This window comes from Brevibacillus sp. HB2.2, from assembly GCF_013284275.1.
In the GTDB taxonomy this organism is placed as follows: Bacteria; Bacillota; Bacilli; order Brevibacillales; family Brevibacillaceae; genus Brevibacillus; species Brevibacillus brevis_D.
Genome location: NZ_JABSUV010000005.1, coordinates 1 through 115,080, shown reverse-complemented (window position 1 = coordinate 115,080; position 115,080 = coordinate 1). Strand labels below are relative to the sequence as shown.

Here is a 115,080-nt window from a genome sequence, read left to right as displayed (position 1 = left end):
CTAAGCCGTACAGTTTATCGATGGAAGTCTCGAATTCTTTTTCTTTTTCCTGCCATAGATCTACCCATTCGTTGTACTGCTTTTCAAGCAAATGCAGGAACAACTGCTCCTTGTTTTTGAAGTGGTAATAGAGGCTGCCCTTACTCGCTCCAGTTGCTTGGCAAATGTCCTCAATGGAAGTGGCTGAATAGCCTTTCTGAGAAAATAACTCGGTGGCTTTCTCTACGATATGTTGTTTGGTTTTCTCCCCATCGAGACGGCGCTTTGACATGATTGAAATGCTCCTTAATCTAGACTGAACGTTCGGTTTAGTTTTAGTTTATTCGATCTGACAGGGAAGTGCAAGTGCTCGATTGAGAAAAAGGACAGAGGGAAAAATGAGAAGAAGCGAGTGAGAGGAGGGATTATTTTGCAAGTCGGTTGTCATGTCAGTATTCGTCATGGGTACGGGGAGGCGGCGAGAACGGCATACAAAGAAGGCGCGTCATCCTTTCAATTTTTCCCGAAAAACCCACGTAGCTTAGGCGTCAAGCCATTCGATGCCCGGGATGCAGAGCGGTGTCGTGCTTTTTGTCAGCAAAACGGCATGCTGTCGATTGCTCATACGCCATACCCAGTGAATCTTTGTGTCGAGGAGCAAGAACTATTCGCCGTCACAGTGGGCTCCGTGCGAAATGACCTTGAAATTGCCGAAGCTTGTGGAGCGTTGGGCGTGGTCGTTCACTTTGGCCAGTATAAAGGCACTGATGTCCTTGCCGGTTACAAAATCATGATCCAGATGGTCAATCAAATATTGGATGGCTGGAATGGAAAAGCCCAGCTGTTAATCGAAAACAATGCCGGACAAGGCAACCGCATGGGCACGACACTCGAAGAGCTTACGCAGGTTCGACAATTGTTTGCTGAGCCACAGAAAGTTGGATTTTGTTTGGATACGTGTCATGCATTTGCCAGCGGATTGTGGAAAGGGAATGATTGGGAAGAAGTAGCCGATCGGATGCGAGAGCTTGATTATTTTACGAGCCTGCGGGCCGTTCATCTAAACGATTCTGTTTATCCGAGTGGTTCCTTTCGAGATCGGCATGCCTCTATCGGAAAAGGGATGATCGGTGATGCAGCCATTGCCACTTTTTTGCAAACACCCGAATTGCAAGGACTTCCCATCGTTTTGGAAACGGCGAGAGGCTCAGAAGGGGGCCATGGTGAAGAAATCAAACATGTTCGTCTACTCATAGACAATTGGCAGGGCTGACCATGTTATGGTAGAGTGTGAAATGATGTGTTCAACACGGGAGGGGTACCAATGAAAAAGCGTATTAAGGTGACGATTGCGGATTTTACTCATCTGACAGAAAACTTGAATAACCCAGAGGAGCTCGCTCTGTACGAAACGGCGAACGGAAATACATACGATGCTGAAATCGAGCATGATGGATATGCGATTGTGGATGTGACAGAGGAGGATTACATCGAGCTGGCTCCAGGGGAATATCAGCTGATGATCGAGGAGTGGACAAACGCCGGACAAATCGGTGAATGGACACTGCAAACCATGTCTGACCCAGCAGATGACAAAGCTTTGCTGTACCGCACAGTGGACAAGGCTGGATCAGAAATACAAGCACCACAATCTTTGCCGAAGCAAGTAGTTGAGCTGGTAGCAAATACATGGTTTGGCAAAAAAGCAAAGAAGATTGAAGAGTAATAGAAGAAAAAAGGAGCGCTGCGAGGTAGTAGCGCTCCTTTTTATGTCAAAAATGTCCGGAACTGTTCTCTCTCTTAAATAGGTATCGATGAACAAACAAAGCTGGTGAGAAGAAAAAGCGCAGGACTCGCAGACCTTGACAACGCCTACCCAGTTGGAACTGCAAAAGGGGGACCCGGTTGTCGAACACTTCTTCCCAGAGAAGCATCCGCCCGTAGGGTGGCTTTGGCTCGACGGTCCCCTTTTTGCAGTGGAGACGGCCAGTGAATCCCCCATGCGGGCGTGTCAGAGTCGAAGAGAACTGCGCTTTTTCTTCTCCTCCACTATGTTGACTCACTCATCCTCAGAATCCAGCTGAATCCCATACTTTCTAATCCGTCGCATAAGTAGCGACTGGGTTATACCAAGGCCCGCTGCTGTTTTGCGAGTCGTTTTGTGTGTACGCAATGCTTGCAGAATAAATTCCATCTCAATTTTCTCCATCCGCTCTGTAAGAGAAAGAGAACCGAGTGAAAGAATCCCTTCCTCCAGCTCACGAATACTCCGCAGTTCTTCCGGCAAATCACTGACTTGGATTTCATCCAGCTTGGACGTAATAACGATCCGCTCTACCAAATTTTCCAGCTCCCGCACATTTCCAGGCCACTCGTATTGATGCAAGACATCCAGCACTTCCGGGGAAAAACGACGTTTCTGGTTATGCTTGCTATTGAATCGCTGTAAGTTGTGATGGAGTAACGGGAAAATATCGTCCTTTCTCTCCCGTAATGGCGGAACATTGATTGGCAAAATATTAAGACGATAGTACAGATCGTGTCTGAATTTGCCCAACCGCACAAGCTCCTGAAGGTTGGCATTGGTTGCTGTTATGATGCGGATGTCAGCCGTGTATGTTTTCGTACCGCCGATCGGCATAAATGTTTTGTTTTGCAAAAGCAGCAATAATTTCGATTGCAAGTGGTAGGGAAGCTCACTGATTTCATCCAAGAAAAGCGTCCCTTTGTCCGCCATTTTCACTAATCCGATTTTCCCCGAGTGACTCGCCCCCGTAAAGGCCCCTTTGTGGTAGCCGAACAGCTCTGATTCGATCAAGGTTTCGGGAATAGCGCTACAGTTGACGTGGACAAACGGCCCGCTGCTTCGCTCACTCAACTGATGGATCTGCTCCGCAAGATAGCTTTTTCCTACACCTGTTTCTCCTGTAATAAACACGGTCGTGTCGACAGGGGCTGCTTTTTTCATTAATTCCAGCAGAGCGAGGTAGGAACGGCTGTTTCCTATCAAGGTTTGGGAGGAGCTCTGGCTTGCTTCCCACTTCATGTGCTGAATCTCTTCGCTGTATCGCTTAAGCAAAGCGACCGTCTCTTCCAGCTGTGAACTGGCACGGGCTGCCTCAGTGATATCGCGTGAGTGGGAAACGATCAGCTCTGGTCTCCCCTCCTCATCCGGGATGATGTGTCCAGTTACTAGGAATTTCCCCTTATTATTGACGAGCTGAATGGTTGTGGTCGGTTTTCCCGTTTCCAAAACCAAGCGGGTGACAGAAGGGCTGAAAATCCCCATTTCTTCGAGGTCGGATACGTTTTGCCCGATGAGTTCGGCTTTCGGTAGACCACACAGGTTTTCACTCGCGTTGTTTAACCATAAAGTAGTTCCCTGTGCATCAGCGATGAATATGCCATCTGCCAGTGTGTTCAGGATGTCAATTAAACGATCAACAGAAGACAGTGCTAGTATCTCCGCAGCTTTTTCCATGTTGAGTAGCTCCCCGGTTTTTCAACTGATTGTACAAGATGATATTGATCGTGTATAGTGAGTCGAATTTAAAATTAGTTGAGTCGAAATCGATTCGAGCGAAAAATTAGACTTTTCCTGCCTTTTCGATTCAAAAGTGAGTCTATTTCGACTCGGAAATCGGAATGGCTTTTTGCTTGAGCGCGTTTTCTTGCCGTTTTGAGGCTTGGCACAAGAGTTGCTATTACATAGTGGGACGTAAGCGATTTATCCAAGAATAAGAGATAAGGAAATGCATGCGATGTTATCAAAACTGGTGACGCACGAACAGGCAGTGGAGCATGTTCAGGATGGCACCCGGCTGATGTATGGCGGATTCGGCACGATAGGCTCCCCGGCACACATGATTGATGCGATCTTGCACAAAGGCGTGCAAAGCTTGACACTCATTGGAATTGATGCGGGGTATCCGGAAATCGGAATTGGAAAGCTGATCAGTCATGGACGGGTGAGGCGGCTAATAACCACACATATTGGCTCCAATCCCGAGGCAGGTCAACAAATGATGGACGGGATGCTGGAAGTGACATTTTGTCCACAAGGAATTTTCGCAGAAAAGATTCGGGCAGGAGGTGTTGGCATTCCGGGAATCGTTGTGGATGCGCATGTGAGAGGAGAGCGAATGGAAGGAGCAGAGCCGTTTGCTTTTGCGGGAAGAACTTGTCAGATTGAAGCCGCCCTGACCGCGGAAGTAGGAATCGTCTATGCGAAACAGGCAGATACTTACGGAAATCTTATTTATGACAAGGCGGCAAGAAATCTGAATCCGCTAGTAGCGATGGCCGCAGATATTACGATCGCTGAGGTAGAGGAGATCGTCCCGGCAGGAGAGCTGGACCCGGATAAAATCGTGACGCCTGGCATTTTTGTGGATTATATCGTGGTTCATGGTGGAGGGAACAGCTAATGGGGTTGGAAATGGATCAGCGAAATATGGTTGCGTGGCGCGCGGCCAAAGAGGTCGCTCCCGGAATGGCTGTTAACTTGGGGATCGGGATACCTGAGCTCGTCGCTGATTTTATCCCGAATGAATGGCAAGTCATGTTTCACTCGGTGAATGGAATCTTGGGTGTCGGACCTACGCCGTTAAAGGGAGAAGAGGACCAGCACATTTCCAACGCTGGTGGAGCACCTGTTACCGTTGTCCCGGGGGCATCGTATTTCGACAGTACCATCGCGTATGGCATGATCCGAAGAAGAAAGCTGGATGCCGCGTTTATCGGGGCTTTGCAGGTGAATCGTCGAGGAGATTTGGCAAACTGGATTGTTCCGGGCTCACGTGTTCATGGCATTGGTGGAGGAGCGGAGCTGGCCTATTACGCCAAGAAAGTGATCGTGCTCATGAGCCATGTGAATCAGGCAGGAGAGCCTAAAATTCGCAGGGAGTGCACATTGCCGCTGACGGCGAAGGGCTGCGTCGATCTTATTATCACGGAGCGGGCGGTAATCGAGATCACGCAAAGAGGCTTGCTTTTGACAGAGGTAATGTACCCGTTCACCTTGGAAAATGTCATCACGAATACTGGAGCACCTTTAATGATTTCAGAAAATTTACAAATGGTAGAGTAATGAAAAATGTAATCGTGAACAGAAAGAATTGGGGGATGAAACAGATGAAAAAAACATGGAAAACAATCGCAGGGGTCGTATTTTCGTTGTCACTACTCGTAAGCGGATGTAGCCAAGGAGCATCCACTAACAGTGCGGGAGGTCAAGCGGGTGGGGCTACTGCTGGAAATGCATCATCGATGACAAAAGAGGCAGGCGTATTTGTATACGCGGCTTCCGGTGAATATCAGCCATTCAGCTACTTCAAGGATGATCAATTGACCGGATTTGATGTCGAGATCGGCAATGAGATCGCCAAGCGTTTGGGTCTTGAGCCAAAGCCAGTCACGTCGCCTTTTTCCGGTATTATTGCAGGGGTAAAGGAAGGGCGCTACGATGCAGCGATTGCCAGCCATGCGATTACAGAAGAGCGGAAGCAGCAGGTTGATTTCGTAGACCCGTACTACTTGTCCGGTGGTCAGCTGTTCGTTCGCCCGGATGGGACGATTAGCACGCTGGAAGGCTTAAAAGGCAAAGAAGTGGCAGTCGCACTCGGCACTACACACGAAAAGATGGCGAGGGAGTATACGGATAACATCAAAACATATGACAGCGATGTAACAGCTCTGCGTGCCTTGGAGCAAGGAAAACACGATGTCGTGATTACAGATAGCGTCGTAGGGGAAATTGCCATTGCCCAAGGCTTGAAGCTCAAGAAAAGTGGGTCGCCACTCTCGGAGGTCAAGCATGGAATCGCAGTGCGCAAAGGAAATACGGAATTGCTGAACAAGATCAACGAAGTGCTCAAGCAAATGATGGAGGATGGAACCTACGTCAAATTGAGCGAAAAGTACTTTAACCGCGACATCAGTAAAGCAGAATAGTGATCTGATATAAAAAGTAAATTCCATTACGAGTGAGGGGTGGCATCTAGTGCCCAGTTTTGCCCATCTGACAGAAGAGTTTTTCCGGACATTGCCGTTTTTTTGGAAGCCGTTGCTGCTGACCTTTCAGCTGACGATCGCTTCTGTTATCGTAGGCTCGATTATCGGATTGTTTGTCGCCTTGTTAAAGGTATCCAAGCTTCCAGTTGCACGTTTCATAGCCAATGCGTACATCATGATCATTCGCGGTACACCGTTGGTCGTGCAAATTTTTGTCTTGTATTTCGGCTTTTACAAAGTCATTGACCTCGGTCAATTTTGGTCGGCAGCGCTCGCTTTGGCGATTCACAGCGGAGCCTATATCGCAGAGATTTTCCGGGGTTCTATTCAGTCGATTGATAAAGGACAAATGGAGGCAGGGCTGTCTTTGGGCATGTCCGCTCGTCAGACCATGCGTCGGATCATTTTGCCGCAAGCGTTGAAACGATCGATCCCACCGCTTGGCAACCAGTTTATTTTGTCTTTGAAGGAATCGTCTCTGGCCGCTTTCATTGCCATGGATGAGTTGTTCTCGCTGGCCCGCCGCTTGTCTGCGGAAACCTTTGATGAAATGACGTACTTTTTGATTGTGGCGCTCTATTACCTGGTTATTGTCATGGCGTTTACGTTTGTGGTCCACATCATGGAGAAGCGTTTGGCAAAAGGAGAGGCGTAAAGCGGAGGGGAAAAACGATGGAAAAGCAAAGAGAAATGATTCGCGTGCAAAATTTGAAGAAAAGCTTCGGAAAAGTGGAAGTTCTCAAAGATGTTACCTTGCAAGTCGGAAAGGGCGAGGTCGTCGTCTTGATCGGTGCCAGTGGATCGGGGAAAAGCACATTGATTCGATGCATTAATTTTCTGGAGATCAAGGACGGCGGAGAGATTTATATCGAAGGAAAAAGCATCGACCCGAAGAAGGATGACTTGACCAAAGTACGGCAAAAAGTAGGCATGGTGTTCCAGCACTTCAATCTGTTCCCGCATAAAACGGTTCTGGAAAACATCATGGAGGCACCGCTGATTGCAAAGAAAGCGGACAAGGAAGAAACGAAGCAGGAAGCGCTCCGACTGCTGCAAAAGGTAGGTCTTTCTGAAAAAGCGGATGCCTACCCATCCAGCCTCTCCGGTGGACAAAAGCAACGCGTGGCCATTGCTCGTTCGCTGGCGATGAAGCCTGAGATCATGCTCTTCGACGAGCCAACCTCAGCGCTTGACCCAGAGCTGGTAGGGGAAGTGCTAGAGACCATGAAGCAGCTCGCACAAGAAGGAATGACGATGATTATTGTGACGCACGAAATGGGGTTTGCCAAGGAAGTGGCCGATTGGGTGGCGTTTATGAATCAAGGCAAGATCATAGAGATGGCTAGACCCCAAGAAATTTTCAACAACCCGAAAGAAGAGCGTACGAGAGAATTTTTGAACCGTGTACTGTAATGGCGTAAAAACGAAAGGGAGCTGGGGCATGAGAGACGTGGTCATTGTCGCAGGTGTGCGGAGTGCTGTGGGAGCATTCGGAAAAAGCCTGCGTGACGTACCAGCAACAGAGCTGGGGCGGCAAGTATTGGAAGGCTTGATGAATAAGGTTGATTTGCCGAAGGAACAAGTCAATGAAGTGATTTTTGGCAATGGGTACGTACATGGGGGAGGACTCAATGCTGCACGTATCAGTTCGCAGCTGGCGGGATTTCCCCGCAATGTCTATGGTCACATCGTGATCAAAGCCTGTGGTTCAGGATTGAAAGCAATTGGCAACGGTGCGCTAGCCATTGCAGCAGGTCAAGAGGATGTGGTGATTGCGGGCGGAGTGGAGTCCATGAGTAGTGTTCCCTACCTCGTGAAGAACCGCTGGGGCAGCAAATTCGGCAATTTGTCCATGGAGGACGCTCTTTTGTCCGATGGTTTAATCTGCTCGCTGACCGGTGAGCATATGGGCATGACCGCGGAACGGCTGGCTGTCCAGTACGGTATTTCCCGTGAAGAGCAGGATCGTTTTGCCTACGAGAGCCACGTAAGAGCAGCGGCAGCAATCGAGGCGGGCACGTTCGCGAGTGAGATCGTACCGATTGAAATCAAGGATCGCAAAGGCACACGTGTTTTTGCGCAGGATGAGTCCGTACGCCATGATATCAAGCTAGAAGAACTCGCCAAGCTGAAAAGTGTTTTTCAAAAGGAGGGAACGATCACTGCCGGAAATGCGTGTCCGATGAATGACGGCGCAGCCGCTGTATTGATGATGTCCCGTGAAAAGGCGGAGGAAGCGGGTTTGACTCCACTCGTGAAAATAAAGGCTTTTGCCAGCGCAGGAGTCGAACCTGACGTGATGGGGATCGGGCCAGTCCCTGCTACGAAAAAGGTACTGGAGAAAGCGGGATTGAACCTCGAAGACATTGGGCTGATCGAATTGAATGAGGCATTTGCCGCCCAGGCTTTGTCTGTGATCAAATGCTTGGAGCTGGACTCGAGTAAGGTGAATGTCAATGGAGGCGCGATTGCCTTGGGTCACCCTGTGGGAGCAACTGGAGCCAAACTGACAGTGACGTTGATGAACGAAATGATGCGCAGACGCGAGAAGTATGGAATGGTGACGCTGTGCATGGCAGGTGGCATGGGAATGTCGATGATCTATGAAAATTTGACCATGTAAACTTCACATGTGCAAATGAAAAAGCCCTGAACGTTGAAATGTCGGGGCTTTTTGCCATGGAGCTTGAGCGCTATTAGGGGGCCTTTTGTTCGCGTAAGTATTTTCGCAAGGTAGCCGCTACTTCTGTTGGGTTTTCCAGCTGTACAATGACGTGCTGATATTTGACATGACCCTCTACTTCTAGGATCAACAACGAATCCGTCTGGGCAAAAGAAAGGAAGTACCATTCATTTCGATGCTTAAAGCTTCCTTCATAAATGTTTAAAGGTCCAAAAGACGTCCCTGGCATGCGTAACATCCATGTTGGTGGAACAAAAGAACCAACCTCGACATGCTTGATCGATTGATAAGGGATCGTGATCGTGTTCTTCAAGGCTAAGAGTGTATGCAAGCCAGTGAGACGCAAGGTAAAATCCGTCTTGCCGAAATGTACACTTCTTCCCATCGTTGCTCACCTCTTTCATCTACCATCGTTCCATTATCTCACAGAAGAATGATGATGACACGGGACAATCAAAAAAGCCGGCGCACCCCCACAAGAGGAAGCAACCGGCTTTTCGTATGCTTTCTTACATTTCTTCTGGAGCAGCCAGACCGAGCAGACGCAGACCTTCCTTCAACACAGCAACGACTGCTGCTACGAGCTGGAGACGGGATGCTGTCACATCTTCTTCCTCAGCCAGGATGCGTACATTCGCATAAAATTTGTTGAATGTTTGCGCCAGGTCGATCACATACTTGCCGATTTGCGACGGATCGAAGTTATCGGCAGCACGTTCGATTACCTCTGGGAATGCGTTCAAGAGGGTAATCACCGCCCATGCCTCTTTGCTGTCGAGTGCACCGGAAGCCAGGTTCACCTTCGTTGCTGGCTGGTAGCCACCTCTGCGCAGCAGCGAGCATGCACGCGCGTGTGCGTATTGCACGTATGGTCCTGTTTCCCCTTCGAAGGTCAGCATCTCTTCCCAGGAGAAGTTGACATCATTCAGGCGGAAGTTTTTCAAGTCATGGAAAATAACTGCGCCTACCCCGACTTGACGAGCCACTTCTTCTTTAGTGGACAGCGTAGGGTTTTTCTCTTCGATGACTTTTTGGACATCAGAAATGGCTTGTGCCAATACTTCTTCCAACAGTACAACTTTCCCTTTACGCGTGGACATTTTCTTGCCGTCCTTGAGCATCATGCCGAATGGGATGTGGTGCATATTTGCGGACCACGCATAGCCCATTTTTTCCAACACTTTATAGAGCTGCTGGAAGTGGAGGCGTTGCTCGTTTCCTACGACATAAAGTGCTTTAGCAAAATCGTACGATTCGTGGCGGAAGAGGGCTGCAGCCAAATCACGCGTTGCGTACAGGGTAGCGCCATCAGATTTTTTGATCAGGCATGGCGGCATGTTGTATTCGTCGAGGTTCACGACCATTGCACCATCGGATTCAGTCAAGAGACCTTTTTCTTCGAGCAAGGTAACAACGCGTTCCATTTTGTCGTTGTAGAATGCTTCACCGTGTGTGGAGTCGAAGGCTACGTTCATCAGGTCGTAAATCTTCATGAATTCCTTGAGGGACTCATCACGGAACCATTTCCACAGATGCTGAGCTTCTTCGTCGCCATCCTCGAGCTTTTTGAACCATTCACGCCCTTGATCTTCTAGGGTAGGATCGTTCTCGACTTCTTCGTGGAAACGAACGTAGAGGCTGAGCAGCTCCTTGATCGGTTCTGCTTTTACCTTTGCTTCGTCACCCCAGAGGCGGTACGCAACGATCAGTTTACCGAACTGTGTACCCCAGTCACCCAAGTGATTGATGCGAACGGGCTCATAGCCTTGCTTTTCCATGATGTTGGCAATCGCGTTTCCGATTACAGTAGAGCGCAGGTGCCCCATGGAAAACGGCTTCGCAATATTCGGGGAGGAGAGGTCAATTGGTACTTTGCGTCCTTCACCGACATGGCTGCTTCCGTATGTGCTGCCTTGGGTAAGGATGGTTCCGATAACTTGCTCGGCCACATTTTCTTGATCCAGGAACAGGTTCACGTATGGACCAACTGCGTGCGATTCGCGCAATGGTGCACCGGAGAGCTGTCCAGCCAGCTCTGCTGCGATCATCGGTGGAGCTTTGCGCAATGCTTTTGCCAATTGGAAGCAAGGGAAGGCCACATCGCCCATTGCAGGGTTTGGTGGTGTTTCCAGCATGCCGTATACGGCTTCTTTGGTCAGTGTGTCTACGCCCATCGAGGAGAGCGCAGCGGCAATCTTTTCAGCGACTTGGTGTTTGTAGCTCATTTGATAAATCCCCTTTCGTAAATACGAAAAACACTATCGAGGCCTCCCCAGGAGGAGCGACCGCGTTATAGCGGAATTTTTTCCGCTATATCAGGAAGCCATGTCAGTGCAGTTTTTACTTTCTGATATAGTAAAAAAACCTCTACGTCTCCTGTGAAAAAGAGACGAGAGGTTATACTCCCGCGGTGCCACTCTTGTTGTTTTTCCCTTCCATCACATAGGAAGGCAAAAACCGCTTGATCTGCTGTAACGGGCAGTCCCGGCAAAGCCCTACACGATCCGTTGCCCATAATGGCTGGCGTAGGATGTTCAGGCGGCATCTCCGAGGGGCGATTCCTCACATGGTTTGGCATCGGGCTCACACCGTCCCCGACTCGCTTTCGTCCTCACACAAGGAGTACTATCCTCTTCAACGATTCGTTTGTTTCTCTAGAATTATAGCTGTTTATACCATTAGGATGCAAGGTGCCTCGATCAAGGTTTTTTTAAAATCTTATCTAATTCCGCGAAATATTGCTTGGTCAGCTTTTCCCTTTCTTCGGGGCTGAGGTTATCTGCGTTCATCATTTGCTCTTTGTACTGCTCCAGCTTTTCGAGCATGGCCAGCTCGGCAGCCGCCGCATCGTCCAGATCGTAATTTTCCGATGGATCGAACGGGATCAATCGATTGTCATTTCCACTGCGCAAATAAGCCGAGCGCCAGTTCTCCGGAAACTGATAAGGCTGTTCGCCAAACATAATCGCTAAAATATCGTCGGATTCAATCGGCAGGAAGTGATCGTAATCGTCTCTTCTGCCTCCCTCGGACAAGTTAATGTGGGACAAAAAATAGTGGAGATAATGTTCCCCGGTTTCGGTATTCTTAACGATGGAGTAGGTTTCAAATTCGGATTTGGATAGTTCTTTTATGGTCTCCAAACAGGACAGAAATTTGTCTTTTTCACGTGCTTGCATGTCATCCATGTCATCTCGTTCCTTTCGCTCTACAATAAGCCTCATGATAGCAAAAGCAATGTGCGCTGACAATGAAAGCTACGCAGCGGAGTGCAGCAGTGGAAGAAGGGAAAAGGATTATAAATAAAATAGTTGGATAATCTTGTCACAAAAATAAGCCAGCTGGATCAAATACATATCAACACGAAACAAGGAGGTGAACAGTACGTGAATGCAAGTGCCAAAAGTAGCGAAGCGGACTGGACGCTGCAATTGACCAACGAGGAGAAGCTGACGAGACTCATGAGCGAGTACGGAGACAACATCGTGCAGCTCGCCTACTTGATCGTAAAGGATCGGGGAATCGCGGAAGACATCACCCAGGAGGTGTTCCTGAAGGCGTATCGGGGTCTAGATCAGTTCCGCCATCAGAGTAGCGTGAAAACGTGGCTTTACCGAATCGCAATCAACGAGTCCCGCAAATATTTGCGTTCGTGGTCCTTTCGCCAGATTTTTTCTACATACCTCTCCAAAGAGGAAGCACCCCCGGAAGAGGTCGACACCGCAAGCGTTGAATCGGCAGTCATCGGACGAATGAGCAAGGTACAAGTAGCGGAGCAGGTGATGAAGCTCTCGCCGCTGTACCGAAAAGTCATGGTACTTCATTACTATGAAGATTTGTCGATAAGAGAGATGGCGCAAGTGCTGGATATTTCAGAAGATGCCGTACGAACCCAATTGTCACGGGCCCGAAAACATTTTAAGGCATTGTGTGAAAAGGAGGGATTGGAATGGACGTAGATAAGCAAATGCGTGAAGCAGTACGAAGCGCAAGTGAGGAATCAGTGGAGGAAGTGAGGTTTACAAAAGAGATGGAATTACGAATAAAAGGTGCGATTGCAAAAAATAAACACAAGAATCGAAACAGAATTTTCGTGGCTGGTTCGCTGGCAGCTTGCTTGGCGGTTACTGCTGTGGGAATGCACCAGCAAGGCTGGTTTCCACAGATGCCAAGTGGCAAGAATGTAACGAATGCGATTGCAACGACTGCTACGAAAACAAATAATAAAGAGGCAAATCAGAACAGTGTAATGGTGTCGGCGGAAGATGCCGTCTTACCATTGAAAAAAGTGATTCCAGCCTTGAGCAAGATGACAATAAGAGTGGATCGTACAAGCTATGGATTCAGTGCACTAACTTTACTGGAAGGGGATACTGCGCGTGCCAATGTTGTCTATGATACACAGACAGGACAAATTGAGAGCTTTACAATTGATGGTGATCGAGGAGAACAGAAGGAAGAGAAATTGCCATCAGCCAAGACTGCGGAGAACGCAGCAAGCGCATTTCTTCAAGCTTTTTTAGGGGAGGAAAGTAAGACCTATCAGCTCGTCGAGACTCAGATCTACACCGACGAGCATATGGTAAAAGGCCCATGGATGAGCGTGAATTATCAACGGATCGAAAACGGCCAGCCCGTTCCGTTCGACGTATTGTCGGTTGGAATTGACGAACGTGAGCAAGTCGCGTTTTTCGGGCGATTGAACAAGAGCGAACAAGCCTTTTTCACCAAGCTGACAGATGCCATGCCCGATTTGAGCCCATCCCTTCTTCTTTTGGATAAAGAAAAGAACCACGATGGCATGTCATTCATTTTGGGGAAAACGAACAAAGAGGGTCATGAAGTTTCTCTTGTGATCACTGGCAATGGTCAAGCATTGGAACATTATAGGCTTCTGTTTAAGGATGAAAAGGAAGCAAAGAGTCAGAAAAGAGCAGAAGGAGCAAAAGCATTGGAGCAAGAGCGACAGTTCCTGAACAAGCTGCTCGGGGCTGATAGCGAGAACTATCAGTTGTTGGACGCCAACCATCCGGGATTGTACCTGAGATACTATAACGGGATGCCGGTGTTGTCTGATGAAATAAGCATCGAAACAACCGACTCTGGCCACCTCGAATATTTCAATAAGGGGCTCGAATCATTTGAGCCGTCGCAGTACCCGGATGTATCGACTGCTGTGTCAGAAGAGGTAGCCATCAAAGAGCTGAGCGAGCATATGAAGCTTCGGTACGTGCAGAATCCGAGAATACAGCCACAATCAAATCAAGGGGATATGTGGCAGCCCATTCTGGAGTACACACCAGCTGTTTCCTTCATGCAAAGAGGACGTGAAGATGGTCAGGAGTGGTATATCGATGCGACCAATGGCAAGATGGTGTATGGAACGGGAGATAACGGGCTTGCTTTTGATCAGTTGAATACGAAGGAAGCACATCCGATCGAATCTCCAAAGGAATACGTCAAGGTTCGCTCCAAGGATGAGGCAAAAGTGTTGCTGCAAGCGGAATTCGGCATACAAGTGGATGACTCGACCTATAGAGAGAGTAACCGTGACGGACGCAAGGAATACGTCTGGAATGATAAAAATGACAAGTATATCGGCGTAGAAGTTCTCGCAGAAACAGGCAGTGTCGTCGGGCTGGGGTCACCGCGATCCGATACAGCAGTGACAGTCAAACGCGAGCAAGCGGAAGAGGCTGCACTTGCCTTTCTGCCTAAATACGTTGATCCAGGCATAAAAGAAGTGCAATTGGCGCAAGTCATACAGCCAGACGAAACGAATCCTGTGTCTTCGGGCGAATGGGAATTCAGATATCTCATGAGCAAGGATGGCATTCCAGTACAGGATCGCTGGCCGAAAGCGGCTTATTCAGTAACAGTCGATCCGTCTTCTGGCAAAGTGACAAAGTTCGAAAACTACAGAGAGACGCACGAGTTGGTGGAGCTTCCAGGATCCGACGAGATCGTCTCGAAAGACAAGGCTGTTGAGGCGTATTTACGAGTCATGCCTTTAAAGCTGGTCTATTTGAGGAGAGATGTGGATGGGCAAAAATTAGCTCAACCAAAGCTGGCGTATGTGCCGTGGAGTGACGAAAAGCTGGCGTTCAAATACATTACCCTGGATGCCGTGACAGGCAAGATCATCACCAAATAACAAGAAAAAAAGGCTATCCCGCAGCCATTCCTGATGGCTTTTGGGATAGCCTTTTTTACACGTATCTAACAGTCGTCACAGGAGCACCCGATAATAACCAACAGGATAAACAGCACGAGCACGATTGCGAAGCAGTCACCGAAGAATCCGTTACCGCAGAAAGATGTACTCATCTTTGTTTCCCCTCCTTTCCGTTATACTCCAGTCTATACACGAATGCCGATATTGGACTGGGCGGATGCCCAGCTTAGGCAAAAATGGGCGCGTAAGAGGGGAGGCTCCGTAAAAAATAGACAATTCACAATTGACGGGGAGACAAAGGGGGTGTTAAGATACTTGCAAACATTCAAGACATTTCGCAAACTAACTAAATGACAAGTGTACGACTCTTATCCAGAGAGGCAGAGGGACTGGCCTGATGAAGCCTCGGCAACCGGTAAAAATCCGGTGCCAATTCCAGCAAAGCTACGTGCTTTGAAAGATAAGAGGATGTCTCAGGCGTTTTCGTATCTGCTGACAAATCCTCTTCTTTCAAAGAAGAGGATTTTTTTATTTTATTTACCCAATTATGGAGAATAAGCCGATGCAAGGGAGAAAAGGGGCACGTCAATGAAACCAACTTTTCGCGAACAGCTTTCCCGGAAAATTCTGATTCTGGACGGTGCAATGGGCACCATGCTTCAACAGGCGAACCTGACCGCTGATGATTTCGGCGGTGAAGCCTATGATGGCTGTAATGAACTCCTGAACCTGACCAGACCAGATGTGATCCGTTCGATTCATGAGAAATATTTAGAGGCGGGCGCAGACATTGTCGAGACAAATACATTTGGTGCTGCTTCCGTTGTTTTGGCTGAGTACGATGTGGCAGAGAAGGACCTTGAGATCAATATAGCGGCAGCGCGCTTGGCCAGAGAAGCGGTGGATGCCTATTCCACGGAGGAGTGGCCACGTTTTGTAGCAGGTGCAATGGGACCTACGACCAAAACCCTTTCATTGACAGGCGGTGTCACTTTCGAAGAGCTGGTCGAGGCGTATTATCGTCAGGCAAAAGGTCTGATTCTCGGTGGCTCCGATGTTCTTCTTCTGGAAACCTCGCAAGATACGTTGAACGTCAAGGCTGGCGGAATCGGGATTCGCAAAGCTTTTGAAGAGCTTGGACAGGAGCTTCCGGTGATGCTGTCAGGTACGATTGAGCCGATGGGCACGACGCTGGCGGGCCAAAACATCGAGGCGTTTTACATCTCCTTGGAGCATATAAAGCCTGTCTCTATCGGTCTGAACTGTGCCACAGGCCCCGAGTTCATGCGCGATCATCTGCGGACTCTGTCAGGAATTGCCCAATGTGCGGTCAGCTGTTATCCGAATGCAGGCTTGCCAGACGAGAACGGCCATTACCATGAAACGCCACAGGGACTTGCTTCGAAAATGCGAGCATTCGCTGAACAGGGCTGGATAAACGTCGCTGGCGGCTGCTGTGGAACAACGCCTGACCATATTCAAGCGATGGCAGAAGCCTTGAAAGACTGCAAGCCACGCAGTACAGCTGTAGAACCGCTGAGCGCGGTCTCCGGGATCGAGGTCGTTTACGTCGAAGATGACAATCGTCCCTTGCTAGTTGGGGAGAGGACCAACGTCATCGGTTCCAAAAAATTTCGTGAAATGATTGCAGCCGGTCACTATGAAGAAGCATCTGATATTGCCCGGGCTCAAGTAAAACGCGGCGCACACGTCATCGATATATGCTTGGCTGACCCCGACCGTGATGAATATGAAGATATGGAAAAATTCCTACAGTTCATCGTGAAAAAAGTAAAAGCGCCCCTCATGATCGACTCGACAGATGCCAAGGTCATGGAGCTGGGACTTCGTTATTCGCAAGGAAAGGCTATTCTCAACTCAATCAACTTGGAAGACGGGTTGGAGCGATTTGAGGAAGTCGTTCCACTTATTCACAAGTTCGGTGCCTCTGTTGTCGTTGGAACGATTGAGGAAGCGGGTATGGCGATCACTCGCGAAAAGAAGCTGGAGGTCGCGCAACGCTCGTACGACATTCTTGTCAACCAGTATGGAATAAAGCCACAGGATATTATTTTCGATCCACTCGTCTTCCCAGTAGGGACAGGGGATGAACAATACATCGGCTCTGCAAAGGAAACCGTAGAAGGCATTCGTTTGATCAAACAAGCAATGCCGGCTTGCAAGACGATCCTGGGTGTCAGTAACGTTTCCTTCGGCTTGCCTCCTGCGGGGCGGGAAGTGCTGAATGCGGTCTTCTTATACCATACCACTCTCGCAGGGCTTGATTACGCCATCGTCAACACGGAAAAGCTGGAGCGATACGCTTCGATTCCAGAAAACGAGAGAAAGCTGGCAGAAGCTCTTCTATTCGAGACAAATGATGAGACATTGGCGGCCTTCACCGAATTTTATCGCCAAAAGAAAAAGGAAGTCAGTGTGGAGGTCTCCTCGTTAACGCTCGAAGAACGCTTGGCCCGTTATGTAGTCGAAGGCTCCAAGGATGGTCTGGTGGAAGACCTGAAGCTGGCTCTGGATAAATACGCACCGCTCGAGATCATCAACGGTCCGTTGATGACGGGGATGGAAGAGGTCGGTCGCCTGTTCAACGGCAACCAGCTGATCGTGGCAGAAGTATTGCAGAGCGCGGAAGTCATGAAGGCATCCGTATCGTTTTTAGAGCCATTCATGGAAAAAAGCGATGCTGCTGCCAAGGGGAAAATCTTGTTGGCGACAGTCAAGGGCGATGTACACGACATCGGGAAAAACCTCGTGGAAATTATTTTGTCAAACAACGGCTACAATGTCGTGAACCTGGGGATCAAGGTACCGCCAGAGCAACTAATTGCCGCATGCAGAGAAGAAAAGCCGGATGCCATCGGTCTGTCTGGACTCTTGGTAAAATCCGCGCAGCAAATGGTCATTACTGCACAAGACCTGCGTGATGCAGGCATTGATATCCCGATGATGGTTGGCGGTGCGGCGTTGACGCGCAAGTTCACATCGAATCGGATCGCACCGGAATACCGTGGAATTGTTTTATACGCAAAAGACGCCATGGATGGTCTGGACCTCGTGAATCGTCTACAAAATCCGGAAGAACGTGATCGCTTGGTAGAGGAACAGCAGCATCTGCTGGAAGCTGTCGCAACGGCTCAGCCTGTTGTCGAGGAGAAAAAAGCACCTTTGCCAGCTCGTTCAGCCATTAGCAGAACCGTTCCAATCCATCTGCCGCCCGATTGTGAACGACATGTTCTGCGACAATACCCGCTGAGCCATCTGCAACCGTATTTAAACCTGCGGATGCTCCTCGGAAAACACCTCGGTGTACGCGGAAATGTAGATAGATTGATAGAGGAAGGCGACGAGAAGGTACTGGAACTGTACGGCATTGTGGAAGAGCTATTAAATGAAGCGAAGCAAAAAGGAACCATTACGACACACGGTGTGTATCAGTTCTTCCCGGCTCAGTCAGATGGCAACGATATTTTGGTCTATGATCCAAAAGACCACAGCAAGCTGCTGGAGCGCTTTTCGTTCCCACGTCAGCTGGAAGAACCTCATCTCTGCCTGTCCGACTTCTTGCGACCGGTGGAGAGCAAGGAAATGGATTATGTCGGATTCCTGACCGTAACGGCTGGGGGCGGGATTCGCGAAAAATCAACAGAGCTCAAGGAGCGTGGTGACTACTTGCGCTCTCATGTCCTCCAAGCCTTGGCATTGGAGCTGGCAGAGGCATTTGCTGAGAGAATTCACCACGTCATGCGCGACGTGTGGGGCATACCGGATCCGGTTGAGATGACAATGCTAGAACGTTTCGGAGCTAGATATCAAGGCATTCGAGTCTCCTTCGGTTACCCTGCGTGCCCGAACCTGGAAGATCAGGCGCAGTTATTCCGTCTATTGCGTCCAGAGGATATCGGCGTTCAGCTGACAGAGGGCTTCATGATGGAGCCAGAGGCTTCCGTATCGGCGATGGTATTTGCTCACCCAGAAGCGCGTTATTTCAACGCAGGTCCATCTATTTTTGAAGTGTAAAAATAAATGAAAATGGGAGAGAAGGGATTGAGTTGACGACGAGAAAGAGAGATTTACGAGCCTACTTGAAAGACCATCTCCTAGTAGGTGATGGTGCAATGGCGACCCAGCTGCACGGGCTGGGCGTCCCGGTTGGCGTCAGCTTTGAGGAGCTGTGTTTGTCCAACCCTCGTTTGGTGCATGAAGTTCATACGTCTTATTACCAGGCCGGTGCGCGTTTCCTAGAGACAAATACGTATTCTGCCAACCGAGATGCATTAAGCCGTTACGGTCTGGAGCATAAGGTAGCGCGGATTAACCGGCTTGCAGTCGCCATTGCTAGGGAAGCCGCACAGGATGATGCTTATGTAGCTGGGAGCATTGGATCGATTTTGGCTGGACGGGTGAAGAAAAAGGTTTTGGATGAATACCGTGACCAGTATGAGGAACAGGCCATTGCCCTGTTACATGCAGGGGTAGACGGACTGATTCTGGAGACGTTCTTGGACTTGGAGGAGCTGCTTCTGGCGATCGAGGTAATTCGCCCGCTCACAGATGTCCCTGTAATCGCGCAGTTAGCCACTTTGGAAGTAGGGCGCACACGTGATGGTTACGCTTTGACAGATGCCTTTTCCGAGCTGAAAGCAGCGGGCGCTGACGTGGTCGGACTAAACTGTCGACTTGGTCCCGCTGAACTCTTGCGCTCGTTTGAAAATACAGTGATTCCAGAAGATGCACTCTTATCCGTATTCCCGAATGCGGGGCGTCTGGGGATGACTGACGGAGAATACGCTTTTAAATCATCACCTGAATACTTTGGACAAAGTGCGCTTCGCTTGCGTGAGCAGGGGGTTCGGTTGATTGGTGGATGCTGCGGAACCACACCTGCACATGTGAAGGCGATTGCGGATGCACTTGAGTCTCTTGAGCCGCAAGCGCGTGTGAACCCGACCATCGTTGCTGGAGATCGTCCTACGATTTCTGTGCAGAACACGAGGGAGAGGGAGAAACCAAGCATTGTCGAGCGCGTAAAAACAGCAACGACGATCATTGTCGAGTTTGATCCGCCACGTGATCTGGATGCAGACCAATTCCTCCACGGATGCTGTGAGCTGCACAAAGCAGGAGCAGACGCGATCACGTTGGCAGATAACTCGTTGGCGACAGTGCGCATGAGCAACATGGCTCTCGGGGCCCTCATGAAGAGCAGACATGGAATCGATCCGCTCTTGCACCTTGCTTGCCGGGATCGCAATCTGATTGGACAGCAATCGCACTTAATGGGCCTACACGCTTTGGGGATTGACCAAATATTGGTGATTACTGGCGATCCATCACGCTTTGGTGACTTGCCAGGGGCCAGCTCGGTATTTGATGTGACCTCGTTTGATCTGATTCGCATGGTGAAGCAGTTGAACGAAGGTGTTTCGTTCTCAGGACGTCCGTTAAAGCAAAAAGCCCAGTTTATCGTGGGCGCAGCCTTTAATCCGAATGTCCGAAATATGGATGCTGCCGTTGCCCGCTTGGAAAAGAAGGTCGAGGCAGGCGCGGATTACATTATGACGCAGCCTGTGTACGATGCGGAGTCGATTCGGAATGTATACGAGGCGACGAAGCATATCGGCATTCCTGTCTTTATCGGGATCATGCCGCTGACCAGCTCGCGCAATGCGGAGTTCCTGCATAATGAAGTGCCGGGAATCAAGCTATCGACAGAAGCTCTAGAACGGATGAAAAAGGTACAGGGAGAAGCCGCCAGACAGGAAGGAATCGCAATCGCGAAGGAATTGGTCGATACGGCCGTTCGTTACTTCAATGGCATCTATTTGATTACACCTTTTAATTATTACGAGATGGCGGCAGAGCTCATTCAATATACCCGCCAACAAAGCTCTTTGGTGAGGATGGCTCAAACGTAACGGTTTGCGCCAGTTAAATAGGGAAGGCCTATGTGTATAGACAGGCTATAGCCTTGCGTCTAATACACATGGGCCTTCATTTCGTCTAGCATAAACGCGGTTTTGAGAGCTTCTCGATTGCAAAACTGTTGAATCTCAGCAAGGTTCATCTGGTCATACTGCTTTTTGCGTAAAAAACGTTCAATGATATGCGGGAAAGCGAGATCGACAAAGAGTAAATGCAGTTGCCTAATCGAGAGGGGATTTTCTCGGAGATAGCCACGCAATAAATGAGAGAACAATTCCTCGTTCCACTGGTCATTTTTTCTCATAGCAAGGGAGAGAACACGCGTAATGTCTTTGGACGGAAAATCGTAGCGAACGTCCTCCCAGTCAATGATCGCAATTCTTTGATTACTGACGAGCAAATTCCCATTGTTAAAATCTCCGTGACAGAGGAAGTGCTTGGTCAATGGCTCCCTTTTCCATGTCGAGAAGTATGGAGAGGATAGTAAATGTTCCTTGGCTGTCACCCCTGCTTGTTTAAAAAAAGGAAGGTATTCCGCGACAGTAGTGTATTTTCGATCATTTTTCCCAGTGTGTTGAAGCTCCCACTTCTCAAGGGCAGCTAAATCTGTTTTGTACTCCACAGACCATTTCTCTGCACCATTGTAAAGTTTGCCGTACTTGGAGGAAAAACCGAGCGATTTCGCATGAAATTTGCCTAATACCGTGCCGATGCGTTCCATTCGAAGAGGGGAAGTATACGCAATATTTGGCCAGGAGAGCCTTTGGTGGAGAACGAAAAGACTTTCTTTATGCGTGATGTAGCGCTTATTATTTTTGGTGCGTTGAATGTCGGGGATGTGTACGCCGTTTTTACGCAAATGCGCTTCTGCATTCAGGATGAAATGTAAACGTTCCTTTTCCAGAGGCAAAGCTTTTGCGATGAATTTGCCATTGGTTGTTTCCAAGTAAATGACGAGTGACTTGGGTGTATCTCGAATGGTTTTGTGTTGCAAAACAGTCAGGTCGTATTTGTTCTGGATTTTTTTGATGAGGTCGTCCACTGCTGATGCCCCTCCCTGCGTACAGAGCTACAAGTATTGTACGGAAGAAGAGATGTGGTTGACACGAAGGGCTCTACTTAGCAGGCGAGGGTAGAGGGTGCCAATTCATCTCGCGTAAAAAATGACTCAGCTCTGTAAACTTGGCGATGCGTTCCTCACGTGTAAAAGATGCGTTAGCCCCACTGGTAGAAGGGACGACAAACACATAGCTGCCAGACCAATCTTCTGTTCCAAAGTACCTGATTGGTTGCAGCCCCAGTGAAATTGCCTCTTTCTTTTGGCCAGTCGCGTGACGAAAAGCAGTAATACCGTTAAAACAAATGACACGAGGTCGGTAAGTCTGGATCATTTGGACGAACAGCTCTGCACCTGCGGCGTAATCCTCGTTGCGTAGGTCTGTTGCAGAGCGGGTAGGACGTGAGACCAGATCGGTAATGCCATAGTTGTAGTCTAAGAGGGTAGCCGTTTCCTCGGGCAAGAGCTTGTGAGGTGTCAGGCCGCCTTCGTACAATCCGCGCCAAAACAGGTTGGCCGGATTGGCGTAGTGGAAACCCGTTGTAGCCGATATACGTCCTGGATTGATACCGCAAAATAAAACTGCCAAATCACGGCGAATGTACGTGGGCAACCATTTTTCTGTGAACTCGACCAAAGTGAACTCCTCCTGTTTACCACATTGTAGCACATCAGTGAGCGCTTTCAGAAAGAAGCAAAAAAAGCTGCCGGACTCGGCAGCTTCAAGCTATATAGGCTCAAGTATTGGATCTTATAACTGGGGAAGCGGATACGGCAGCACTTGCTGTGGCTCATTGAACGTGAATTGCTCCATTTCATTCCGGACGTATCTTTTCGTCTCGAATGGAACGACTTCTTGTTCTTCATTCCCCCACAACCAATTCGACAGCATTTGTATCATAAGGATACCCTCCACTTTGTGGAAATGTTTTACATGTTCATCATACTCCAGTTGAGGGCAGTTTTGGTTGGGCAGGTGTGAATAAGGCGTGAAGAAATGGTGGATAGAAAGTGAACAAAAATGAAGCGATTTCACAGGACTTCGCAAAAAAGCGAAAAGAAATCCGTCTGTACGAGCGGACTCTTTTCGCTTTTTTGCCATGTCATTTCTATGGATTGGTGGACCACAGTCCAGCGGATTTCACAAAAATGCGTTTGTTCAGCTTCAGCTGGCTAACCACGAACTCAGCAATATCCTCAGGCTGCATGGTCTTCTCTGGATTTCCGTCTGTCAGACCCAAGTCCAAAGCCAAATCGGTAGCTACCGTACTCGGCGTCAGCGCTGTGACCCGGATGTTGTGTTTGCGTACTTCAAGAGCCAAAGACTCTGTCAGACCAAGAACGCCAAACTTGGATGCGCTGTACGCACTGGTAAGAGGAGCACCTTTTTGTCCTGCCGTAGAAGAAATGTTGATAATGTCACCAGAATTTTGCTCCATCATACCTGGGAGCACTGCGCGAGTCACGTAATAGACGCCCATCAGGTTCACTTGGATGATTTGCTCCCATTCGCTTGTTTCCAGGTCCATGAACTTGCCGAATTTGGCAACACCCGCATTATTGATCAGGATATCAATCTGACCCAGTTCATTTTTGATAGAAGCAACAGCTGTTGTAACAGCATCGTAATTGGATACGTCTGCGGTCGCAATCGCTACCTTGACGCCGTATGCTTCTACTTCCTTCGCGACTTGCTTCAGACTTTCCTCAGAGCGAGCCAAGAGACCGAGATGCACGCCTTCCTTTGCCAGGGCGATTGCAATTGCGCGGCCAATACCTTTACCTGCACCCGTAATGAATGCGGTTTTACCTTTTAGTTCGATAGCCAAAAGAAAAACACTCCTTTTTCAAGACAATAGGAATCTCATGTATATTGTGCAGTGTACTAGCATTTATCCTCGGAGGGAAGGATGCACTTTTATGTACGTAGGTTACGAAAAGTAACTACATAAAGGAAAATGTCCTCCCTGAGTAGGGAGAACATTGGATAGTAAGGGTGGAACTGCTTACAGCTTGTATACGTCTGTGTATTTTTTCTCGAGGTAATTCATCAAGTATGTTGCATTTGTACCTTCGCCTGTAATCGCTTGAACGAGTTCACGAGGGCTCTTCATTTTACCGTACTGATGGATTTTTTCCTTGAGCCATTCACGGATCGGCGCGAAATCGCCTTTTGCGATCAGCTCTTCGTAGCCGTTAATCTCATTCTCCATAACGTGGACGAATTGTGCCGCATACACATTACCCAGCGAGTAAGTCGGGAAGTAACCGATCATTCCGCCTGACCAGTGTACATCCTGAAGCACACCCAATGCATCTGTCGGTGGCTCAACACCCAGGTATTCTTTCATTTTTTCGTTCCAGATTTTTGGCAGATCAGCCACTTGAATGGTTTGATTGATCAAGCCTTTCTCGATTTCGTAGCGGATCATGACATGCAGGTTGTACGTCAACTCATCTGCCTCTGTCCGGATAAAGGAAGGAGTAACAGCGTTAACTGCACGATGCAGGTCTTCTACAGATACGCCTTCGAACTGGGTAGGGAACGCTTTTTGCAGGTCCGCGAAAAAGTGATTCCAGAATGGCAGACTGCGTCCGACCATGTTTTCCCAGTAGCGGGATTGAGATTCGTGAATCCCCATGGAGGTACCATCGCACAGAGGCGTGAACAGCAGGTCTGGATTGATGTTCTGCTCGTACATCGCGTGGCCAGCCTCGTGAATACAACTGAAGAGCGCAGAATTAAAATCATTTTCAGCGTAGCGCGTCGTAATGCGGACATCTCCAGGGTTGAAGGTGGTGCAGAACGGATGCGCACTGCGATCCATGCGGCCAGACTTGAAGTCGTATCCGATTTTCTCGAGGATATAACGGCTGAATGCTTCCTGGTCTGCCACTGGGAAGTTTTTCGTCAAGAAGGAGGTGTCTGGCTTGTTCGGAGAGTCTGCGATCGCTTTTACCAGCTTGACGGTTTTCTCACGCAAGGTGGCGAAGATTGGGTCGAGCTGATCGACAGTCATGCCAGGCTCGTACATGTCCAAGAGGGTGTTGTACTTGTTTTTGCCGTCATGACCCCAATATTCGATGAACTCGAGCTGGAAGTTCACGATTTTCTCCAGGTATGGCTGGAACATGGAAAAATCGTTGTTGGCACGAGCTTCTTCCCACACCGTTTCTGCCTTGGCGGTCAGTACAACATACTCTTGATGTCTGTCAGCAGGAATTTTCTTGTTACGGTCAAATTCCTTTTTGCATTCCAGCACACTGTGACGGGTAATTTCATCCAATGTTTCGAGGACAGATGGCTCACTCAGCTCTGCCAAAAGCGCTTCCATTTCTTTAGACGTCGCCAGCTTGAATTGCTCGCCAGCCAAAGTCCCGATGATTTCGGAGCGGGCATCCATTCCATTGCGAGGCGCTTGTGTAGCCTTGTCCCAATAAAGAACGTTCAGTGCTTGCGTGTAGCTGGTTATTTTCTTCACATAGTCACGGAATTCTGCCGCACGTGTTTCTACAGTCGTTGACATAGGGTTCCTCCCATAAATTTTTCATGTTCTGGTAATGGATATGTAAGTCATGCAGTCAAAAAATTTTTACTACTGAATATTATATCGGTTTAACGAAAAATTACTAGGTGGATGCGGCAAGCATTTGTCGGTATAATCGTAGAGGAAACGAATGTGTTACTTATTTGCGATGACAGGAGAATGAAGATGAGTCAATCCAATCCCCAATGGGAAAATGAGATAGCAAAACGCCGTACCTTCGCCATCATCTCCCACCCGGATGCGGGTAAAACGACAATGACGGAAAAGCTGCTCTACTACGGCGGAGCCATCCGTGAAGCAGGGGTGGTCAAAGGGCGCAAAAATTCCAAGCATGCCACCTCCGACTGGATGGAGATCGAGAAAAAGCGTGGAATCTCTGTTACGTCCAGTGCGATGGATTTCGAATACAACGGACACCACATCAACATTTTGGATACACCTGGTCACCAGGACTTCAGTGAAGATACGTACCGCACGCTGACTGCTGCTGATGCTGCTGTGATGATTATCGACGTAGCAAAAGGGGTAGAGGCACAGACGATCAAGCTGTTCAAGGTCTGTCGCATGCGTGGTATTCCGATCTTTACGTTCGTGAACAAGCTGGACCGCCACGGTAAAGATCCATTCGAGCTCTTGGAAGAAATTGAGCGCGTATTGGGTATTCGTTCTTATCCGATGAACTGGCCGATTGGGATGGGCAGCTATTTCAGCGGCGTATTTGACCGTATGAAGTCCCGTGTCGAGCTGTACCAAAGCAATACACAGCACGAAGAGATTTCCTTTTTCCCTGTAGAGGGAGCAGAAGATCCACTAATCGGCGATCGTGTCGGTCAAGAACTGTGGCAGCAATTGCAGGACGAAATCTCGCTGCTGGATGTTGCGGGAGATGAATACGATCCGGAACTGATCAACAAAGGGCAACTGACGCCTGTTTTCTTCGGAAGTGCCATCAATAACTTCGGTGTACAAACATTCCTGGATAACTTCCTGCAAATGGCGCCAGCACCTTCTGCGAAGAAGAGTACAGAAGGCTTGATTGATCCGTATACGAATGCGTTCTCCGGCTTCATCTTTAAAATCCAAGCCAATATGAACCCAGCTCACCGAGATCGGATCGCTTTCTTGCGTATTTGCTCCGGCAAGTTTGAGCGGGGGATGGCAGTCAAGCACGTCCGTCTTGGCAAAGACATCAAATTGGCGCAGCCGGTACAGTTTATGGCACAGGACCGCGAAATAGTCGATGAATCGTTCGCGGGAGATGTCATCGGTCTTTTCGACCCGGGCATTTTCCAGATCGGCGATACACTCTGCGTCGGAAAATCGTTTGAGTACGAAGAAATGCCGCACTTCTCGCCGGAGTTTTTCTCCAAGGTGATGGTGAAGGACGCGATGAAGCACAAGCAATTCCAAAAAGGGATCATGCAGTTGACCGAGGAAGGGACGGTGCAGTTATTCCGTACCCATCCGATGGAAGAGCTGATTCTTGGTGTCGTAGGTGTGCTGCAGTTCGAGGTACTAGAATACCGTTTGAAAGCCGAGTACGGGGTAGACATCATGCTGACTCGTATGCCGTATCAAATCGCTCGCTGGCTCGAAGGGGAGAAAGCAGACCTCGATGCTGTGAAGAACCGAACCGTTTCTGACCGTTATGGCCGTCCGGTTATGCTGTTTGAGAGCGAGTACCAGCTGCGTGTCGCAATGGATAAGTACTCGAATATCAAGTTCCACGACAGTTCACTTGGTTTGAAATCCGTACATTCTTAATTAAAAATGGAATGACAGGGCCTCCCGATCACGGTTGAGGCCCTTTTTGTCCCTCCTGAGGAGGCAAATGTAGTAGTTTGGCTCAGGAGACGCAGTTAGAACTCGATTTCAAAAAACCTGACCGCTTCCGTAGCATTGGGAAGGGTAATCATCCCTTTTTCTTGCAGACCGATTTTCTTTAGAAGATTGGCAGAAGATGCATTATCGGGGTTGGTGATTGCCACGATGCGCTTTAAGCCAAAAACTTCTTTTCCGTGGGCGAGAACGGCAGAGGCTGCCTCATAGGCGTAGCCTTTGCCCCAGTATGTGGGTAGTAAGGCAAAGCCGATATCCACATCCTCCAACGAATCTCTCTTGATTAGTCCACATAAACCGATCGGAACATTTCCTTCCTTCAGCTCTATCAAATACAGGCCAAAGCCATGCTTTTCATACATCGCGACTGCGCCATTCAAAATAAAGTTGCGGGCGTCTTCCGTCGTACGAAGACCACGATCGCCAATAAAACGAATCCAAGAAGGCTCATTCATCAGTTTCAAAACAAAATCAGCGTCTTCGGCAGTTTGCCAGCGGAGGATGAGACGATCTGTTTCCAGCACTTTCAAAGGAACGACACCAGCCTTTTCTTTTATCATTTATCCGATAATTTGCAGCTCTTTAGGAAAGGACGTCAATACTTCTACGCCTTCCTTCGTGACGAGTACATTGTCTTCAATGCGGATGCCACCGATCCTCGTGTTATAAATGCCCGGTTCAATCGTGAAAACCATGCCTGGGATGAGCTCTCCAGCTGCTTGGCTGTGAACGTAAGGCGCTTCATGGAGCTCCAGTCCGATTCCGTGCCCGACACGATTGATGAAAAATTCTCCATAGCCCCGGTCCGCAATGACAGCTCGTGCAGCTAGGTCAACATCTGCGATCGGAGCCCCTGGCCGAACCGCCTGTATCCCGGCCCGATTCGCTTGCAAGACCGTATCGTACATGTCCAGCAATTCTGCACCCAGTTGACCGACAGCAAAAGTACGAGTCAGGTCCGAGACATACCCATCGACATACACGCCTGCGTCAATCAACAAAACGTCTCCTGCCTGAATCACCCGATCACCCGGGTCGCCATGGGGCAGTGCTGCTTTTTCTCCAGCCAACACAATCGTTGAAAAGGAAGGGCCTTGTGCTTTTAGCTTTTTCATCTGGTATTCCAGCTCTGCGACGACGTCCAGTTCCGTCATCCCTATTGATATCAGCGGGAGCGTACGGCGTAGAGATTCCTCCATGACCCAAATAGCCCGCTTGATCGTAGCGATTTCAGATGCATCCTTGGCCACGCGTATACTGCATAGCAAGTCACCGACATCCACTGCTTCTGTAACCTGCACGGTCGATACGAGTGCCTCGTATGTTTTCGCTGTCAAATGGTTCTTCTCTACACCAATGTGAGAGAGGGAGGTGGGCAGCAAATGCCTCAGCACCGTTAGCGCATCCTGTGAATCGTCATGCGTGTAAATCATAATGGCAGGACAAGCCTCCCGTGCTTTGTCAGCGTCCAGCAGTGGAACGAAGAGGAAGGGGGACTCGCCTCTCACCAAGACGAGACCCATAAAACGTTCATGTGGCTCTGTCAAAAATCCGGTAAAATAGTACACGTTTTTGGGATGCGTAATCAGCAATGCGTCCAGTTTCCTGCTTTCCATATACGCGTGCAGCTTTTCCAGTCTTTCTTGCATCCAGATCACCCTTTTTTATTGGTAGACATGCGGATGAGACACATTGCGCTAGGTTCTAAAAATGACAGGTGTCAAAACGGACAGGATCTCGGCTTCTTCAACAGTGGAAGGATTGTACCACGTATGTAGGAGAGAGGAAGGGAAGTGGATCGTGTCTCCTTGCTCGAGATGGTATTCGGTTTCGTCGACGACGATGGTGACACATCCTTTAACGACGTAGTAAAACTCTTCACCGGGATGCTGAAAGGCGACATGTTTCGTCTGTCCGGGTGGTAATACGTTGAGGAGGGGCTCGAGTGCCCTGTCGGGGAAATTCCCACCGATTCGAATGTACTTTACCGGTGACCCTTCAATCTGCAACGTTTTCCGTTTTGCAATGGGCGTGTGGTACGTGACATCTTTTTCGACTTCAAAGAAGTACGTAATGGGGACACCCAGACATTCCGCAATTTTTTGCAGGGAAGTAATCGCGAGCGAGCTGTTGCCGCGCTCTACTTGTGATAAGAAGCTGACGGAGAATCCTGATTTCTCACTTAAATCCTTTAAAGTAAGCTCCTGCTGGATACGAAGTGCTCGTATTTTTTTGTAAACGTGCTCCAAAAAGTCACCTCCTGCTCAAAAAGTAATTACGGTATTACAGTAAATATTACGGTAATACAAAAATAATTGCTACTTTTATTCCGAATCTTCCTTCTTCTTTTTGTATCCTACTTGTACCATTCCCTTCATATACTGGGACAAAGACAGGCCGTTTGAGAGGAAGGGAATGCTTTGAGGGCTCTCTTGTTAGTGGTTTTGTTTCTTGTTGCCTTTGACATGCACGCGCAGACGCCTCTTCTTGCGCCGTATTTAAACGTATTGGGTGTATCCGCTGCGATGATCGGCTTTGTGCTCGGCGGTTATGCGATCAGCAATTTGACAGGAAACCTGCTCGCTGGCCCTTTTCTTGATCGCTATCCGAAAAAATGGTTTATCGCAGGTGGATTGATTTTGGCTGGCGTGATGCTGATTGGTCAAGGCATCGTGCAAAATACTGCGGGCTTCTTTACCTTTCGGCTGATGCTCGGGTTTTTGATGGCGTTTGTATCTCCTGCTTGTTCTGCCTTGCTCGGAGAAACAGGGAAGACGGCACTTGAGCAGGGCGAGATCATGGGGAAAAAGGGATTGGTCCTTACCGCGGCAGGTATCGTATCCCCGGCAGTCGGTAGCTTTTTGGCGGTGCAGTTTGGCTATGGCCAATCATTTGTGATTCTCGGCTACATGATGATGATTGCTGGCGTTTTCGCTTGGATGATGTTGCCCGAAAGAGTAGAGGGAAGCACGTCGTCTACGCCACGAAGCAAAGGTGAGGGCAAGCAGAGCCTAACTACCATCCTGGAAAATCGAATGCTATATCCTGCGTTTCTTGGGGGATTTGCGATCATTTACGCACAAGGAACGATCATCTATGAAGTGCCTTTGCTCATTCAAAAACAAGGGATGTCCCCTGCTGTTACTGGCATATTATTCAGCTTGAAAGGGTTGGGGGCACTTGCGATTTTGTGCCAGTTTTGGCTGCATCGGGTCCCCGTTGAGACGAGAACGTTTGCTGGATTGGGTGTGCTCAGCCTTCTTCTGTACGCTCTGGCAATCGGGCTGGCGATTCCGATTCACGTCATGATGTTTTTCTTCGGTGCGTGCTTTGGGATGCTGTTCCCAGCTTTCGCGACCATTTTGACGGTACATACACCGAGAGAGCAATACGGTAGCGTGTTTAGTATTTACTCAGCGATATTGTCGATCGGAGCGGTATTGAGCCCAGTATTGGCAGGCTTGCTGGGGAATTGGCACCATTCCTACTTCATTGCGTTTTTTGTAACCGCGGGTGTCTGCCTGATCGGGGGACTGCATCGATTTTTGTTAAGCGGGGTTCCACGCTAAGAGGATAAGGACTTTCTGCTAAGAGAGCAGGGGGTCTTTTTTTGTTTCCATAAAACAAAAAGTTGAGCATCTTGCCATAATCGGCTATAATACCCATTGTGATTATGATAATTATTCTCAATTAAAAGTGCAGTCGAGTTGGCAATTTTTCGCTGCTTGAAGGCATGACGCAGATGGAGGAACGAACCAATGAAGAAAACAGCCAAACTTTCGATAGCCAGTGTCGTATTGGCAAGCCTCGTTACAATCGTGAGTGCTTGCTCTGGCCAGCCGAACGCTGCGAGTCCAGAGACACAAGCGAGCAACAGCCAGCCCGCGACACCAGCGACTGAAGCCCCACGGGTACTGAAGGATGCGATGGGAAATGAAGTAACTGTCCCAGCTCAACCGCAGCGCGTGATCGCTTCTTATCTGGAGGATCATTTAGTAGCATTGGGAGTGAAGCCAGTTGCTCAATGGTCAGTAGGGAACAGCCAGGTACAAGGCTACCTGCAAAAAGAGCTGGGGGGTATTCCAGCGATTCCTTATGATCTGCCGCCAGAGGTCGTGATGAGCCACAGCCCTGACCTGATTATTTTGGAGAGCGCATCCCTAGTCCAAGGGGACAAGTATAGCCAGTACTCGAAAATTGCTCCTACTTATACCATTGGGAAAGAAAAGAACAGCGATTGGCGTAAAGAGCTTCTGACAGTAGGAGAAGTCCTCAACAAGGGGGAAGAAGCGAAGAAGGTGCTAGCGGATTATGAGACATTTGCAGCCGAGTCCAAGCAAAAGCTGCAGAAAGCGATCGGGGAAAAATCAGCGGCAGCACTGTGGATGACGGGGAAAAATGTGTACGTAGCACGTCAGGACTTGTCTAGCGGAGACGTGCTTTACAAGGACCTCGGGTTTAAGGTTCCTGCCATCGTTCAGGAAATCTCCAAGTCAGGAGATGCAAACTGGAACGCGATTTCCATGGAGAAATTGGCTGAACTCGATGCCGAGTATTTGTTTATCGTAAACAGTAATCCGACTGCTGTGGAACAGCTTCAAAAGGATCCAGTATGGACGAATATCCCTGCTGTGAAGAATGGCAATGCGTATACGTTTGCGAAAGATTCTAGCTGGCTATACACTGGGGTTATTGCCAATCGTCAAATGATTGAGAATGTACTCAGCAACGTTATGAAATAAAGAAGAGAAAGCCTATCCACCCCTTGACGTTTCGTACGAAAGAGTGGATAGGCTTTTTACATGTGTTTCTTGCTATCTTGGGATTGGGATCTTCTGGATTTTACATGCTTCAACTCCGCCACGATAATAAAGCTCACGATGACGAGCAAAAACCACGAGCTGATTTTACTGAGATGCACGAGCTCCCAGCCTGCTCTTTGATTCGGATAATTCCAAGCGCCAAGAAACGTCGCTATATTTTCCGCAATCCAAATGAAAAAACCGATCAAAAAGTAACCAAGAGGGATGGGCATGAAATGCCGCTCGTTCGCGACGGTAAAATAAACACGTGTTTTCCAGAAGACAATGAAAATAGCTGCCATCAGAACCCAACGCAAATCCCCAATATAATGATGGGTGAAAAAGTTCAGATAGATCATTGCGCCCAAAATGGTGGCGATAATCTGATTCGGCCAGCCAGAGAGAGAAACCTCTAGGCGACGCCACGCTTGACATAAGTAGCTCGCGACACTAGCGTACATGAACCCACTGTACAGAGGAACGCCAAACACCTTGCTGTACGCATCCTCTGGATAGCTCCAAGATCCCATATGTACCTTGAATATTTCCAAGCACAGCCCGATCACGTGAAAGACCGTGATGACCTTCAATTCGTCCCGAGACTCCAAGCCGCTTTTCACCATGAAAATCTGGAAGAGCAGGCAGAGCAACAGCAGGAGGTCATACCTTGGCAAACCAGGAATGGTGACGAATTTGGACAAGGCGAGCGAACCAAAAATAAAGACCGGAAACAAGCAAGACATGGCTTCTTGATAGCCGAAATGAAGCAATAGACGCATATATCGTATCATTTGTCTGTCCTTTACGTTTACGAAAGTAGTTTCAGAGGGCTAATCCGCAAGCACAAACCGCACAAGTCTATTAATAGCGGAAGGCAGCACGCTTACGTGGCCCTCCTCTTCGAATTTGATGTAGCTCACTTGAACACCGTTGGTAGAGAGTGGTTCCATACGCTCGACTACCCGTTGTGCACCCTCGACCATGAAGGTGAGCTCATCGCCGCCAACAATGACAAGCAGCCTTATTTCATGATCGCCTTTCCATTCGGCGATGAAGCGTTCCTGCTCTCTCAATACCTCGTCATTGCCCCACCAGACGGAAGGGCTGCCTGAAACGACGTGTGAGAAAAGCTTCGGGCGCGAGAACATCGTATACAGGGTGAAATGACCGCCCAAGGAATGGCCGAAAATCGCCTGTTTATTCGGATTTACCTGCCATTCGGAAGAAATAGCTGGCAGCAGCTGCTGTTCAAGGAAATCGAGGAACAAATCAGCTCCACCATGCTCGGGCCAAGGCTGCCCATTCGGTCGGTCAGGAAGTGTAGCTACGTCCACAGGCATGGTCAGATCGTAACAACGGCGGTCCATGTCAAATGGTAGTCGTGAGGGATAGCCAATTCCTACAACAATGGCTGGGTTGTAGCCCTTGGGCTTGCGGGTTTGCAACTTTACTGTCTCCGCAATTGTTCCGAACATCGCATCGCCATCCACGGCATAAATAACCGCATACCCCTCAGGAGGGGCCTCAGCTTCCGGAATCGCAATCATAATCCGATAGTCACGACCATGGCTTGATTGCAGTGTCCACTCCACACAATTATGAGGGGAGTAGCTGTTTTTCTCTATCATTCTCATTTTGCAATCAATCCTTTCACATCGTCAATGACTTTCCTATGTGCGATTAGGCCACCACTTAACCAGTGATCTCCCTCTACTTTAAACGTACGACCGTTCTTCACTGCCTGCATGCTTTTCCAAACAGGACTCCCTGTTAATTCTTTCTCGAACGCATCCCCCGTACCAGCGTCATTGATCAGGAAAATATAGTCCGCATCCAGATCAGGTAAGCTCTCTAGTGATAAATGGATGTCACCGCCCGATACAACCTGGCTTGGCAAAAAGCCTAGCTCATTGGTAAGTACATATCCACTGAAGAAATCGTACTTGATGAAGAACATCCCTCTGCCATTGAAGCGAATGATCGCTGCTTTTTTGCCTTGGATATGAGGGGCCAGCTCCTGTTTGGCTGCCTCGACATGCTCCTTATATGTCTGCAAAGCTTTTTCAGCTTCCGCCGACTTGCCTAACAGATCGCCAATCACTCGTACGGAAGAATCAAGATCAGCATTTGCTTGCTTGAATACATACGTCGGCGCAATCATCTTATATTTATCGTACACGCCGCTCTCGATATGGTTGGCATTGTGCAAGAGGATGAGGTCTGGTTCATGGGCCATAACCGCTTCCGGCTCTGGAGGCAATCCGCCTGTGAAGGCAATGGACGGCACATCTTTTAGTCGATCTTGCAAATACATTTTCGGTCTTGAGCCAGATGACCACTGCACGACCGGAGCAACGCCCAGTGCGACCAAAGTATCTTCCAGATTGGGAGCGAATATTTTGGCAGGTGCGGCAGGCAATGTCACCTCGTTACCCATTTCATCTTTTAGTACCCGCGGGTAGGCAGGCTGGTCAGAAGAGCTATTTGCCGATTCAGCGACATTCCCAGTCGCGGACGAATCGACCTTCTGCGCTACTGCCTCACTGTTTGCATGGTTCCCGCAGCCTGCTGCCAGTCCCGCAACGAGCATCGCCGTGGTCAGCATCAGCGCAAGGTTAGTTTTCTTTGTCATAAAAGTGGAATCCCCTCTCGATGATAATGTTTCTCACTGGAAAACATTATAATTCACCCAAGAAAGGGGCTCCATGGACACCACCTTGAATGGCATTTGGACTTTTCCCTGTTATCATCAGCATGATCTCATCCAGCATTCGGTTCATGGCAACCGGTGAATACTCGTACCATGGGTTAGAGGGCAAGGAGTAGAGATATCCATGTTGAACAGCGCGAAGTCCTCTCCAAAGCGGATGATGCTGGAGAGTCAGCCAGCTTAGGCGTGTCGACTCATCCAGACAAACGAACAACAGGATTCGCTTCGGGTCATAGCTTGCGAGCTGTTCGAGCGTGATTGGCCGATTGCAAGGTTCCGTTTCCTCTTCCACAAGAGAAAGCTGCAAATCATCGCACAGAAGCTCCTTCATTCCCTTGTTGTTGTAGAGATGGATGCCATCCCGATAGAGTCGAATGATCGCAAATTTATCTTGCTTGAGCACGGATTGCAGATCTGCGCGAACGGTAGCCGCTTTTGCTTCATAAAAAGCGATCCAGGAGTCACAAGCTGCTTCTTTGCCCGTGTAGCTGGCAACTTCACGTAATTGCTCTCTCCAGCCAGAAGATTGGAGAGAGCAGACGTCTATGCCATGTGCGGACAAGCGTTGCCTGGTAGTTTCGGGAAGCTCTATCTGACTAATGACAACATCCGGCTTGGCAGAAAGAAGCGTGTTTTCCTGAGTGTCATCGTTCCACGGTGTTTCGACTGCTTTTAAATGAACCGCGATCTGTTGCTGATACTGCTGATAGTAATAGGGGGTCCACTTCGCATCCAGGGGAGCAGCGACTGGGATTATCCCCAGTACGACTAGATGTCCCAGCAGGGAAGGGGAGTAGACGGCAACTTTGCGCTGGGATGCTCTTTCATACGCGGAAGGGGATACACCCACTTCCTTCTTGAACTTCCGACTAAAGTAAAACTCATCGCTATACCCGATTGTTTTCGCAATATCCCGCAGCTTCATATTCGTCTCACGTAACAATCGCTTGGCATGATTGATACGCAGACTCGTAACATAGTCCATGACACTTTGTCCGTAAGCCTTCTTGAACGAATCGCCAAAATAGCTCGGACTCAAGTTCGCCATCGCTGCCAACGTAGTTACGTTTAACGGACGATCGAAGTTACAGATCATATATGAGCGAACCTCGCTGAGTGACATTTGGCGTCTAGGCTCGTATTCTTCGTTATGCTTCATGAATCCATCCACCTTTTCAGGCACGTGTACACGTTTGTGATAATGATAATTATTATCTATGAATGGTGACGAAAATGATAGAGGAAGAAAAAATAAGGCGACCGCTCCCTAGTATCGTAGGGGAAGCGATCGCCGCCATTCCAATTATGGAATTACTCTTCGCCGGTAGCTACCGGATTATCCGGATACGAGCTCCAGTCACTCCAACTGCCCAAATACAATTTCACATCGGTTCGACCAGCAGCATGGAAAGCGAGCAAATTGGAGCAAGCCGTCACGCCTGAGCCGCAATAGACGATCAATTCTTTATCAGCGTAAGGAGCGAGACGCTTTTGCAGCTCATCTGCAGGAAGCATCGTCTGATCAGCGCCGAGGTTGTCCTTGTAAAAGAAATTGTGCGCCCCGGGGATGTGACCTGCTTTTGCGTCGATCGGTTCGTTCTCGCCGCGGTAGCGTTCTGGCGCACGAGAATCGAGCAATACAGTGTGCTCGCTGCGCTTTTTGACACCTTCCATGTCAACCAGCATGTCGTGACGGACATGGGGGACGAACTGACGAGCTTGTACAGTAGGTACTTCTGCTGTTACCTCATAGCCAGCCTTTTTCCAAGCAGCGTATCCGCCGTCAAGTACAGCTACCCGATCATGACCAAGATATCGCAGCAGCCACCATAGCCGTCCTGCCATTGCCATTTCCTGATCATCGTAGGCGATGACAGTGGTGTTGGCATCGATTCCCGCATTTGAAAAATGGGCAGCTAGCAGATCCGTATCTGGTATAGGATGACGTCCACCATGCTCGCTTTTGGAGCCAGAAAGGTCACGGTTCAGATGAAAGTAGAGGGCTCCCGGGATGTGATCGTTCTCGTATTCCTCTGCACCTGCTTCAGAAGCACTTAAAGCAAAACGACAATCGACGATCACCAAATTTTCATCGTTCAGATGATCTTTGAGCCATTGAGGTGTGACAAGTGCTTGCATGAATCTCCCTACTTTCTCTTTTTTTCTTCATCATAGCAGATGGCAATCCAATCAGGTACAATAATTACGGTATTGTGGTTAGGAGAGAGGAGGAGAGAGATGAAGCGTTTCATTCGCTATTTTTTTGAGGGGTTATTGTTTGTCATTCCTTTGGCAGTGACGCTTTATATTTTGTATTGGATTTTCACAACCGTGGATAACTGGTTCTATCTGCTGGTCCATAGGTGGTTTAATCTCCAAATTCCAGGACTGGGTGTCCTCTTGACCATACTTGGCATCACGATTATCGGTTTCCTTGCATCCAACGTTCTGACACGCGGAGTGCTTTCGCTCGTATCCACCATCTTCGAGAAAGTGCCGTTTATCAAACTCATTTATACGTCCATCAAGGATTTGATCGGAGCGTTTGTAGGGGAGAAGAAGAGCTTTGACAAGCCGGTGCTCGTGACGCTATCCAAGGATGGAAATGCAAAGGCCATTGGGTTTATTACAAAGGAAAGCCTCGATTCTTTCGGTCTCACAGACCACGTAGCAGTCTATCTGCCGCAGTCGTACAATTTTGCAGGAAATCTCCTGTTGTTCCCGAGCGATCAGGTACAGCTTCTCGATACGGAAAGCTCAGAAGTCATGGCATTTCTGGTATCAGGTGGGGTATCCGGAGGGCAGAAAAACGTAACTAAAAAAAGCGGCGATGCTTAAAATCATACAAACCTCCGACCCCACTAAGCTTGTGGTTTTGGAGGTTTGTTGCAAGACACCCAAACGAATTGGAGTGCCTTCTCATTCTATTAACGTTAGCTACTAAAAAATGAACTATGGCTGGAATATTTGCGACGATAGTGACGATGACCGTATGTTCGATGCCCCGTCTTCCATGAGGGCCGATATCGGTAATCACTGCTGCTGCTGTATTTGTGATAGCCACGTCCGGTCATTTTCCATAAGAACCGGGCGCCTTTCTTAAAGAGGACCGCCACGATGACAATCGCAACGATCAAAATAACGAAACCGATTCCCAAAATCGTGAGTAGGACTGACATCCACATCTTCTCCTTGCCAAAAAGGTCTTACCATTTTCTACGGACGACTCTACAGGAAGTTTCAATTATCCCTCGGCATTCAAATATTTCTCATAGGGCGTATAATCGATTTCTTTGGATTTCAGGTGGGCGATGAGCCATTTGTGGTCACGCTTGGGGGTTGCTACGATGTACCCCTTTACAATCAAATCTGTTGTAATGGTGGTTGCTTTCTCTTCCAACGCGATCTGGCCGATTTTCGCTGCGATGGATCGTCTTGCAACATCACGAAACAACTGTGGCACAGGATCAACCAGTTCATTGAGCAAGGTCAGACCCTCATCTGTCCAGAGCGCACGTGTCTGATCAATGTAATGGTCCTGCCAATCCAAGTCAGATTTTCCGTCTTGCTTGGGCATGGACTTGAGAAATTTGCGGAACATGAAATACCCGCCAATCGCCATCAGACTTACGAGAACAATGGTCCAGCCAACGATAAACAGGGAAAACCCTGTAGACATTTCACCCATACCTTGTACACCTCATTACCAATATCCATCATTAGTAAAAATTGTACCTTATTTTGGTTCGGGCAACAAACTTTTTGTGCGTTTTCCTATCCTTGGGGGTTTGCTCTTCCCAAGAACACATACAATTTAGTATGATTAGAATTAATCTTTATTGGGAGTTGACGCTCATGTTCAAGCTTGGACAACGCGTCGTCATTGTTGCCGACTCCTTCGAGCAGGGTTTGCCTTTGGGTGAATACGGATACCTGATTGCTCGTGACCGCAATCCGGACAGCGCATTTTCTTGGGTTTTACGCATTCCAAAAATTGATAAGCATATCGCCGTTGTAGAAGAGGATATCGCCTTGGAGGAGCAATTGCTGGAAGAAGAAGCTAATCGCATCTCGCATGAGGCATTACTTGACTTTGCATTGGCGACAAGGAACGAAGCACTGTTTCGACAACTGATGGGCATGGAAGATGCAGAAGAGGCAAATGACGAACCCGCGAAGGAATCAATGGAGGAATTTATCCGTAAAGTAAATATCAAAGCATGGATCTAATTGGCGATACAAGCATTTGAAACTTTTGTGAGGAAATGAAAGCGAGGCTGTTTCATGTCTGAATTTGTGACGTTTACCAATGAGTTTGGTCAAACCATCGATATGTCCCAAGAGGATTACCAGAAAAAAATAATTCCGCAAAATCTGGATAAGTACTGGGATGAAAAAGATAAGCTTCGCGATTTTGCGATGGAGTTGGTGAAGGGTCAATTTCACGAGCAAGCGGCTGTTGCTGCCGACAGGCTTCTCGAATTATACGGGCCAATTGAGTCTGCTCTCATTTTCCGTGCAGTCGTTCATATGCAGGCGAGAGAGTTTGAAAGCGCTAAAAAAATCCTGACAGATTGTCTGGAACGATTCCCGTCATCGGGTACGGCTTGCACCAATTTGGCAAAAATCTTCGCGTTTGAGGGAGATGAGCCAAAAGCGTTCGAGACCCTACATACAGGTTTGCACAAAGACCCAAATCAAGAAAATGGCTTGAACATGTTTGTCGAGAGCTTCATGCAAAGAGGGAAAAAGGATGAGCTGAAAGGGCAACTGGAGGCGCTGGCAAGTAAAGAAGGCGCTTGGAGACCACAGCTTCAACTGGCTCGTATTGCCTTGACGGAGGAGGACCTCCTGAATGCGATGAAGTGGTACACGGTAGCGATTGAAGGAGCGAAGGACCGCTTTGAGGTCGTGATGACTGTGACTGGAGAATTGGGACAAGCAGGATATGTCTATCAATTGATTCAGATTTGTGAAAAGTTCTGGACGCCGCACTTCCCGTATCCGTATGCGGGCTTCAACTATGCCAACGCTCTGCTGGCGACCGATCAAATGGAAAAGGCAATTGACATCCTTCGAAACATGCAAGAGCATTTGCCAGATAACTACAAGCCAATGATCGACCACTTCCTGAATCGGGTACCTGGAGCACTCGAAGTGGAAGCAGCCACCAAACAGAAAGTCGTCGAGAGCCAAATGGACGACCCGATGACGAAAAAGAGCAAGTGGAAGTTTTGGAAGTAATTTGATAACTAGAGCGCCCGGCATTTCGCTGTCGGGCGTTTTTCTGTAAGAAGGGGGACTGTGCTTTGCTGCATCATCTGGAAGTGTATGTGTCCAATCTGGCGCGCTCCAAAGATTTTTGGGGTTGGTTGCTGGAGGGTGAGCTGGGTTATACGCGGTATCAGGAATGGGCCAGCGGAGTAAGTTGGAAGCAGAATGGCACCTATCTGGTATTCGTCCAGGCAGAAGAGCGATTCCTCGACATTCCGTATCACCGATGTCGTGTCGGTTTGAATCATCTGGCATTTTACGCACGGGATCGAGAACATGTGGAAAAGCTGCGGGAGGAAGCTGCTCGTCGCGGTATTTCTATGCTCTATCCGGATCGGCATCCCCATGCTGGAGGCGAGGGGCATTATGCATTGTTTTTCGAGGACCCAGATAGAATAAAGGTCGAGATCGTGGCTCCCTAACCTCCTTGGAACATATTAGTCCATGAAAAAACGGTGCAATCATCCCCGGTTGATGGTTGGCACCGTTTTTTTAGAAGCCATCTATTTGAACTGGCTGGTGAGCCGCCGCTCTATATAGGCTACGCCTTGATACATCAGGGTAGCGATGACCGCGATAATGGCTAAGCTCATCATGACCAGAGTGAAATTAAACACTTGGAAGCCGTATATGATCAAATACCCCAAGCCTTGCTGGGATACGAGAAACTCTCCGACGATGACGCCTACCCACGAAAGTCCGACATTCACCTTCAGTGTTGCGAGGAGGGTTGGGATAGTAGCGGGCAAAATGACGAGCGTGAAGATTTGCCGTTTGCTCCCTCCGAGTGTTTGCACGACTTTGACGTAATTTTGATTGACTTCCTTGAAGCTGGTGTAAACGTTGATCGTGGTGATGATAACTGAGATCGCGCATCCCATGGCTATGACGGAGAGCAAACCTGGACCAAAGCAGACGATGAAAACCGGACCGAGCGCTACCTTTGGCATACTATTGGCTATGACCAGGTAAGGCTCTAGTACGCGGGAGAGAAAAGGGGACCACCATATGATCGTAGCCATGACGGTTCCTAGAATGGTTCCTAAGAGAAAGCCGATAATCGTTTCCCATACGGTCAAGCCGACATGTGGGAGAAGACTGCCATCTTGCAGCTGCAACCAAAATTGAGCCCAAATTTTGGTGGGATAGCTGAAGATGAGCGCATTAATGGTATTGGTTCGAGCCAATAGCTCCCATAAGCCGAGAAAAACGAGAAAGAGGAACAGTTGTGTGGCAAAGACGGAAAAGCTCATTCGCTTTTCTAGCTGCAAGTAGCGGCGGTGGACGGATTCAATTTCCTTTGGCTGCATCAGACACTACCTCCATCTCTTTCCACACGCGATGGAACAAGTCTTGGAATCCATCATGATTTCTGGCGTCGAATGGCAGAGCATCCCGGATGGGATTGGGTACGACAATTTCGCTGTTGATGCGTCCTGGGTTGCGTGAAAAGATATAGACGCGATCGCCCATCGCGATCGATTCGGAGAGATCATGTGTCACCAGGACTGCCGTTTTTTTATGTCGACGCAGTGTTGAAAAGATCAAGTCTTCGAGCTTGAGTTTCGTCTGGTAGTCCAATGCCGAAAATGGTTCGTCAAGCAACAGCACATCAGGTTGACAGGCGAGTGTTCGGACGAGGGCAACCCGTTGCCGCATGCCACCCGACAGCTGCAAGGGAGAGGATTTGCGCACATCGGACAGCTCCATTTCATCCAGCAGATGCAGTGCGTACTCTTCTGTTTCCTTGGTACGGATGCCTTGGATATCGAGTCCGAGAAACACGTTGTCTTCGATGGAGCGCCAGTTGAACAAATAATCTTGCTGGAGCATGTAGCCAACTTGCCTGGACGTTCCGTTGACTTTTCTTCCGTCGATCCATACCTTGCCTGCTGTCGGCTTCTCAAGCCCTGCAATGAGGGAGAGTAGCGTCGTCTTTCCGCAACCGCTGGGACCAACCAGACAAATGAATTCGCCTTCCTCCACGCGCAGGTTAATGTCTTGGACCGCCATGAACGCCCTGGTCGTGGATAAATAAAGATGGGTCACGTGGCCGAGTTCTATTTTTGCCGGCGTAGAAGAAATCTGCTTCATGAGGGCCTATTTCCCTTCTTTGGATTGGATCGCAAAAGTGGTGTTTACCAGCTTGTTGTATTCAGCGCGTTGCTTTAATTCACCAGCGGAATCCATGATATCCTGTAGCTGGTTCCATTCCTTTTCGTCCAGAATGGGATCTGTGGCATAGGACCCCTGTTCCAAGTAACGCTGTACAGCGGTTTCCAGAATCTTTGGATCGATTTGCTCGAAGTACTTGCCTATCACATCAGCCGTTTCTTTTGCACTGTGGCTGGCAACCCACTGTTGCCCTTTGTAGACCGCATTGGTAAACTTTTGGATAGCTGCTGCGTTGCTGTCGATATAGCTTTGTTTTGTCATGAAGACCGTGTAAGGAACGGTTCCGCTCTCTTTGCCAAAAGAGGCGACGACATGGCCGATTCCTTCCTGTTCAAAGCGGGAGGCTTCCGGCTCAAACAGCTGTACATACGCTCCGGTACCAGATGCGAAGGAAGACGCGATATTTTTGAATTCGATATTCTGAATGAGTTCCAGGTCGCCTTGCGGATTGATATTGTGCTTTTTGAGTACATACTCTCCAACCATTTGCGGCATGCCGCCTTTCCGTTGCCCCAAGAAGACACTGCCCTTTAGCTTGTCGAAAGTAAAGTCATCCATTTTGGTGCGGGAGACGAGGAAGGTACCGTCTGTCTGAGTAAGCTGCGCAAAATTGACAACGGGATCGGCAGCTCCTTGCTGAGAGACGTAGATGCTGGTCTCGGAGCCGACAAGCGCGACCTCGATGCCGCCAGATAACAGAGCTGACATCACTTTATCTCCGCCGGGTATGGTGGAGAGCTCCACTTCCAGCCCTTCTTCCTTGAAAAATCCTTTTTCAAGTGCGACATATTGCGGGGCGTAAAACAAAGAACGAGTCACTTCACCAATTCTTATTTTTTCGGGAGTGCTGGAGCAGCCAGTCAAGACGGCCGTCATTGTGAAAAAAGCGGCCAGCCCCAGCGCCAAAAATCGTTTCATGATTAGGAGTCCCTCCTTGCTAGGCTTTGTATGTTGTAGGCTATGCGCCCAGACAAAAAAGGGTGAATGCCTAGAGATAGAGACAGGCACATAATGAGGGAAGGCCACAAAGGAGATGGATATAGCGTGATCGTTACATTTTTAGGCACCGGATCAGGTGCACCCACTACGCGAAGAAACGTGAGTGGGATCGGCTTGCGATTTTTACAGGCAGGAAAGTGGTGGTTGTTTGACTGCGGAGAGGGGACTCAGCACCAGCTACTGCGTGCCCCGATGAAAATTAGTCAATTGGATAAAATCTTTATCACTCATCTGCATGGGGACCATCTGTACGGACTGATCGGACTGCTTGCGAGTCGATCTTTGCGCAATACCGAACCGACTCCGTTAGAGCTGTACGGACCACCGGGGCTCGACCGATATTTTCGAGGTATCATGGAGGCAAGTCCGGTTCATTTGCAATATCCATTAGAAATAAAGATCGTCAGTGAGGGCGTAATCTACGAGGACGAAGAGATCGTGGTGAGCTGCCGAATGGCGAAACATCGCGTGCCTTCGTTTGCTTATGCCGTGATGGAAAAGGAAAAGACAGGAGCATTTCAAGTAGAGCGGGCAAAGCAGGCTGGTGTGCCGTCAGGGCCGTTATTTGGAGCCTTGAAGAGAGGAGAACAGGTCACACTCGAGGATGGTCGTGTTCTGGACGGAAAGGACTTCGTTGGAGAGCCGCAGCCAGGACGCAAAATCGTCTTCAGTGGAGATACAGAGCCGAGCCAAGCGGTTTTGGAGCTGGCAAAAGGGGCCGATTTGCTCGTCCATGAAGCGACCTACGCCCATCACGACAAGGAGCTGGCGACCAGAAGCGGACATTCCACAGCACGCGAGGCGGCTCAAATTGCCAAAGAGGCGGGCGTGAAAGAACTGTGTCTGACTCACTTTAGTCCACGTTATGAAGATGAAGACGGAGATTTTTCGATGGAGGATCTGTTGGCAGAGGCACAGCAAATTTTCCCAGCTACCCAATTGGCTGATGATCTTGGAAGCATTTCTGTAAAGCGAGAGAGGAACGATGGGAGAAAGCAATAATCCCTGCTATAATGAATGATCACGATGGAGGAGGTGGAGGAGCATGAAGCGGATTACTTTTACTACACCAGAAGAACTCATTCAACATTGTCAGTCAGAAGAAGTCAGCCTCGTCGTCGAATATCGAGACGATGTGAACAAGCAGCGCCAGGTCATTTTGACGGGAGAGCAGCTTGCAGAGGCACAGACCTACCTGAACTTCTCCAAATCCGAAGCGTATTACCGGAAGGACGGACTTTTTTACGAAGTCATTGCAGGCTGGAAGTAAAACACACACATCGTCAGGAGATGAGTAGTCGTGTCTGGCAGAGGGTTCAACCGGTCGATCGCAGTTCGTTACATGATGTTTGTCCTTGGTTTGTTTGTTGGTGCATTCGGTACAGTACTGGCCATTAAAGCAAATCTAGGCGTAGCCCCTTGGGAAACCTTTCACATCGGCCTGCAAAAAACATTTGGATTAACGATTGGTCTATGGTCTCAGATCGTAGGAGTCGTTGTCATTTTCGCCACGTATTTGGTGGCAAAAATCAAACCCAATTTTGGAATGTTCTTAAATATGGTTTGCTTTGGCGTTTTTCTCGATCTTATCTTATGGTTGGATTTTATTCCTGAGGTGCAATCAATCTGGGCGAGAGTCTTGATGTTTCTCGCAGGTGTTGTTGTTTTGGCTGTCGGAATCGGGATGTATTTGTCTCCTTCTCTAGGAGCGGGTCCGCGCGACAGCTTCATGCTGGCGATGAACGAGCGTCTTGGCTGGAGTATTCAGCGAGTCCGCCTCATCATAGAAGTAACCGTCCTGCTTGCAGGCGCTGCTTTGGGCGGACCTGTGTCAATTGGCACGATCCTAATAGCGCTGTTAACGGGACCAATGATTCAACGGACGATTCCGTTTTGGCGGCAAATTATGAAAAAGCCGTACGGTCTGCCAGAGCCAGTTGAAAGACAAGCGAGCTAATCTCCACCCCATTTGCCAGTACCTGTGTAAAAATACGGGAAAAACGGTCGTGTATAGGCGAAGGTCCAATCATCCTTGAGCATTCGCACATACAGTATGACTAGTTGCTGGCAAAGGAGGGAAAGCGAATGAGTCTGTTCAACGGAGGATTTGACGACTTTGCTTTAATACTGGTGTTGTTCGTATTGCTCGTTATCGTTGCTTGCTCTTGCGACTAACGAAAACACTAGGTAGCTTCGCCAGAAGGGAGAGCGATTTTTCGCTCTCTCTTTTGTTTTGCAAAAAAAAGCTTCGCCATATAGAGGCGAAGCCAAGGAGGAGACCTATCTTATCCGAGGCGATCGTGAACTTGTTTTTTTACACTGGACATTTGCTGGTCGGATAATTTGACACCGACCGCCTTGCTGACTTTTTTAATCAGCTCGCTTAATTTCTTGTCGTCCCTCAAGTCTTTCATGGAGAAGTCTTTTGCCAGCGATCGGACATCGCCCATCGTCCATTTTTTCTTGCTTTTCTTGTTAATGGATTTCAATAAATCACGTGGATTGCCCTTCGCTTTGAGCTTGACTTTTGCCCTTGCTTTTCCTTTTGCTTTTGCCATGATGCAACGCTCCTTCCAAAAGAATACGTCTGCCCTATGCAGTTATATGGAAAAGCAAGGGGGTTCGCTTGGACAGATTCACGTCGTTATTCGCCTATTTTGCTTAACGTTGTGCAATGGCCCAAACCCATAGGGGGAGCCGTGACATAGGATGAGTCAGAACGATGCATGACAGGAGGCTAGTGGGTTGAAAATTGTCAGCTTTCATCGGGATACGCCGTTTACCGAGATACTGTCAGATTTGAAAACCAAGGTTCTGACGAAAACCGAGAGACTTCCATGGCGATGCTATGATGACCTTTCTTGCTTATGTGTCAAACAAAAGATTTTTGAGCAGCATGAGGAGCTTTTTCGAAGGTACAAAGCGATGGTGGAGGAGAACATTACCGTAAGCGTCCATGCGGAAGGGGAGGATGAAATCCCGTGGGGCGTGCGATATGTCGGGGCACAGAGATTGTGGCGCAAGGGGCGTGGAGCAGGCGTCAAGGTCGCTGTCATCGATACGGGAATCTCCCGCGATCATTTTGATTTGAAGGATCAAATAAAAGGCGGCATCCAGCTTGTCCGCGGCAAACAAAATGGACACGGCACGCATGTCGCAGGGATCATCGTAGCTGAGATGAACCAAAGAGGAATTGTCGGAGTGTCTCCAGAGGCCCATTTGTATGACGTCCGTGCTTTTGATTATGATGGCCAATCATCCTTGTCGACCATTTTGCAGGCCCTGCAATGGTCGATTGCCAATAAGATGGATGTGATCAACATGAGCTTTGGTATGCCCCAATATAGCGAGGCAATGGCAAGAGCAGTTGGTCGGGCCCATCAACAAGGAATCGTACTGGTAGCTTCGGCAGGCAACGGAGGGGGAGAAGCGGAGTATCCAGCGCGGTACGATGGTGTCTTAGGGGTTAGTGCGATTGATCAAACGGGAAAATTGGCATCGTTCAGTGCGAGAGGCAAGGGCGTAAATATGAAGGCACCTGGAGTTGATATTCTGTCTACGTGGCCGGGCAATCAGTTTAAAAAGCTGAATGGTACTTCGATGGCTGCGCCACATGTAGCAGGGCTGAAGGCGCTAGAAATTGGTCGCAAGCGAAAAAAAGCATAGCGATCCTACGAAAAAACAGCTCCGAGGCTAGAAATGAAGCCAAGGAGCTGTTGCTTTTTACAAACGAATTATTGATGGATTTTGGTTTCATGGTCTTGCTGGACACGGAACCATATATTAAGATCGTTAATAACACTGGCCAATTCGTGGATCTCGCTGTTCAATTCGCAAGATCTGACGAAATTTTCTTCTTCGGACATTTGGTTGGTTTTCTCAATGATAACTTTCTCTACCCGGTGTATTTGATCTGGAATGGACGCGCGGATTTCTTCCCATTCTAGCAACATGTCCGCTCTTTCTACAGTCGAATAATCTTCCCATTCCAGATGCAGCACGGGAATCCGTATACCTAGCCGTTCATCATGGATAAATTGATAGCGCAAAGGTGAACTCACTCCTCTCCACCTCCATCATACCAAAAATGAATCCGTACGGGGAGAGAAATACACACGAAAGGAGCAACCATGTCAAAAGGACGTGTTCTTATCGATGCGGATGCTTGTCCGCGCCAGGCACTCTTAACTGCCCAAGCATTGTGCAAAGAGCTCGACTGGATCTGTCTGACCTTTGCCAGTTATAATCATCAAATTGGCAACGCAAATCATGTGACGGTAGATGCCGGCCCACAAGCGGTAGATATGAAGCTCGCGAATGAAACGAGCTCAGGGGATGTCGTGGTGACGCAAGATATTGGTTTGGCGGCGCTCATTCTCGGGAAGAGGGCCCATGCCCTGACACCACACGGGATGGTTTTTGACCCAGAACGGATTGCGTTTCATTTGGAAGAACGAAATGAAAAAGCGAGATATCGGCGCGGAGGAGGTCGTACGAAGGGGCCTGCCGCTCGCACGCGTGAAGACGATCAGCGATTTGCGGAGTCCTTACGCTTTTTGATGGAAAGAGGAGATCAAAAATGAATCCGACAACGAGAAAAAATAGATATGTAAGCGGAGCACTTATATTTGCGGTACTCGCTACGATCATGTTTGCCCTCTATGCAGCGGGGAAAGTGGCCGGTATGGATCAAGCTGCCATTGCATTTGCGGAGTCGATTCGCTCGGATATTGGGACTGCTTTTTTTCGATGGGTAACCAATCTGGGCGGAGGCATGTTTCTTGTACCAGTAGCGGTGATTATAATCGCTGTCCTATACATAAAGAAATATCGTGTGGAGGCAATGTTTGTTCTCATTTCCCTCGGTGTCAGTGAAGTTGCAAATGAGATCTTAAAGCTGGTCTTTGCCAGACCTAGACCGAGTGGCGTCAATCTGATTGAGCTGCCGGAGTCCTTTTCGTTTCCGAGTGGTCATGCGATGATTGGACCAGCCTTTTATTGCATGGTCGCATTTTGGATTGCCCAATGGTTTGCGGAGAAAAGATGGTCGTCGCTCGTGCAGCTTGCGGTTTTTATTTTTGTAGCATTGCTCGCGTTCAGCCGTGTGTATTTGGGCGTTCATTATTTGAGTGATGTGCTTACCGGCTTTTTCCTATCGATGTGCTGGTACTTTCTCCTTTGTCTTGGCTATGAAGAAAGGATGGGGAGACGAAGCACAGTCGTCGACCCCGTACCTCATTCCAGATAATCATGAAGCTAGGTGGAATACCCTAATTCACTCATTAAACTCAGCCATTTTTCTACGCTGGGTTTATTTTTTTTGTCCTTCGGCAAGACGATGTACGCCGAGCGTTTGGGAGGCTTATTGCCTGTTATGATCAGTTCCTTCAAGGTACCAGCCGCAAGATCGGCTTTGACGGTAGAGCGCGTCAACAAGCTCACGCCGAGACCTTCTTTAATCAGATCGATGGCGAGCTCTGCTTTGTCTACGGTTAGTTTGGGTACGTAATTACGCGGCAGTGTCTGTCTAATCCACTCGTTAAACGGAGGGCCCCAATTCATGTACAGCAACGGCAGATTACGCAGCTCGCGCGAATTGACCTGTGTAGATGCGGCAATGGGGCTCTCTGGAGAGCACACTAGGACGATTTCATCATCCCACGTTGGAATGACGTCAAAGTTGGGTAAGGATGGGGGAACGTATACAATTCCGATTTGAATCACGTTGTCCAGCAAATACTGGATGACATCGGACGAGTGGCCTGTCTTTGTGCTGATCGCAATTTGTGGATACCGATAGTGGTACTCTTTCAAGATCGGCTCGAGGGTAGAAGTCCAGATCGCATTTAAGCTGCCGATTGATAAATAGTCTTCATAAGGCTGGAGTGAAGCAACTTCATTTAGGGCTTCATGGGACAGTTTGAGGATTCTCTCTGCATACGGTAATAGGGTTAAGCCCGCTTGCGTAATTTCAACACTTCTTTTATCACGAATGAAAAGAGGTTTGCCAACTTTTTCTTCCAGTTGCTTGATTCGCATTGTCACCGTAGACTGGACTAAGTGGAGCATTTCCGCAGCCTTGGTGAAATTTTTCGTTTGGGCCAATGTGTAGAAAGCGCGTAATTGTTCGAAGTCCATACAGTTGGAATCCCTCTTATCTAAATATTTGATTACCATATACAAAAATGTTCGTTTCCCAAATTATACCCTGTTCGCTAAGCTGGGGATATCCTTATTTCATGTGGGCTATCGGGAGAGCGAGGGGTATTGGAATGAAGTGGGAATGGTGGCGAGAAACGCCCTTTTCAGTGAAGCTCTTGTTAAGTACATCTTTTATGATGAATATGGGTTTTTATGCATTAATCCCCTATCTCACTTTGTATTTGACGGGCAGCATCGGCTGGACCCTGGCGATGGCAGGGATTGTCCTGAGTGTCAGACAGTTCTCCCAGCAAGGTCTTGCCTTTTTAGGTGGTGTGATCGCGGATGCCTTTGGATACAAAGGGGCGATGTTCCTCGGATTGGGCGTACGTGCCGTTGGTTTTGCGATGTTCGCTTTTTGTACCGAGACGTGGCACTTTTTTGTTGCCGCGATTCTTTCCGGTTTGGGTGGGGCGTTGTTTGAGCCTGCTTGCTCTGCTGCCTACGCCATTATTACACCTGAGGCCATTCGAAAAGAAGTATTCTCCCTTCGCAATGTGCTAGGCAATATTGCGGTTGTCGGTTCCCAAATCGTGGGGACAGCACTCTCGGCTATTGATTTTACGTACATCTCGCTGTTTGCAGGGGCCGTTTTCGGAGTGAATACCATCGTGATCTTCTTTTTCTTCCCACCGATTCGCGCCACGAATACACGGCATAGTATATGGGAAAGTATGTCTACGGTAGTGAAGGACAAGCTGTTTGTACGATATACCTTTATTTTGATGGGGTATTATTATTTGAATATGCAGGTGTTTTTAACGATTCCACTGTTTGTTGAAAATGTTACACATAGCAAGGTGAATGTAGGGATCGTGCTTTCTGCGCTTTCGCTGTTTGTGATCTTATTTCAAATGAAAGTGACACAATTGCTGGAGGGTTATCCGCAAAGGCTTACCTTGATTGGCATCGGGACGTTGTTTATGAGCGTGGGACTATTTTTGTTCACGTTTGCCGATTCTTTGTGGCTCATTCTCTTGGATGTGTTCCTTTTTGCACTAGGTACCATGATTGCTGTTCCGAATCTGGTGGATGTCGTTCCCCGTTTTGCTCCCAAGGACTTGGTGGGCGCCTACTACGGCTTCAACGGGTATTCGATTGCCATCGGGGGTTCATTTGGACAGGTAGCGGGAGGATGGGTATACGATGTCGGGCTGCGTTTGCAAACGCCATGGCTGCCGTGGACCATTTGTTTGGTCATCGGGTTTTGGGTGGCCTGGATGCTGCATCGCATGGAACAACAAACCGGACAAATCGGGAATGATCTAAAGAAAATAGCTCGATCGTAAATATTTTTGGGCGAAATGAAACATTTTCCATCGTTCATACGTATATAACGATAGAGATGATTGGCGCAAGAAAGTGAGGGAATTTTATGGAAGATATGAAAAAGCTGAAGCGCATGTTGCTGGTAACGAGTTCCCTTGGATTTGCAGTCTTTGCCATGGTAGTCGTTACGGAAATTGTCCGAATCTCATTGTAGCATTGCCAAGCCTAACGCATCGCATATAAAGCACGAAAAGCTTGCAGTCCCTTCTTGAAAGGGGGTTGCAAGCTTTTCTTTTGATTTACGCTTCGAGTTTCTTTTTAAAATGGAATTGATACACGCAGATCGCAATGATCATGAACGGAACCCCGCAGTACAAGGCGATGCGCTGTTCTGGATCGAATGCCAGACTCACGAGAACGAGCAAGTTCAAGATCAAGGAAATCAAAGGCAGTATAGGGTACAAAGGTGTACGGAACTTCAGATCCTCCAGCTTGCCTCCGTTTTTCAGGTAATGACGACGGAATGCGAGCTGCGAAGCGGAGATGGAGATCCATCCTACCTGTGCGCCGAGACCAGCGATAGACAACAGTACCATGAACACCGTATCTTCGGCAAAAATACCGGAGAGAAGAGACAAGAGAGCGATTGCAAACGTAATCAACAAAGCGTTCATCGGAATCCCTTTTCCATTTACAGCCCCAAGCTTTTTCGAAGCCATTCCTTCTTTGGACAGGGAGTAAAGCATACGAGTTGCTGCGTACAAACCAGAGTTGGCAACAGACAGAAGTGCTGTCAGGACAACGAAGTTCATAATGTCAGCTGCATAAGGAATCCCAATGCTGTCAAATACGACGACAAACGGACTTTCAATCACACCCGCCTGTTGGTGTGGAATCATCCCAGCAACAATGGCAATCGCCAGAATGAAGAACACGAGTGTACGCCAAACCGTCGTACGAATGGCCTTCGGAATCGTCTTCTCTGGATTCTCACTTTCTCCAGCCGCAATCCCGATTAGCTCGGTACCTTGGAAGGAGAAGTTCACGGTGATCATCGTCATCAGCAAGCCTGTAATTCCAAAGGGGAGAAGCGGGCTTTCTGTAAAATTGGTGAGCATTGGCGCAGGCTGACCGTTTTTCAGGTCAATGAAGCCAAACATCGCCGCTCCACCCAAGATGATGAACAAGATGATAGCGCTTACTTTAATGCTGGAAAACCAAAACTCAGATTCACCGAACGCACGAGCAGATAAAGCATTTAATAAGAAGAGCACTACACCGAAGATCGCACACCACATCCAAACAGGTGAGTCAGGGAACCAACGTTGCATCAGCAGTCCTGATGACAACAACTCTAAAGCAACGGTCACGGCCCAACCAAGCCAATACAACCAGCCTACACCAAACCCAAGTGATGGGCTAACAAAGCGAGTCATATATGTTTGGAACGAACCGGCCACTGGCATGGCAACTGTCAGCTCGCCCAGACATAGCATAGTCAGATACATGATAAAGCCGCCGACTAAATAGGAGAGAATGGCACCAACTGGTCCTGCCTGACTAATTGTATAACCTGATCCGAGGAATAACCCGGTTCCGATTACGCCGCCAAGAGAAATCATAAAGAGGTGTCTGCTGTTCATCGTGCGTTTCAATTGATTGTGCTGTTCCATGTTGCTTTGGGACATATAACCCTCTCCTTCACGCGAGTATGTTAAATGGATGTATGCGTTTTCAGCGCGATAGCCATATATGCTCTGCAAGAATGATACCAAATGAAATACTTTATGAAAATATTATTTTTGAGGGATTTGCTGGCAAAAAGCGCAAAAAGATTCGGCATGTAGATGCAAAATAATTAAAAAAACGCCAAATCTCTTGGCGTTTATTAAAAATGATAAGGAAAAAATTGGACTGAAAGAAAACATCTCAAGAGATGAACTTGCAAGTTTTTTAGAAGGTAACGATCAACCAATAAAGCTAGTGAGAAGAAAAAGCGCAGGGCTCGTAGACCTTGACAAAGCCACCCCAGTCGAAACTTCAAAAAGGGGACCACGCTTGTCGAACACTTCTTCCTGAGAAGCGTCCGCCCGTAGGGTGGCTTTGGCTCGACGGTCCCCTTTTTGAAGTGTAGACGAGCAGTGAATCACCCTTGCGGGCGTGTCAGAGTCGAAGAGATCTGTGCTTTTTCTTCTCCTCCACTATGTTGACTCATATGCTTTATCCCTTAATCCCCAGCTTACGCAAACGATATTGCAAGCTTTGACGACTGATTTGCAATTCCTTGGCTGCTCTTGAAATATTTCCGTTATAGCGTTCCACAACATGGTGAATATATGCAGTTTCAAATTCTTGCATCGTTTCCTTCAACGGCTTTCCTTCATCCAAAAATGGCAACGTGTGAGGGGAGGGTTGCTCGATTGTTACGGGAACGGCTGGCGTCCGACGCAGAAAGTGTAAGGGCAAGTGCTCATAACGTATGGTTGATTCGTCGTCAATCATCAGATTCATGGCCCCCTCGATCAAGTGCTGAAGTTCACGCACATTGCCAGGCCAGTCATGCTGGATAAAAAATTGCAGAACCTCGTCACTGATGCTTCGTACCTCCATTTGGAACAGTTCATTGTATTTTTCGATAAAATGGCTGACCAGCATCGGAATATCTTCTTTGCGATCCCGAAGCGGGGGAAGGAATAACGTGACGACTCCGAGACGATAGTACAGATCTTTTCGCAAATGCGAATTGGCAATTGCTTCAACAGGATCTTCATTGATAGCCGCAATGATTCGTACATCAATCGTTCGATCCTTTGTGTCACCAATACGTCTAATCGACTTCTCTTGCAGAGCACGCAACAATTTTGCCTGTAGTGGCATACTAAGCGAGTTGATTTCGTCGAGAAAGAGTGTTCCGCCTTCCGCTTGCTCAAACAATCCAGGTCGCTCTACTGCCCCGGTAAATGCTCCACGAGCCGTTCCAAACAAAAGCCCTTCAATCAGGCTATCTGGAAGCGCAGCGCAGTTTTGTGAGATAAGGGGGCCAGATGCACGCAGACTGGCATTATGAATGCTTTGCACGAACAATTCTTTCCCGGCACCAGTTTCACCGACTACCAATACGGATGAGGAGGTGCGTGCTGCGCGTTTGGCATTCTCTATGACATCGAGAATAGGACCGCTTCTCCCGATAATGTGCTCGAATGTGTAGCGTGACCCGTTTTTTTGCAGCAGGTTTTCTCTGATCAATCGTTCCATTTTGGTAACATCATTTGCGATTTCCATCGCGCCGATGACCTTGCCATTTTCAATGATGGGGTACGTATTGTTGATGGTTGAAATTTCTTTTTGCTTGTCATTGAAATACGTTTGGCGTGTATTGCGAATGCTATTTCCGGTACGCAAGCATGTAAGCAAGGTACTTTCCTGTCCAGAAGGGAACTGAAAAACCTCTGCCAAAGGTTTGTGCAAAACGTCTTGTCTGGTCATCAATTCTAGCTCGGTCATTTTGGAATTGTAGACAATCGTTGTCCCGTCCGAATCGATGACATGTACACCTTCATTCATTCTGTCCAAAATATGTTCATAAATTCGCAAGAGAGTGTCAGCAGAAGAATTATGCGTAGAAGACGACACTATGGTCACCAGCCTTTCCTTATGAGGGTATCATAGCATAAAGGGAATGAGTGCAAAAACATTATGCACTGCAAAAGAATATGAATGCGAGATGCAAAATTTTTTTGCTCATTCGATGGGATTGGATCGACTTTGTGGGGGTTTCTTGTTTGGCATCGTTCTTGCTAGATAATTTTAGCAAGTGATCTTGAAGGAGGCTAACGACATGAGTAAAACAAACGTGGTTATTGAACAAACAGAAAAATTCGGTGCGCACAACTATCATCCGCTACCGATCGTTATTTCCAAAGCAGAAGGCGTATGGGTACACGATCCGGAGGGCAATAAATATCTGGATATGCTGAGTGCATATTCTGCGCTGAACCAAGGACATCGTCATCCACGTATCATCCAAGCTCTGAAAGATCAAGCAGATAAAGTAACGCTCACTTCCCGTGCTTTTTACAATGACCAACTGGGTGAATTCTACGAAAAGCTCTCTGCCGTGACAGGAAAAGAAATGATCCTGCCAATGAACACGGGTGCTGAAGCAGTAGAGACGGCTCTCAAAGCAGTTCGTCGCTGGGCTTATGATGTGAAAAAAGTACCAGAAAACCAAGCAGAAATCATCGTTTGTGAAGGCAACTTCCATGGTCGTACTGTCACAGTGACTTCCTTCTCCTCTGCTGAAGAGTACAGACGTGGCTTTGGACCATTCACACCTGGTTTCAAAATCATTCCTTATGGCGATATCGAAGCGCTTAAGCAAGCGATTACACCGAATACAGCAGCATTCATGCTAGAGCCAATCCAAGGCGAAGCAGGGATCATCATTCCGCAAGAGGGCTTCTTGAAGCAGGCACAAGAGGTATGTAAAGCAAACAATGTACTCTTGGTCAGCGATGAGATCCAAACGGGCTTCGGTCGTACAGGTAAAATGTTTGCCAGCGATTGGGAAAATGTAGTACCAGACATGTACATCATGGGGAAAGCTCTTGGTGGTGGCGTGTTCCCGATCTCCGCAGTAGCCGCAGATAAAGAAATCTTGAGCGTATTTGAGCCAGGCTCCCACGGTTCTACCTTTGGCGGAAATCCACTCGGATGTGCCGTTGCGGTTGCAGCTATGGATGTATTGGCTGACGAAGGTCTTGTACAGCGCTCCCTGGAAATGGGCGCATACTTCATGGAGAAATTGAAAGAAATCAATAACCCGATCATCAAGGAAATTCGCGGTCGCGGTCTGTTCATCGGCTTGGAGCTGACTACAGCAGCTCGTCCATATTGCGAAAAACTAAAAGAACTGGGACTCCTGTGCAAAGAAACACATGAGACAACCATTCGCTTTGCACCACCACTCGTTATCAGCAAAGAAGACTTGGATTGGGCAATTGATCGCATCAAGCAAGTTCTGCACGTGACAGAATAAAAGCAACAAGATAAGCCATCCTGTGTAGGGTGGCTTTTTTATGTGGGGTCATTATGACAGAATAGTCGCATCATTCGTTCGACAAATTTCGACTGACTGTGGATAAAAGGAAAAAAACAATCCACAAAGGAAATGCTTGGATGCTTATGAGTTACGCACAATTTGCCCACATGTTACCAACAAGATGTCCACATTGCTTGTGGATATCCGAACGGTTGTTCGATACAAACCTATCTGGTACAATGGGCTCATATTAGAAATGGAGGTGAGCGAAGGTGAAATACTTAAGCGACCAAATGTTGATAGAAGTATATCATCGAGCTGTCGACCTTCAACTAGATGCAGCTTTTATCGAATTGCTTCGCGAAGAACTACAGCATCGGAATATCCGTATCACGCAGTTCAGCGCCTAAGAGCAAAATCATCACACATACGAACATATGGCAAAAGCCATCCTCTTTTTTCGAAGGAGGATGGCTTTTGTTATCTTACGCTTACTCCGTGATAAACTCAAAAGCAGTAATTCCTTTAATCGGTTCTTCTTTGGCAAGCAACACTTCCGGCAAATAAAAATACACAGGGCCGTCCTCTTTAATAGGCCTGCCGTCTTTGGAGAATTGGAGGATGGCTCTTCTTGCCTCAGCAAGTGGAAGAACGATCGCTTCCTGATCCTCGCGGTGAAGGCGGACATGAGTCACCTCTGGTAGGGGCTCAGCATTTGTAATGAAGGGATCAAGCCGAATTCCGTACTCGCCTTCGAGCACTTTACGCTCTTCGGCTAAGCTTTTTCTCTCAGAAGGAAGCGTAGCCCCTTCGCGTAACTCTTTATCCCACTGCGTTCCCGTGCCAGCCAAATACTTTGCTTGCGTAGCCAGTGAGCTATCATCTTCGCCTGAGTATGTTTTCAGATCGAATTTACGTTCATCAAAAACCCAAACGGTTGGATCCAATGTAATAGGGAAAGAAATCGCCCCTTTGAACACGATAACATCAGACATACGTCATTCCTCCGTGGTCATTCATAATCAATCTCTATATTACTATAGACTCGCAAATGACAGCAATTATCCAAAAAGCGAAAAATTCTTAAAATAGTCTAAAAATTATTGACATGCTTTTTATAGATTATATAATCATAAAAGCTGGGGGCAGAGATAAGGCATTGTGTACAAGCCTTTCCATTTTTGAAAGGGCTTTCATAAAAGCGTTAACGGCCACATCATTCATCCCGAGGATTATTGCAAGGTCGCGTAAATGTTCAGGGAATTCAAACGATTTAGGGGGCAAAACGATGGCGAAAGGCACGAATGTGCAAGCAGATCTGATGAAGCAAAAAGGTATCCTAAAGTGGATTGAAACGGTAGGGAATAAGCTCCCGCACCCATTTGTATTGTTCATTATTTTGTGTGGCGTATTGATGGTAGTCTCTGCAATCCTCGCAGCGATGGATTTTTCGGTCATACATCCTGCAAAAGGCGAAGAGGTTGCCGTTAAGAGCTTGCTTAGCGTCGAAGGTATTCACTGGATTTTAACGAGTATGCTGAAAAACTTTATTGAATTTCCAGCACTTGGTCTCGTTCTGGCGATGACGCTTGGAATTGGACTGGCAGAAAAAATCGGCCTTTTGACGACAGTTCTACGCAAAATGATGGCAGGCATTCCGGCAGCGGTTGTCAGTTATGCCATTGTCTTTGTCGGTATTTTAGGAAATCTTGCTTCTGATGCAGCCATGGTTATTATTCCTCCGCTTGGCGGTCTCGTGTTCTTGGCAATGGGGCGTCACCCGATTGCAGGCTTTGCAGCTGGTATGGCGGGTGTATCCTCCGGTTTTACAGCGAATTTTTTCATTGCCGGTACAGATGCTCTCTTGGCAGGGATCAGTACCGAAGTAGCGAAAACGATTGATCCAAATGCAATGGTTACACCGGTAGATAACTGGTTCTTCATGTCAGCTTCCGTTGTGATCCTTGCTTTCTTTGGAGGATGGATTACCGATAAAATGATCGAACCACGTCTTGGTACGTATCACGGAGATCGAAACGTACAATTCGAAGAAGTAACTCCGCAAGAAAACAAAGCACTGCGCAAAGCTGGCATCGCAGCGTTGATTTTCGTAGTCATGGTAGGATTGCTGGTCATTCCAGAAGGTTCATTGCTGCGCGATCCAAAGACAGGAGACTTCTTGACCTCACCGTTTTTGAAAGGGATCATTCCCGTCATCCTGCTGTTCTTCGTGACCGTATCGTTCGTGTACGGTAGAGCAATGGGACTGATTAAAACATCGAAGGACATTCCACATTACATGTCCGAAGCAATCAAGGATATGTCCGGCTTTATTGTGTTAGCGTTTACAGCAGCACAGTTCATCGCGTTCTTTAACTGGAGCAATATTGGGATTTTGATGGCTGTCAATGGTGCAGAATACATGACAAGCATGGGACTGACAGGCTTGCCAATCATTATTGCCTTCACACTTTTCACAGGTATCTGTAGCTTGTTTATCACGAGTGGTTCAGCGCTGTGGGCGATCCTGGCACCTGTATTCATGCCAATGCTGATGCTGTTGGATTACAATCCGGCATTTATCCAAGTCGCTTATCGGATTGCAGACTCTGCAACCAATACGATCTCACCTGTGAATCCGTACATCCCGCTCTTCCTGGCTTTCTATCAGAAGTATAATAAGAATGCAGGGATGGGAACGATTTTCTCTACCATGACGCCATTTGCGATCGTTTTCTTGGTTGTATGGATCTTGCAATTGACAGCATGGTACTTCCTGGATCTCCCGTTCGGTCCCGGTGTATACGCTCGCTAAAAGATGCATGAATGAAGAGCTGAGAGCCACTCATCGAAGTGGCTCTTTTTTCGTTGGCAAGAGAGCTTGGACAATTGGAAAAAACGGTTTATGCTGTGTATGTAAGGGAAGGGACTACGGGGAGGGAACGAACGTGTACGATTTTGATCAGCGCATCGAACGCAGAGGGACAGATAGTGTCAAATGGGAGATTCAGAATCCAAAAGTGAACGGAGAAGGGATGCTTCCGCTGTGGGTGGCGGATATGGATTTTGCTTGCGCTCCTGAAATCACGGAGGCATTGATCAAACGAGCGAATCACCCAATATACGGATACACGTTGAAGTCAAATGCCTTTTATCAGAGCGTGAAAGAGTGGATACACAAACGATTTGGTGTAGAGGTAGAAGTGAGCTGGATGACAGGGATACCTGGAGTCGTTCCCGGCATACATGTAGCGGTAGAGGCTTACACAGCCCACGGAGATAGTGTCTTGATCCAGACACCTGTGTACCATCCTTTTTATCATGCAGTCGAAAACCGCGGACGTCATGTCGTTACCAGCCCACTCTTGGAACGTGACGGCCGTTATGAAATGAATTGGGATGATCTCGCACAAAAGCTGAGCGACCCGCGGGTGAAGCTCATGCTGCTTTGTACACCGCATAATCCGATCGGACGAGTATGGACCAGAGAAGAGATGGAGCGCTTGGGAAGATTGTGTGTAGAACATGGCGTCCTCGTGGTTGCCGACGAGATTCATTCAGATTTGGTCTATGAGCCAAATGTTCATACGCCTTACTATTCGCTGGCACCGGAATTAGCCAACCAGAGCGTTACCTTTCTATCAGCTGCCAAGACATTTAATTTGGCTGGTCTGTACACTTCTTATTTGATGACAGAAAATCAGCAGTTATTGCGGAACTTCCAGGTCACAGCATCCAAAATGGGCTATGAGAACCTAAATTTGTTTGGGATGGAAGCAACGATTGCAGCCTACCAACATGGAGAAGCATGGCTGGAAGAACTGTTGATCTACTTGCGAAAGAATGCAGCCTTTGTACATGAGTTTTTATCGACTCGTATTCCGGGGGTATCCATGGCAATTCCAGAAGCGACATACCTGGGATGGATGGATTTTAGACAGTTAGGATGTAATCAGGCGGAGTTGAACAAGCTCATTCGCGAAGATGCAAAGCTCGGTTTGCACGATGGCACGACGTTTGGGCCAGATGGTGCAGGCTTCATGCGAATTAATTTTGCTTGCCCGAGATCGATTCTAGTCGAAGCGATGGAACGATTGGAGCACGCTGTTCATAAGTAGGGATCATTTGACATGTCCCATGTAGAAATCTACAATCGAATCTGTATACATCGACGTAATAGACTGAGGGGATTTTCAATGGATTTGAAACAAGCGTCCGATCAATTGGAGCAAATACGCAACCAATCACTTGAGTTTACATACATGGGGAGTGTAGCGTCCTATATCCCTGAATTGGCAAAAGTCGAACGACATCAATTGGGAGTAGCTGTATGCTTGCCCGATGGGACGATCCTTTCTGCTGGAGATGCAGATGTGCCATTCTCGATGCAAAGCATCTCCAAGATTTTCTCTCTGATCGTCGCCTTATGCCAAAACGGGAAGGACTACGTGTTTCGGCATGTGGGGAAAGAACCAACGGGAGACCCGTTTAATTCGATTATAAAACTGGAGACGACCGAATCTCATAAACCACTGAACCCGATGATCAATGCAGGAGCCATTGCAGTTGCGGGCATGATTCGTGGTGCCAACGTGGACGAGCGGCTCGATGCTGTGCTGGCTTTCATGCGGAAAATGACGGGGAATCCTCATCTTTCTATCAATCAAGCTGTTTATTGTTCGGAAAAGAAAACGGCTGATCGAAATCGTGCCCTCGCTTGGTTTCTAAAGGACAGTGGCATACTGGAAACGGATGTAGAAGAGACGCTTGATCTGTATTTTCGCCATTGCTCGATAGAGGTGACAGCGAAGGAAGTAGCTACACTAGGGATGGTGCTTGCAGCAGACGGAATTCTCGTGAATACGGGTGAGCGAGTGATTCCAGAAGAGGTAGCGCGAATCTGCAAGACTTTCATGGTGACTTGTGGGATGTACAATGCCTCTGGGGAGTTTGCGATTGACGTAGGAATTCCCGCGAAAAGTGGGGTTGCCGGCGGCATTATGGCAACCGTGCCACAGCGTATGGGGATTGGTGTGTTCGGTCCGTCCCTGGATGAAAAAGGAAATTCAGTAGCCGGTGTCAAGCTGTTGGAGCTGCTCTCAAAAGAGTGGAAGCTTGGTATCTTTTAGCTTCTTGCAGTTGATCTGTCTTCTCCCCTTTTCAAATGGCCCAGAATCGCGTACTATGTATGATAAGGATGGAGGCAAACGGAGGGATAGGTTTTGACAGAAATTAAGGTTCCCGATCTGGAACAAAAAGCGCTAGCGTTGCTTCAAGCAGACGCCGACAAAATTTACAAGCTGATCGACGTACAGATGGAAAACCTGACCATGCCGCAGTGCCCACTGTATGAAGAAGTGCTGGATACCCAAATGTTCGGGCTTTCTCGTGAAGTAGAGTATGCGGTCCGCTTAGGACTGATTAGCGACGACATTGGTCGAGAAATTATGGGTTCATTGGAGCGTAAATTGGCCCATCTTCATGAACTGTTTAATCAAAGGTAAGGCGAGGAGAGCGGCGATTATCCTCGCTTTTCATTTTATTGAGAGAAAAAATACTTGCCTATTTCACGTATTTATATTAAATTAAAGTCTATAATTTTTTATTAATTTTCAAATGCGATGACGGAGACTAGTATGCGGAATCACCGCTTGTCAGGGAGAAGCTGCCTTAGACTGAAAGCAGCTTTGAAGCGCGCCCCGTAGAATTCCCTCCTGAGCAGCCCTCTTAATGGCAGTTTGCCTAGTAGGAGGAATCGGGTCATTCCCGTTATCAATGATGGAGAGAAGTGCGTAGGGAATCTGTATCCCGTGCACTTAATCAGGGTGGTACCGCGAATAACTCGTCCCTTTTTTGGACGGGTTTTTTTTATTTCGGAAAAGCCCAACAACTGAATCATAGAAACAAGCAAGGAAAGAGACTAGTAAACGGACCTGCTGCATGACAGGGAAGGCTGCCATAGACTGAGAGTAGCCTGATGTAAGCCCCGTTGAATTCACTCTTGAGCTGACCTCTGAACGCAGGCGCCGCCAGTAGGAGAGTCCGGGTCATACCCGTTATCAATGACGAAGCGAGGCATTCCCTATCAGGGATGTCTAAGTAGGGTGGTACCGCGAGAAATAAATAACTCGTCCCTTTTTGGGGCGGGTTTTTTTGTATCCATTTTTAAGAATGAAAAGAATATCTTTGGAGGGTGAAAATTATGAAACAAGCCGAACAATGGACGAGCAGGCTCGGCTTCATCTTGGCAGCAGCAGGCTCGGCAATTGGACTGGGGGCCATTTGGAAATTTCCATACATGGTCGGAACGAGCGGTGGAGGAGCGTTCTTTCTGCTATTCATTATCTTTACGCTAGCAATTGGTCTTCCACTGTTGTTAGGGGAATTCACAATCGGACGTAGTACACAAAAAGAGGCGATCAGTGCGTATAAAACAATTGCGCCCAGCTCACTCTGGCATTGGATCGGTCGCCTTGGGGTGACCACTTGCTTCTTGCTCTTGTCCTTTTACAGTGTAGTGGGAGGATGGATTCTTACTTATCTTCTTCGCGGGTTTACTGGTCAATTGCAAGGGCCAGCTTATGACAAAGTGTTTGGTGACGTTATCGGTGATCCTGTTGGTGCAGTAGTTGCGCAGTTGGTTTTCATGCTCATTACCGCATGGGTAGTCGCGAGAGGCGTATCGAGTGGAATTGAGTCCGCCAACAAATACATGATGCCTGGTTTGTTCCTTTTATTCATGGTATTGATGGTTCGTTCCTTGACATTGGATGGGGCGATGGAGGGCGTTTCCTTCTTTCTGCGTCCGGATTTTACCAAGCTGAGTGCGCAATCGATCCTTTACGCATTGGGTCAATCCTTTTTCGCGCTGAGCGTCGGGGTGTCCGTCATGGTCACGTACAGCTCGTACCTTGCCAAAAACGAAAGTTTGGTTCGTTCTGCTGGATCGATTGTCAGTTTGAATCTGCTCGTATCGCTATTTGCCGGTTTGGCGATTTTCCCTGCCGTCTTCTCCCTTGGCGTAGAGCCAACAGCAGGGCCGGGATTACTGTTTATCGTACTGCCTTCTGTGTTTGAACAAATTGCCTTCGGTAACATTTTTCTGTTAATCTTTTTGGCTCTTTTCCTTTTTGCTACACTGACTTCGGCTTTTTCGATGCTGGAAATTATCGTTGCATCTCTTGCAAAGGGGGACGAAGCAAAGCGCAAGCGTCTTGCCTGGGTGATTGGTCTGCTGATTTTTATCGTTGGTGTTCCGTCGGCTTTGTCATTCGGTGTATGGAGCGAGGTTACGCTGTTCGGAAAATCTATCTTTGATGCGATGGACTTTTTGGTCAGTAATATCTTGATGCCGTTGGGAGCGTTGCTCATTGCGATCTTCGTTCCGCTGAAAATGAAGCGTGAGGTTTTGATAAACGAGCTGGGGGCGCATACTTCTCTGGGCAAACGCATGTTTATCATTTGGCTTCTCCTGATTAAATATGTAGCACCTATCGCGATTCTTGCCGTTTTCCTGCAAATGCTGGGTTTCTGGTAAAACAACGAAAGGCTTCGCCACTTTAAGATGGCGGAGCCTTTGTTTTGTTCCAGTGCCCTACGCGAAAAAAAAGACCGTACCCAAAATAATATACACGGTCAATAGAAGGACGCCTTCAAACCAGTTCGTGGCGCCATCCCGTGTGATGGAAATCGTGATAAAGGTAGCAACTCCGATCGCAGCCAATTCAAAGGTAGAGAACACGATGTCCATCGGATTGCCTAGCAAGAGACTCATGATGACCAAAGTCGGGGCTACAAACAAGGCAATCTGCAAGCTGGAGCCGATCGCGATTTCGACTGCTGCGCCGATGCGTCCTTTTAATGCCAACAGCATGGCAGCACTGTGCTCTGCGGCATTCCCGATGATCGCAATGACAAAAGCCCCGACGAATAACTCCGACCATCCTAACGATTCGGAGACATGCTGTACGCCCTCTACCAGCCATTCCGAGACAACCGCAACGAAAAAGGTAGAGACAGCGAGCATCAAGAGAGAGACACCCTTTGGCCATACCGCATCACTTTCTTGCGGCTCAATATCCGATAAAAAATCACTGTGTGTAATCATGGAAAAGATGAGCCACAAAATGTAGGCAATGATGAGCAGGCTGGCGATGACGATGCTGATGATCTCCACCTTGATCACGGGCAGATCGAACATGAAGACAGCCGGAATGAACAAGGCGACGATTGCGAGAGTCATCAACGAAGCATTGTGACTGGCCAGCCTGCTATTGAAGGTTTGTTCCTTGTACTTAAGACCACCCAGTAACGTGCTCAAGCCAAGAACCAATAGCATATTTCCGATGATCGCACCCGTAATAGAGGCTTTGACCATATCGAACAAGCCTTCTTTCACCAGAAAAAAAGCAATAATAAGTTCTGCGGCATTTCCGAAGGTAGCGTTAAGAAAGCCCCCGATTCGGTCTCCAGCATAATGGGCGACGCTCTCTGTCGATTTTCCGAGCCAAGCCGCCAAAAAAATGATGGCCAGTGAAGCTGTGACGAATTGGAGCATTTCATTTCCAGAAAAATAGTGGGCGTAGACAGCTAATGCCATGCTCCCACCTACTAATGAGAAAAAGAGTTTCAAGTTCATTTCATCACCTCTACGATTTTTACTCATCCCTAGAACCTCATAGGTATAGAGTTCCTGTTCTGGACAAAACTAACCATGAACTAGAAAAGTGAGGTGTTTTTTTATGACCCAGCCTTTGTTGTGCCCGACGTGTAAATCGAATCGGATGAGGTTCACTGTCATTGAGCAGACCCCTCGCTATATAAGACTGGACCCACAGTCAGGCGAAGTCGTAGCAGAACTCCATCAAGAAGAGCTTGATATGTTTCACCAGCCGTACAAAGGTGAGCACTACATGATACAATGTGGCGTTTGCGGGACCACAGAACCGGAAGAGCGATTCGTCAAAATGGCCCAGCATATGCAATCACAACGTTCGAAATGAAAACTCGAAAAGGAAAACAGGCACGCAGTTTACGACTGTCGTGCCTGTTTTTTATGGAATGCTAGCGGCAAAAAATGTGTCTGCCGATCTTTTTGATTTGAGGGCGGCTCCAAATCCAACCGGATGTAGCTGTATCCGGGTTGAAATAATAAATAGCTCCGTCTGTTGGGTCCCAGCCTTTGAGAGCGTCTTTCACTGCTTTTTTTGCCTGCTCGTTCGGAGTTAGCCAAATCTGACCATCCGCCACAGCCGTAAAGGCCCGAGGTTCGAAAATAACGCCCGCTGGTGTATTGGGAAAGGACGCGTTTTTCGTCCGGTTTAGAATAACAGCCGCCACTGCCACTTGGCCAATGTAGGGCTCTCCACGCGATTCTCCGTACACGGCATTCGCCATCAGACGCAGGTCGTTCTCCGATATTCCGGCTACGTGATACGTAGGTTTAGAAGGCGTCGAAGGTGTAGAAGGCGTCGATGGTGCAGGGGTTGCGGTTTGTGGCACCCCGAGATCAGAAGCAGTGGGCTTATAATTTTTCGTTGCGTTGTACAGCTTTACTTTCGTCTGCGCGCCAAGGACACCGTCTATGGGTAAGCCAAACTCATACTGAAAGTTACGCAGCGCCCAATAAGAGCGCCACCCGAATACGCCGTCTACTTTTCCCGTATAAAATCCAAGATGCTTCAAGCGATACTGCATCTCACGCACGTCTGAGCCTTCTTCTCCTACTTTAACGATCTGTTCACTGAATGCATCTGATCGTAAGGGAGATACCATAACCGCCGTTGTAACCAGAAGTGCGAATACTACTACAGCTAGCAGCCATTTGACAGGCTGTTTCATTTCTTACCCTCCTTCGGGTATGGATTTGAATATCAGTTGATTATTGTTAGGTTCTCCAACTTCCGTCATTTTGGATTTAGTAAAATATTGGAGAATGCGTAGACTACGAGTACATGTATTTGAACTTTGTCCTGAAAGGGGAAGATTTTGATGCAGGTCGCGCAATATTTGACGGAACAATTGATTCGTTGGGGAGTAAAACGAATATATGGGGTGGCAGGTGACGGAATCTTTGCCTGGCTGGATCAGATCGCGAAGCAATCCGACATCCAATACGTTGCTTGCAAGCATGAATCTGCTGCGGCCATGATGGCAAGTGCGGAAGCAAAGCTGACAGGGAATCCAGCTGTTTGTACCGCGACGATGGGGCCGGGTTTCGTCAATCTGCTGAATGGACTTGCAGATGCGCATACGGATCGTGTACCCGTCATTGCGATTACAGGTCAAGTAGAGACATACAAGCTGGGTGGAGCGTACAAGCAGTTTATCTCTCAAGAAGACATGATACGTCCCATCAGTTTTTATTCGACGACGATTACGCATCCAGATGCAATCCAAAGTGTTCTGCACAAAGCATTTGTCACGGCTATGCAGCAAAAAGGAGTGACACATCTCGCCATTTGCAAGGACGTCTTTACCCAAACGACTTCAGAAGCTGTCCTTGCAGCACTTCCACGCATTCCACATGCCATTTATCCGGATCGGATGGAGATTGAGCTCGCTTCCGAGCAGGTTGCAAAGGCGCAAAAGCCTCTCGTTCTACTTGGAATCGGTGCCCGCAAGTCGGCGGATTTGTGTGTGAAGCTAGCGGAACAGCTAGGGGCGGGCGTGTTGCTGTCGCTCGGAGCAAAAGGAACGATAGAGGAAACACATCCACTTGTGATCGGCGGATGGGGAGAGGGGGGCAGCGAAACAGCTTTACATGCTTTAGCGGAAGCTGATTTGTTGCTAATTTTGGGAGCCAGCTGGTTCCCTCGCGCTTTTTTGCCAAAGAAACTGTCCGTCATTCAAGTAGATCATCAGCCTGGATCGATACATGCACATCCCTACCTTCAGTCTGTCACGGCCGAATTGGACGATGTCTTGCCGATCTGGATGAGACGTTTGCAATCGCGCAGACAGGACGATGCGTGGCAGGAACAAATCAAGCGTTGGCATGGTGAGTTTGGCGAGGAGACAGAGCAAGCTGTCATTCAGCAAGCGAGTGAACAAGTAAAGCCACAAACCTTGATGCATACGCTTGGGGGAGTGGTCAATGAAGATGCGATTATCGTCCTGGATACGGGTGAGCACACGATCTGGTTTAATCGTGCGTTCCGTGGGAAAAAACAGACCCCACTCTTTTCTGGAAAGTGGCGAACAATGGGATTCGGGTTGCCTGCCGCTGTGGCTGCAAAGTTAACCTATCCTGAGAAGCAGGTCGTCTGCATTGCCGGGGATGGGGGATTGCAAATGAATCTGGCGGAATTGATGACAGCGGCCCAGCTCCAGCTTCCGATTGTAATTCTCGTGGTGAACAATGGGACATTAGGATTGGAAGCGGTCAAAATGAGTCAGGCGGGCTTGATCCCTTTTGGAGTGAAATTGCATAATCCAGATTTTCAACAATTGGCGAAAGCTTGCGGGATCAGTAGCAAGGTTGTTAAAGAAGTACAAGCTCTGGAGCCTGTATTGCGGGAGGCGCTTGCTGCAGATCAGTTGACACTCGTTGACATTCATTGCACATCTCCGACACTAACGGAGAGAAAAAAACAAATTTCCTTCCAAGCCCAAGCATGATTTGTTTATAATGAAAGAAAAGGCAAATGAAACCAGTGGGGGAAGAAAGAAACGGGCGAAGAGGAGGGCGTCCTGATGGCTGACAGACTTGGCGAAATCCGAGTAGCAGATCAGGTGATCGCAATCATTGCTGGCGTTGCTGTAGAAGAAGTGTTGGAAGTCACAGTCCGTTCAAGCGGAATTTATCAAGATTTGGCGAAAAAGCTGAATGGCGGCGCGAAAGGCATTACCGTATCCGTAATAGAAGACAGAGTCACCATTGACATGCGTGTGTCCGTCCGTTATGGGGCGCAGATTCATCACGTCTGTCATGTCCTACAGGAAAAAGTAAAAGAAGCGGTAGAAACATTGACGGGTCTTTATGTGGAAGCCGTGAATGTACGGGTGGAAACAATCGAACTCCTTCGAAATGAGTAGGAAAAAAGGGATACTGGATTCATCCGGTATCCCTTATGCTTGTTTTTTACATGGCGTATGGCTGTTTTTGTAATTGCTCTTCTACCTTCTGGCGACTGACTTCCCGCGATATACTGAGCAAAAAGCCTGTAGCGAGCAGACATACGAGTAAGGAGGAACCACCATAACTGATAAACGGCAATGGTACACCTGTCAATGGAATCAAACCCGTTACTCCGCCAATGTTTAAGATCGCCTGAATGGCGAACATGCTGACCACACCGATTCCTGCGAGACTGGCAAAGGTGTCTTTTACGCGCAGACAAATATGGATGCCACGCAGCAGGAAAAGCAAGAAAATCAAAAGGAACACAGAGGCACCGATAAAGCCAAGCTCTTCTGTCATGATCGAGAAAATAAAATCGGTATGCCTCTCGGGCAAATACAAATACTTTTGAATGCTTTTTCCAAAGCCTGTCCCAGTCAGGCCGCCATGTGCAATCGCAATCCAGGATTGAATAATGTTGTAGCCAGTGCCACTCATATCACTCCATGGATCGAGGTAGGAAGAAATCCGATTCAAGGCATGGGGCTTTGCTGTGATGTATACCAATAGTGCAACAGTCACAGCTGGTGCACCGAGACCAACCAGTTGACGGATTTTGGCGCCACCGCAGATCATGACAATCAAAGCGCACCCAAGCAGGATGGCAGCAGAACCGAGGTCAGGCTGGACGACAATCATCATAAAAAACATCCCCGTTACCATCAGTGGGGGCATCAATCCAGATTTCAGCTTTTGTATCCCGTTCCCTTTTTTGGAGATGATCGCTGCCAAGTACAGAATAAGACCAAGCTTGGCAAACTCCGCAGGCTGAATAGTTGCAGAACCGATTTCAAACCATGATCGAGCTCCGTTCACTTCCTTACCAATACCCGGAACAAGAACCAGGAGCAAAGAAAAGAAACTGACGAGCGCAATCAATAAGAAGTTTCTCTTATAAAAGGAGAAGGGAATGTTCATGGCAACCAGCATCCCAACGACACCGAGCAGCAAGAAAACGGATTGACGCTTCACGAAATAAAGCTCATCTCCGCCACAGTAATCACAGCCGCCGCTTGTAAAGCTCGTCAATGCGAAAATGGAGCTGGAGCTGAGCACCATGGTTATCCCAAACCCAACAAGTAGGGCGGTCAAAAACAGGAGCAAGAAGTCAGGTACGCCCCTCGTCTTCATAAAAAATACCCCCCTCTACGTGAAACAGAGAGGGGATTCCTCTCTGCACACCATGCATTTCAATTTTTAATGTGAGGACAGCTTTTCACCCAGCATTTGTAGCTTCAACTTCGCTGTTTTTACAACGGAGTCTGGCATTGGGTAATCGTAGTCCAGCCCGTGTGGGAAAAGGTGTTTGCCCATGTAAGGATCTTCGAGCTTCAGTACTGCGTGCGTATCCTCAAGCTTGCCTTGCGTCACGTTCGCTTCGATGCGCAGGTAGAAGACGTTGCCTTTATCTTGGATTTTATAATCGTATGTAGCATGCTTGTAATCCCAAGCGCCGCGATCAAAGCCGAGTTCGCTCATATAATGCTCCAGATCGGCGAAAAAGACTTCTTTCGTGCCAATACCCGTGTCCTTAATGACCATTCTTTTTCCTCCTAAAAATGGGTGAGATATTCACTCATTTAATCATAGTCTGTTTTTGGAAGAAGCGCAATATATCATACTCTTTCTTGCGAATGAAACGATAGATGAGCGGACAAACTACAATCGTTGATTAGCAAAAGGAGGAGAATGAAATGGCAAAGCTGGAAAATCGTACCCTTCGTGAAATTATGACAAAAGATGTCGCTACTGTGACGCTTAAGGATAATGTGTATGAAGTGGCTTGCAAAATGCGCGATTGGAATGTAGGGGTCATTCCGGTTGTGGATGAAAAAGAAGATGTGATCGGTGTCATTACAGACCGCGATATTGTGATTCGCGGTTTGGCTGAAAAGCATGAAGGATCGACTGCCACCGAGGTGGTCATGACCCGAGACATTATTCTCGGTCAGCCGGGGATGACGGTTGATGAAGCGGCAAGGGTTATGGCTCAGCATCAAATTCGTCGCCTGCCTGTTGTCGAGCATGGCAAGCTGGTTGGAATTGTGGCGTTGGCAGACATGGCTGTTCGTCAAGTCCATCACGATGAAGCGAGTGACGCTCTCCAACAAATTTCTGAGCCAGCGCCACATTAATAAGATAGAAATCAGCTGTCGGGAGGAATCCGGCAGCTTTTTTTCTTTCTGTCTGTACATTCACGCTGCGTCAAGGTTTATGATAAGGAAAGAATGAAACAGGGAGAGAGTTCCATGCAAATCAAAGACATGGCCCATCGCTTGCAAATAACTCCGCGTGCGATTCGATATTATGAAGAAAAAGGGCTGATCAAGCCATCAAAAGCAGATGCGTCCGGGTATCGCCAGTTCACGGAGGAAGATGTCTGGAGGCTTCAAACCATCATTACTCTGCGCGAGGTCGGGATGGCGGTAGAAGACATACGGGAGCTTCTGATTCAAATGAAAGATCAGGAAGGCACTCTTCTCCATTATTTAGAGCTGCAGCGTTCGTTTATGTATACAAGGTGGGTAGAAATGAGCAAGGTCATCCAAACGACAGAAGCGATGATTGAGCGGGTAAAGGGTAAGGAATCGATTGATCCAGCAGAGCTGTTTACATTGGCAGAGGCGAACAAGCGATTGAAGCAGACGCGGGATAACTGGGTGGATCGATGGAATTTTAATGAATGGGCGGACCGCTACGACGAATGGGTACATGGCGGGAATGGTCATGAATCGTACGAGAACGTACTGGATGAGGTGGTAGCAGCCGTTGCAGTCAATCCAGGAGAGTGCGGCTTGGATGCTGGAACGGGAACTGGGAACCTCGCAGGGCGTCTCGTGAAAAAAGGAGCCAAGATGAGCGGGTTCGACCAATCTCCGCAAATGCTGAAGCAATGCAGAGCAAAGCACGCGGAGGTCGAGACGAAGCTGGGAACCTTTTTCGCCTTTCCGTTTTTAGAAAATCGGTTTGACTTTGTGGCTACGAGTTACGCCTTGCACCATTTGACGGATGACCAAAAGCAGCTTGCCTTGGCGGAATGTCGCCGGGTATTAAAACCAGGGGGACGGTTGGTCATTGCCGATTTGATGTTTGAGGATCAGACGCATAGACAAGCTCATCTGGAAGCCCTAGAGGAAGCAGGACATACGAGAGTGATAGCAGATATTCAGGACCGCTGTTATGCAGATCGCTCCCGATTGCTACAGGAGCTTGTTCATCTTGGTTTTACGAATGAAGTAAGACAGCTAGGTACCTATACGCATTTAATCTTGTCTACTTGTTCGTAATACATTCTTTCGAACACGAATTTCACTTTTGGGCTCTTCCAACTACTGACACGTGTCTAGCCTTCTGCATAGGCTGTAACGAGAAGGAAAGGAGGACTCCACCATGGGTCTGTTCGACGGTTTTTTTGATCGCGAAAACGAGGAATTTATATGGATTATTATTGTCGTGGTCGTCCTGTTGTTCTTGTTTAGTGCCGATCGTGATTAAAATCTGGACGTATAGACAAAACGACCTTGGGCGAAGGTCGTTTTTTTCGTTACACAAAATGTACTTCGCTATCCAAAACATGCTCGCGCGGTGGCAGTTCCCGTGGCGATGCGTTTTTTTCTCTCCTATTGACCTGCGCGAGCAAATCCACTACGCTGGAAAACAATGCAACATAGAAGAGGAGAAGAAAGTTAATGAGACGATTTGCTATGTATCTGCTCGTACTTACTCTTTTGCTAACGGCATGTGGAGCGTCCGGCCAACCAGAAGCTAACGGAGAGATGGATGCTCTGATCAAACGAGTGGTTGATGGCGATACATTCGAGCTGGATAGCGGAGAAAAAGTCCGTATGATTGGCGTAGATACCCCGGAGACAGTGAAACCCAACCATCCAGTCGAACCATATGGGAAAGAAGCGAGCAATTACTCCAAAGAGCTTTTAACGGGCAAAAAGGTTAAGCTGAAGTTCGATGTCGAGCCCTATGACAAATACAAGCGTTTGCTTGCTTACGTATATTTGGAAGACGGTACCTTTGTCAATGAAAAGCTCGTTCGTGACGGCTACGCCCGAATCATGACGATCCCACCAAATGTAGCCCAAGCCGAGCTGTTCTTGGCAGCAGAGCGAGAGGCGCGGGAGCAGAATCGCGGATTGTGGGCTTTAGAAGGGAAGCAGGCAGAGGCTCCTAAGGAAAAAGCCAAGCCAAAAAAACAGTCCAATAATAATACCGTAGCAGATACTGCACCACCAGAAGGCAAGACGATCAAGGGCAATATCAATAGCAAGGGCGAGAAAATCTATCACGTTCCTGGCTCCGCTAGCTATGAGCAAACAAATGCGGAAACGTGGTTTGCGACGGAGGCAGAAGCGCAGCAAGCAGGTTTTCGAGCGCCAAAACGATAAGACATGTAAGGAACATGAGCCGCATAAATGGAAACGCAAGCCTCGTCTGCTTTGGCAGTCGGGGCTTTTTCCTTGTCGAAAAGAATTTTAGAAATGTTACAGAACGATGTTATATGATAAAAAAGGTCAAAAGTCCTATATAAAATGCCGTTATATAAGAGAAAGGGATTATAAAATTACTTGCATTTTCACAGAAAGAAGAAATCATTCGTAGAATTACGATGGAGGAAACAACTATTATGCAGTTGACGGTAAGGAGAAAGCTTTTTTTTGGATTTTTGGCCGTGTTATTACTTTTAGTGGCAGTAGCAGGGATTGGTTTTTCTCAGATTTCTTCCATCGACTCCCGTTATGGGAGGATAATTGAAGACAGAATCCACAAGGAGATGTTGTCCAAGGACATTATTGCCAGTGTCAGTGAACGACAAAAGTATGCACGAGGATATGTCATTGTAGGCGATGGCAGCTACCTGACAGGGTATTCAAAAGCAAACGACCGTTATAAAGAGCTCACAGCAGAACTATTCCGTTTGGGCATGACATCTGAAGGGCAAAAGCTCGTTACAGAGATGAACGAGCTACATACCCAACACGAGGAAATTATTGATCGGGTCGTCGCATTAAAACAACAAAACAAAGTAGAAGAGTACACGCGCTTGGTCAGGGATGAATGTACGCCAGTCGGCGAATTGTTTATTCAAAAAGCCCAGGAATTTGTTGCTCTTGAACAGAAGCTATTGGAACAAGATATAGTGGAACTGGAAAGTGGCATTCAATCTACGAAGCTCCTGGTTGTCTTGCTTAGCGCGCTGGCGCTTCTCACAGGAGTCGGTATCGCCTTCATGATTGGACGTGCCATTTCTCATCCCGTTTTACTGATCACGCAGGCCGCAGAACAAATTGCCGCAGGGAACTTGGCACAAGCAGATATTTCGATCAAGAATCGTGACGAAATCGGCGAACTTGCCCGCCATTTTACCCAAATGAAGCACAATTTGCAAGATTTATTAGAACGAGTCTCCTTTCATTCACAACAAGTAGCCGCATCCTCCGAGGAATTGATAGCCAGCTCCGAACTAACACATCAGACAGCAGAGCACGTATCCCAATCGATCCAAGGTATTGCAGCAGGTGCTGAGCAGCAAGTAAATGATGCAGAGAATGCCACACAGCTTGCTGAAGCATCTCGCAGGTTATGCAGCAAGTATCAACGAGCATGGAGCATGCGATCAGCTCATCCGTTGAAGCGAACAAAACAGCAACGGAAGGTAATGAAGTGGTTGCCAAATCAATCGAACAAATGAATGAGATTAATCAAAGAGTGAGCTCTTCTACCGAAGTGGTCAATATGCTCGGCGAAAAATCAAAAGAAGTTGGCTCAATCGTTTCGATTATTACGGAAATCGCGAGTCAAACGAATTTATTAGCGTTGAACGCAGCGATTGAAGCGGCGAGAGCGGGAGAACAGGGAAGAGGCTTTGCGGTCGTCGCAGATGAAGTTCGCAAATTAGCAGAGCAATCCGCGCAAGCCGCTTCGCAGATCGCTTCCATCATTGGGGATATTCAAAGAGATACGGAAAAGGCGATTCACGTCATGAGTCAAGGGGACGTAGCTGTTCAAGAAGGAGTCATCATGATCGAACAAGCTGGGGTTGCCTTCCATAAGATTTTGGGGGTAGTAGACGAAGTCTCGAAAAGAACACAAGAAATGTCAGGACAAATCAATAAAGCAAATGACGGAACGGTTTCCGTTGTGGAATTTATAGAGGGAATTGCGCATGTTTCAAGAATGGCAGCGGAAAACACGCAAAGCGTAGTTGCTTCTGTACACGAACAAACAGCTTCTATGGAACAGATTACAACCGCTTCTAGCACACTCGCCGAAATGGCAGAAGAGCTGCAGCATTCCATCCGGAAGTTTCAATTGTAATGCGAAAACAGGCGGGGGTGCCATGTGTTTAATCATATCAGAGATGTAAAGTTTGCATTATCTGCATTGGAAGAGTCATCTGTTATTTCGATAACAGATGAAAAAGGAATCATCACCTACGTCAATCACAACTTTTGTCAACTCTCCAAGTTTAATAGAGAGGAATTAATCGGAAAGAGCCATAACATCGTCGATTCCGGTTTCCACCCGCGAAACTATTTTAAATCGCTATGGGATACCATCAGCCGAGGAAAAGTATGGAAAGGTGAGATGAAAAACCGGGGAAAGGACGGGACGGAATATTGGCTTAGCATGACATTAGTTCCGTTCATGAACGATAGTGGATTCCTCTATCAGTATGTAGCAATCGGGACGGACATCACGAAACGAAAGCTGATGGAAGAGTCTCTTGCAAAAACGATGAAGGACTTGCACGATATCAAAAATGCACTGGATGAATCTTCGATTGTAGCGATTACAGACGACAAAGGCGTCATTACTTATGTAAATGACAAGTTTTGTGAAATCTCCAGATACGAAGTGGATGAATTAGTTGGAAATACACATCGGGTCATTAACTCTCGCTATCATTCCAAGTCGTTTTTTAAATTAATGTGGGAAACGATCAAGCAAGGACGTGTCTGGAAGGGCGAAGTGAAGAATCGTGCCAAAGATGGCACTGAATACTGGATGAATACGACCATCGTGCCATTTCTAGACGACCGGGGGGTTCCGTATCAATATGTTTCAATCCGTACGGACATTACCGACCGGATTGAAGCAGAGGCAGCTTTGGCAGAAGCCTTGCAGAACGATTTTCGCAGGACGGTCCAAAACTTGCAAAACTGTGTGTTCAAGATCGTGACAGATCAGAAAGGGAACATCACGTATACCTTGTGTGAAGGGAAAATTGCCGAAGCGCTCGGGCTAACGTCTGAGAGGATGTTGAGAAAAACGTCGTATGAAATCTTTCCTTATGAGGTAGCGGAGCAAATGGAAAGCTATTTTCGTAGAGCATTTGCTGGCGAGTCTGTCACCTTCGAACTAAAGCTATCCGGAAATGATTATTACATTACGTTGTCACCTATTGAGGAAAACGGAGAAATCGTGGAAATGGTAGGCTCCATGATTGACATCACTGAGCGAAAAAAAGCGGAAGAAACGATTCGCTACATGGCCCACTACGATTCCTTAACCAACCTGCCTAATCGAACGCTTTTTCATGAAAAACTCGCAGAGGCAATGCGCAAAGCAAAACAAAAAGATGAGAAAATCGGCGTTATGTTCATCGATTTGGATCGATTTAAAAACATCAATGACACGCTGGGTCACTCCATTGGGGATGTCCTTTTACAAGCAGTAGCAAATCGTCTTATTTGTTGTTTGCGAAAAGAAGATTCTGTTTCTCGACTGGGTGGAGATGAGTTCGCCATTTTTCTCACTGGAGTCACGCACAGGGAGGCTGGTGAAATTGCGCAACGAATCATCACGAGCATGTCCGAATCGATTACGTTAGACCATATCGAAATCTTTATCACACCAAGTATCGGCATCAGCATGTATCCGGATGATGGAGACGATATTGAAGCGCTACTAAAACATGCAGACGCTGCCATGTATTTGGCAAAAGAGCAAGGGAAAAATAATTATCAATTTTTCTCGGAGGAGCTGCATCAGGTTTTAGCGAAAAAACTACAGCTTGAAAGAGAGCTGCGAAAAGCTTTGGATGAGAAACAGTTTACGCTGCACTACCAACCGAAGATTCATTTGCAGACGGGCCAGATTATTGGTATGGAGGCGCTGATTCGGTGGGACCATCCAGACCTTGGTCTCATCCCGCCTATTCAATTTATTCCGATCGCAGAAGAAACAGGCTTAATTGTACCGCTTGGAGAATGGGTAATGCGAACGGCTTGCCAACAGACAAAAGCGTGGCAGGAAGCAGGCTTTACACAGCTGGCTGTTGCGGTGAATATATCCTTACGCCAATTTATGCAAAACAATCTCATTGAGATGATTACCTCGATCCTTGAAGAAACGGGGTTAGCTCCGCAATACTTGGAGCTGGAAATCACGGAAAGCATGGCGCTAAACGTAGACTATACGATTCGAATTTTGAATCGCTTGAAAGCTCTCGGGGTTAGCATCAGTATCGATGATTTCGGGACGGGCTACAGTTCTTTGAGCTATCTGAGTCAATTCCCGATCGATCGGCTCAAAATCGACCAATCCTTTCTAAGAAATTTGAATCCACAGAATCAAGCGATTATTAAAACGATCATCCATATGGCACATAACATGAAAATTGCTGTTATTGCAGAGGGTGTAGAAACACATGAACACGTTGATTTTCTAAAGGAACAATTGTGTAATGAAGTCCAAGGGTACTTTTACAGTAAACCGCTGCCCACGAAAGAAATCGATTCCTTCTTGCAGGTAAATCGTTATGGTGAATCAGGCAGCATGGTTTAAGTGAGACCATCGAGATTAACAAAAGGAAAGCGGTGAAGGAGCTTGGATCACCAGATACATGGGACGTACGATAGTTTCCTTGTGATACTATCTTATTTAATCGCGGTTGCAGCTTCTTTTTCTGCTCTCAACCTGGCAGCCAGAGTGAGTAAAAGTAAAGGGAAGCATCAGCTACTCTGGTTGATGTTTGGTGCCACAACGATGGGGCTTGGAATATGGTCCATGCATTTTGTCGGAATGCTGGCACTTACCCTCCCCATAAAGGTTCTGTATGACATGGAGTATGTCATTCTATCCGTCATCCTTGCCATTTTCGTCTCAAGCATAGCCTTGTTTACCATCACGAAACGCAACTTACATGCGAGACAGCTAGGTATCGCGGGAATTCTTATGGCTGCTGGAATATCTGGGATGCACTACGTTGGAATGGCCGCGATGATGATCGAAATTACATACGATACAAGGATTGTCATTTTATCCATTATGATCGCAGCGACTGCTTCGGCAGCGGCACTATGGCTCTTGTTTTACTTTCGCCGTGATCAGTCGAAATACGCGTATTTATATAAATTGGGCAGCTCACTCATTATGGGGGCAGCAATCGCGGGTATGCATTACACCGGGATGGTTGCAGCGCATTTCTACGGAACGGAACAACCGACAAAACAAGTGGGGACGCAGATTGAGCCGGAGAGCTTGGCCTATATCATCGTCTTGGCCACTTTTTTACTGATCGGCATTACATTGTTCGGCTTGTTTATTAACAAACGACTCTCGCAAAAGGATACGGTCATTCAAGAAAGTGAAAGCTGGTATCGTTCCCTTTATAAAAATAATGAGTACGGCATTATTTCCTTAGATACAGGTGGATGTATTATCAAAATGAACCCAGCTGTCACGAAGATTGGCGGACTGCGGGAGGAAGAATTCATCAACCAGCATGTATCGAAAATTCGCATGCATATTGTTGAGGAGCAAAGGGAACTCACGAAAGATTCTTTCGCCCAGTCTTTTGCGCCCAATCGAAATAATTTTGAGACGACCATCTTTCATCCGAACGGAAATCGCGTTGAGCTGAGTGTACTCAATGTCCCGGTTGAGATTGAGGGAGAAGTGGTTGGGAATCACATCATTGTGAAGGATATTACCGAAGAGAATCGCGTGAAAGAAAAAATCAGGTATTTGGCCTATCACGATGAGCTGACCGACTTACCGAACCGAAGAAAGTTTAATCAAGTTCTTCATCAATCCATTGAAAAAAGCAGCCAAGATTCATCGAGCTTTGCCGTCATGGTTATCGACATCGATCGTTTCAAAATGATCAATGATTCCTTGGGTCACTCCTACGGCGATATCTTTTTGCAGGGGGTCAGCGACAGAATTTCAAAGAGTGCCAAAGGGTACCACGCAACAATTGCCCGGATGGGTGGAGATGAATTTACCATCCTCTGCGAAACAGGAGCGGATGGCAGGGAAGCAGCGAGTTTAGCCGATAAGATCATTGAAGCATTGAAACAGCCATTCACGCTAAAAGACAGTGAATTTTACATATCCGCAAGTATTGGAACGGCGATATTCCCAGATCACGGCACGGATGCTGTCGCGCTGCTCAAAAAAGCGGATACAGCCATGTACGAGGTGAAAAAACAGGGGAAAAATGGTCATCTGTTCTACACGACAGATTTTGACGCCCAATTGCTGGAGAATATTGAAATAGAACGTGATCTCAGAAAAGCAATTGAACGAAAAGAGCTCGTGGTGTACTACCAACCTCAATTTCATTCGGAAAGTAATCGCATGATCGGAGTGGAGGCGCTCGTCAGGTGGAATCATCCAACCAAAGGGATGCTTTCACCAGGAGTGTTTATCCCTATTGCTGAAGAGACAGGATTGATTTATGAGATCGGTACATGGGTGCTTCGGGAAGCGTGCAGGCAAATGAAGCAGTGGCATGATAAAGGGGGGCCGTTAATACCCGTCTCTGTCAATTTGTCCTCCCATCAATTCCACCAACGGAACCTGGTCCAGTACATCAAAAATATTCTCGAGGAAACCAAGCTTGCCCCGCACTTTTTGGAATTGGAAATTACGGAGAGCATGATGATGGACCCGGCAGTATCGATCAGCATTCTTCATGAGTTAAACAAAATCGGAACGAGAATCAGCTTGGATGATTTTGGAACCGGTTACAGCTCATTGAGCTATTTGAAAAAGTTCCCGATCCACAAGCTAAAGATTGACCGTTCCTTCATAACAGACCTGTCTCGAAATGAAAACGATAAAGCCATTGTGGCCACTATCATTTCGATGGCGAAGCATCTGAACTTGGATGTAATTGCTGAAGGCATTGAAACGAAGGATCAGTTGGATATTTTGACAGAAAATCATTGCAACGAAATTCAAGGGTACTATTACAGTCGCCCATTATCTGCGAATGAGGTGGAGCAATCGTTTTTTTTCCGATAAGAACGCATTTCAGCCAAGAAGCGTAAGCAAAACTCCCTGTCTTTTGTCGATGGGGAGTTTTTTTACAGATACACAGCAGGAAATGTAAAATCGGGTATTGCATACCCTACAGGGGTATTGTAAAATAAAATCAAATTAAGCTTCCCAAAAACAAAGGAGGATGTAAAATGAATGTCACTTTGAACGTACAGGGAATGTCCTGCAATCACTGCGTCATTTCCATAGAAGGTGCTCTTCAAAAACTAGACGGGGTTAGCAAAGCAACGGTAAGCCTTGCTGACAATCAGGTAAGCGTGACTTTTGATGAATCCGTTGTTTCGCTGGACAATGTGAAAGAGACGATTGAAGATCAAGGATACGATGTCGTTTAAGCAAAAGTTGCGGGAAGGGCTGTGATTGTAGAATGGCAGCCTTTCTTACACCTATTTATTGACCGAATATTACGAATTCAATCACTCTAGGAGGAATGCCTTTTGAAGCGTGTACAGTTTGCCGTAAGTTCAGAAATTCGTGTCGGCGGTTCTGTGCTTACTCCAGCAGAAATGGTAGTGATCGGTCAAATCGTTGGCGAGGATGCACAAATTGAACTTTCGATCTTTCAGCAGCTGATTATCGAGATGAATGAAGAGAAAGCTGAGGAAGCCAAAAAAGCGCTGCGTGAGAAAGGCTTACGCGTGTACGAAACGGGTTCTGTTGTGAAGAATTTGTCAGTCTGTTCTTTTTGTAAAGGAGCAGAGATTGAAGGGCTAGAGGCAGCGAGAAATTTGAATGATACGATAGCAGGGATGGCCGTTCCTTTTACGATGAGAGTCGGTTATACGGGCTGTCCAAATGCCTGTGGAGAGCCGTTGGTAAAAGATATCGGGATCGTCAAGCGAAAAGAAACCTTTGAAATCTACGTCGGAGGCCAATCGAAAACAATGGAGGCCAGAACAGCCGAGCTCCTGGTCGAGCAGGTGAAGGAAGAACAATTATCTTCCATCGTCCAAAGCATCATTTCACTGTATCAGACGCAAGGGAAAAAGAGAGAGAAGTTTTTCAAGTTTGTCGAGCGATATGGATTGGAAAATGTCCGAAAAGAATTGGGTCTATCTTCCTGACAGGTGTTTGCGAGAAAGAGTTGAGGAGGAATCTCATTGTCAAGTGCAGAATTGAACATTGTACAGTCTTGTCATACGTCTGATCGAAACAGTCATCATTCGGAAAAAACCAAGCAAAACTTGCAGGCCCGTCTTAATCGGATTGATGGACAGATTCGCGGGATTAAAGGCATGGTGGAGAAGGATGCTTATTGTGATGATGTCTTGAATCAAATAGCTGCGGTACAATCCGCCTTAAATTCAGTAGGACGTATCCTTTTGGAAGGACATATGAAATCCTGTGTGATTGAACGCATCCAAGAAGGGGACAACACAGTCATTGACGAGCTGTTAACCACGATGAATAAGCTGATGAAATAAAAGCTTCAGAAATGAAGCTTTTTTATAATGGCGAAAATAAGAAAAAGTGTGAGCCCTCTCGACAGTAGTCAGAGGGTTTTCGCGTTCGTTTTGTCCTATTTAGTTGGAGTAGGACATACTTTACAAGGAGAGGAATATACTCGGGGGTGGTATCTTGAACGCGGTGTATCAGATCCTGATCTACGTCGGTTTCGCTTACGTTTGTTTCACATGGTTTATTTGGCAACGAAAGCAGGGTATCGATCATATGCAAGGTATGATGAGCACGATGTCTGTCAGTATGACGATTGGCTTGATCGGAGGGTTGATCTTCGGCGATGTTTACAGGGGAGATCTATATGTATCCACCATGTGGGGAATGCTGGCAGGTGGACTGTCTGGTTTTCTGCTAGGAGTTCCTCTGTCGATCCTGAGTATGGTAGAAGGCATCTTATCGGGCGTAATGGGCGGGATGATGGGTGCCATGCTGGGAGAGATGGTACCCAGTGAAAAAGTAGAGTCTCTCCTGTTTGTTTTCGTCATGCTCTTTACCGTATGTATACTGCTCGTAGCCAAGCTGATTGATTTTCATAAAAAAGAAACGAAGTGGTCCTCCTTTTTTCATCATCCAAGCACTCCAGCTATATTGCTACTCGCTGTCTTCTTCTGGTATCAATCCTTACCGTTTCCATCCCCGGCTCTTTTTGCTGGTGATCGCACGACAGAAATCAACCTCACAGCCGTCGACTTTTCTTATAAACCGAACCAATTTACCGTTAAAAAAGATACGGAGATCAAAGTCGTCTTTCAAAATGATGGCAATGTAGAGCACGATATTCAGGTTGTCTCGTATGGGAAAATTGTAACGATTTCAGAATCAAGCAGCGAACATCGTCATGGAGGAATGGCTAAGGACGTTGTACATTTGCACGCCAAACCGGGAGAGTCTGTTGAAACAGTGTGGAAGGCATTGGAGGAAGGAACCTACGAATTTTATTGTACGATCCCGGGACACAAAGAAAGCGGTATGATTGGGCGTTTGCAAGTGACAGGTTGAAGCAAAGGGGGAGGAAAATGCCTTTCTTATGCGAGCGTTTTTCTTTTTGGGGTAGCAATCACGCCTACTGGGTGGGCTGCATAGTGTAGTCATGAAGGAACAGACATTGCAAGTTGGAGGAGGATATTGGCATTGCATTCGCAAACACGCGACTACTTTCCGTACGTTGGTCCCTTCGATCCTTGTCCGCCAATTCGGGTGAAGACGTACCAGGTCCCCCCTCAGCTGTTCATGACATTTCAGCCGGAGAACTTACCACAATATAGCCCGATGGAAGCATTGAAATTAGGTACGTTATGGCCGGCACTTTTTAGCCCCTATGATCCCAGACTGAGTCATTTGGGGAGGGGGCACTCATGACAGCTGAAAATAGATTTGGCGACGACCAATATTACGCATTGCTTGAACAGCTACAAGCGATCGATTTTGTACTAGTAGAGCTCAATCTTTATTTAGATACGCATCCAACCGATCAGAATGCGCTCCAGCAGTTCAATGATTTAACGGAGCAACGCTGGGTTTTGGCAAACGAATATGAGAAATTGTACGGGCCTCTGCAAAATCTTGGCCGTAGTTATTCAGGCTATCCGTGGCAGTGGAATGATGATCCATGGCCTTGGCAAGTTTAGAAGAGAGGGATAACGAAACCGATGTGGATCTATGAAAAAAAACTGCAGTATCCGGTTCGTGTCAGTAAGTGCGATGTGAGAATGGCGAAATATTTGATTGAACAATACGGAGGGGCGGATGGAGAGCTGGCAGCCGCTCTGCGCTATATGAACCAGCGATATACGATCCCGAATAAAGTGGTCGGATTATTAACGGATATCGCTACCGAAGAGTTTGCGCATCTCGAAATGATTGCCACGATGGTGTATAAGTTGACCAAAGACGCGACGGTAGAAGAATTGAAGGAAGCTGGTCTGGGTGACCATTACGCCAATCATGATCGGGCGCTCTTTTACAACAATGCCAGTGGTGTGCCGTGGACGGCTGCCTACATCGCTGCCAAGGGCGATCCAATCGCCGACCTTTACGAGGATATTGCAGCGGAAGAAAAAGCCCGCGCGACGTATCAATGGCTAATTGACATGACCGATGATGTTGATTTACAGGACAGCTTGAAGTTTTTGCGGGAGCGGGAAGTTGTTCACTCTATGCGTTTCCGCGAGGCTGTAGAGATTTTGAAGGAAGAGCAGAATGCGAAGAAGATATTTTGAGGGGGAAAAAAGAGAGCTGGTGGGCTCTCTTTTTTCCAGTGGTCATTTGGTCATTCTTCGCTGAAATCGTGTGGGATCACTATGATAGATTTCTGCCCCCATTTATGGTGAAAAATAACCTCGCAGTTTAACATTTCTGCAACTTCTCGTAACGGGACCACAAGAATGGTATTATTGTGCAGCTTTGCTTTGGCCGATGCAGTAACTGGGTAATTATTGATTATGAATCGATTACTTCCTGCTGGAATGGTAATCCAAATTGCGCTTCCCGGGTAGGTCTCTTGAGTGAGTGTTGCGGATTGAGTTGAATCGTCCCATTGAAGAGTAGCATCAAGAGCATCCGCTAATTCCCGAAGCGACACATATGTGACATCATTTTCAACCAAGATTAGATCATTAAGCTTTTTATTATTAACTGTCACACTCAGGGCTGTATCTTTATAAGGTGCTGAGTTCTCATGCGTAAAAGAAAACTTCATCGTGAATATATCTTGACTGCTATTAAACTTAGAATTGATAAAATTCATTGGTATTTGAAAGGATACGCGGGCAAATTGACCCGGTTCTAACCGCAATGATGAATTGATAACATCGTGATTTGTTTCAGAATAGAAGTGTACCATTCCATTTTGATCGGTTAATGATATTCCCGAGTATTTAAAATTTGAGGCTGTTGCCTCTCCGTGATTAATTAAAATGGTCTTGATGGAGAGAGTGTCCCCGGACGGCCCAAATGTTATTCCTCCTGGTACGATGTCAGGTCTGAGTTCAGCTTTTTTTCCTAATGTAAATGTATACGTTGGTTTTAGATAAGCACCCTCGATTTGTTTGGGATTTGTAACGGAAGGAACAAGATCAAAGTTTACCAATTCGAAAAAGTCATAACCACTAGTACCCGAATCGAGATTATAACTTTCAATGTATTTAGGTTTCGTACTGATTTTTTGTCCCTGCTTATTGAGCAAATCAATGCTTCCCTTAAGTTCAATAATTTCATAAGGACTGAGATTTCCCCAGTTCAGGTATCCTTGTGCATAGTGACTTCCATCTGGCTTGGTTACAAATTTTACTTCCGTAAATTCGAACAGTAAAGGATTCTTCTCCAATGATGCATAGGACACTGGAACCGAAGCAAAGAAAATAAAAAAGATTGCAAGAAGGCACGTAAAAAGTCTCACCATTTTTACCATTTCAAGTCACCCCAAGTTTGAAAATATCATCATTTGAAGAGCCTTCAGTAAAGAAGGCTTTTCCCTTCTCATCTATAAAGAAGATCATTCGGAATGACGACGATGGTTTTCTGCCCCCCTTTATGTTCAAAAACAACATAGTAATCCAGCATTTCTACAATATCTCGTAAAGGTACAACCAGGGTAGTGTTATTGTACAGCTTCGCTTTTCCCGACACAGTAGTTTCGCGACCTTGATCAATAAAGCGATCACTGCCAACCGGTATGACTATTTGTCTATCGTATTCCATGAAGTTGTCTCTCAGGATGAGCGTTGCCGTTTGGGTAGGATCATTCCACTGGATTGTAGCACCAAGAACGTCGGCTAACTCGCGAAGGGAAACATAAGTGACATCATTTTCAATAAAGGTTTGTTGCACAAGCTTTTTATTATTTACGGTCACAGTCACTGCTGAGTCGTCTTTATAAGGAGCAGAGTTATCGCGGAGAATCAAAATACTAATTTTTCTGATGTCATTTATGTTTTTAAACCTAGAATCAATAAAATCTAAGGGCAGTTCAAATTTTGCTTCTACAAAATGTCCCGGCTCTAGCTTCAACGATGAATTGATAACAGTGTGGCTAGTTTCGGGGTAGAAGTGGTCCATTCCGTTTTTGCCCTCAAATGAGAGACCTGCGTAGCTAAAATTTGTAGCGGTTGCTTCACCTAGATTAAGTAATAGGGCATAAATAAAAAACGTGTTGTTGTCCTCTGATCTTCCATAAATCATTGAATCTACAATGACATTTGCCTTGAGTTCTGCCCCTTCAGACACTGGAACCGAAGCAAAGAAAATAAAAAAGATTGCAAGAAGGCACGTAAAAAGTCTAACCATTTTCACCATTTCAAATCACCCCAAGATTGAAAATATCATGCTAGAAAAGCCCTCCTAAAAGAAGGCTTTTCCCTCACACATCCATAATAATCGGCAGGATCATGGGTCTGCGCTTTGTTTTGGCATACACAAATTTCCCAATTGACTCCCGCATCCCTTGCTTCAGGCGGTTCCACTGACTCACATTCGCTTCCTGCAAATTGGTGATCACCTCGGATGCAAGGCGAGTCGCTTCTTCCAACAGGCCCTCTGATTCCGGGGCATGAATGAATCCGCGGGAAATAAGGTCAGGACCCGACAAAATCTTGCCGTCAGTTTTACTGCGCGTCACAACGATTACGAGAATGCCATCTTCCGAAAGATGTTTGCGATCCCGTAATATTCCATTCCCTACATCTCCGATTCCTAAACCATCCACCAAGGTATTGCCAGCAGGGATTTTTCTTTCCTGCACAGCCACACCATCCTGAATATCCACGACATCCCCATTATTTATTATGAAAATGGACTCGAAATCAACGCCGACGGATTCAGCCAACTGACGATGTTGATGGAGCATCCGATACTCGCCGTGAATGGGGATAAAGTATTGTGGCTTCATGAGAGTGAGCATGAGCTTCAACTCTTCCTGGAAGCCATGACCGGATACATGCATGCCAGTTCCAGAGCCATATATAACGTTGGCTCCCATAATAAACAAGTTGTCGACGATGCGCGCTACATTTCGTTCGTTCCCTGGAATGGGGGAAGAAGAGAGGATGACGGTATCGCCACGTTCTACTTTTACGTGCCGATACCCGGAGGTCGACAACCGTGATAAAGCAGCCATGGGTTCGCCTTGACTTCCAGTGCATAGAATAGCGACACGGGCCGGATCGAGCTCGCCCACTTCTTCTATTTCCACCAGCATGCCTTCTGGTATATGCAAATAGCCTTGTTCCGAAGCGATTTTGACCACATTGACCATGCTTCGACCCAATAATGCCAGCTTTCGATTCGTCGCTTCTACGGCATCAATGACTTGTTGAAGCCGGTATACATTGGAGGCAAACGTCGAGACAAATATTTTCTGCTGTGCCTTACTGAAGGCTTCTAACAGACGATCGCCCACGTGTTTTTCTGATGGAGTAAAGCCTGGGCGCTCCGCATTGGTACTCTCCGACAACAAGGCCAATACACCTTTCTGCCCGATTTCAGCCATTCTGTGCAAATCGGGGGATTGCTTATGCACTGGAGTTAAATCAAATTTAAAATCGCCCGTATGCACAATAGCGCCTGCTTTTGTTTCAAATACAACACCCAAGCAATCTGGAATGCTATGGTTCGTCTGAAAAAAGCTGATTGTGAGCGAGCCAAATGAAATGGTAGAGTCACGATCGATGGAGATGAGGGTGGACTGACGAAGCAAATTATGCTCCTTCAGCTTTAATTCGATAAGACCTAACGTTAAGCGGGTACCGTAAACAGGGACGTTTAATTGTCGCAAAAAATATGGGATACCCCCGATGTGATCCTCATGCCCATGCGTGACGATCAAGGCACGTACTTTTTCTTGATTTTCTAGCAGATAACTAATGTCCGGTATGATCAGATCAATTCCTAAATAACTCTCATCCGGAAACTTCGAGCCACAATCGATGAGGACAATTTCATCCCCATATTGAATGCCATACATGTTTTTGCCGATTTCATATACTCCTCCTAAAGCAAAAATAGAAAGAGTTTCATTCCATGCATTCATACGCAGTAATGACCTCCCTAAAGGATCTTGTGGTTACTTTTACCTATTGGAATGCTGAGTATGTATCGATAACAGGTGAGATCAAGAGGCAAAAATGGATGAATGAAGCAATCAGGAGTCGGGCACACTGGGGTAAGACTCATTTTGGAAGGGAGCAGCTCCGGTGAAAACCAAACGATTTCTTTTCCGCTTGTTTTTATTGATTGCCATTGCGGCTGGTGTGGAATGGTTTGTGTACGCGAACCAACAAGCGCAAACCGAAGCGGTAGCAAACGAGTCGCACGCTCATCATGCAGCGCCGACACTCGCTGTGACGCATACCCTTGTAAAAGATGATTTGCAACTCAAATTGGCTGTAACGAACTTTTCTTTTTCCCTCGAAAACATGGGGAAAGAAAACAAGCACGGGGAAGGCCATGTTCATTTGTACCTCGATGGCAAAAAAATCGCCAAAGTATTTGAGCCTAGCTATGTCATGAAGGATATCCCTGCTGGGAAGCATGGGGTCAAGGTAGAATTGGCACATAATAACCACGAGTCGTATGGTGTAGCAGAGAGCTTTTCCATTGAGGTAAAGCCCTGATAAGCAAGGGTAACTGTTGGGAAAAGGAAAAAAGCCGACTTCGATGCGCCTTGTGGCTTTCGAACTGTCGGCTTTTTTCGTGAATAGACTAGCGCATGAGCACGCTGACTTTTGCTTGCTGGTCTGGCAGGGCAATTACCAAGGTCGGGTAGCTGATGACTTGGATTTTCATCGAACCTGGAGCTGGTGCTTGTACCCGAACGTGTACGGCGAAGTCATGAGGGCCAGTCCGCTTGACTTGGTCCGCCACTAAACGATATCCTCCTGTAGGGCGCTGTCCTGCACCCACGACTACATAGGATTTTCCATTGGCACGAACAATAGTGTGTCCGCCATTTTTTCGAACTGTCTTCAAAGCTTCCTGAACAGCCGGTGGATAGGGAGCAGCAACGGCCTCATAACCAGCTTTGACTTGTACAGCCTCTTTCGCCACAGGCTCAGATACGATAGGATGTTGAGGTGACAAGACTTGTGTACCGGTTACTGCCAAGGTTGCGGTTAAGAGTAAGCTAGGAAATACTTGCAACATCAAGATCCCTCCAATTGATAAAAGTAATGAATCGATCATCATATAGACTGAGGTGACAGGCGTGCGTGTGAAGGATTCGCTGGAATACCTGTCCGAATCAACGCGACAAGCGATTCTACATGAACAAACCAAACGATATCAGATTGCCGAAGAGCAAGATTTAACAGCGAGATTATTGGACCCCGTTTTTATTGGCAAAGCATGGGAACAGGCAGATGAACTGGAACGAACCGTTATCCGGCTTTTCGTAACCAAAGCGACGAGAGGCTTTTTTAGCAAACGAACGTGGGAACGCGAAACGGCAAAAGAGCACAGGCATCTGTCAGTCGGCTTGACGAAATTGCGACGGCTTGGACTGATCTTGACTGTACGGAAAATGTGGAGTGAAATCGGCTATTTGATGCCACAAGAGGTTCGGGAACAGTTGACGAATCAAATGCTGCCGGAAGCCTCTCAGGCTTTCGTTTCTCTTTCAAAAACGCTCCCTTATTATATATCAGCAGGCAGAGGGATACAGCTGGATCTTTTTGGGCTTTTGTTGTTTGTTCGAGACAACCACATTCCCATTACGCAAAAAGGAAGCATTCATCGCAGGATGTCGCAAAAAATGCTGCCGCTACTCTCGTTTACAGACGAGCATGTAAAAGGAATCGTGATTCCGCCGCTCGATCAGGAACAAAGAGAGGGCTTATCCTTGACGGTTGTTCTGGATATTGCGCTTAGACTTGGCTTGGTGTATAGGGAGGAGCGAGAACTCGTACTCGATCTCCATCGAACGAAGCAATGGCTGCATCAACCGCCGCTCGTACGTTGGGAAGAGCTGTATCAACTCGTCATGGAACAATTTTTGCCGCACGGTGACTGGTGGGAATTTTTCATTCAATTGATGAAACAGGTTCCTGTCGAGCAGTGGTGTTCCATTCATGAACAATTACGCATGCTAAAAGAAGTAGGATTTCCTTTGCCAGACAATGCAGAGGAGCTGATTGTGGAGCAATGGTTGCATATACTGTTAGGCATGGGATGGATTCAGCTCGGAATGGACGAGGAGCGCGGGATTTTTTGGCGTTGGAGCAGCTTGCCGCGATTATCGTCGGAGGAAGGCTGGTTTGTGGACCCCACAGGTGCCATTACAATCCCTCCGCTTGTCCCGTTGCTGGATGTATGGGAGATCAGTCAATTTTGCCAGCTCCAATTTGATGGGCAATTGATTCGGGGTGAATTGCAAGCAAGGCTGTTGCAAGCGTATTTGGCTCAAGGAGGGACGGAGGAGCAAGTCATTGAAAAGCTCCGGGCCTCCTGTGTTCATCCGTTGCCTGAGAGCTTGGTTGAGGTTGTAAGCCAATGGGCGAGAACAGCGAGGCAGATTCAAATGGAGCCGTACTTCCTCGTGCGGACAGCACATGCCGGATTTCTGGAGGAATGGCGCGAAATACCTGACTTTCGTCCATTTCTTACCCAAATAGTCACGCCAACTACGTTTTTGATTCCGTTCTCGCAGGAAAAAGAATTAATCCGTTTACTACGACAGTTCGGTTATGAGCCGCAAGTGCTATCACATATTGCTAGTGCAAGTAAAGAGCTCCAGCCACTCCCAAACAGTCACACGGGGAATAAGGGCTTGCTACTCATCGAACGGCCTTGGGACGGTTATGCTATAGAAAACACGTTCCCTGAGCAAAATGAGCAAATCGCAGCTCTTCCCAAAATGTGGACGAAGCATTTTCAATCGTACCATCCACAATCCATGCGGGATTTGTTTAAGCGCGCAATCGAACTGAAGCTGGAAGTCGAGATTCAGCAAGGTGGAAAAGATAAGCTGCGTGGGCTACCGACAGAAGTACGCCTGGAAATGGGGTACTGGATGGTTACGATTGCTGGACAGGGAGGCAAACAGTGTTACCGTCTCGATAGCATCGAGCGAGTGCGCATTGTAGTGCCCGAATATCTGTACTAAGGGTGTGCATCGTGATACAATCAGGAATGACGTAAAGTTTCAAGCTTTGCGGCGAAAGGAGGTCTCGCTTTATGGAAACATTGGAAGCAGTGGATATGACGCAGTTGATCATGGGTTCTCATGAGCTGTCCACAATGATTAACCAATCGCGCGAGGTCTCGGAGTATCTGGAGGCCAAACGCCAAATGGAAGCAGATGAGGAAGTGCAACGTCTGCTCGTCGTGTTCGAGGCTAAGAAGGAACAGTACGAAGATGTGCAACGGTTCGGGAAGTATCACCCGGATTACAATCATATATCCAAAGAAGTACGGGAACTGAAGCGCAACATTGAACTGAGGGATTCCGTACAGGCGTTCAAGCGAGCAGAGGATGCTCTGGATGAGCTCTTGTATCAGGTGAGTAGAACCATTGCTCATTCCGTCTCGGAAACGATCAAGGTTCCAAGCAACAATCCATTTTTAGAGGCGCAGGGCAGCGGTTGCGGAACAGGCGGAAGCTGTGGATGTAGCGTGAAAAAGCCATCGTAATTTACGCTGTTCCCGATTCATTTTGGCGTAGCAGAAAGCAGTCTTCACAAAGATTGCCGCAGCAAAACTGTTTTTCCTCAGGTACGCGAAAGCGGAAGCGATATACATGCTGCACGTCATCAGAACGCACGTAAATGCATTCTGGCTGTAATTTGGTATCAGTGGTCAGGCGCTCTCCTGTTTCCATGAGCTGGTTTGTAAGCAGAGGAGCAGGGAGCGTACTGCATACATAGAAAAAGAGCTGGCCCGCATAGGTTTGCCAACTGCTATGGGTCACGATTTTTTCGCGGTGAAGCGCTTCCTCGAATTGTTGATAAAACGTAGCCAGCATAGACCACGATTCCTTTCTGTATAAGCTTTCACCAGTAAGTATACCACGATTAGGAAGGAGACCGACGGCAAAACATGAGAGAGCGACGTCTGGGGGTCGCCGTGTGGGTGAAAAACACGCGTGCCGCCAAAAATTTACGCAAATTTGGCACCATTCATTACATCTCCAAGCGATTAAATTACGTTTCGATGTATGTGGATGCCAATTTGTTGGACGAAACGATTCGCATTATGGAGAAGCTGCACTTTGTAACGAAAATTGAACGTTCCCATCGCCATGAGATCCCGGTAGAGTACAACAATGCCAGACCGGATAAGGCAAAGGAATACGATTATAAACAAGAAAAGAACCAGGTAATGGCACTAGCAGAGACCTTACAGACAGAAGAAAGCAGTCAAGCAACCGTTGGTTCGACATAGTTGTTCATAAGCTGCCATTTTTCGGCAGCTTTTTTGCTTTTGTTAAACTGGCGTACATGGTATGCTAAAGTGGAAGAAAACGAGAAGCCACGCGTATGAATGCGTTTTCAAAAGATAGAGTAGCGAAAGAAAGGTGAGCATACATGATTCATCTGGATATTAACTGCGATATGGCAGAGGGCTTCAGCAGAGGTCGACAATCAGAGGATTTGGGGATTATGAAATGGATCACCTCCGTTAATATTGCTTGCGGATTGCATGCAGGGGATCCCCATATTATTTGCAGAACAATCGAAGCCGCACTCAGGCATGATGTGAAAATCGGGGCACATCCCGGCTATGCAGATATTCAAGGCTTCGGACGTCGTTCGATGAACTTGTCTGTCAATGAAGTGTATGAGCTGGTGTTGTATCAAATTGCAGCCTTGGCAGGGACTACAAAAGCACTCGGCGGGGAGCTTCACCATGTGAAATTGCATGGTGCGCTATATAACGAAGCGGCCGAGCGGCCAGAGCTCGCCGAAGCGGTTGTCCAAGCCATTGCAGATATTGACGAAGATCTGATCCTCTATGCACTCTCTGGCAGTAAGCTTGTAGAGGCTGGCTTGGAACACGGGCTTCAGGTGGCAGAGGAAGTATTTGCAGAGCGGGCTTATTTGCCGAATGGTCGATTGGCGCCGCGTGATCTGGAAGGAAGCGTGCTGATCAGCAAGGAAGAACGCATGGAGCAGACACGTCAGCTCGTTTTAAAACAAAGAGTAATGACGGTCAATGGCGAGCACATTGACTTGGCGGCCGATACACTTTGTGTCCATCACGAGAGCCATGACGTCCTGCAATTCCTCGGCGAAGTACATAAGTGGGCAAAACAAAACGATGTGAAGATTGAACCAATCACAGCTCGATAGGTAAAAAGCCATCCAGCAATGCCATCCCATTATCGGGAAATGGACGTTGCTGAATGGCTTTTTTCATTTTTCCGTTCTTTGATTGTGCCATTATCGATCAGGAAAATGACATCAGCGAGCTTCTCGGCTTCTTCACGATCATGGGTGACCAGCAGAAAAGGGATGTTCCACATGGCGTGAAGGCGAAGCAACTCATCCTGGCATTGTTTACGCGTATCCGCGTCCAGCGCCGATAAAGGCTCATCAAGGAGCAGAATGTCTGGTTCAGTCGCAAGTGCACGTACGAGTGCCACCCGTTGTTTTTGTCCCCCGGATAACTGGTGAGGATATTTTTGCAACAGATGATCGATTCCCACTGAGGATAACAATGGAGCCAAATTCAGTTCATGCCCCTTTTTTAAGCCGTATCGAACATTTTGCTCGACGGTCATGTGAGGGAACAGTGCGTAATCTTGAAATAAATAGCCGATGCTGCGTTTTTGTACAGGAAGCGGCTTCTGTCCTTCGCGATAAAAGACGTTCTCGTTTAATTGGATCACGCCAGTATCGGGATGAACCAGACCTGCAATACTGTTCAATATCGTTGTTTTGCCAGAGCCGGATGGTCCAAACAGCACAGCAATTTCCTTTTGCACCGTAAAGGACACATCCAAAATAAAATCAGGCAAACGCTTCTGTATATCGAGAAAGAGCAATTCCCATTCACCTGCCTTACTTTTGATTGGCGTACCTGCGCACATTGCGACGACTCCACCAATTCAGCCAGAGAGTCGTACCCATCCCCAAGGAAACAATAATGACGACCCAAAACAATGCCTTATCCATTTGACCAGCCTCAACAGCAAAATAAATGGCGACGGGAATCGTATCGGTTTTCCCAGGGATGTAGCCTGCGAGCATCAGCGTAGCACCAAACTCCCCTAAGCCACGGGCAAAAGAAAGAACAAACCCAGCCAACAGGCCAGGCCAAGCCAAGGGAAAGGTAACGGTCCAGAATAAGCGCCATTCCGAAGCTCCCATCGTGCGTGCCGCATTCTCCAAACGACGATCCACTCCTGTGAAGGCAGCGACTGCACTTTGATACATCAGCGGAAAGGAAACGACAACCGAGGCAATAACGGCTCCTGTCAGCGTAAAGACGACGGTAATATTGAACCAATCATGCAGAAGCTGACCGAGAAAACCGTTTTTCCCAAAAAGCAGCAACAGACCGAAGCCAACAACAGTGGGAGGGAGGACAAGCGGAAGCAAAAAGAAGGACTCCAGCACATTCTTCCCCCAAAAATCCTTTTGTGTCATCCACCTTGCAGAAACCATCCCGAGGATAAAAACAAAGGAGGTGGAGAGCGCAGCTACTTTAAGGGAGAGCATCAAAGGAGTAAGATTAGTTTCAATCACGCTTGCCACCTCCCATTCCATTCCGTTCGTTTATTGAAACCCGTACTTCTGTAAGATCGCTTTTCCTTTGTCGCTTGTCAAGTAGGCTAGAAAAGCTTTTGCTGCATCTTGGTTCTTCGAAGCGCTGACGACCGCACCTGGATAAACGATCGGCTTGTGCCATTCAGGCTTGGCTGTCGCCAATATCTTAACATCTTTCGAAGCGGCAGCATCACTGGAATAGACAATACCGACATCCGCGTTACCGGATTCTACGAAGGTCAAAACTTGGCGAACATCGCTGCCAAATACCATTTGTGCGGAAAGAGAATCCCACATTTTCAGCGTATCCAATGTTTCTTTCGCATATCGCCCAGCGGGGACTGTCTCAGGCTCACCGACGGCAATATGCTTGATCGCTGCGTTGTTCAGCTCTTCAAAAGAAGAGATAGCGACAGCACTTTTGTTACCTGCAATGAGCACAAGCGAGTTTTTCGTGAAGTCTTGGCGTGTGTCTTTGGCGATCAGTTGCTGTTCCTCTAGACCGTCCATGTCTTTTTTACTAGCAGACAAAAATACGTCAGACGGAGCACCTTGCGTAATTTGTGTGGCGAGTTTGCCCGAGCCTCCGAAGTTAAAGGTGAGGGTCGTTCCCGGGTGTTCGGTTTCGTATTGCGATTTCAACTCATTCAAGGCATCCGTCAAGCTAGCAGCAGCAGAAATCATCAGTTCTACCTTTGCTGCATCGGTTTTGGCTGGCTCACTTGCTTGTGGTGCGGTTTGTGTTGTCGAGCAAGCAGTTAGCATCAAGCAAAATGCTGTCAATATGGCAAACCAGTGCTTCTTCATAAAAAAAAACCTCCATAATTATATTTAGTTATAATTAATTATAACTGGACATAACTAGATTATATGGATTCGTAATGAATAATCAATTGCGATTTTACGACACTTGTTTGACAATAGAGCAAAGGAGATAACGGAGGCGGGACATGAGTCAACAAAATTCTTACACCACCGAAGAAATAGCGAAAATTTTACGTATTTCCAAGCTGACGGTCTACGATCTCATAAAAAAAGGAGAGCTGCCCGCATATCGCGTCGGTCGGCAAATGCGCGTAGACGAAAGTGATCTGGAAGCGTACAAGGCGAAGGCAAAGGGAGTATACAGACAAGCCTCAGCCGTCAGCATCCCGCAGACAGAACAAGCCCAACAATCGGCACGATATGAGCAGACTGGTACAGGCCGCAATATCATTATTAGCGGGCAGGATGTGAGCTTGGACCTACTGGCGGGGCATTTGGAGAAAAAGGATGAGGCATACCGACCGCTTCGCTCGTACGTGGGCTCACTGAACAGCCTCGTGGCAATGTATACGGGTAAGGCTGATATCGTCAGCACGCACTTGTACGATGGGGATACCAATGAATACAATGTCCCGTATATTCGTCGCATTTTGTGTGGACATCGTTTTGTTGTCATCAATATGTTGTCACGTTGGGCGGGATTCTACGTTCAGGCAGGCAATCCAAAACAGATCAAAGCATGGAGTGATTTTACGAAGCCGGGCATTCGCATGGTCAATCGGGAAAAAGGGTCCGGTGCACGTACGTTGATTGAAGAGCAGTTTCGACTGGCAAAGATAGCGGGGAGTGACGTGATTGGCTATGAACGGGAAGAGTCCAATCATCTGGCAGTCGCAGGAGTAGTGGCCCGGCGCGAAGCAGATGTAGGAGTGGGCATTGAAAAGGCGGCTTCACTCGTGGGAGTGGAGTTTATCCCAACTGTGCGTGAGCAATATGACCTCGTCTTGTTGAAAAACAAGGACAACGAGCAGCTCATTCAGGCTGTTCTTGATGTTCTTGGGTCGCGTCCATTTCAAAAGGAATTGGAAGCAGTCGGGGGCTATGATCTTAGCCAGACCGGAAAAATTATTTACGAAACCTGGTAAATACTAAAGAAAGCTGCCAATCATTACGATACAATGAGTGGCGGCTTTTTTTATTTTCAGCAGATACAGATCATTGTCAAATATGGCGGTTTCTCTACAGAATCTCCTGAATTTCTACTCAGTTTGACTTATATTTGCTACAATGAAACAAAAACATTTAGCGCCTGCCGCCGGGCGGTTTATTATTTGGGGGCTGTCATGAAATCACTACATAAAACGAGCTTACTAGTATGTGTGACGATCCTCATTTTTTTTGGCTCAGTTGGAGTCGTCGCGTATTGGCCAGCTATTTCTCAAATCATTGCCATGAATCATTCATCTGAGGAGGCGCAAAAGTTCGTTGATCCATTTTCTTATGATCCGCCTCTGCCGTCTTATGTTAAGGATTTGAACCCTGTCTATAAGATTCAAGCTGAATTACATACGTCCGAAGCAAAAATAACCGGAAACATGACCTTGGAGTTCGACAATCCGAAAACGCCAGATGTACGATTGTATATTTACGATTACCTTTGGAACAAAATGACGGTGAAGTCGATTCGCTACAAGGACAAGCCGCTTTCTTTTGAACGTGGTCAATCACTGGTGAAGCTGACAAACCCGCTTGGCAAGGAGCTTCGTGGCGCTTTAACCATTGAATTCGAGAACCCGGTTCCACGCAGGGGCACACGTTTTGGAGTGAAAGACGATATTTGGACGTTGACGACATGGTACCCGATGCTCGGTGCCCAAAATCAGAAAGGCGTTTGGTATGACCCACCGCAACGCGTTGATTTTGGTGATCCATTCGTTTACCACTATGGAGATTATGATGTGTCATTTATTTCTCCACAAGGCTACAAATGGGTTAGTTCATGGGGCAGAGGGCAAACGAAGTCAATCGGTGGCAATAAGCAGCAAGTCCATTATCAAGCAAAAAAACTGTTGAACTTTGGACTGGTGGGAAGTCCTCTTTATCACATTGAAACGATTCAATTTGCTCCGAATTTAACGGTTGACATTGCTTCCGTTGATAAAGGTAACATTGAAAGAATCAAAACCATTGCTCAATCGGTCTTTCCTACTTTTATCGATATGTATGGGCCGTTGCCTTATCCGAACGTGGCGATTGCGGAAACAAGTACGGGAACGACGTATGCCATGGAATACGCAAACCTCGCCGTATTCAAAAGAGACATGCATTACAACAATCTGATTGATCATTGGCTGCCGCATGAGGTAGGGCATCTTTGGTGGTACAACAGTGTGGCTACATTGGAGTCCTCGCACGGGTGGCTTGATGAGGGTCTGGTGGAGCTGGGTGTGTCCCATTACTTGCAGAAGCGTTATGGTGCCCAATCAGCTACGACTCTGCTGGATACGTACAACCGGGATGTCAAACGTTTACAAGAGCGTTATCCAAATGGAAAGCTCGACAAGCCATTGCAGAAGTTTTCTACTGAAGAAGAGTTTAAGCTGACCTGGTATTCTCGGGGAGCACTCCTGTTCGACAACCTGCGCCGCAAAATCGGTGACGATGCCTATAAGCGATTCTTACAGCGCGTCCAGCAAAATTATCATGGCAGTGTCATTGGTGCAGAGCATCTCGATCAGGCGCTTGGGCAAACCTTGCAAGGGGAAGCCAAATATTTCACCCTGTATACCAATAGTGCAAATAAGAATGGCTTTGGTGCCGTACAACTGGAACCTTATATCACCACAATCATCAATAACATGAGCTTTTATCCAGCGATTCCTGCTCGGGTCACCCACAATACGGTTTATATTCCGTTGCGTGAGCTTGGCGAGAAAATGGGAGTAGCGATTAGCTGGGACGACAAGAAACAAATGATCCGCGTAAAAGGAAATGGGCGCGAAGTATTTATAAAGGAGCGGGAGCGCTTTGCTGAAGTTGATGGCAAGCGAATAGATTTAGGCAGCCAGCTAATCGAAATCAAAGAACGTACGATGGTTCCACTGTCCTTTTTTGAAAAAGCATTGGGATATGAGACGGAGTATAATCAACAACAAAAAACGGTGAAGATTAATACCTACCCAACGATTGGAAAGGGGCAGTAAAGAAATGAAAAACCTGGTGTTAGTCGGATTTATGGGAACGGGAAAAACCACGGTTGGCGCCGCACTCGCTGCCTCTTTAGAAATGAAGCATACGGACTTGGATGATGCAATCGTAGAATGGGAAGGTCGCAGTATTCCAGAAATCTTCACGGATCAAGGTGAAGCGTATTTCCGTGACGTCGAGACTCAACGTCTGGCGCAATTACTGGCAGTAGGATCTCAGGTAGTAACAACTGGGGGAGGAGCTGTATTACGGAAGCAAAACGTAGAGATGATGTTGGAGCATGGCATCGTAATCGCGCTGCATGCGACGGAAGAAGAGCTCATCAAGCGTTTGGAAAAGGATACAGGCCGTCCGTTGTTGGCAGGAGGAGTCGCGACAAGGGTAAAAACCTTAATGGCGGAGCGCGCAGGTGTATACGATTTCGCGCCCATTCAGGTGGATACGACAGGAAAAAGTCTTTCCGATATTGTACTGGAAATTACGAGGCAAGTGGTTGAAAGAACACAGGACGGGGAACAATAGAGGGGACAGCGCTTGCGCCGTGGTGTGAACCGCGAGTAAGAAGGGGGTCAAGTGCGATGTCCTTTCAGGAATATTTAAAGTACCTGACGAAACTGTTTGTGCAGTACATGGATACTCCAAAAGATGAACGCCGTTTACGTAAGACTCCACGCGAGTCCTGGTCGTCACGCTGGTTTGGTGCCATTCCTATGTCCATACGACTGTTGTGGCGCAAATAAAATTCGTGGAACCTATCATGAACGAGACGGAGGGTGCATATGGCGAGAGTAGCGGTAGAAAATTCCCTGTCTGAAGTGTGCAAAATGCTGCGTCAAAATGGTTACGAAGTTGTTGATTTAGGCAACTGGCAGCAGGTGGTAGATGCGATTGTCATTACAGGACAGGATATCAACGTACTGGGTGATCAAAACAAAACGATTACAGGAGCTCCCGTCATTAATGCAGAGGGAATGACCGCCCATGAAATTTTTCATGCCGTTCATGAGCGTCTCTCTCCTACAGAACATCGGTGAATAGAAAACGTAAAAAACAAGCTCTCCAACCGGTTATTCGGCAGGAGAGCTTGTTTCGTTTACGAAAAATCGTCCGACGCGATGGGCATAGGAATACGGGACAAAGCGCAGGCCCTCATCCCATACACCGACATAAGCATTTTGGTCATTCCATAAATGCAGGGACCCTACGACAAAGGGGGCCAAAACCTGTGACTGGTGAATCGGGACGGCTAATGTTACCGGCGAGGCATAATCTTGTTTCCACAATTGGTTCCAGGACACGTCTGTGTCCGCTGTACTTATTTGGCTGACCCACCCAATATGATCAAAAGGATCAGACTCGGCTGCGCTTAAAATTCTCATTTGAGTCAGGCGTTGACCATTTTGTATGAGCTGCTCGCCTGCAAAAGCATCGATAGCGGGCTCGCTAATTTGAAAGGAAGTGGGATACATTTCTCCTGTTTTTGCATTGACCATTTGTGTATCTGACTTCTGGGTGATCAGCCAGTAGGAAGCGAACCCGTCATAAACGGGCTCCGCCGCGATTTCCTTCGGAGCAAAGGCGTCATCGAACAAGATGTACTCCCCGACACCGTATTCCAGTAGAACAAATTTCTCATGGGAAGTGGAATCAGGTGATTCTCCTATCACCAAATACCCTACCTGCTTGTCCGCTTTTTTTATACTTACTAGCCATTGATGCTGCCCTGCACCAAGTGTTTGCACATCCGTTTTGGCGTCCTGCCATTGCTTGAATTGAGGGTCTCGGCTTGCGATTGCATCCATCCATTCTCGAATTTGTTTTTGGAACTGCTTGTCCCAGCTTGCTTCGTCTTGCGCATATGCTAGTGAGGAAAGTAGCATGAGAGACAAAAGAGCAGCGATAAAAGGGAGAAATCGTCTGGTCACAACTATGCACCACCTTTTGTAAAGGCTTAACCTATTCCTATTGTAACCAGCTATGACAAAAAGATTTGTTGCAACGTGTCTTTTCTGTTTCACATTTTCTCGTTGATCTTTTACATGATTCGCCCTGATGCGGGGAGATGTCGCATGCTTTTTGCTTTCGAAGACCGTATGAGCGGAGGAACGGAAGATAAATAGAATAAACCACCGTTGATGAACGAAACCTCGATCCGCGGCTCGTATTGCCATACCAGCTCGTCTTTTCGGCGTTGTCTCTCCTCATCTGGCGTGCTCTTTTTCCACTCTGCTAGATGAATCTCTGCGCGTGGGGTGGTTTGGATTCCGTTTGTACGTAAAAAGTCGAGGATTCGTCCGCCAGACGCCCGGTATTCGTCAAAAGATGTGGGCTGTTCGACAGAAGCTGGTCCAGTTGGATCAGGCTCAGGGTGGAGGGCTTCTTGCTCGAGTGACGGCTGCGCTTCTGTCTGCTCTGCTTCTTCTTCGGTTTCGTCTGCTTTTGCCTGCTCCTTTTCTGGTTCGCGCCGTGCCAATTCTTCATAGTACGCTTCCAAGATAGCCAATTCTTCGCTCAAACGTGTGCGAGCTTCCTCTGCCCAATGCTGATCTTCTTGTTCCAATGTATGTTCGACTTCCTGTTGTGCCATTTGGAGGGCTTCCTGTATGTTTACCTTTCGATCCAACGTGTAATAGTAGTCAGGGATCGCAGGGGTCAAGGAAAGTGAAAATAAAAACGAAGTGAAATCCGTCACCAACCGCGGCTGATGCAAATTAATCCCCAGGTACAATAAAATGTCACGTCGCTTGTCACAGAGCAGAGAAACCTTCAAGTTCATCCCGAGCCAAGGAACGAGAGGGGTTGACCGACGCTTGCCAGCGTTGCCTAAAAGCCCCCCTTGTTGCTCGTACATACAGACAAAGCTGCCATGCTTTTTGGTTGAAGCGAAAATTTGTTGCATACGGGTAGCCCCTAAATGCAGATGCTCGGATCGCAATCCTTCAGGCGTGCAATCCGGATCAAAAGTAAAGGTGAGCACCAATGGCTGATAAGCCAAGTTCATTTTATCCACCCAGCTCCAGTAGAAAGGGCGATTGCCGATATCTTTGTCCACCTCGACAGGGAGTTTGACTGTGAAATAATCCGGGTGAGATTCGACGATATGGGCAGAAAAAGTCGCCAAATAGCGCTCGACAAATTGTCTGACCTGTTGTTGCTGCATCAGGAGACCTCATTTCTTTTTCGTTTCCAACAAGAGTTATTGGTCAGCCGCCTCAGAAAGCGGGACGTCTTCTTTTGTTATTTTGCTTGCTCGAATCGCGTGTCCAATGTTATCGAGCTTTAGCGCCATTTCTTTGGAGGATCGAGAATCCATAATGATTTGAATCAGATTATCTTCCAAGGAGTGATTTAGATTCAGGCGTTCCACAATATCATCGAGTTCACCGATGACCATTTCAAACAGGTCGATTTTTTCATACAGTAGTTTGAGAATATGCTCCTCGATCGTTCCTGTTGTCGATAAATTGTAAATGTGCACATCCCTCTTTTGTCCCAGCCGATGGACGCGGCCGATTCGTTGCTCCACTCGCATGGGATTCCAAGGCATATCGTAATTGATGACTTGATTGCAGAACTGCAAATTGATCCCTTCCCCGCCCGCTTCCGTCGCGATCAGGACTTGTGCACGATTTTGGAAAAGATCCGTCATCCAGTCCTTTTTGCTGCGTTTAAAGCCACCGCGGAAGGGGACGGAAGTGATCCCATGGTCGTGCAAATACTTTTGTAGATAGTTTTGTGTTGCTCGGTACTCTGTAAAAATGATCACCTTGTCGTTGATTTGTTGAATGAGCTCAACTGTTTTGGCGGCCTTGGAATGCGTCTCTATTTGTTTGATCATCTCAACTAGCTCAAGAATTTGCGTGCGCAAAGGAGAGTCCTCGCCAGTACGCTGGTGCATGTTATACAGTGTCATAAACGCAGCTTCCTTACTGGAGCAGACCTCACGCTGCAAGGTAATCAGAGCGAGAGAGTTGAAGCCACCAACCCCAAATCCTGTTTGGTATTGCTCGCGGACAAAACGGGTCACCCCTTCGTACAAGGTCGTTTCCTCAGGGGTTAGGTCAATCGGGATCGACTGAACACGACGGCTGGTGAATTGGATACCGCCATCACTTCGTTTGTTGCGAATCATGACCTTTTCAATTTCTTCCCGCAATTTCTCGCTGTTTTTGGATTGGCGTTTGCCCTCTACGTAATTGGTAGAGAAGGTGGATGTATGGCCGAGGTGACCTGGCTTTAACAAATTGATGAGGTTGTACAGCTCGTCCATCTCGTTTTGAATGGGAGTGGCAGTAAGGAGCAGGCAATATTTTTTGCGGATCTCTTTAACGAATTGATAGTTGCGGGTCCGTTTATTTTTGAGTTTATGGGCCTCGTCGATGATGAGCATGTCGTAATCGATGTCGAGCACGTGACGTCTGTGCGGATCGCGTTTTGCTGTATCTATGGATGCGACAACGACTTCGTGCTGCCGCCACATGTATTCTTTTTTTTGCGCGACTGCTGCAATGCCGAATTTTTGATGAAGCTCTTTTGTCCATTGAATCACGAGAGAGGCCGGAACCAGGACGAGAATTTTTTTAGCCAAGCCGCGAACCATATACTCCTTCATGATCAACCCTGCTTCGATCGTCTTTCCCAGACCGACCTCATCTGCGAGAATGGCACGACCACGCATCTCTAACAGGACGCGTTTAGCTGTCTCCAACTGGTGAGGAAATGGTGATAAGAGCGGAAGGTATTTCAGACATTGTAGTTGGTCAAAATCGCGAACAGCCATCGCTTCCTCGGCTTCCAATGAGAGCTTGAACAGCTCCCACTTATCCCAGGGACCATCTTCTTGCATTCGTTCTGTAAGCGAATTGACCCAACTCGTATCAAATGAAATAGGAACATTCGGCATATAAGATACTCCTTTTCATAGCTCTGCCATAACTTTCATGGTTAATGTCAAAAAACTGAACATTTATCTATTGTCAATGTGTTTTGTTAAGTTTTTCTGAATCTGACTGTTAATTTGTATATTTTCAACTTTGGACTCTCATGGTAGGATAAAGAGGTAGTACATCCACTAGTATGGAAATGTTAGCAAAAACTTATGTATGACCATGAAACAACCGCGAATGAAGGTAGTAGGGAGAGACTGCTGGAACGTTTGGCAGCGCCGAAGGAGCAAGCCGGTAACGGTGAATCTCTCAGGCAAAAGTACCTCTACTGGACGCAACTCTGGAGAGAGCTCACATTCATATGAGCCACCAAAGGGGAAACTTGCAAGTGGGAACGATATACCCCCACCTGATTCGCAAGGTAACTCTCAGGTACCAAGGACAGAGGAGGAGAAATGGGCACCATTATTTTGGTGTACCCGTTTTTCCCCCTCTGTTTTGTTTTGGATTCTTATTGTTCACAGGAGGTGCCACATGTCCAATTTGAAACGTACGCCACTATTTGATTCTTATGCAAAGTATGGCGCGAAAACCATCGACTTCGGTGGTTGGGATCTGCCGGTGCAGTTTACAAGCATTGGTCAAGAGCATGAAGCCGTTCGGACAAAAGCTGGTCTATTTGATGTTTCCCATATGGGAGAAGTGGACGTAAAAGGGGAAAACGCTCTTACTTATCTCCAGCGTGTGACTACGAATGACGTGTCTAAGCTGGCAGTCGGGCAGGCGCAGTACAGTGTACTTTGTTACCCAGATGGGGGAACGGTAGACGATCTGCTTGTTTACAAGTATGCAGATGATCATTACTTGCTCGTCATCAACGCGGGGAATATCGACAAAGACTATGCGTGGCTAGAAGAACATCTGATTCCAGGCGTAACGATTGAGAATATTTCGCCACAAACAGCACAAATCGCCATTCAAGGTCCTCTGGCAGAATCCATTCTGCAAAAGCTGACGACTACAGACTTGTCTCAAATCGGCTTTTTCCGTTTTGAGCGTGATGTGCAAGTGAGTGGTATTCCAGGTTTGGTCTCCCGCACTGGCTATACTGGCGAAGATGGCTTCGAGATTTATTTGGATGCCGATCGTGCAGCAGAGCTGTGGGACATCTTGCTGGATGCTGGAAAAGAAGAAGGTCTGTTGCCGTGCGGTCTCGGTGCGCGCGATACGCTTCGTTTTGAAGCCAAGCTGCCACTGTACGGACAAGAGCTCAGCAAAGACATTACGCCGATCGAAGCGGGCATTGGCTTTGCTGTCAAGGTAGACAAAGAGGTGTCGTTCATCGGTCAAGAAGTGCTGAAGGCACAAAAAGAAAACGGTGCCCCACGCAAGCTGGTAGGGATTGAAATGATCGATCGTGGGATTCCGCGCACGCATTACCCTGTCTATGTGGGGGAAGAGCTAATTGGCGAAGTGACGACGGGAACACAATCTCCAACCTTGAAGAAAAACGTCGGTCTCGCTCTCGTAAAAACCGAGCATGCAGCGTTAGGTACACCAGTAGAAGTAGAAATTCGCGGAAAACGTCTGAAAGCAGAAGTTGTTGCCGCTCCATTTTATAAACGCCCAAAAAACTAAACGATACACAACATACATCCTTTTAGAGGAGGACAACGTCCGTGAAATACCGCTACCTGCCCCAAACTGATCAGGACAAGCGCGAAATGCTGGAAACGCTCGGCATTTCAAGTGTAGAAGAACTGTTTGCTGATATTCCGGAAGAAGTACGCTTTAAAGGTGCATTGAATATTCCAGAAGCACTTTCCGAGCCAGATTTGGTGAAGTATTTTACACACCTCGCAAATAAAAACGTAAATTTCAGCACACATGTTAACTTTCTAGGTGCGGGTGTTTATCAACATTACACGCCGAGCACAGTTAATCACATGCTGCTTCGCGGTGAATTCTTTACCGCTTATACACCGTACCAGCCAGAGATCAGCCAAGGTGAGCTGCAAGCTATTTTCGAGTTCCAAACGATGGTATGTGAGCTGACTGGCATGGAGGTAGCGAACTCCTCGATGTATGACGGTGCAACTTCTTTGGCAGAGGCAGCGATGATGGCTGCTGGTCACACTGGCAAAAAGCGCGTAATCGTTTCCCGCGCTGTACATCCAGAAGCGCGTGGTGTTTTGAAAACATATGCCTATGGACAAAACGTTGAGCTGGTTGAGGTAGGTATCAACAGCGATGGCGTTACGGATACAGCGGCTCTGGAAGCGCTTGTTGATGAAAATACAGCAGCAATCATCGTGCAGTATCCGAACTTCTTCGGAAACGTAGAAGACTTGGGAGCGATTGAACCAATTGCGCACGGAAAAGGCGCACTGTTGATCACATCCTCCAATCCGCTTGCGCTGGGTGTACTGGAGGCGCCGGGCAAATTGGGCGCAGATATCGTAGTGGGCGACATGCAGCCATTCGGTATTCCAGCATCCTTTGGCGGACCACATTGCGGATACTTTGCTACCACATCCAAACTGATGCGCAAAATGCCAGGTCGTATCGTCGGTCAAACGAAGGACGAAAATGGCAAACGCGGCTTCGTATTGACGCTGCAAGCGCGTGAACAACATATTCGTCGTGAAAAAGCGACTTCCAATATCTGCTCGAACCAAGCGTTGCTCGCTTTGGCTGCATCCATTGCCATGACAGCACTCGGTAAGCAGGGTGTACAAGAAATGGCAATGATGAACCTGCAAAAAGCTCATTATGCCAAGAATGTCCTGCAAGCAAAAGGCTTGGAGATCGTATTCACTTCTCCATTCTTCAACGAGTTTGTGCTGAAGCTGAACAAACCAGTTGCAGAAGTAAACAAAGGCCTACTGGCTGCTGGAATCATTGGGGGCTACGATCTCGGTCTCGACTATCCAGAGTTTGCTAATCATACGTTGCTTGCAGTAACTGAGCTGCGTACCAAAGAAGAAATCGACACATTGGCGGCTGAATTGGAGGCGATCACACGTGCGTAACGACCAGGAGAAAGCACTGATCTTTGAAATGAGCAAACCAGGCCGTGTGGGCTACAATTTGCCGGCATTGGATGTTCCAGAAGTAGAAGTAGCAAGCCTTTTGCCAAAGCACCTCATCCGCGAAACGCCGGCTGAGCTGCCAGAGGTATCTGAGCTGCAATTGGTTCGTCACTATACCGAACTGTCTCGTCGCAACCACGGGGTAGACAATGGCTTCTATCCGCTTGGTTCTTGCACGATGAAATACAACCCGAAAATTAACGAAGACGTTGCCCGTTACGCAGGCTTTGCACAGACACATCCGTACCAACCGGAAGAAACTGTACAGGGCGCTTTGGAGCTGTTGTACAACCTGCAAGAAGAGCTGGGTGAAATTACAGGCATGGATGCAGTTACCCTGCAACCAGCTGCTGGTGCTGCGGGTGAGTGGACAGGTTTGATGATGATCCGCGCCTACCACGAGAGCCGTGGGGAAGCGCATCGTACCAAAGTAATCGTGCCGAACTCCGCACATGGTACGAACCCGGCATCTGCTGCTGTAGCTGGCTTGGATACCGTAACCATTGCATCCGACGAGCGTGGATTGGTTGACATTCAAGCGCTGCGTGATGCAGTTGGACCTGACACGGCTGCTTTGATGCTGACGAATCCGAACACTCTCGGATTGTTTGAAGAAGATATCGTGGAAATGGCGAAAATCGTCCATGAAGCTGGCGGCCTCTTGTACTATGATGGTGCGAATGCGAACGCGATTTTGGGAATCGCCCGTCCGGGAGACATGGGCTTCGACGTAGTGCATCTGAACTTGCACAAAACGTTTACAGGCCCTCACGGCGGCGGTGGCCCGGGTGCTGGTCCTGTCGGCGTGAAAAAAGTTCTCGAGCCATTCCTGCCTACACCAATCGTAGCGAAGAAGGAAGACGGAAGCTTCTACTGGGACAGCAATCGTCCGGCTTCCATCGGACGTGTAAAAGGCTACAACGGAAACTTCGGTATTCTCGTTCGTGCATACAGCTATATCCGTACAATGGGGCCAGAAGGCTTGCTGCAAGTTTCCCAAAATGCGGTGCTCTCCGCCAATTACATGATGCGTCGATTGGCAACGGCTTATCATCTGCCATTTGATCGCGTCTGCAAGCACGAGTTCGTTCTGTCTGGAGTGAACCAGAAGAAGCTGGGCGTACGCACGCTCGATATCGCAAAACGCTTGCTCGACTTCGGTTATCACCCGCCAACGATCTACTTCCCATTGATCGTCGACGAGTGCCTCATGATCGAACCGACCGAAACCGAGACAAAAGAAACGCTCGATGAGTTCATTGACGTCATGCTGCAAATTGCCCGCGAGTGCGAGGAAACGCCAGAAATCGTTCAGGAAGCACCTCATACCACTGTCGTCAAACGCTTGGATGAAGCGACAGCGGCGAGAAAGCCAATCCTACGTTATCAACCGCAAGCATAATTCTAGATTCCAGGAAAAGTCGCCTGTTGTTACGGGCGGCTTTTCTTTCTGAATGATGCTATCATGGGGGGAAGCTTGGGAGCGCGCCGAATCAACGAGGCGGTACGGCGCACATTGGATAACCTGCTGGAGCATTTTTCCATTGTACATATTTGTGGCAAAAATCAAGTGGATGAAACGATTCAGGTAACAGGCTACAAGCAATTCGAGTATGTTCAGGAGGAGTTGCCTGATTTGCTAGCGATGGCAGATCTTGTTGTGTCTCGTGCTGGCTCCAATGCCATTTATGAGTTTTTAGCCCTGCAAAAGCCGATGCTCTTGATACCGTTGTCCCGTGAAGCAAGTCGGGGTGACCAGATTTTAAATGCCCAGTCCTTTGAAAGGCAGGGCTTGTGTCATGTTCTGCTGGAAGAAGAGCTAACGGATGATCGCTTTTATCAAGCAGTGAATGACTTGCAAACGAACAGGGAGTCCATCTTGCAGCGAATGCGCGAAGAGAATGAGAAGAAAACAGATGCATTGGCACAGGTCATGGCGATTTTACAGGAGACAGCTCGCTCAAAATAGCGCATCCGAGGCTTGCTGTCCCTCGTGCCAGAAGCGTACAATGAAGGCGTTGTGAATGAGGAGGTACATAGATGGAACAGTGGCGCTATATCGTGACGGAAGCCATGTCACCCGCAATGAATATGGCAGTAGATGAAGCAATTTTGCAGTTGCACAGTGAGGGGAAGGTTCCCCCGACCGTTCGTTTTTACACGTGGGACCCAGCGACACTGTCAATTGGTTATTTCCAGAAGGCCATCAAGGAAATCAACCTGGAGGAAGTTCAAAATAGAGGATTGGGCTTTGTTCGCAGAGCGACAGGGGGGCGTGCTGTTCTCCACGATCAGGAGCTAACATACAGTGTCATCGTATCCGAAGACCATCCGAAAATGCCTTCGAGCGTGACGGAAGCCTACAAAATCATCAGCTTGGGATTGCTGCACGGATTCCAAAATCTTGGACTCTCGGCGGAAATGGTCTCCTTGGCAAGTGAAGAGGAGAAGGAAAAGTACAATTCTCCAGGGTCATCGGCCTGCTTTGATTCTCCCTCCTGGTATGAACTCGTGGTAGAGGGAAAAAAAGTAGCGGGAAGCGCGCAGACCCGGCAAAAGGGTGTTATTCTTCAGCACGGCTCTATCCTACTTGATATGGATGTGGATTTGCTATTCTCACTCTTACATTTCCCGTCGGAGCGGGTAAAACAACGGATGATCGATAGCTTCCGACAAAAAGCAGTGACGATCAATGAAGTAAGCCCTCGGCCAATCAGTCTTCAAGAATCGATCGAGGCGTTCTCGAAAGGCTTTGCATCTGGACTGGAAGTGGAGCTGATCCCTTCAACACTTACGGACGAAGAACTCGCTTTGGCAGAAGAACTTGTGCGTACGCGCTATGCCACAGACGAATGGAATCTGCGTCGTTAAAAAAGAGTAGCTCTCTCGGATTTATGTGTATACCGGGAGAGCTTTTTTCATTACACGAGTATGTCCAGTGAAAATAATGTACTAAATCGAATTTAAGGGCAGGATGATCAAATTTTTGTAACGTGTCGTTACTCTATTTGTACTTGGAGTCGGTTATAAAGTCTTAGTGGTTTGAAGAAGCATAATTATTCGGAAGCGAAACTTCGTATCCATTATTCTCTTTTGAAAAGCCTAATGACTTCGTTCATGGATTGACGAATAACAAAACGTGGAAATGGCACTTTCAATGTATCGGGTTCTTAGTCGACAGACATTACATAGTCAGTAGCTGTGCCTTTCGTTGGGAGGAATGGATTTTCGATTCCCATTTTTTTCGCGACCAACAGAATATCGTTATAGTCCTTCAATGTCGAAGAGTGACAGGAAGCATATAATAAACCTTTTGTTTTTGAGCGATTTTTAATACTATAAATACTATTGAATATAATTACTAAATAACGGTTGAGTTGTTATACATTACATGAGAAATGAGGGTATTCATATTCTATGACAACGATAGGTATTGATTTGGGAACTTCGAATAGTCTGGTAGCTTTTTGGTGTGATAACGGTCCCGAGCTAATACCGAATGCGTTGGGAGAACTCCTTACTTCATCTGTTGTAAGCATCGATGACAATGGTGAAATTCTGGTTGGCCAAATTGCAAAAAAGCGTCTCATTACCCATCCCCATGTAACTGCAGCAGCCTTCAAACGGTAAATGGGTACAGAAAAGCTGTTTAAGTTGGGGCAGTATTCATTTTCTCCTGAGGAGCTGGACACTATCATTCTCATCGGTGGTGCCACCAGAATGCCGATAATTAAGTCTACTGTTAGCAAAATGTTTGGACGCTTGCCCTACTCGCAAATCAAACCAGATGAATCGGTAGCGATTGGAGCTGCGATTCAAGTTGCTCTCAAGGAGAGAAACGAAGCCTTAAAAGAGATTATTCTGACGGATGTATGCCCTTATACGCTTGGAACCGATATTGTGAAAAGAACGGCAAGCGGCTTTGAGGATGGACATTATCTGCCGATCATTGAACGTAACACGCCCATACCTGTGAGCAAAGTAAAGCGTCTGTATACAGTCAATGATGATCAGACTGCGATTCTCACCGAAATGACCCAGGGGGAGAGCCGCCGTCTCGAGAACAACATCAAACTGGAGGAGCTCAAAGTAGAGGTGCCAAAAGGTCACGCAGGCCAGCAGTCTATAGATATCCGCTATACCTATGATATTAATGGGATTTTGGAGGTTGAAGTTACCATAGTCAGTACTGGCTTGAAAAAGAACATGCTTATCGAGAAAAACCCAGGAAGCCTGTCACCTGAGGAAATCGAAGCTCGTCTTAACGAATTGAGAGATATCAAAATCCATGCATATTTACTGGAAAAGCTCGAAGCTGTGTTAGCCACTCAAGATCAGCAACTGATTAAAAAGGCGACTTTAGCGTTTAAAAAGCAACTGGATCATTTGGAAGGGTGGTTCGACTACTAATGGGTGTGTGGGAAGTACTGGGGATTGAACCCACAGAAGATATTCGATCGATTAAAAAAGCCTACTCCCAAAAACTGAAGGTTCACCACCCAGAGGATGATCCGGAAGGCTATCAAAGGCTAAGAGAAGCATATGACCATGCATTGAAGGTTGCGAAAAAGGGAGCCATCAAAGAAATTGGCCCGTCGTTCATCGATGAAAACAACATCCATATCTGGCCCAATCCTCTCAACACAGTCGAGCTAACAGTTGAAACGATAGACCGATCAGAAGAGATTGACCCAGTAGATGAATTCATGGAACAAGTTGAAGAGGTGTATTCTGATTTCTCTTCCCGTATCAGCCATGAACAATGGTCAAAGCTTTTAAATAACGATATTGTCTGGAATATAAGGCTCAAAGAAACAGTAGAAGTAACATTATTGGATTTCTTGCATGAACATCGGTTTCTCCCTAAAAGAGTTTGGGAATCCATCGAATACTGTTTTCGTTGGCGTGAACTAGCAACAGAAGATCCGGATGATCGAATGGAGCATTTCACCGAAGAGTTTTACCATTTTTATTGTAGACAACTGAATGAACCTGCTCTTCGTTATACCTTTATACAGCATGCAGCCGATTTAGACTACGATGTGTTTCTGAGCAAGCGGGAGACGGCATATCAGGCACTCAAGGAAAACAATCTGGAACTGGCAGGTCAATCGATCGATGAAGCCTATGCGATGTATTCAGATGATCCTGACTTGCTGCGGCTACAGGGTGAATACTTCCTTCGAATGGGTGAAAAGGAGTCTGCTCTTGCTGCAATGGAACACGGAATCCGTATTGATCCAGATGACATCGATTGGTATCTGATTCGATCTCGGATATGGTATGAAACCCATCAATTCGTAGCAGCAAAAGACGAATGTCTGTACATCCTCTCACGTATGCCTGCCAATATGGGTACCCTGCGTCTGTTGGGGAAATGCCTCATTCAACTTGGTGAGTTAGAGAAGGCAGAGGAGAACTACTTGAAGATATTGGAGAGTTTTCCGAATGATATTGATGCCATAACCAGCCTTGCACATATCCGTTCTGAGATCGTGGAGCGGGCCAAGCGGAGGCCCTTTTTCACCAGAAGATCAGTCATAAAGAGATTGTATAAAAAGCTTGGGAAGCCAAATTTTTTTGGCAGTGTGAAACTGTTTTGGATGCAGTTGCCCAAAGCAGGTGTCGTATTCATTCTATCCTTCATTCTTTTTCTACATGTTTTGTTATCTAATCCTTTCATTAATGATTCCGGATTAACACCTATCTCCTATCTAAAAAATAGGATTCATCCTGTAGAACTATCTTCCACTGAGGTGCTGAATCAACTGGATTATTCTGATATCGCCCAAATAAAGCTTCCCAGTGTTCATTTTCTAGGAATAACAGAGTATCATTTAAAAGCCCAAACCGGTGCTATCAGTACTCGATATAATTCTTCCTACAGTAAGCAACGTAATTGGGCTCGAAGCATTCTCCCCACAGGGTGGTTTTATGTTGCTAAGCTTGATAACTCATCAATCGTTTTATTGGTCTCAGATGCCAATCAGGCAGAGCAAATACAAAAAAGTAATTTCATTGATTCGCCAGGAACAATCGTGAAAATGCCGCAAGAGTTACCTGATTATGTATGGGAAGTTTTGCAGATTACAGACTTTGGATCCAAATACAAAGATTCCAAATTTGTTGTCGATAAACTAATTGTTGTACATAATGTCACTAATGAAGTTCCCGTCAAAGCAGTGATTTATTCCGTATTGTTACTAGTTCTCTATGCATTGTTGCTTCGACTGATTGTCAGGACCTACAAAACGGTCCGATTCTAATAAGGAGGAACCGATGGCACCCACCGTTCTTACATATAATCAGAAGGGTCACAGATTATTTCTGCGAGCTCTTTCGTCTGTTTGCTTTAGCAAAAGTGGAGCCTACTATTATGCGTTATATCATGAAAATTTAAGTAGACGAACGTGCCTATTTCTTCTTAAGGAAAAACAGATTACAGATAAGACCGCACTAATTGATACAATAAAATGGCTCATATCGGAAGGGAAGAGGGAAGAATTCAATCGTCTCCGTCATTTCTTATTTGCTTTTTCCGAATCAGAAAGAACGGCATACATTCAAGCGTTACCCGAGGACCATCAATCGAAATCTCAGTTGATTCTTGTCGATTACTATTCGAGATGTCTACCTTCAGAGGGGATTGCTGCTCATGACTATGCTTGGTGCGTCCTTTTATCCAGAGCTGGTTTGAAACTCGGTTACTTGCAAAAGGATCAGGCAATCGAATATATGTTGAGTGCTGCTAGACTGGCACAACAAGCGTATTCCGGATGGAGTGAATATATTGCCGGTTTTGTGGCAGGAATTGATTTTTTAATTCCGGATACGTCTTTCCAAACTGCTAAAGAAAATCGAAGTTTCTACACCAAGCTGCTCGCCTCTAGGGACAGTCCCATGCGTCAAGTTGATTGGAATGTAGCTCTCAACAGTAATAAATGATCTGACCTTCGTGAAATATCAGTCCTCAATCGTACCAAGAAGATGTAGGGCTTGCTTGATTTTGAGTAAACCAAACAAATGTTCACAACATAGAGTGGTTACCAACACGTCCTCGTCGATTAACACGAGGGCGTGTTTTTAAATAGAAGTATGGGATTATATGGGGATATTGGAATGATATGCGACGCAAATAATTGCCCATCCGTCTTACCATTGGTTGGATCGATGCTCTAACCGGCAAAGTTGGATGAACGATTCAAATAAAGGTACGCCTGCATTTGAGCTGGTTAGCCTCACGACAGATGAACAGAGTGACCGGCTCATCGACTTTGATCTGAATTTGCAGAAGAAAGACAGAGAGAAAATCAGTGTAGAGGAAGTGAAGAAAAAAGAGATCGCAGCACTCGTACCTTATCTTGACCCTGCGTTAACGGAGCTATCGCTTATCGTAGAGGCTCCTGAAGAAGATATTCCGGAGTGGGTAGACAAAAACAAGCTGGATAAGGAAGAGGATAATGCGTATTCATTCACTTTCCTCGGAAAACGCAACGGGGTCGAAGTATCTGACTCACCCAGAACTGGTCTACGTGTAGGAGCAGTATGATGGTCAAAGAGCTCCCGAACCGCAGTAGGTCTATCAGCGCAAATGGAAGAATGGCTACAGCTTTATCGATGCTTCGACAGGGGAGCTCGTCAAGGTGTCCCGCCAATAAATGACGTAACAACCGATTTGCTCTCGCAGCAATATCGGCTGTTTTTTGGTGCGCCTAGCATGGGCGTCGTTGTTCACTGAAAAGTCCAGTCCTAGTATTTCAAGGCACCGAATGATTTGGATGATATAGTTTATTCCTATTAACATTATTAATACTATATATTAGGCCAATAGTGGACGTGGCCTTATTATGTAATTAAACTGCGGACGTCTAAATTTCGGTTTTGCAGAGGCAACATCATAGGGGAGGAACGATATCAATTTTCAAGTCACCTCAATTAATGGAAAGCTTGTTGAATTGTCAGCTTACCGAGGGAAAGTTCTCCTTATAGTCTTCAAAAGCTTTACGAAAGTTACCATGAGCAGGGGTTTGAAATACTTGGGTTTCCTTGTAACCAATTCAACGAGAAAGAGCCAGGGAACAACTCGGAAGTGCGGGAATATTGTGAGAGCAACTTTGGAGTGACCTTTCCGTTATTTGAGAAGATGGAGGTTAGAGGTCAGACTGCTCATCCATTATTTCAATTTTTAACAGAGCAAGCGCCATTTCAAGGGTTTTGATACTCAGACCTCGGACGGTAAATGGATGCAGAGCTTTCTGCAAGAAAAGTATCCTGACATATACGCTGGTGTTGAGATTAAGTGGAATTTCACAAAGTTTTTGATCGAACGGAACGGTCATGTATACGGAAGATACGAAACAACGACGAAACCATTGGAAATAGTGCCAGTAATTAGATCACTGCTTTTAAAGTAAATGAATATTTTCGGCCATTCAATTAAACATCCCCTGTAAAGGCTAAGAAATGGCCTTTGCCAAAAAAAGAAGAACTAACGAAGACGTTAGTTCATTCATAGGCCGAAACAACAGCGGCAGTCTAAGGCTTTATTTTTCAGATCTTAGTCCTCGGCTGTTTCTTTTATTGCACCAGTCTTAAACTTATTTTGCGAAGACTGCCGAATATATTTGAAAAACCGCGTTAGATCAATAACTCCAGACTAAAATGTTATTTTCATTACACGAGTACACTTGTGTTGATATGCTGTTCAAACAAGTCTTGTAGCGTAAGCACGACAGGTCCTGGTTGTCCGTTGCCGACAGCGACGCCATCTACCGAGATGAGCGGCATGATTTCCGCGGTCGTGCTGGTGAGGAATACTTCATCGGCTTGCTTTAAGAAAGGAATGTCGAATGCTTCTTCATGGACAGTGATGCCATTGTTCCGAGCCAAATCAATGACCACTTGGCGAGTAATTCCGTGCAGGATCAGATTGTCAGCCTGATGTGTATACAATTCGCCATTTTTTACGACGAACAAATTGGAAGCGCTGCACTCTGTGATGACGCCGTTGCGGTGCAAAATCGATTCTTGGGCACCTGCATCCTTTGCATATTGTTTGACTAGAACAGCGCCTAGCAGGTTGAGCGTTTTGATATCGCAACGCAGCCAGCGGATATCTTCAATGAGCTGAGCAGTCAAGCCTTTCTTCATATCGGCGACAGGGCGGTCCTTACGACGGACAAAGCCCATTATCACAGGCTGGATTCCGGAGGGAATATCGTGTACACGTGGAGCGGAGCCACGAGATACTTGCAAGTAAAGGTTGGCGTCGTCATTCTCCGTGATGTTGTTCTTGGTGATTAGCTGATTCGCTAAGTCTGTCAGCTCTTCTGCGCTCCATGGAAGCTCCATTTTTATTTCTTTGGCACTTCGAAACAATCGGGTTAGATGTCCATCCCATTGATACATGCGCCCCTTATAAATGCGTACTACCTCATAGATGCCATCCCCAAAGTTATAACCGCGGTCTTCTGGATGAACTGCGACTTGCCCTTCTTCTACCCATTTCCCATCTACATAGAGCATGGTACTTCCCCCTCAATGGATTCCATTCCGTTTCTTTCAAACGGTTTTTTGTTGATTCCACCTTAGCAAAAGGCAAGGACATCGGTCAATTTGAAAGTCGCCTTTTCTTTATCAATAATTTTACGGAGTAAAGCCCCTTTCTATTAAGATTTCATATGGAAGGAAGTCACGCGAAAAATCGATGTTTTGGGCAGAACAAAGCGAAAGCTGTCCAGGGATGGCGCAGGATGAAGTTATTTGACTAACTATTCTGACTAGACTCGGTTTGTCGTAAACGCCCATAATAAAGAGCAAAGAGCAAAGAGCAAAGAGCAAAG

General features: G+C 47.2%; 116 protein-coding genes, 3 pseudogenes, 3 riboswitches and 2 other annotated features (1 of these 124 only partly in view). Of the genes and pseudogenes, 72 read left to right on the top strand and 47 right to left on the bottom strand.

The window, feature by feature from the left end:
- Positions 1-271, bottom strand: partial view of a TetR/AcrR family transcriptional regulator gene (locus tag HP401_RS05390; RefSeq protein WP_064199792.1) — the beginning only. Its footprint begins 323 nt before the window's first position; only the first 271 of its 594 coding nucleotides appear in the window; the start codon lies at positions 269-271; its stop codon lies off the left edge, out of view.
- A gap of 138 nt (positions 272-409) precedes the next feature.
- Here HP401_RS05390 and HP401_RS05385 point away from each other — a divergent pair, with 138 nt between their 5' ends.
- Positions 410-1,252 (top strand): deoxyribonuclease IV, encoded by an 843-nt coding sequence (locus HP401_RS05385; RefSeq protein ID WP_173604341.1) that lies wholly within the window; start codon positions 410-412, stop codon positions 1,250-1,252.
- A 51-nt stretch (positions 1,253-1,303) separates the two neighbouring features.
- Positions 1,304-1,705, top strand: coding sequence for a hypothetical protein (locus HP401_RS05380; RefSeq protein WP_173604340.1), 402 nt, complete (start codon positions 1,304-1,306; stop codon positions 1,703-1,705).
- Positions 1,706-2,038: 333 nt separating this feature from the next.
- Here the strand turns inward: HP401_RS05380 and HP401_RS05375 are convergent, their stop codons facing one another.
- Positions 2,039-3,460, bottom strand: a complete 1,422-nt coding sequence (locus HP401_RS05375; protein WP_173604339.1) for a sigma-54 interaction domain-containing protein — start codon at positions 3,458-3,460, stop codon at positions 2,039-2,041.
- Positions 3,461-3,740: 280 nt separating this feature from the next.
- On the opposite strand from HP401_RS05375, the gene HP401_RS05370 reads away from it, so the two are divergent.
- The 6 genes from HP401_RS05370 to HP401_RS05345 are packed head-to-tail and all read left to right on the top strand — an operon-like array spanning position 3,741 to position 8,614.
- A complete protein-coding gene (locus HP401_RS05370; RefSeq protein ID WP_173604338.1) occupies positions 3,741-4,406 on the top strand; it encodes a CoA transferase subunit A in 666 nt (221 codons plus the stop codon).
- Positions 4,406-5,068: a 3-oxoacid CoA-transferase subunit B gene (locus tag HP401_RS05365; RefSeq protein WP_064199796.1), complete on the top strand. Its 663-nt coding sequence runs from the start codon at positions 4,406-4,408 to the stop codon at positions 5,066-5,068. The genes HP401_RS05370 and HP401_RS05365 overlap by 1 nt, the downstream gene beginning before the upstream one ends.
- A 44-nt stretch (positions 5,069-5,112) precedes the next feature.
- Complete coding sequence (locus HP401_RS05360; protein WP_173604337.1) at positions 5,113-5,931, top strand: ABC transporter substrate-binding protein; 819 nt, start codon at positions 5,113-5,115, stop codon at positions 5,929-5,931.
- Positions 5,932-5,980: 49 nt separating this feature from the next.
- The gene (locus HP401_RS05355) at positions 5,981-6,646 is read left to right on the top strand and encodes an amino acid ABC transporter permease (protein WP_087344006.1); all 666 of its coding nucleotides are present in this window, start codon (positions 5,981-5,983) and stop codon (positions 6,644-6,646) included.
- A 17-nt stretch (positions 6,647-6,663) separates the two neighbouring features.
- The gene (locus tag HP401_RS05350) at positions 6,664-7,404 is read left to right on the top strand and encodes an amino acid ABC transporter ATP-binding protein (RefSeq protein WP_144616442.1); all 741 of its coding nucleotides are present in this window, start codon (positions 6,664-6,666) and stop codon (positions 7,402-7,404) included.
- 28 nt (positions 7,405-7,432) lie between these two features.
- Complete coding sequence (locus tag HP401_RS05345) at positions 7,433-8,614, top strand: thiolase family protein (RefSeq protein ID WP_173604336.1); 1,182 nt, start codon at positions 7,433-7,435, stop codon at positions 8,612-8,614.
- Between the two features lie 73 nt (positions 8,615-8,687).
- On the opposite strand, the gene HP401_RS05340 is transcribed toward HP401_RS05345, so the two are convergent.
- From HP401_RS05340 to HP401_RS05330, 3 genes are all read right to left on the bottom strand, one after another.
- A complete protein-coding gene (locus tag HP401_RS05340) occupies positions 8,688-9,059 on the bottom strand; it encodes a hypothetical protein (RefSeq protein WP_173604335.1) in 372 nt (123 codons plus the stop codon).
- A gap of 124 nt (positions 9,060-9,183) precedes the next feature.
- Positions 9,184-10,899, bottom strand: a complete 1,716-nt coding sequence (gene argS, locus HP401_RS05335) for an arginine--tRNA ligase (protein WP_173604334.1) — start codon at positions 10,897-10,899, stop codon at positions 9,184-9,186.
- Positions 10,900-11,373: 474 nt separating this feature from the next.
- Entirely contained in the window at positions 11,374-11,862 is a 489-nt protein-coding gene (locus HP401_RS05330) for a hypothetical protein (protein WP_064199803.1), read from the bottom strand.
- A 198-nt stretch (positions 11,863-12,060) separates the two neighbouring features.
- On the opposite strand from HP401_RS05330, the gene HP401_RS05325 reads away from it, so the two are divergent.
- Both HP401_RS05325 and HP401_RS05320 read left to right on the top strand, forming a co-directional pair.
- Positions 12,061-12,633 carry a sigma-70 family RNA polymerase sigma factor gene (locus HP401_RS05325; protein ID WP_173604333.1) on the top strand — a complete coding sequence of 191 codons (573 nt, stop codon included), beginning with the start codon at positions 12,061-12,063 and terminating at the stop codon, positions 12,631-12,633.
- Positions 12,624-14,828 (top strand): YcdB/YcdC domain-containing protein, encoded by a 2,205-nt coding sequence (locus HP401_RS05320; protein ID WP_173604332.1) that lies wholly within the window; start codon positions 12,624-12,626, stop codon positions 14,826-14,828. Before HP401_RS05325 ends, HP401_RS05320 begins: the two co-directional genes overlap by 10 nt.
- 65 nt (positions 14,829-14,893) lie before the next feature.
- Here HP401_RS05320 and HP401_RS05315 read toward each other — a convergent pair whose 3' ends face one another.
- Positions 14,894-15,001 carry a YjcZ family sporulation protein gene (locus HP401_RS05315; RefSeq protein WP_007724452.1) on the bottom strand — a complete coding sequence of 36 codons (108 nt, stop codon included), beginning with the start codon at positions 14,999-15,001 and terminating at the stop codon, positions 14,894-14,896.
- Positions 15,002-15,214: 213 nt separating this feature from the next.
- Positions 15,215-15,316, top strand: a riboswitch (SAM riboswitch).
- Positions 15,317-15,437: 121 nt separating this feature from the next.
- Here HP401_RS05315 and metH point away from each other — a divergent pair.
- Both metH and HP401_RS05305 read left to right on the top strand, forming a co-directional pair.
- Positions 15,438-18,884, top strand: a complete 3,447-nt coding sequence (metH, locus tag HP401_RS05310) for a methionine synthase (RefSeq protein ID WP_173604331.1) — start codon at positions 15,438-15,440, stop codon at positions 18,882-18,884.
- Between the two features lie 32 nt (positions 18,885-18,916).
- Positions 18,917-20,782: a bifunctional homocysteine S-methyltransferase/methylenetetrahydrofolate reductase gene (locus tag HP401_RS05305; protein ID WP_173604330.1), complete on the top strand. Its 1,866-nt coding sequence runs from the start codon at positions 18,917-18,919 to the stop codon at positions 20,780-20,782.
- Between the two features lie 59 nt (positions 20,783-20,841).
- Here HP401_RS05305 and HP401_RS05300 read toward each other — a convergent pair whose 3' ends face one another.
- The 5 genes from HP401_RS05300 to HP401_RS05280 all read right to left on the bottom strand — a co-directional run bounded on the left by HP401_RS05300 (position 20,842) and on the right by HP401_RS05280 (position 25,373).
- Entirely contained in the window at positions 20,842-21,831 is a 990-nt protein-coding gene (locus HP401_RS05300; protein WP_173604329.1) for a phosphotransferase, read from the bottom strand.
- A gap of 73 nt (positions 21,832-21,904) precedes the next feature.
- Positions 21,905-22,483 carry a mismatch-specific DNA-glycosylase gene (locus HP401_RS05295; protein WP_016739808.1) on the bottom strand — a complete coding sequence of 193 codons (579 nt, stop codon included), beginning with the start codon at positions 22,481-22,483 and terminating at the stop codon, positions 21,905-21,907.
- 114 nt (positions 22,484-22,597) lie between these two features.
- Positions 22,598-22,747, bottom strand: coding sequence for a hypothetical protein (locus HP401_RS05290; protein ID WP_016739809.1), 150 nt, complete (start codon positions 22,745-22,747; stop codon positions 22,598-22,600).
- A gap of 208 nt (positions 22,748-22,955) precedes the next feature.
- Entirely contained in the window at positions 22,956-23,675 is a 720-nt protein-coding gene (locus HP401_RS05285) for a 3-ketoacyl-ACP reductase (RefSeq protein ID WP_173604328.1), read from the bottom strand.
- Positions 23,676-23,852: 177 nt separating this feature from the next.
- On the bottom strand, positions 23,853-25,373 hold the full coding sequence (locus HP401_RS05280; protein ID WP_173604327.1) for a carboxypeptidase M32: 1,521 nt from the start codon (positions 25,371-25,373) through the stop codon (positions 23,853-23,855).
- A 186-nt stretch (positions 25,374-25,559) separates the two neighbouring features.
- On the opposite strand from HP401_RS05280, the gene HP401_RS05275 reads away from it, so the two are divergent.
- Entirely contained in the window at positions 25,560-27,158 is a 1,599-nt protein-coding gene (locus HP401_RS05275; RefSeq protein WP_173604326.1) for a peptide chain release factor 3, read from the top strand.
- 95 nt (positions 27,159-27,253) lie between these two features.
- Here HP401_RS05275 and HP401_RS05270 read toward each other — a convergent pair whose 3' ends face one another.
- Genes HP401_RS05270 through HP401_RS05260 form a run of 3 tightly spaced genes read right to left on the bottom strand, consistent with a single transcriptional unit; the run spans position 27,254 to position 29,482 of the window.
- Positions 27,254-27,793 carry a GNAT family N-acetyltransferase gene (locus HP401_RS05270; protein WP_173604325.1) on the bottom strand — a complete coding sequence of 180 codons (540 nt, stop codon included), beginning with the start codon at positions 27,791-27,793 and terminating at the stop codon, positions 27,254-27,256.
- The gene (locus tag HP401_RS05265) at positions 27,794-28,882 is read right to left on the bottom strand and encodes a M24 family metallopeptidase (RefSeq protein ID WP_173604324.1); all 1,089 of its coding nucleotides are present in this window, start codon (positions 28,880-28,882) and stop codon (positions 27,794-27,796) included. It abuts the gene before it with no gap.
- A gap of 48 nt (positions 28,883-28,930) precedes the next feature.
- Positions 28,931-29,482 carry a helix-turn-helix domain-containing protein gene (locus HP401_RS05260; RefSeq protein WP_173604323.1) on the bottom strand — a complete coding sequence of 184 codons (552 nt, stop codon included), beginning with the start codon at positions 29,480-29,482 and terminating at the stop codon, positions 28,931-28,933.
- A 171-nt stretch (positions 29,483-29,653) separates the two neighbouring features.
- On the opposite strand from HP401_RS05260, the gene HP401_RS05255 reads away from it, so the two are divergent.
- Together HP401_RS05255 and HP401_RS05250 are read left to right on the top strand one after the other, a co-directional pair.
- Positions 29,654-30,802 (top strand): MFS transporter, encoded by a 1,149-nt coding sequence (locus tag HP401_RS05255; protein WP_087343962.1) that lies wholly within the window; start codon positions 29,654-29,656, stop codon positions 30,800-30,802.
- Between the two features lie 189 nt (positions 30,803-30,991).
- On the top strand, positions 30,992-31,975 hold the full coding sequence (locus tag HP401_RS05250; RefSeq protein WP_173604322.1) for an ABC transporter substrate-binding protein: 984 nt from the start codon (positions 30,992-30,994) through the stop codon (positions 31,973-31,975).
- A 56-nt stretch (positions 31,976-32,031) separates the two neighbouring features.
- On the opposite strand, the gene HP401_RS05245 is transcribed toward HP401_RS05250, so the two are convergent.
- The 5 genes from HP401_RS05245 to HP401_RS05225 all read right to left on the bottom strand — a co-directional run bounded on the left by HP401_RS05245 (position 32,032) and on the right by HP401_RS05225 (position 36,884).
- Positions 32,032-32,826 carry a DUF817 domain-containing protein gene (locus HP401_RS05245; protein WP_087343958.1) on the bottom strand — a complete coding sequence of 265 codons (795 nt, stop codon included), beginning with the start codon at positions 32,824-32,826 and terminating at the stop codon, positions 32,032-32,034.
- A gap of 39 nt (positions 32,827-32,865) precedes the next feature.
- On the bottom strand, positions 32,866-33,669 hold the full coding sequence (locus HP401_RS05240) for an alpha/beta hydrolase (protein ID WP_173604321.1): 804 nt from the start codon (positions 33,667-33,669) through the stop codon (positions 32,866-32,868).
- A complete protein-coding gene (locus tag HP401_RS05235) occupies positions 33,666-34,667 on the bottom strand; it encodes an ABC transporter substrate-binding protein (protein ID WP_173604320.1) in 1,002 nt (333 codons plus the stop codon). Before HP401_RS05235 ends, HP401_RS05240 begins: the two co-directional genes overlap by 4 nt.
- Before the next feature lie 46 nt (positions 34,668-34,713).
- Positions 34,714-35,904, bottom strand: coding sequence for a helix-turn-helix domain-containing protein (locus tag HP401_RS05230; RefSeq protein ID WP_173604319.1), 1,191 nt, complete (start codon positions 35,902-35,904; stop codon positions 34,714-34,716).
- A gap of 152 nt (positions 35,905-36,056) precedes the next feature.
- Positions 36,057-36,884, bottom strand: coding sequence for a sulfurtransferase (locus HP401_RS05225; protein WP_173604318.1), 828 nt, complete (start codon positions 36,882-36,884; stop codon positions 36,057-36,059).
- Positions 36,885-36,983: 99 nt separating this feature from the next.
- On the opposite strand from HP401_RS05225, the gene HP401_RS05220 reads away from it, so the two are divergent.
- On the top strand, positions 36,984-37,583 hold the full coding sequence (locus HP401_RS05220) for a DUF502 domain-containing protein (RefSeq protein WP_173604317.1): 600 nt from the start codon (positions 36,984-36,986) through the stop codon (positions 37,581-37,583).
- A 95-nt stretch (positions 37,584-37,678) separates the two neighbouring features.
- Here the strand turns inward: HP401_RS05220 and HP401_RS05215 are convergent, their stop codons facing one another.
- Together HP401_RS05215 and HP401_RS05210 are read right to left on the bottom strand one after the other, a co-directional pair.
- On the bottom strand, positions 37,679-37,924 hold the full coding sequence (locus tag HP401_RS05215; RefSeq protein ID WP_172137692.1) for a hypothetical protein: 246 nt from the start codon (positions 37,922-37,924) through the stop codon (positions 37,679-37,681).
- Between the two features lie 65 nt (positions 37,925-37,989).
- The gene (locus HP401_RS05210) at positions 37,990-38,433 is read right to left on the bottom strand and encodes a DUF2621 domain-containing protein (RefSeq protein WP_012685927.1); all 444 of its coding nucleotides are present in this window, start codon (positions 38,431-38,433) and stop codon (positions 37,990-37,992) included.
- Positions 38,434-38,600: 167 nt separating this feature from the next.
- Between HP401_RS05210 and HP401_RS05205 the strand changes: the two genes are divergently transcribed.
- The 3 genes from HP401_RS05205 (at position 38,601) to HP401_RS05195 (ending at position 40,441) form a co-directional block, all read left to right on the top strand.
- Positions 38,601-38,975, top strand: coding sequence for a hypothetical protein (locus HP401_RS05205; RefSeq protein WP_012685928.1), 375 nt, complete (start codon positions 38,601-38,603; stop codon positions 38,973-38,975).
- 54 nt (positions 38,976-39,029) lie between these two features.
- Positions 39,030-39,989, top strand: a complete 960-nt coding sequence (locus HP401_RS05200; RefSeq protein WP_173604316.1) for a tetratricopeptide repeat protein — start codon at positions 39,030-39,032, stop codon at positions 39,987-39,989.
- 65 nt (positions 39,990-40,054) lie between these two features.
- Positions 40,055-40,441: a VOC family protein gene (locus tag HP401_RS05195; protein WP_173604315.1), complete on the top strand. Its 387-nt coding sequence runs from the start codon at positions 40,055-40,057 to the stop codon at positions 40,439-40,441.
- An 81-nt stretch (positions 40,442-40,522) separates the two neighbouring features.
- Here HP401_RS05195 and HP401_RS05190 read toward each other — a convergent pair whose 3' ends face one another.
- From HP401_RS05190 to HP401_RS05180, 3 genes are read right to left on the bottom strand one after another with little or no spacing between them, the layout of a single operon-like run.
- Positions 40,523-41,329 (bottom strand): ABC transporter permease, encoded by an 807-nt coding sequence (locus HP401_RS05190; RefSeq protein ID WP_173604314.1) that lies wholly within the window; start codon positions 41,327-41,329, stop codon positions 40,523-40,525.
- Complete coding sequence (locus HP401_RS05185) at positions 41,310-42,113, bottom strand: ABC transporter ATP-binding protein (protein WP_173604313.1); 804 nt, start codon at positions 42,111-42,113, stop codon at positions 41,310-41,312. The genes HP401_RS05190 and HP401_RS05185 overlap by 20 nt, the downstream gene beginning before the upstream one ends.
- Before the next feature lie 6 nt (positions 42,114-42,119).
- On the bottom strand, positions 42,120-43,112 hold the full coding sequence (locus HP401_RS05180; RefSeq protein ID WP_173604312.1) for an ABC transporter substrate-binding protein: 993 nt from the start codon (positions 43,110-43,112) through the stop codon (positions 42,120-42,122).
- Positions 43,113-43,238: 126 nt separating this feature from the next.
- Between HP401_RS05180 and rnz the strand changes: the two genes are divergently transcribed.
- The 4 genes from rnz to HP401_RS05160 all read left to right on the top strand — a co-directional run bounded on the left by rnz (position 43,239) and on the right by HP401_RS05160 (position 45,368).
- Positions 43,239-44,195: a ribonuclease Z gene (gene rnz, locus HP401_RS05175; RefSeq protein WP_087343925.1), complete on the top strand. Its 957-nt coding sequence runs from the start codon at positions 43,239-43,241 to the stop codon at positions 44,193-44,195.
- Positions 44,196-44,238: 43 nt separating this feature from the next.
- Positions 44,239-44,463, top strand: a complete 225-nt coding sequence (locus HP401_RS05170) for a hypothetical protein (protein WP_064199827.1) — start codon at positions 44,239-44,241, stop codon at positions 44,461-44,463.
- Positions 44,464-44,493: 30 nt separating this feature from the next.
- The gene (locus HP401_RS05165) at positions 44,494-45,150 is read left to right on the top strand and encodes a YczE/YyaS/YitT family protein (RefSeq protein ID WP_173604311.1); all 657 of its coding nucleotides are present in this window, start codon (positions 44,494-44,496) and stop codon (positions 45,148-45,150) included.
- Between the two features lie 128 nt (positions 45,151-45,278).
- Positions 45,279-45,368 carry a YjcZ family sporulation protein gene (locus HP401_RS05160; RefSeq protein WP_100169674.1) on the top strand — a complete coding sequence of 30 codons (90 nt, stop codon included), beginning with the start codon at positions 45,279-45,281 and terminating at the stop codon, positions 45,366-45,368.
- 110 nt (positions 45,369-45,478) lie between these two features.
- Here HP401_RS05160 and HP401_RS05155 read toward each other — a convergent pair whose 3' ends face one another.
- Entirely contained in the window at positions 45,479-45,751 is a 273-nt protein-coding gene (locus HP401_RS05155) for a stage VI sporulation protein F (RefSeq protein ID WP_064199828.1), read from the bottom strand.
- Between the two features lie 187 nt (positions 45,752-45,938).
- Here HP401_RS05155 and HP401_RS05150 point away from each other — a divergent pair, with 187 nt between their 5' ends.
- Complete coding sequence (locus HP401_RS05150) at positions 45,939-46,859, top strand: S8 family peptidase (RefSeq protein WP_064199829.1); 921 nt, start codon at positions 45,939-45,941, stop codon at positions 46,857-46,859.
- A 68-nt stretch (positions 46,860-46,927) separates the two neighbouring features.
- Here the strand turns inward: HP401_RS05150 and HP401_RS05145 are convergent, their stop codons facing one another.
- Positions 46,928-47,254 (bottom strand): hypothetical protein, encoded by a 327-nt coding sequence (locus HP401_RS05145; protein ID WP_173604310.1) that lies wholly within the window; start codon positions 47,252-47,254, stop codon positions 46,928-46,930.
- Positions 47,255-47,323: 69 nt separating this feature from the next.
- On the opposite strand from HP401_RS05145, the gene HP401_RS05140 reads away from it, so the two are divergent.
- Together HP401_RS05140 and HP401_RS05135 are read left to right on the top strand one after the other, a co-directional pair.
- Positions 47,324-47,776 carry a YaiI/YqxD family protein gene (locus tag HP401_RS05140; protein WP_087343916.1) on the top strand — a complete coding sequence of 151 codons (453 nt, stop codon included), beginning with the start codon at positions 47,324-47,326 and terminating at the stop codon, positions 47,774-47,776.
- Complete coding sequence (locus HP401_RS05135) at positions 47,773-48,441, top strand: phosphatase PAP2 family protein (RefSeq protein ID WP_173604309.1); 669 nt, start codon at positions 47,773-47,775, stop codon at positions 48,439-48,441. The genes HP401_RS05140 and HP401_RS05135 overlap by 4 nt, the downstream gene beginning before the upstream one ends.
- A gap of 8 nt (positions 48,442-48,449) precedes the next feature.
- On the opposite strand, the gene HP401_RS05130 is transcribed toward HP401_RS05135, so the two are convergent.
- Positions 48,450-49,331 carry a LysR family transcriptional regulator gene (locus HP401_RS05130; protein ID WP_012685945.1) on the bottom strand — a complete coding sequence of 294 codons (882 nt, stop codon included), beginning with the start codon at positions 49,329-49,331 and terminating at the stop codon, positions 48,450-48,452.
- Positions 49,332-49,465: 134 nt separating this feature from the next.
- On the opposite strand from HP401_RS05130, the gene HP401_RS05125 reads away from it, so the two are divergent.
- Positions 49,466-50,683: an MDR family MFS transporter gene (locus HP401_RS05125; RefSeq protein ID WP_172801866.1), complete on the top strand. Its 1,218-nt coding sequence runs from the start codon at positions 49,466-49,468 to the stop codon at positions 50,681-50,683.
- A gap of 279 nt (positions 50,684-50,962) precedes the next feature.
- On the opposite strand, the gene HP401_RS05120 is transcribed toward HP401_RS05125, so the two are convergent.
- Both HP401_RS05120 and HP401_RS05115 read right to left on the bottom strand, forming a co-directional pair.
- Positions 50,963-52,351: an amino acid permease gene (locus HP401_RS05120; protein ID WP_012685948.1), complete on the bottom strand. Its 1,389-nt coding sequence runs from the start codon at positions 52,349-52,351 to the stop codon at positions 50,963-50,965.
- 532 nt (positions 52,352-52,883) lie between these two features.
- Entirely contained in the window at positions 52,884-54,305 is a 1,422-nt protein-coding gene (locus tag HP401_RS05115) for a sigma-54 interaction domain-containing protein (protein ID WP_173604308.1), read from the bottom strand.
- Between the two features lie 196 nt (positions 54,306-54,501).
- Here HP401_RS05115 and HP401_RS05110 point away from each other — a divergent pair, with 196 nt between their 5' ends.
- Positions 54,502-55,701, top strand: a complete 1,200-nt coding sequence (locus tag HP401_RS05110) for an ornithine--oxo-acid transaminase (protein WP_012685950.1) — start codon at positions 54,502-54,504, stop codon at positions 55,699-55,701.
- A gap of 275 nt (positions 55,702-55,976) precedes the next feature.
- Complete coding sequence (gene sda, locus HP401_RS05105) at positions 55,977-56,114, top strand: sporulation histidine kinase inhibitor Sda (RefSeq protein WP_007725857.1); 138 nt, start codon at positions 55,977-55,979, stop codon at positions 56,112-56,114.
- A gap of 81 nt (positions 56,115-56,195) precedes the next feature.
- Here the strand turns inward: sda and HP401_RS05100 are convergent, their stop codons facing one another.
- Complete coding sequence (locus HP401_RS05100; RefSeq protein ID WP_173604307.1) at positions 56,196-56,699, bottom strand: molybdopterin-binding protein; 504 nt, start codon at positions 56,697-56,699, stop codon at positions 56,196-56,198.
- Positions 56,700-56,992: 293 nt separating this feature from the next.
- Here HP401_RS05100 and HP401_RS05095 point away from each other — a divergent pair, with 293 nt between their 5' ends.
- The 5 genes from HP401_RS05095 (at position 56,993) to HP401_RS05075 (ending at position 63,241) form a co-directional block, all read left to right on the top strand.
- Entirely contained in the window at positions 56,993-58,519 is a 1,527-nt protein-coding gene (locus HP401_RS05095; RefSeq protein WP_173604306.1) for an AbgT family transporter, read from the top strand.
- Between the two features lie 133 nt (positions 58,520-58,652).
- Positions 58,653-59,822, top strand: a complete 1,170-nt coding sequence (locus HP401_RS05090) for a MalY/PatB family protein (protein ID WP_173604305.1) — start codon at positions 58,653-58,655, stop codon at positions 59,820-59,822.
- A gap of 78 nt (positions 59,823-59,900) precedes the next feature.
- Positions 59,901-60,833: a glutaminase A gene (gene glsA, locus HP401_RS05085; protein ID WP_173604304.1), complete on the top strand. Its 933-nt coding sequence runs from the start codon at positions 59,901-59,903 to the stop codon at positions 60,831-60,833.
- Between the two features lie 93 nt (positions 60,834-60,926).
- Positions 60,927-61,208 (top strand): Fpa/YlaN family protein, encoded by a 282-nt coding sequence (locus HP401_RS05080; protein WP_012685955.1) that lies wholly within the window; start codon positions 60,927-60,929, stop codon positions 61,206-61,208.
- Positions 61,209-61,316: 108 nt separating this feature from the next.
- Positions 61,317-61,557: a binding site (T-box leader), on the top strand.
- Positions 61,558-61,605: 48 nt separating this feature from the next.
- Positions 61,606-61,843, top strand: a binding site (T-box leader).
- A gap of 63 nt (positions 61,844-61,906) precedes the next feature.
- A complete protein-coding gene (locus tag HP401_RS05075; RefSeq protein WP_173604303.1) occupies positions 61,907-63,241 on the top strand; it encodes a sodium-dependent transporter in 1,335 nt (444 codons plus the stop codon).
- Between the two features lie 57 nt (positions 63,242-63,298).
- Here HP401_RS05075 and cax read toward each other — a convergent pair whose 3' ends face one another.
- Positions 63,299-64,342: a calcium/proton exchanger gene (gene cax / locus HP401_RS05070; RefSeq protein ID WP_041749828.1), complete on the bottom strand. Its 1,044-nt coding sequence runs from the start codon at positions 64,340-64,342 to the stop codon at positions 63,299-63,301.
- Between the two features lie 103 nt (positions 64,343-64,445).
- On the opposite strand from cax, the gene HP401_RS05065 reads away from it, so the two are divergent.
- Positions 64,446-64,706 carry a hypothetical protein gene (locus HP401_RS05065; RefSeq protein WP_064199838.1) on the top strand — a complete coding sequence of 87 codons (261 nt, stop codon included), beginning with the start codon at positions 64,446-64,448 and terminating at the stop codon, positions 64,704-64,706.
- A gap of 61 nt (positions 64,707-64,767) precedes the next feature.
- Here HP401_RS05065 and sleB read toward each other — a convergent pair whose 3' ends face one another.
- Entirely contained in the window at positions 64,768-65,478 is a 711-nt protein-coding gene (sleB, locus tag HP401_RS05060; protein WP_375140428.1) for a spore cortex-lytic enzyme, read from the bottom strand.
- 216 nt (positions 65,479-65,694) lie between these two features.
- Between sleB and HP401_RS05055 the strand changes: the two genes are divergently transcribed.
- Positions 65,695-67,323, top strand: coding sequence for a thiamine pyrophosphate-binding protein (locus HP401_RS05055; RefSeq protein ID WP_173604301.1), 1,629 nt, complete (start codon positions 65,695-65,697; stop codon positions 67,321-67,323).
- Positions 67,324-67,398: 75 nt separating this feature from the next.
- Positions 67,399-67,740: an Asp23/Gls24 family envelope stress response protein gene (locus tag HP401_RS05050; protein ID WP_012685961.1), complete on the top strand. Its 342-nt coding sequence runs from the start codon at positions 67,399-67,401 to the stop codon at positions 67,738-67,740.
- A gap of 46 nt (positions 67,741-67,786) precedes the next feature.
- Here the strand turns inward: HP401_RS05050 and ftsW are convergent, their stop codons facing one another.
- Entirely contained in the window at positions 67,787-68,956 is a 1,170-nt protein-coding gene (gene ftsW, locus HP401_RS05045; protein ID WP_012685962.1) for a putative lipid II flippase FtsW, read from the bottom strand.
- A 66-nt stretch (positions 68,957-69,022) separates the two neighbouring features.
- Complete coding sequence (locus HP401_RS05040) at positions 69,023-69,367, bottom strand: YugN family protein (protein ID WP_012685963.1); 345 nt, start codon at positions 69,365-69,367, stop codon at positions 69,023-69,025.
- Positions 69,368-69,519: 152 nt separating this feature from the next.
- On the opposite strand from HP401_RS05040, the gene HP401_RS05035 reads away from it, so the two are divergent.
- From HP401_RS05035 to HP401_RS04975, 14 genes are all read left to right on the top strand, one after another.
- Entirely contained in the window at positions 69,520-69,960 is a 441-nt protein-coding gene (locus HP401_RS05035) for a CBS domain-containing protein (RefSeq protein ID WP_012685964.1), read from the top strand.
- A gap of 114 nt (positions 69,961-70,074) precedes the next feature.
- Positions 70,075-71,112 (top strand): MerR family transcriptional regulator, encoded by a 1,038-nt coding sequence (locus tag HP401_RS05030; protein WP_173604300.1) that lies wholly within the window; start codon positions 70,075-70,077, stop codon positions 71,110-71,112.
- A gap of 402 nt (positions 71,113-71,514) precedes the next feature.
- A complete protein-coding gene (locus HP401_RS05025) occupies positions 71,515-72,225 on the top strand; it encodes a thermonuclease family protein (RefSeq protein ID WP_173604299.1) in 711 nt (236 codons plus the stop codon).
- A 284-nt stretch (positions 72,226-72,509) separates the two neighbouring features.
- Positions 72,510-73,529 (top strand): HAMP domain-containing protein, encoded by a 1,020-nt coding sequence (locus HP401_RS29820; RefSeq protein WP_309145112.1) that lies wholly within the window; start codon positions 72,510-72,512, stop codon positions 73,527-73,529.
- The gene (locus HP401_RS29815; RefSeq protein WP_309145111.1) at positions 73,502-74,155 is read left to right on the top strand and encodes a methyl-accepting chemotaxis protein; all 654 of its coding nucleotides are present in this window, start codon (positions 73,502-73,504) and stop codon (positions 74,153-74,155) included. Before HP401_RS29820 ends, HP401_RS29815 begins: the two co-directional genes overlap by 28 nt.
- Before the next feature lie 24 nt (positions 74,156-74,179).
- Positions 74,180-76,627 (top strand): bifunctional diguanylate cyclase/phosphodiesterase, encoded by a 2,448-nt coding sequence (locus HP401_RS05015; RefSeq protein ID WP_173604298.1) that lies wholly within the window; start codon positions 74,180-74,182, stop codon positions 76,625-76,627.
- Positions 76,628-76,708: 81 nt separating this feature from the next.
- Positions 76,709-79,093: an EAL domain-containing protein gene (locus HP401_RS05010; protein WP_309145110.1), complete on the top strand. Its 2,385-nt coding sequence runs from the start codon at positions 76,709-76,711 to the stop codon at positions 79,091-79,093.
- Positions 79,094-79,260: 167 nt separating this feature from the next.
- Entirely contained in the window at positions 79,261-79,464 is a 204-nt protein-coding gene (gene copZ, locus HP401_RS05005; RefSeq protein WP_007725825.1) for a copper chaperone CopZ, read from the top strand.
- A gap of 102 nt (positions 79,465-79,566) precedes the next feature.
- A complete protein-coding gene (locus tag HP401_RS05000; protein WP_173604297.1) occupies positions 79,567-80,193 on the top strand; it encodes a nitrite/sulfite reductase domain-containing protein in 627 nt (208 codons plus the stop codon).
- Between the two features lie 36 nt (positions 80,194-80,229).
- Positions 80,230-80,553, top strand: a complete 324-nt coding sequence (locus HP401_RS04995; RefSeq protein WP_173604296.1) for a metal-sensitive transcriptional regulator — start codon at positions 80,230-80,232, stop codon at positions 80,551-80,553.
- A 163-nt stretch (positions 80,554-80,716) separates the two neighbouring features.
- Positions 80,717-81,589: a cupredoxin domain-containing protein gene (locus HP401_RS04990; RefSeq protein ID WP_173604400.1), complete on the top strand. Its 873-nt coding sequence runs from the start codon at positions 80,717-80,719 to the stop codon at positions 81,587-81,589.
- 132 nt (positions 81,590-81,721) lie between these two features.
- Positions 81,722-81,949 carry a spore coat associated protein CotJA gene (locus HP401_RS04985; RefSeq protein WP_012685974.1) on the top strand — a complete coding sequence of 76 codons (228 nt, stop codon included), beginning with the start codon at positions 81,722-81,724 and terminating at the stop codon, positions 81,947-81,949.
- Positions 81,946-82,218 carry a spore coat protein CotJB gene (locus HP401_RS04980; RefSeq protein ID WP_142496255.1) on the top strand — a complete coding sequence of 91 codons (273 nt, stop codon included), beginning with the start codon at positions 81,946-81,948 and terminating at the stop codon, positions 82,216-82,218. Before HP401_RS04985 ends, HP401_RS04980 begins: the two co-directional genes overlap by 4 nt.
- A 21-nt stretch (positions 82,219-82,239) precedes the next feature.
- Positions 82,240-82,809: a manganese catalase family protein gene (locus HP401_RS04975; protein WP_173604295.1), complete on the top strand. Its 570-nt coding sequence runs from the start codon at positions 82,240-82,242 to the stop codon at positions 82,807-82,809.
- A gap of 50 nt (positions 82,810-82,859) precedes the next feature.
- Here HP401_RS04975 and HP401_RS04970 read toward each other — a convergent pair whose 3' ends face one another.
- The 3 genes from HP401_RS04970 to HP401_RS04960 all read right to left on the bottom strand — a co-directional run bounded on the left by HP401_RS04970 (position 82,860) and on the right by HP401_RS04960 (position 86,615).
- Positions 82,860-83,999 carry a copper amine oxidase N-terminal domain-containing protein gene (locus HP401_RS04970; protein WP_173604294.1) on the bottom strand — a complete coding sequence of 380 codons (1,140 nt, stop codon included), beginning with the start codon at positions 83,997-83,999 and terminating at the stop codon, positions 82,860-82,862.
- A gap of 68 nt (positions 84,000-84,067) precedes the next feature.
- A complete protein-coding gene (locus HP401_RS04965; protein WP_173604293.1) occupies positions 84,068-84,883 on the bottom strand; it encodes a copper amine oxidase N-terminal domain-containing protein in 816 nt (271 codons plus the stop codon).
- 64 nt (positions 84,884-84,947) lie between these two features.
- Positions 84,948-86,615 (bottom strand): ribonuclease J, encoded by a 1,668-nt coding sequence (locus tag HP401_RS04960; protein ID WP_173604292.1) that lies wholly within the window; start codon positions 86,613-86,615, stop codon positions 84,948-84,950.
- 163 nt (positions 86,616-86,778) lie between these two features.
- Between HP401_RS04960 and HP401_RS04955 the strand changes: the two genes are divergently transcribed.
- Positions 86,779-87,198: a thioredoxin domain-containing protein gene (locus HP401_RS04955; protein WP_173604291.1), complete on the top strand. Its 420-nt coding sequence runs from the start codon at positions 86,779-86,781 to the stop codon at positions 87,196-87,198.
- Between the two features lie 88 nt (positions 87,199-87,286).
- On the opposite strand, the gene HP401_RS04950 is transcribed toward HP401_RS04955, so the two are convergent.
- Entirely contained in the window at positions 87,287-87,727 is a 441-nt protein-coding gene (locus tag HP401_RS04950; protein ID WP_173604290.1) for a protease complex subunit PrcB family protein, read from the bottom strand.
- Between the two features lie 61 nt (positions 87,728-87,788).
- Here HP401_RS04950 and HP401_RS04945 point away from each other — a divergent pair, with 61 nt between their 5' ends.
- A complete protein-coding gene (locus tag HP401_RS04945; RefSeq protein WP_173604289.1) occupies positions 87,789-89,684 on the top strand; it encodes a hypothetical protein in 1,896 nt (631 codons plus the stop codon).
- 71 nt (positions 89,685-89,755) lie between these two features.
- Positions 89,756-90,211 carry a YlbF/YmcA family competence regulator gene (locus HP401_RS04940; protein ID WP_012685982.1) on the top strand — a complete coding sequence of 152 codons (456 nt, stop codon included), beginning with the start codon at positions 89,756-89,758 and terminating at the stop codon, positions 90,209-90,211.
- A gap of 1 nt (position 90,212) precedes the next feature.
- On the opposite strand, the gene HP401_RS04935 is transcribed toward HP401_RS04940, so the two are convergent.
- A complete protein-coding gene (locus HP401_RS04935) occupies positions 90,213-90,542 on the bottom strand; it encodes a hypothetical protein (protein WP_173604288.1) in 330 nt (109 codons plus the stop codon).
- A gap of 74 nt (positions 90,543-90,616) precedes the next feature.
- Between HP401_RS04935 and HP401_RS04930 the strand changes: the two genes are divergently transcribed.
- Both HP401_RS04930 and HP401_RS04925 read left to right on the top strand, forming a co-directional pair.
- Complete coding sequence (locus HP401_RS04930; RefSeq protein ID WP_007725782.1) at positions 90,617-90,961, top strand: YlbG family protein; 345 nt, start codon at positions 90,617-90,619, stop codon at positions 90,959-90,961.
- A 143-nt stretch (positions 90,962-91,104) separates the two neighbouring features.
- Positions 91,105-91,869 carry a LamB/YcsF family protein gene (locus tag HP401_RS04925; protein WP_173604287.1) on the top strand — a complete coding sequence of 255 codons (765 nt, stop codon included), beginning with the start codon at positions 91,105-91,107 and terminating at the stop codon, positions 91,867-91,869.
- A 29-nt stretch (positions 91,870-91,898) separates the two neighbouring features.
- Here HP401_RS04925 and HP401_RS04920 read toward each other — a convergent pair whose 3' ends face one another.
- Genes HP401_RS04920 through modA form a run of 3 tightly spaced genes read right to left on the bottom strand, consistent with a single transcriptional unit; the run spans position 91,899 to position 94,095 of the window.
- Positions 91,899-92,564, bottom strand: coding sequence for an ABC transporter ATP-binding protein (locus HP401_RS04920; RefSeq protein ID WP_173604399.1), 666 nt, complete (start codon positions 92,562-92,564; stop codon positions 91,899-91,901).
- 16 nt (positions 92,565-92,580) lie between these two features.
- Positions 92,581-93,267 (bottom strand): molybdate ABC transporter permease subunit, encoded by a 687-nt coding sequence (modB, locus tag HP401_RS04915; RefSeq protein ID WP_012685986.1) that lies wholly within the window; start codon positions 93,265-93,267, stop codon positions 92,581-92,583.
- Positions 93,268-93,297: 30 nt separating this feature from the next.
- Positions 93,298-94,095 (bottom strand): molybdate ABC transporter substrate-binding protein, encoded by a 798-nt coding sequence (gene modA, locus HP401_RS04910; RefSeq protein WP_173604286.1) that lies wholly within the window; start codon positions 94,093-94,095, stop codon positions 93,298-93,300.
- A gap of 143 nt (positions 94,096-94,238) precedes the next feature.
- Between modA and HP401_RS04905 the strand changes: the two genes are divergently transcribed.
- The 5 genes from HP401_RS04905 (at position 94,239) to HP401_RS04885 (ending at position 98,294) form a co-directional block, all read left to right on the top strand.
- Complete coding sequence (locus HP401_RS04905; protein ID WP_173604285.1) at positions 94,239-95,198, top strand: helix-turn-helix transcriptional regulator; 960 nt, start codon at positions 94,239-94,241, stop codon at positions 95,196-95,198.
- Between the two features lie 198 nt (positions 95,199-95,396).
- Entirely contained in the window at positions 95,397-97,256 is a 1,860-nt protein-coding gene (locus HP401_RS04900) for a stalk domain-containing protein (protein WP_173604284.1), read from the top strand.
- A 4-nt stretch (positions 97,257-97,260) separates the two neighbouring features.
- Positions 97,261-97,782: a shikimate kinase gene (locus HP401_RS04895; RefSeq protein ID WP_142496246.1), complete on the top strand. Its 522-nt coding sequence runs from the start codon at positions 97,261-97,263 to the stop codon at positions 97,780-97,782.
- Positions 97,783-97,838: 56 nt separating this feature from the next.
- On the top strand, positions 97,839-98,000 hold the full coding sequence (locus HP401_RS04890; RefSeq protein WP_007725773.1) for a YqzE family protein: 162 nt from the start codon (positions 97,839-97,841) through the stop codon (positions 97,998-98,000).
- Between the two features lie 39 nt (positions 98,001-98,039).
- Positions 98,040-98,294 carry a YkuS family protein gene (locus tag HP401_RS04885; RefSeq protein ID WP_012685991.1) on the top strand — a complete coding sequence of 85 codons (255 nt, stop codon included), beginning with the start codon at positions 98,040-98,042 and terminating at the stop codon, positions 98,292-98,294.
- Between the two features lie 33 nt (positions 98,295-98,327).
- On the opposite strand, the gene HP401_RS04880 is transcribed toward HP401_RS04885, so the two are convergent.
- The 3 genes from HP401_RS04880 to HP401_RS04870 all read right to left on the bottom strand — a co-directional run bounded on the left by HP401_RS04880 (position 98,328) and on the right by HP401_RS04870 (position 102,163).
- Positions 98,328-99,185 carry a hypothetical protein gene (locus HP401_RS04880; RefSeq protein ID WP_173604283.1) on the bottom strand — a complete coding sequence of 286 codons (858 nt, stop codon included), beginning with the start codon at positions 99,183-99,185 and terminating at the stop codon, positions 98,328-98,330.
- A 110-nt stretch (positions 99,186-99,295) separates the two neighbouring features.
- A complete protein-coding gene (locus HP401_RS04875; RefSeq protein ID WP_173604282.1) occupies positions 99,296-100,420 on the bottom strand; it encodes a YqhG family protein in 1,125 nt (374 codons plus the stop codon).
- Positions 100,421-100,456: 36 nt separating this feature from the next.
- A complete protein-coding gene (locus HP401_RS04870; RefSeq protein ID WP_173604281.1) occupies positions 100,457-102,163 on the bottom strand; it encodes a DEAD/DEAH box helicase in 1,707 nt (568 codons plus the stop codon).
- A gap of 221 nt (positions 102,164-102,384) precedes the next feature.
- Positions 102,385-102,480, top strand: a riboswitch (glycine riboswitch).
- 1 nt (position 102,481) lies between these two features.
- Positions 102,482-102,601, top strand: a riboswitch (glycine riboswitch).
- Positions 102,602-102,680: 79 nt separating this feature from the next.
- On the opposite strand from HP401_RS04870, the gene gcvT reads away from it, so the two are divergent.
- The 11 genes and pseudogenes from gcvT (at position 102,681) to HP401_RS04820 (ending at position 113,652) form a co-directional block, all read left to right on the top strand.
- Entirely contained in the window at positions 102,681-103,784 is a 1,104-nt protein-coding gene (gcvT, locus tag HP401_RS04865; protein ID WP_173604280.1) for a glycine cleavage system aminomethyltransferase GcvT, read from the top strand.
- Positions 103,785-103,825: 41 nt separating this feature from the next.
- Positions 103,826-105,178, top strand: coding sequence for an aminomethyl-transferring glycine dehydrogenase subunit GcvPA (gene gcvPA / locus HP401_RS04860; protein WP_173604279.1), 1,353 nt, complete (start codon positions 103,826-103,828; stop codon positions 105,176-105,178).
- Positions 105,171-106,640 carry an aminomethyl-transferring glycine dehydrogenase subunit GcvPB gene (gene gcvPB / locus HP401_RS04855; protein ID WP_012685997.1) on the top strand — a complete coding sequence of 490 codons (1,470 nt, stop codon included), beginning with the start codon at positions 105,171-105,173 and terminating at the stop codon, positions 106,638-106,640. Before gcvPA ends, gcvPB begins: the two co-directional genes overlap by 8 nt.
- Positions 106,641-106,700: 60 nt before the next feature.
- Positions 106,701-107,207: pseudogene (locus HP401_RS04850) on the top strand (glycosyltransferase); the annotation flags it as partial.
- A 71-nt stretch (positions 107,208-107,278) separates the two neighbouring features.
- Positions 107,279-108,109, top strand: coding sequence for a lipoate--protein ligase family protein (locus HP401_RS04845; RefSeq protein WP_087343803.1), 831 nt, complete (start codon positions 107,279-107,281; stop codon positions 108,107-108,109).
- Positions 108,110-108,655: 546 nt separating this feature from the next.
- Complete coding sequence (locus tag HP401_RS35780) at positions 108,656-108,868, top strand: Hsp70 family protein (protein ID WP_483862057.1); 213 nt, start codon at positions 108,656-108,658, stop codon at positions 108,866-108,868.
- A gap of 36 nt (positions 108,869-108,904) precedes the next feature.
- A pseudogene (locus tag HP401_RS04840) lies at positions 108,905-109,648 on the top strand (Hsp70 family protein); the annotation flags it as partial.
- Positions 109,648-111,504 carry a J domain-containing protein gene (locus tag HP401_RS04835; RefSeq protein ID WP_173604278.1) on the top strand — a complete coding sequence of 619 codons (1,857 nt, stop codon included), beginning with the start codon at positions 109,648-109,650 and terminating at the stop codon, positions 111,502-111,504. The pseudogene HP401_RS04840 and the gene HP401_RS04835, both read left to right, overlap by 1 nt.
- 13 nt (positions 111,505-111,517) lie before the next feature.
- Entirely contained in the window at positions 111,518-112,183 is a 666-nt protein-coding gene (locus HP401_RS04830; protein WP_173604277.1) for a DUF1266 domain-containing protein, read from the top strand.
- A 247-nt stretch (positions 112,184-112,430) separates the two neighbouring features.
- A complete protein-coding gene (locus HP401_RS04825) occupies positions 112,431-112,787 on the top strand; it encodes a hypothetical protein (protein ID WP_254457002.1) in 357 nt (118 codons plus the stop codon).
- A gap of 364 nt (positions 112,788-113,151) precedes the next feature.
- Positions 113,152-113,652: pseudogene (locus tag HP401_RS04820) on the top strand (glutathione peroxidase).
- A gap of 259 nt (positions 113,653-113,911) precedes the next feature.
- On the opposite strand, the gene dat reads toward HP401_RS04820, so the two are convergent.
- Both dat and HP401_RS29650 read right to left on the bottom strand, forming a co-directional pair.
- Positions 113,912-114,763 carry a D-amino-acid transaminase gene (gene dat / locus HP401_RS04815; protein ID WP_173604276.1) on the bottom strand — a complete coding sequence of 284 codons (852 nt, stop codon included), beginning with the start codon at positions 114,761-114,763 and terminating at the stop codon, positions 113,912-113,914.
- A gap of 120 nt (positions 114,764-114,883) precedes the next feature.
- On the bottom strand, positions 114,884-115,080 hold a 197-nt coding region (locus tag HP401_RS29650), incomplete at its 5' end, for a hypothetical protein (RefSeq protein WP_217365949.1).

What these genes read in the sequence shown, in the direction of transcription:
- HP401_RS05075 (WP_173604303.1), top strand. Translation starts at nt 61,907, where the DNA reads ATGAAACAAGCCGAACAATGGACGAGCAGGCTCGGCTTCATCTTGGCA.
- HP401_RS05380 (WP_173604340.1), top strand. Translation starts at nt 1,304, where the DNA reads ATGAAAAAGCGTATTAAGGTGACGATTGCGGATTTTACTCATCTGACA.
- HP401_RS04940 (WP_012685982.1), top strand. Translation starts at nt 89,756, where the DNA reads ATGGAAACATTGGAAGCAGTGGATATGACGCAGTTGATCATGGGTTCT.
- HP401_RS04830 (WP_173604277.1), top strand. Translation starts at nt 111,518, where the DNA reads ATGGCACCCACCGTTCTTACATATAATCAGAAGGGTCACAGATTATTT.
- HP401_RS05320 (WP_173604332.1), top strand. Translation starts at nt 12,624, where the DNA reads ATGGACGTAGATAAGCAAATGCGTGAAGCAGTACGAAGCGCAAGTGAG.
- HP401_RS05230 (WP_173604319.1), bottom strand. Translation starts at nt 35,904, where the DNA reads ATGAAGCATAACGAAGAATACGAGCCTAGACGCCAAATGTCACTCAGC.
- HP401_RS05120 (WP_012685948.1), bottom strand. Translation starts at nt 52,351, where the DNA reads ATGTCCCAAAGCAACATGGAACAGCACAATCAATTGAAACGCACGATG.
- HP401_RS04965 (WP_173604293.1), bottom strand. Translation starts at nt 84,883, where the DNA reads ATGGTGAAAATGGTTAGACTTTTTACGTGCCTTCTTGCAATCTTTTTT.
- argS (WP_173604334.1), bottom strand. Translation starts at nt 10,899, where the DNA reads ATGAGCTACAAACACCAAGTCGCTGAAAAGATTGCCGCTGCGCTCTCC.
- HP401_RS05275 (WP_173604326.1), top strand. Translation starts at nt 25,560, where the DNA reads ATGAGTCAATCCAATCCCCAATGGGAAAATGAGATAGCAAAACGCCGT.
- HP401_RS05095 (WP_173604306.1), top strand. Translation starts at nt 56,993, where the DNA reads ATGGCGAAAGGCACGAATGTGCAAGCAGATCTGATGAAGCAAAAAGGT.
- HP401_RS05365 (WP_064199796.1), top strand. Translation starts at nt 4,406, where the DNA reads ATGGGGTTGGAAATGGATCAGCGAAATATGGTTGCGTGGCGCGCGGCC.
- HP401_RS05190 (WP_173604314.1), bottom strand. Translation starts at nt 41,329, where the DNA reads ATGCAGCCAAAGGAAATTGAATCCGTCCACCGCCGCTACTTGCAGCTA.
- HP401_RS05035 (WP_012685964.1), top strand. Translation starts at nt 69,520, where the DNA reads ATGGCAAAGCTGGAAAATCGTACCCTTCGTGAAATTATGACAAAAGAT.
- HP401_RS04905 (WP_173604285.1), top strand. Translation starts at nt 94,239, where the DNA reads ATGAGTCAACAAAATTCTTACACCACCGAAGAAATAGCGAAAATTTTA.
- HP401_RS05050 (WP_012685961.1), top strand. Translation starts at nt 67,399, where the DNA reads ATGGCTGACAGACTTGGCGAAATCCGAGTAGCAGATCAGGTGATCGCA.
- HP401_RS05180 (WP_173604312.1), bottom strand. Translation starts at nt 43,112, where the DNA reads ATGAAACGATTTTTGGCGCTGGGGCTGGCCGCTTTTTTCACAATGACG.
- HP401_RS05240 (WP_173604321.1), bottom strand. Translation starts at nt 33,669, where the DNA reads ATGAGAATGATAGAGAAAAACAGCTACTCCCCTCATAATTGTGTGGAG.
- HP401_RS05250 (WP_173604322.1), top strand. Translation starts at nt 30,992, where the DNA reads ATGAAGAAAACAGCCAAACTTTCGATAGCCAGTGTCGTATTGGCAAGC.
- HP401_RS05185 (WP_173604313.1), bottom strand. Translation starts at nt 42,113, where the DNA reads ATGAAGCAGATTTCTTCTACGCCGGCAAAAATAGAACTCGGCCACGTG.
- HP401_RS05330 (WP_064199803.1), bottom strand. Translation starts at nt 11,862, where the DNA reads ATGGATGACATGCAAGCACGTGAAAAAGACAAATTTCTGTCCTGTTTG.
- HP401_RS05220 (WP_173604317.1), top strand. Translation starts at nt 36,984, where the DNA reads ATGAAGCGTTTCATTCGCTATTTTTTTGAGGGGTTATTGTTTGTCATT.
- HP401_RS05280 (WP_173604327.1), bottom strand. Translation starts at nt 25,373, where the DNA reads ATGTCAACGACTGTAGAAACACGTGCGGCAGAATTCCGTGACTATGTG.
- HP401_RS05025 (WP_173604299.1), top strand. Translation starts at nt 71,515, where the DNA reads ATGAGACGATTTGCTATGTATCTGCTCGTACTTACTCTTTTGCTAACG.
- modA (WP_173604286.1), bottom strand. Translation starts at nt 94,095, where the DNA reads ATGAAGAAGCACTGGTTTGCCATATTGACAGCATTTTGCTTGATGCTA.
- HP401_RS05345 (WP_173604336.1), top strand. Translation starts at nt 7,433, where the DNA reads ATGAGAGACGTGGTCATTGTCGCAGGTGTGCGGAGTGCTGTGGGAGCA.
- HP401_RS05155 (WP_064199828.1), bottom strand. Translation starts at nt 45,751, where the DNA reads ATGGCAAAAGCAAAAGGAAAAGCAAGGGCAAAAGTCAAGCTCAAAGCG.
- HP401_RS05225 (WP_173604318.1), bottom strand. Translation starts at nt 36,884, where the DNA reads ATGCAAGCACTTGTCACACCTCAATGGCTCAAAGATCATCTGAACGAT.
- HP401_RS04970 (WP_173604294.1), bottom strand. Translation starts at nt 83,999, where the DNA reads ATGGTAAAAATGGTGAGACTTTTTACGTGCCTTCTTGCAATCTTTTTT.
- glsA (WP_173604304.1), top strand. Translation starts at nt 59,901, where the DNA reads ATGGATTTGAAACAAGCGTCCGATCAATTGGAGCAAATACGCAACCAA.
- HP401_RS05200 (WP_173604316.1), top strand. Translation starts at nt 39,030, where the DNA reads ATGTCTGAATTTGTGACGTTTACCAATGAGTTTGGTCAAACCATCGAT.
- HP401_RS05270 (WP_173604325.1), bottom strand. Translation starts at nt 27,793, where the DNA reads ATGATAAAAGAAAAGGCTGGTGTCGTTCCTTTGAAAGTGCTGGAAACA.
- HP401_RS05130 (WP_012685945.1), bottom strand. Translation starts at nt 49,331, where the DNA reads ATGGACTTCGAACAATTACGCGCTTTCTACACATTGGCCCAAACGAAA.
- dat (WP_173604276.1), bottom strand. Translation starts at nt 114,763, where the DNA reads ATGCTCTATGTAGATGGGAAATGGGTAGAAGAAGGGCAAGTCGCAGTT.
- HP401_RS05340 (WP_173604335.1), bottom strand. Translation starts at nt 9,059, where the DNA reads ATGGGAAGAAGTGTACATTTCGGCAAGACGGATTTTACCTTGCGTCTC.
- HP401_RS05135 (WP_173604309.1), top strand. Translation starts at nt 47,773, where the DNA reads ATGAATCCGACAACGAGAAAAAATAGATATGTAAGCGGAGCACTTATA.
- HP401_RS05100 (WP_173604307.1), bottom strand. Translation starts at nt 56,699, where the DNA reads ATGTCTGATGTTATCGTGTTCAAAGGGGCGATTTCTTTCCCTATTACA.
- HP401_RS05370 (WP_173604338.1), top strand. Translation starts at nt 3,741, where the DNA reads ATGTTATCAAAACTGGTGACGCACGAACAGGCAGTGGAGCATGTTCAG.
- HP401_RS05265 (WP_173604324.1), bottom strand. Translation starts at nt 28,882, where the DNA reads ATGCAAGAAAGACTGGAAAAGCTGCACGCGTATATGGAAAGCAGGAAA.
- HP401_RS05235 (WP_173604320.1), bottom strand. Translation starts at nt 34,667, where the DNA reads ATGACAAAGAAAACTAACCTTGCGCTGATGCTGACCACGGCGATGCTC.
- HP401_RS04925 (WP_173604287.1), top strand. Translation starts at nt 91,105, where the DNA reads ATGATTCATCTGGATATTAACTGCGATATGGCAGAGGGCTTCAGCAGA.
- HP401_RS05110 (WP_012685950.1), top strand. Translation starts at nt 54,502, where the DNA reads ATGAGTAAAACAAACGTGGTTATTGAACAAACAGAAAAATTCGGTGCG.
- HP401_RS04885 (WP_012685991.1), top strand. Translation starts at nt 98,040, where the DNA reads ATGGCGAGAGTAGCGGTAGAAAATTCCCTGTCTGAAGTGTGCAAAATG.
- HP401_RS05245 (WP_087343958.1), bottom strand. Translation starts at nt 32,826, where the DNA reads ATGATACGATATATGCGTCTATTGCTTCATTTCGGCTATCAAGAAGCC.
- HP401_RS05350 (WP_144616442.1), top strand. Translation starts at nt 6,664, where the DNA reads ATGGAAAAGCAAAGAGAAATGATTCGCGTGCAAAATTTGAAGAAAAGC.
- sleB (WP_375140428.1), bottom strand. Translation starts at nt 65,478, where the DNA reads ATGGTATCTCCCTTACGATCAGATGCATTCAGTGAACAGATCGTTAAA.
- HP401_RS04935 (WP_173604288.1), bottom strand. Translation starts at nt 90,542, where the DNA reads ATGCTGGCTACGTTTTATCAACAATTCGAGGAAGCGCTTCACCGCGAA.
- HP401_RS04900 (WP_173604284.1), top strand. Translation starts at nt 95,397, where the DNA reads ATGAAATCACTACATAAAACGAGCTTACTAGTATGTGTGACGATCCTC.
- HP401_RS05065 (WP_064199838.1), top strand. Translation starts at nt 64,446, where the DNA reads ATGACCCAGCCTTTGTTGTGCCCGACGTGTAAATCGAATCGGATGAGG.
- HP401_RS04835 (WP_173604278.1), top strand. Translation starts at nt 109,648, where the DNA reads ATGGGTGTGTGGGAAGTACTGGGGATTGAACCCACAGAAGATATTCGA.
- HP401_RS04895 (WP_142496246.1), top strand. Translation starts at nt 97,261, where the DNA reads ATGAAAAACCTGGTGTTAGTCGGATTTATGGGAACGGGAAAAACCACG.
- HP401_RS04825 (WP_254457002.1), top strand. Translation starts at nt 112,431, where the DNA reads ATGAACGATTCAAATAAAGGTACGCCTGCATTTGAGCTGGTTAGCCTC.
- HP401_RS05170 (WP_064199827.1), top strand. Translation starts at nt 44,239, where the DNA reads ATGAAGCGGATTACTTTTACTACACCAGAAGAACTCATTCAACATTGT.
- HP401_RS04870 (WP_173604281.1), bottom strand. Translation starts at nt 102,163, where the DNA reads ATGCCGAATGTTCCTATTTCATTTGATACGAGTTGGGTCAATTCGCTT.
- HP401_RS05040 (WP_012685963.1), bottom strand. Translation starts at nt 69,367, where the DNA reads ATGGTCATTAAGGACACGGGTATTGGCACGAAAGAAGTCTTTTTCGCC.
- HP401_RS04975 (WP_173604295.1), top strand. Translation starts at nt 82,240, where the DNA reads ATGTGGATCTATGAAAAAAAACTGCAGTATCCGGTTCGTGTCAGTAAG.
- metH (WP_173604331.1), top strand. Translation starts at nt 15,438, where the DNA reads ATGAAACCAACTTTTCGCGAACAGCTTTCCCGGAAAATTCTGATTCTG.
- HP401_RS04980 (WP_142496255.1), top strand. Translation starts at nt 81,946, where the DNA reads ATGACAGCTGAAAATAGATTTGGCGACGACCAATATTACGCATTGCTT.
- cax (WP_041749828.1), bottom strand. Translation starts at nt 64,342, where the DNA reads ATGAACTTGAAACTCTTTTTCTCATTAGTAGGTGGGAGCATGGCATTA.
- HP401_RS05205 (WP_012685928.1), top strand. Translation starts at nt 38,601, where the DNA reads ATGTTCAAGCTTGGACAACGCGTCGTCATTGTTGCCGACTCCTTCGAG.
- copZ (WP_007725825.1), top strand. Translation starts at nt 79,261, where the DNA reads ATGAATGTCACTTTGAACGTACAGGGAATGTCCTGCAATCACTGCGTC.
- HP401_RS05140 (WP_087343916.1), top strand. Translation starts at nt 47,324, where the DNA reads ATGTCAAAAGGACGTGTTCTTATCGATGCGGATGCTTGTCCGCGCCAG.
- HP401_RS05290 (WP_016739809.1), bottom strand. Translation starts at nt 22,747, where the DNA reads ATGATACAAATGCTGTCGAATTGGTTGTGGGGGAATGAAGAACAAGAA.
- HP401_RS05125 (WP_172801866.1), top strand. Translation starts at nt 49,466, where the DNA reads ATGAAGTGGGAATGGTGGCGAGAAACGCCCTTTTCAGTGAAGCTCTTG.
- HP401_RS05315 (WP_007724452.1), bottom strand. Translation starts at nt 15,001, where the DNA reads ATGAGTACATCTTTCTGCGGTAACGGATTCTTCGGTGACTGCTTCGCA.
- HP401_RS05160 (WP_100169674.1), top strand. Translation starts at nt 45,279, where the DNA reads ATGAGTCTGTTCAACGGAGGATTTGACGACTTTGCTTTAATACTGGTG.
- HP401_RS35780 (WP_483862057.1), top strand. Translation starts at nt 108,656, where the DNA reads ATGACAACGATAGGTATTGATTTGGGAACTTCGAATAGTCTGGTAGCT.
- HP401_RS05210 (WP_012685927.1), bottom strand. Translation starts at nt 38,433, where the DNA reads ATGGGTGAAATGTCTACAGGGTTTTCCCTGTTTATCGTTGGCTGGACC.
- HP401_RS05055 (WP_173604301.1), top strand. Translation starts at nt 65,695, where the DNA reads ATGCAGGTCGCGCAATATTTGACGGAACAATTGATTCGTTGGGGAGTA.
- HP401_RS05375 (WP_173604339.1), bottom strand. Translation starts at nt 3,460, where the DNA reads ATGGAAAAAGCTGCGGAGATACTAGCACTGTCTTCTGTTGATCGTTTA.
- HP401_RS04950 (WP_173604290.1), bottom strand. Translation starts at nt 87,727, where the DNA reads ATGTTGCAAGTATTTCCTAGCTTACTCTTAACCGCAACCTTGGCAGTA.
- gcvT (WP_173604280.1), top strand. Translation starts at nt 102,681, where the DNA reads ATGTCCAATTTGAAACGTACGCCACTATTTGATTCTTATGCAAAGTAT.
- HP401_RS04875 (WP_173604282.1), bottom strand. Translation starts at nt 100,420, where the DNA reads ATGCAGCAACAACAGGTCAGACAATTTGTCGAGCGCTATTTGGCGACT.
- HP401_RS04845 (WP_087343803.1), top strand. Translation starts at nt 107,279, where the DNA reads ATGGAACAGTGGCGCTATATCGTGACGGAAGCCATGTCACCCGCAATG.
- ftsW (WP_012685962.1), bottom strand. Translation starts at nt 68,956, where the DNA reads ATGAAGACGAGGGGCGTACCTGACTTCTTGCTCCTGTTTTTGACCGCC.
- HP401_RS05360 (WP_173604337.1), top strand. Translation starts at nt 5,113, where the DNA reads ATGAAAAAAACATGGAAAACAATCGCAGGGGTCGTATTTTCGTTGTCA.
- HP401_RS05215 (WP_172137692.1), bottom strand. Translation starts at nt 37,924, where the DNA reads ATGTCAGTCCTACTCACGATTTTGGGAATCGGTTTCGTTATTTTGATC.
- HP401_RS05030 (WP_173604300.1), top strand. Translation starts at nt 70,075, where the DNA reads ATGCAAATCAAAGACATGGCCCATCGCTTGCAAATAACTCCGCGTGCG.
- HP401_RS04960 (WP_173604292.1), bottom strand. Translation starts at nt 86,615, where the DNA reads ATGAATGCATGGAATGAAACTCTTTCTATTTTTGCTTTAGGAGGAGTA.
- HP401_RS04930 (WP_007725782.1), top strand. Translation starts at nt 90,617, where the DNA reads ATGAGAGAGCGACGTCTGGGGGTCGCCGTGTGGGTGAAAAACACGCGT.
- HP401_RS04890 (WP_007725773.1), top strand. Translation starts at nt 97,839, where the DNA reads ATGTCCTTTCAGGAATATTTAAAGTACCTGACGAAACTGTTTGTGCAG.